The 103,307-nt window shown below is 62.2% G+C and carries 80 protein-coding genes (1 of these 80 only partly in view); 41 read left to right on the top strand and 39 right to left on the bottom strand.

Translation table 11 applies throughout. From position 1 onward, the window contains the following. The first annotated feature begins 616 nt into the window (after positions 1 to 616). The 4 genes from IGW03_RS15540 (at position 617) to IGW03_RS15525 (ending at position 4,415) form a co-directional block, all read left to right on the top strand. The gene (locus IGW03_RS15540; protein ID WP_194723471.1) at positions 617 to 1,207 is read left to right on the top strand and encodes a malonic semialdehyde reductase; all 591 of its coding nucleotides are present in this window, start codon (positions 617 to 619) and stop codon (positions 1,205 to 1,207) included. 9 nt (positions 1,208 to 1,216) lie between these two features. Further along, positions 1,217 to 2,464, top strand: a complete 1,248-nt coding sequence (locus IGW03_RS15535; RefSeq protein ID WP_194723470.1) for an MFS transporter — start codon at positions 1,217 to 1,219, stop codon at positions 2,462 to 2,464. A 150-nt stretch (positions 2,465 to 2,614) separates the two neighbouring features. Then, on the top strand, positions 2,615 to 3,694 hold the full coding sequence (locus IGW03_RS15530; RefSeq protein ID WP_194723469.1) for an ABC transporter substrate-binding protein: 1,080 nt from the start codon (positions 2,615 to 2,617) through the stop codon (positions 3,692 to 3,694). 202 nt (positions 3,695 to 3,896) lie between these two features. Next, on the top strand, positions 3,897 to 4,415 hold the full coding sequence (locus IGW03_RS15525; RefSeq protein ID WP_194723468.1) for a GNAT family N-acetyltransferase: 519 nt from the start codon (positions 3,897 to 3,899) through the stop codon (positions 4,413 to 4,415). An 81-nt stretch (positions 4,416 to 4,496) separates the two neighbouring features. Here IGW03_RS15525 and IGW03_RS15520 read toward each other — a convergent pair whose 3' ends face one another. Together IGW03_RS15520 and IGW03_RS15515 are read right to left on the bottom strand one after the other, a co-directional pair. After that, a complete protein-coding gene (locus IGW03_RS15520; protein WP_194723467.1) occupies positions 4,497 to 5,543 on the bottom strand; it encodes an NADP(H)-dependent aldo-keto reductase in 1,047 nt (348 codons plus the stop codon). Positions 5,544 to 5,730: 187 nt separating this feature from the next. Next, entirely contained in the window at positions 5,731 to 6,207 is a 477-nt protein-coding gene (locus IGW03_RS15515; protein ID WP_194723466.1) for a tetratricopeptide repeat protein, read from the bottom strand. A 240-nt stretch (positions 6,208 to 6,447) separates the two neighbouring features. Here IGW03_RS15515 and IGW03_RS38680 point away from each other — a divergent pair, with 240 nt between their 5' ends. From IGW03_RS38680 to IGW03_RS15450, 13 genes are all read left to right on the top strand, one after another. Next, complete coding sequence (locus IGW03_RS38680) at positions 6,448 to 6,894, top strand: pilin (protein ID WP_194723485.1); 447 nt, start codon at positions 6,448 to 6,450, stop codon at positions 6,892 to 6,894. A 265-nt stretch (positions 6,895 to 7,159) separates the two neighbouring features. Further along, positions 7,160 to 8,167: a sulfate ABC transporter substrate-binding protein gene (locus IGW03_RS15505; RefSeq protein ID WP_194723465.1), complete on the top strand. Its 1,008-nt coding sequence runs from the start codon at positions 7,160 to 7,162 to the stop codon at positions 8,165 to 8,167. Between the two features lie 28 nt (positions 8,168 to 8,195). Next, positions 8,196 to 8,795: an NADPH-dependent FMN reductase gene (ssuE, locus tag IGW03_RS15500; protein ID WP_194723464.1), complete on the top strand. Its 600-nt coding sequence runs from the start codon at positions 8,196 to 8,198 to the stop codon at positions 8,793 to 8,795. A gap of 268 nt (positions 8,796 to 9,063) precedes the next feature. Then, entirely contained in the window at positions 9,064 to 10,041 is a 978-nt protein-coding gene (locus IGW03_RS15495; protein ID WP_194723463.1) for a sulfonate ABC transporter substrate-binding protein, read from the top strand. 60 nt (positions 10,042 to 10,101) lie between these two features. Then, positions 10,102 to 11,256, top strand: a complete 1,155-nt coding sequence (ssuD, locus tag IGW03_RS15490) for an FMNH2-dependent alkanesulfonate monooxygenase (protein ID WP_194723462.1) — start codon at positions 10,102 to 10,104, stop codon at positions 11,254 to 11,256. A gap of 229 nt (positions 11,257 to 11,485) precedes the next feature. After that, the gene (gene ssuC, locus IGW03_RS15485; protein WP_194723461.1) at positions 11,486 to 12,316 is read left to right on the top strand and encodes an aliphatic sulfonate ABC transporter permease SsuC; all 831 of its coding nucleotides are present in this window, start codon (positions 11,486 to 11,488) and stop codon (positions 12,314 to 12,316) included. Between the two features lie 43 nt (positions 12,317 to 12,359). Beyond that, on the top strand, positions 12,360 to 13,205 hold the full coding sequence (locus tag IGW03_RS15480) for an ATP-binding cassette domain-containing protein (RefSeq protein WP_194723460.1): 846 nt from the start codon (positions 12,360 to 12,362) through the stop codon (positions 13,203 to 13,205). 83 nt (positions 13,206 to 13,288) lie between these two features. Then, on the top strand, positions 13,289 to 13,504 hold the full coding sequence (locus IGW03_RS15475; protein ID WP_057289462.1) for a TOBE domain-containing protein: 216 nt from the start codon (positions 13,289 to 13,291) through the stop codon (positions 13,502 to 13,504). A 138-nt stretch (positions 13,505 to 13,642) separates the two neighbouring features. Beyond that, entirely contained in the window at positions 13,643 to 14,512 is an 870-nt protein-coding gene (locus IGW03_RS15470; protein ID WP_194723459.1) for an EAL domain-containing protein, read from the top strand. A 691-nt stretch (positions 14,513 to 15,203) separates the two neighbouring features. Next, positions 15,204 to 16,067: a sulfate ABC transporter permease subunit CysT gene (gene cysT / locus IGW03_RS15465; protein ID WP_194723458.1), complete on the top strand. Its 864-nt coding sequence runs from the start codon at positions 15,204 to 15,206 to the stop codon at positions 16,065 to 16,067. Position 16,068: 1 nt separating this feature from the next. Continuing rightward, positions 16,069 to 16,977, top strand: a complete 909-nt coding sequence (cysW, locus tag IGW03_RS15460) for a sulfate ABC transporter permease subunit CysW (protein ID WP_194723457.1) — start codon at positions 16,069 to 16,071, stop codon at positions 16,975 to 16,977. 2 nt (positions 16,978 to 16,979) lie between these two features. After that, complete coding sequence (locus IGW03_RS15455; RefSeq protein WP_194723456.1) at positions 16,980 to 18,047, top strand: sulfate/molybdate ABC transporter ATP-binding protein; 1,068 nt, start codon at positions 16,980 to 16,982, stop codon at positions 18,045 to 18,047. Positions 18,048 to 18,059: 12 nt separating this feature from the next. Beyond that, positions 18,060 to 18,986 (top strand): CysB family HTH-type transcriptional regulator, encoded by a 927-nt coding sequence (locus IGW03_RS15450; protein ID WP_194723455.1) that lies wholly within the window; start codon positions 18,060 to 18,062, stop codon positions 18,984 to 18,986. 9 nt (positions 18,987 to 18,995) lie between these two features. On the opposite strand, the gene IGW03_RS15445 is transcribed toward IGW03_RS15450, so the two are convergent. Continuing rightward, a complete protein-coding gene (locus tag IGW03_RS15445) occupies positions 18,996 to 19,610 on the bottom strand; it encodes a response regulator transcription factor (protein WP_194723454.1) in 615 nt (204 codons plus the stop codon). After that, positions 19,607 to 21,061, bottom strand: a complete 1,455-nt coding sequence (locus IGW03_RS38905; protein ID WP_194723453.1) for a sensor histidine kinase — start codon at positions 21,059 to 21,061, stop codon at positions 19,607 to 19,609. The genes IGW03_RS15445 and IGW03_RS38905 overlap by 4 nt, the downstream gene beginning before the upstream one ends. Positions 21,062 to 21,284: 223 nt before the next feature. On the opposite strand from IGW03_RS38905, the gene IGW03_RS15435 reads away from it, so the two are divergent. The 3 genes from IGW03_RS15435 (at position 21,285) to IGW03_RS15425 (ending at position 24,073) form a co-directional block, all read left to right on the top strand. Further along, positions 21,285 to 21,830, top strand: a complete 546-nt coding sequence (locus IGW03_RS15435; protein ID WP_194723452.1) for a TRAP transporter small permease subunit — start codon at positions 21,285 to 21,287, stop codon at positions 21,828 to 21,830. After that, positions 21,827 to 23,539, top strand: a complete 1,713-nt coding sequence (locus IGW03_RS15430) for a TRAP transporter large permease (protein ID WP_194723451.1) — start codon at positions 21,827 to 21,829, stop codon at positions 23,537 to 23,539. Before IGW03_RS15435 ends, IGW03_RS15430 begins: the two co-directional genes overlap by 4 nt. Before the next feature lie 117 nt (positions 23,540 to 23,656). Continuing rightward, entirely contained in the window at positions 23,657 to 24,073 is a 417-nt protein-coding gene (locus tag IGW03_RS15425) for a hypothetical protein (protein WP_194723450.1), read from the top strand. Positions 24,074 to 24,189: 116 nt separating this feature from the next. Here IGW03_RS15425 and IGW03_RS15420 read toward each other — a convergent pair whose 3' ends face one another. From IGW03_RS15420 to IGW03_RS15380, 9 genes are all read right to left on the bottom strand, one after another. Then, entirely contained in the window at positions 24,190 to 25,311 is a 1,122-nt protein-coding gene (locus IGW03_RS15420) for a M48 family metalloprotease (protein WP_323744984.1), read from the bottom strand. A gap of 13 nt (positions 25,312 to 25,324) precedes the next feature. After that, entirely contained in the window at positions 25,325 to 25,774 is a 450-nt protein-coding gene (gene dut / locus IGW03_RS15415) for a dUTP diphosphatase (protein WP_194723449.1), read from the bottom strand. Between the two features lie 109 nt (positions 25,775 to 25,883). Further along, positions 25,884 to 27,077 (bottom strand): bifunctional phosphopantothenoylcysteine decarboxylase/phosphopantothenate--cysteine ligase CoaBC, encoded by a 1,194-nt coding sequence (gene coaBC, locus IGW03_RS15410; protein ID WP_194723448.1) that lies wholly within the window; start codon positions 27,075 to 27,077, stop codon positions 25,884 to 25,886. A gap of 66 nt (positions 27,078 to 27,143) precedes the next feature. Then, positions 27,144 to 27,665 carry a signal peptidase II gene (gene lspA / locus IGW03_RS15405; protein ID WP_194723447.1) on the bottom strand — a complete coding sequence of 174 codons (522 nt, stop codon included), beginning with the start codon at positions 27,663 to 27,665 and terminating at the stop codon, positions 27,144 to 27,146. Positions 27,666 to 27,789: 124 nt separating this feature from the next. Further along, positions 27,790 to 30,678, bottom strand: coding sequence for an isoleucine--tRNA ligase (gene ileS / locus IGW03_RS15400; protein WP_194723446.1), 2,889 nt, complete (start codon positions 30,676 to 30,678; stop codon positions 27,790 to 27,792). A 67-nt stretch (positions 30,679 to 30,745) separates the two neighbouring features. Further along, the gene (locus tag IGW03_RS15395; RefSeq protein WP_194723445.1) at positions 30,746 to 31,723 is read right to left on the bottom strand and encodes a bifunctional riboflavin kinase/FAD synthetase; all 978 of its coding nucleotides are present in this window, start codon (positions 31,721 to 31,723) and stop codon (positions 30,746 to 30,748) included. Positions 31,724 to 31,817: 94 nt separating this feature from the next. After that, positions 31,818 to 32,675: a M90 family metallopeptidase gene (locus tag IGW03_RS15390; protein WP_194723444.1), complete on the bottom strand. Its 858-nt coding sequence runs from the start codon at positions 32,673 to 32,675 to the stop codon at positions 31,818 to 31,820. A gap of 84 nt (positions 32,676 to 32,759) precedes the next feature. Then, complete coding sequence (locus IGW03_RS15385) at positions 32,760 to 33,179, bottom strand: YidB family protein (protein ID WP_194723443.1); 420 nt, start codon at positions 33,177 to 33,179, stop codon at positions 32,760 to 32,762. 162 nt (positions 33,180 to 33,341) lie between these two features. Next, positions 33,342 to 34,067: a 16S rRNA (uracil(1498)-N(3))-methyltransferase gene (locus IGW03_RS15380; RefSeq protein ID WP_194723442.1), complete on the bottom strand. Its 726-nt coding sequence runs from the start codon at positions 34,065 to 34,067 to the stop codon at positions 33,342 to 33,344. 417 nt (positions 34,068 to 34,484) lie between these two features. On the opposite strand from IGW03_RS15380, the gene tkt reads away from it, so the two are divergent. The 3 genes from tkt (at position 34,485) to IGW03_RS15365 (ending at position 40,807) form a co-directional block, all read left to right on the top strand. Next, positions 34,485 to 36,479 carry a transketolase gene (gene tkt / locus IGW03_RS15375; RefSeq protein ID WP_194723441.1) on the top strand — a complete coding sequence of 665 codons (1,995 nt, stop codon included), beginning with the start codon at positions 34,485 to 34,487 and terminating at the stop codon, positions 36,477 to 36,479. Positions 36,480 to 36,566: 87 nt separating this feature from the next. Further along, complete coding sequence (gap, locus tag IGW03_RS15370; protein WP_194723440.1) at positions 36,567 to 37,577, top strand: type I glyceraldehyde-3-phosphate dehydrogenase; 1,011 nt, start codon at positions 36,567 to 36,569, stop codon at positions 37,575 to 37,577. Between the two features lie 197 nt (positions 37,578 to 37,774). After that, a complete protein-coding gene (locus IGW03_RS15365; protein ID WP_194723439.1) occupies positions 37,775 to 40,807 on the top strand; it encodes a hybrid sensor histidine kinase/response regulator in 3,033 nt (1,010 codons plus the stop codon). A gap of 48 nt (positions 40,808 to 40,855) precedes the next feature. On the opposite strand, the gene IGW03_RS15360 is transcribed toward IGW03_RS15365, so the two are convergent. From IGW03_RS15360 to IGW03_RS15350, 3 genes are all read right to left on the bottom strand, one after another. Next, the gene (locus IGW03_RS15360; protein ID WP_194723438.1) at positions 40,856 to 41,143 is read right to left on the bottom strand and encodes a cupin domain-containing protein; all 288 of its coding nucleotides are present in this window, start codon (positions 41,141 to 41,143) and stop codon (positions 40,856 to 40,858) included. 66 nt (positions 41,144 to 41,209) lie between these two features. Beyond that, complete coding sequence (gene glnE, locus IGW03_RS15355; RefSeq protein WP_194723437.1) at positions 41,210 to 44,002, bottom strand: bifunctional [glutamate--ammonia ligase]-adenylyl-L-tyrosine phosphorylase/[glutamate--ammonia-ligase] adenylyltransferase; 2,793 nt, start codon at positions 44,000 to 44,002, stop codon at positions 41,210 to 41,212. After that, positions 43,989 to 44,288 carry a hypothetical protein gene (locus tag IGW03_RS15350; protein ID WP_194723436.1) on the bottom strand — a complete coding sequence of 100 codons (300 nt, stop codon included), beginning with the start codon at positions 44,286 to 44,288 and terminating at the stop codon, positions 43,989 to 43,991. The genes glnE and IGW03_RS15350 overlap by 14 nt, the downstream gene beginning before the upstream one ends. Here IGW03_RS15350 and IGW03_RS15345 point away from each other — a divergent pair. The 3 genes from IGW03_RS15345 (at position 44,269) to tldD (ending at position 50,933) form a co-directional block, all read left to right on the top strand. After that, complete coding sequence (locus IGW03_RS15345; protein ID WP_194723435.1) at positions 44,269 to 48,504, top strand: YhdP family protein; 4,236 nt, start codon at positions 44,269 to 44,271, stop codon at positions 48,502 to 48,504. The genes IGW03_RS15350 and IGW03_RS15345 overlap by 20 nt on opposite strands. A 10-nt stretch (positions 48,505 to 48,514) precedes the next feature. Further along, a complete protein-coding gene (locus tag IGW03_RS15340; protein ID WP_194723434.1) occupies positions 48,515 to 49,321 on the top strand; it encodes a carbon-nitrogen hydrolase family protein in 807 nt (268 codons plus the stop codon). 151 nt (positions 49,322 to 49,472) lie between these two features. Then, positions 49,473 to 50,933 (top strand): metalloprotease TldD, encoded by a 1,461-nt coding sequence (tldD, locus tag IGW03_RS15335; RefSeq protein ID WP_194723433.1) that lies wholly within the window; start codon positions 49,473 to 49,475, stop codon positions 50,931 to 50,933. A 179-nt stretch (positions 50,934 to 51,112) separates the two neighbouring features. Here tldD and IGW03_RS15330 read toward each other — a convergent pair whose 3' ends face one another. Continuing rightward, the gene (locus IGW03_RS15330) at positions 51,113 to 53,218 is read right to left on the bottom strand and encodes a DUF4142 domain-containing protein (protein WP_194723432.1); all 2,106 of its coding nucleotides are present in this window, start codon (positions 53,216 to 53,218) and stop codon (positions 51,113 to 51,115) included. A gap of 56 nt (positions 53,219 to 53,274) precedes the next feature. On the opposite strand from IGW03_RS15330, the gene IGW03_RS15325 reads away from it, so the two are divergent. Beyond that, a complete protein-coding gene (locus IGW03_RS15325; protein ID WP_194723431.1) occupies positions 53,275 to 53,418 on the top strand; it encodes a hypothetical protein in 144 nt (47 codons plus the stop codon). Positions 53,419 to 53,668: 250 nt separating this feature from the next. Here the strand turns inward: IGW03_RS15325 and IGW03_RS15320 are convergent, their stop codons facing one another. The 10 genes from IGW03_RS15320 to IGW03_RS15275 all read right to left on the bottom strand — a co-directional run bounded on the left by IGW03_RS15320 (position 53,669) and on the right by IGW03_RS15275 (position 65,123). Next, positions 53,669 to 54,016 carry a hypothetical protein gene (locus IGW03_RS15320; RefSeq protein WP_194723430.1) on the bottom strand — a complete coding sequence of 116 codons (348 nt, stop codon included), beginning with the start codon at positions 54,014 to 54,016 and terminating at the stop codon, positions 53,669 to 53,671. Positions 54,017 to 54,189: 173 nt separating this feature from the next. Beyond that, positions 54,190 to 54,372: a 4-oxalocrotonate tautomerase gene (locus IGW03_RS15315; protein ID WP_194723429.1), complete on the bottom strand. Its 183-nt coding sequence runs from the start codon at positions 54,370 to 54,372 to the stop codon at positions 54,190 to 54,192. Positions 54,373 to 54,391: 19 nt separating this feature from the next. Next, on the bottom strand, positions 54,392 to 55,171 hold the full coding sequence (locus tag IGW03_RS15310; protein ID WP_194723428.1) for a class II aldolase/adducin family protein: 780 nt from the start codon (positions 55,169 to 55,171) through the stop codon (positions 54,392 to 54,394). 101 nt (positions 55,172 to 55,272) lie between these two features. Next, positions 55,273 to 56,367, bottom strand: coding sequence for a porin (locus IGW03_RS15305; protein WP_194723427.1), 1,095 nt, complete (start codon positions 56,365 to 56,367; stop codon positions 55,273 to 55,275). 217 nt (positions 56,368 to 56,584) lie between these two features. Further along, a complete protein-coding gene (gene guaD / locus IGW03_RS15300) occupies positions 56,585 to 57,934 on the bottom strand; it encodes a guanine deaminase (protein ID WP_194723426.1) in 1,350 nt (449 codons plus the stop codon). Between the two features lie 42 nt (positions 57,935 to 57,976). Further along, entirely contained in the window at positions 57,977 to 59,041 is a 1,065-nt protein-coding gene (gene xdhC, locus IGW03_RS15295; RefSeq protein ID WP_194723425.1) for a xanthine dehydrogenase accessory protein XdhC, read from the bottom strand. Between the two features lie 16 nt (positions 59,042 to 59,057). Then, entirely contained in the window at positions 59,058 to 61,424 is a 2,367-nt protein-coding gene (xdhB, locus tag IGW03_RS15290) for a xanthine dehydrogenase molybdopterin binding subunit (RefSeq protein ID WP_194723424.1), read from the bottom strand. A 23-nt stretch (positions 61,425 to 61,447) separates the two neighbouring features. After that, positions 61,448 to 62,932 carry a xanthine dehydrogenase small subunit gene (xdhA, locus tag IGW03_RS15285; protein WP_194723423.1) on the bottom strand — a complete coding sequence of 495 codons (1,485 nt, stop codon included), beginning with the start codon at positions 62,930 to 62,932 and terminating at the stop codon, positions 61,448 to 61,450. Positions 62,933 to 63,315: 383 nt separating this feature from the next. Continuing rightward, positions 63,316 to 63,600, bottom strand: a complete 285-nt coding sequence (locus IGW03_RS15280; protein WP_194723422.1) for a DUF378 domain-containing protein — start codon at positions 63,598 to 63,600, stop codon at positions 63,316 to 63,318. Positions 63,601 to 63,821: 221 nt separating this feature from the next. Then, complete coding sequence (locus IGW03_RS15275) at positions 63,822 to 65,123, bottom strand: NCS2 family permease (protein ID WP_194723421.1); 1,302 nt, start codon at positions 65,121 to 65,123, stop codon at positions 63,822 to 63,824. Positions 65,124 to 65,698: 575 nt separating this feature from the next. Between IGW03_RS15275 and IGW03_RS15270 the strand changes: the two genes are divergently transcribed. From IGW03_RS15270 to IGW03_RS15255, 4 genes are all read left to right on the top strand, one after another. After that, positions 65,699 to 67,231: an ABC transporter ATP-binding protein gene (locus tag IGW03_RS15270; protein WP_194723420.1), complete on the top strand. Its 1,533-nt coding sequence runs from the start codon at positions 65,699 to 65,701 to the stop codon at positions 67,229 to 67,231. Further along, positions 67,224 to 68,285 carry an ABC transporter permease gene (locus IGW03_RS15265; RefSeq protein WP_194723419.1) on the top strand — a complete coding sequence of 354 codons (1,062 nt, stop codon included), beginning with the start codon at positions 67,224 to 67,226 and terminating at the stop codon, positions 68,283 to 68,285. Before IGW03_RS15270 ends, IGW03_RS15265 begins: the two co-directional genes overlap by 8 nt. After that, positions 68,285 to 69,199, top strand: a complete 915-nt coding sequence (locus tag IGW03_RS15260) for an ABC transporter permease (RefSeq protein WP_194723418.1) — start codon at positions 68,285 to 68,287, stop codon at positions 69,197 to 69,199. The genes IGW03_RS15265 and IGW03_RS15260 overlap by 1 nt, the downstream gene beginning before the upstream one ends. A 383-nt stretch (positions 69,200 to 69,582) precedes the next feature. Beyond that, positions 69,583 to 70,671, top strand: a complete 1,089-nt coding sequence (locus IGW03_RS15255; protein WP_228535569.1) for a BMP family ABC transporter substrate-binding protein — start codon at positions 69,583 to 69,585, stop codon at positions 70,669 to 70,671. Positions 70,672 to 70,785: 114 nt separating this feature from the next. On the opposite strand, the gene IGW03_RS15250 is transcribed toward IGW03_RS15255, so the two are convergent. Beyond that, complete coding sequence (locus IGW03_RS15250) at positions 70,786 to 71,427, bottom strand: glutathione S-transferase family protein (protein ID WP_194723417.1); 642 nt, start codon at positions 71,425 to 71,427, stop codon at positions 70,786 to 70,788. Positions 71,428 to 71,822: 395 nt separating this feature from the next. On the opposite strand from IGW03_RS15250, the gene IGW03_RS15245 reads away from it, so the two are divergent. Next, entirely contained in the window at positions 71,823 to 72,242 is a 420-nt protein-coding gene (locus tag IGW03_RS15245; RefSeq protein WP_194723416.1) for a hypothetical protein, read from the top strand. Positions 72,243 to 72,482: 240 nt separating this feature from the next. After that, the gene (locus IGW03_RS15240) at positions 72,483 to 72,911 is read left to right on the top strand and encodes a hypothetical protein (protein WP_194723415.1); all 429 of its coding nucleotides are present in this window, start codon (positions 72,483 to 72,485) and stop codon (positions 72,909 to 72,911) included. 11 nt (positions 72,912 to 72,922) lie between these two features. Here IGW03_RS15240 and IGW03_RS15235 read toward each other — a convergent pair whose 3' ends face one another. Both IGW03_RS15235 and IGW03_RS15230 read right to left on the bottom strand, forming a co-directional pair. Then, the gene (locus tag IGW03_RS15235; RefSeq protein ID WP_194723414.1) at positions 72,923 to 75,535 is read right to left on the bottom strand and encodes a protein kinase domain-containing protein; all 2,613 of its coding nucleotides are present in this window, start codon (positions 75,533 to 75,535) and stop codon (positions 72,923 to 72,925) included. 585 nt (positions 75,536 to 76,120) lie between these two features. After that, positions 76,121 to 79,531, bottom strand: coding sequence for a 7TM diverse intracellular signaling domain-containing protein (locus tag IGW03_RS15230; RefSeq protein ID WP_194723413.1), 3,411 nt, complete (start codon positions 79,529 to 79,531; stop codon positions 76,121 to 76,123). A gap of 183 nt (positions 79,532 to 79,714) precedes the next feature. Here IGW03_RS15230 and IGW03_RS15225 point away from each other — a divergent pair, with 183 nt between their 5' ends. The 5 genes from IGW03_RS15225 (at position 79,715) to IGW03_RS15205 (ending at position 86,642) form a co-directional block, all read left to right on the top strand. Further along, the gene (locus IGW03_RS15225; protein ID WP_194723412.1) at positions 79,715 to 81,484 is read left to right on the top strand and encodes a GMC family oxidoreductase N-terminal domain-containing protein; all 1,770 of its coding nucleotides are present in this window, start codon (positions 79,715 to 79,717) and stop codon (positions 81,482 to 81,484) included. Between the two features lie 115 nt (positions 81,485 to 81,599). Next, positions 81,600 to 83,420, top strand: a complete 1,821-nt coding sequence (locus IGW03_RS15220) for an alpha/beta fold hydrolase (RefSeq protein WP_194723411.1) — start codon at positions 81,600 to 81,602, stop codon at positions 83,418 to 83,420. Then, positions 83,413 to 84,954 carry a hypothetical protein gene (locus IGW03_RS15215; protein ID WP_194723410.1) on the top strand — a complete coding sequence of 514 codons (1,542 nt, stop codon included), beginning with the start codon at positions 83,413 to 83,415 and terminating at the stop codon, positions 84,952 to 84,954. The genes IGW03_RS15220 and IGW03_RS15215 overlap by 8 nt, the downstream gene beginning before the upstream one ends. A gap of 102 nt (positions 84,955 to 85,056) precedes the next feature. Beyond that, positions 85,057 to 86,337, top strand: coding sequence for an EAL and HDOD domain-containing protein (locus IGW03_RS15210; protein ID WP_194723409.1), 1,281 nt, complete (start codon positions 85,057 to 85,059; stop codon positions 86,335 to 86,337). 71 nt (positions 86,338 to 86,408) lie between these two features. Continuing rightward, positions 86,409 to 86,642 carry a hypothetical protein gene (locus IGW03_RS15205; RefSeq protein ID WP_194723408.1) on the top strand — a complete coding sequence of 78 codons (234 nt, stop codon included), beginning with the start codon at positions 86,409 to 86,411 and terminating at the stop codon, positions 86,640 to 86,642. Positions 86,643 to 86,660: 18 nt separating this feature from the next. Here the strand turns inward: IGW03_RS15205 and IGW03_RS15200 are convergent, their stop codons facing one another. From IGW03_RS15200 to IGW03_RS15185, 4 genes are all read right to left on the bottom strand, one after another. Further along, the gene (locus IGW03_RS15200; RefSeq protein WP_194723407.1) at positions 86,661 to 87,245 is read right to left on the bottom strand and encodes a DNA-3-methyladenine glycosylase; all 585 of its coding nucleotides are present in this window, start codon (positions 87,243 to 87,245) and stop codon (positions 86,661 to 86,663) included. 480 nt (positions 87,246 to 87,725) lie between these two features. Beyond that, positions 87,726 to 91,049 (bottom strand): carboxyl transferase domain-containing protein, encoded by a 3,324-nt coding sequence (locus IGW03_RS15195; protein WP_194723406.1) that lies wholly within the window; start codon positions 91,047 to 91,049, stop codon positions 87,726 to 87,728. A 32-nt stretch (positions 91,050 to 91,081) separates the two neighbouring features. Continuing rightward, positions 91,082 to 92,344: a branched-chain amino acid ABC transporter substrate-binding protein gene (locus IGW03_RS15190; RefSeq protein ID WP_194723405.1), complete on the bottom strand. Its 1,263-nt coding sequence runs from the start codon at positions 92,342 to 92,344 to the stop codon at positions 91,082 to 91,084. 52 nt (positions 92,345 to 92,396) lie between these two features. After that, complete coding sequence (locus IGW03_RS15185) at positions 92,397 to 93,125, bottom strand: TetR/AcrR family transcriptional regulator (protein WP_194723404.1); 729 nt, start codon at positions 93,123 to 93,125, stop codon at positions 92,397 to 92,399. A 190-nt stretch (positions 93,126 to 93,315) separates the two neighbouring features. On the opposite strand from IGW03_RS15185, the gene IGW03_RS15180 reads away from it, so the two are divergent. Further along, a complete protein-coding gene (locus tag IGW03_RS15180; protein WP_194723403.1) occupies positions 93,316 to 94,917 on the top strand; it encodes an AMP-binding protein in 1,602 nt (533 codons plus the stop codon). Positions 94,918 to 95,060: 143 nt separating this feature from the next. Then, positions 95,061 to 96,050: a cation diffusion facilitator family transporter gene (locus tag IGW03_RS15175; RefSeq protein WP_194723402.1), complete on the top strand. Its 990-nt coding sequence runs from the start codon at positions 95,061 to 95,063 to the stop codon at positions 96,048 to 96,050. A 231-nt stretch (positions 96,051 to 96,281) separates the two neighbouring features. Here IGW03_RS15175 and IGW03_RS15170 read toward each other — a convergent pair whose 3' ends face one another. From IGW03_RS15170 to IGW03_RS15150, 5 genes are all read right to left on the bottom strand, one after another. Beyond that, the gene (locus IGW03_RS15170; protein ID WP_194723401.1) at positions 96,282 to 97,418 is read right to left on the bottom strand and encodes an acyl-CoA dehydrogenase family protein; all 1,137 of its coding nucleotides are present in this window, start codon (positions 97,416 to 97,418) and stop codon (positions 96,282 to 96,284) included. 9 nt (positions 97,419 to 97,427) lie between these two features. Next, the gene (locus IGW03_RS15165; protein WP_194723400.1) at positions 97,428 to 98,624 is read right to left on the bottom strand and encodes an acyl-CoA dehydrogenase family protein; all 1,197 of its coding nucleotides are present in this window, start codon (positions 98,622 to 98,624) and stop codon (positions 97,428 to 97,430) included. Positions 98,625 to 98,686: 62 nt separating this feature from the next. Then, positions 98,687 to 99,868 (bottom strand): acyl-CoA dehydrogenase, encoded by a 1,182-nt coding sequence (locus IGW03_RS15160; RefSeq protein ID WP_194723399.1) that lies wholly within the window; start codon positions 99,866 to 99,868, stop codon positions 98,687 to 98,689. A gap of 22 nt (positions 99,869 to 99,890) precedes the next feature. Next, on the bottom strand, positions 99,891 to 101,093 hold the full coding sequence (locus tag IGW03_RS15155; protein ID WP_194723398.1) for a 3-oxoadipyl-CoA thiolase: 1,203 nt from the start codon (positions 101,091 to 101,093) through the stop codon (positions 99,891 to 99,893). A gap of 3 nt (positions 101,094 to 101,096) precedes the next feature. Further along, complete coding sequence (locus IGW03_RS15150) at positions 101,097 to 102,638, bottom strand: 3-hydroxyacyl-CoA dehydrogenase (protein WP_194723397.1); 1,542 nt, start codon at positions 102,636 to 102,638, stop codon at positions 101,097 to 101,099. A 333-nt stretch (positions 102,639 to 102,971) separates the two neighbouring features. Between IGW03_RS15150 and IGW03_RS15145 the strand changes: the two genes are divergently transcribed. Continuing rightward, positions 102,972 to 103,307, top strand: partial view of a class I adenylate-forming enzyme family protein gene (locus tag IGW03_RS15145; protein ID WP_194723396.1) — the 5' end (the start) only. The gene runs 1,200 nt beyond the window's last position; the window shows 336 of its 1,536 coding nt (coding positions 1-336); its start codon is at positions 102,972 to 102,974; the stop codon falls past the right edge of the window.

The following is a 103,307-nucleotide window of genomic DNA, read 5'->3' as shown; positions in this document are numbered from 1 at the left end:
AAACTCTGTTGGACGGAAAGGAGGCATGGCGCGATAAAATCACCGCATTGAATAGCTGAACTTGACCTGACAATCGCCAGTATCAAACCGGGCAACTGTCAGATCAGATCGCGACTACTGCACCTAACCCCCCACCTCGCCGCTTGCAGGCGGCTCCGACTCCGCAGGCGCAACGCAGTGCATTGCGAAACCCCTGCTACGTCCACCTCGCCGCTTGCAGGCGGCTCCGACTCCGCAGGCGCAACGCATGCGTTGCCAAACCCCTGCTACGTCCACCTCGCCGCTTGTAAGCGCCTCCGACTTCGCAGGCGCAACGCAGTGCGTTGCGAAACCCCTGCTACGTCCACCTCGCCGGCCGCCGTTGAGGGGGAAAGAGCACGCAAGGGCTCTGGCACGCTTATGCAAGATTTTCCCTAACGGCACTAGCAAGTCACCTGCTGTTTTTGCATCACTTCCCTGTCGCCTCGCTGCCCGATTCCATGCAGCCTTTTACCCTTACGGGCCCGCATACTGCACAACACAAATACATCACGCCCCGCCATCCGCTGGTACAAATTCTGCTACCGGCAGTTCCTTGCAAAGCCCCTCCGCTACCCACCAGACAAGGACATCCCCGATGGCATCCAGGCTCCCCGACAGCACCCTCGACCAGATCTTCCGCAACGCCCGCACCTTCAACCGCTTCCACACAGACCCCGTCAGTGACGACGTCATTCACGCGCTGTACGAACTGCTCAAGTGGGGACCGACCGCATTCAACGCTCAGCCCGCCCGCTATGTCTTCCTGCGCACCGCCGAAGCAAAGTCGCGGCTAGCCCCGGCACTGTCCTCGGGCAACCGCGACAAGACCCTTGCCGCGCCGGCCGTCGTGCTCATCGCCTACGACACCGGTTTTCACGAACACCTGCCGGCACAATTCCCGAGCTACGATGCCAAGCCCCTGTTCGACGGCAATCCCGGGCTGATCGACCCGACGGCCGTGCGCAACGGTTCGCTGCAGGGCGCCTATCTCATCCTTGCCGCGCGTGCGCTCGGCCTCGATGTCGGCCCCATGTCCGGCTTCAACCCCGACGCCGTGAATAGCGAATTCTTTCCGGACGGCCGCTACCGCATCAATTTCATTGCCAACCTCGGCTACGGTGATCCGGAATCAGTGCATCCGCGCGGACCGCGCCTGGGCTTCGACCAGGCCGTGCAGCTGCTGTGAGCCGGCGGCATGTCTTCGACCGCTTCTGAAAACTTCGTCGCTCCGCCGGCCCGGCGCTTCCTGGTCGGCTTCATGGCGCTGGGCATCCTTGCCGGCACATCGAACGGCATCGCCAAGGTTGTGCTGCCGCTGTACGCGGCGGCGCTGCATGCGTCGCCATGGCAGATCGGCCTGGTCGGCGGTCTGCAGTTTGCAGGCATGCTGCTGCTGTCATTGCCCCTCGGCGCGATGATCGACCGCCATGGCAGCCGCCCGCTGTTTCGCATCGGCTGCATCGGCGGCGTTCTGCTCTTCCTCTTCTTTCTCAGCCGCGCAAGCACGCCGGCACAACTGATTGCGGGCGTCATCATCTTCGGATTGCTCAATCCCTTCCGCATGGTCACTACGCAGACCGAGTTTCTTCACCTTCTGCCCTTGCTTGGTCCTGGCAAGGCGGGATGGCAGCGGGCCTCGCATACCTTCGGCATGTTCTTCGCCGGACCCATGCTGGGCGCATGGGTGCTCGAGCGGATGGGTTTTTCCGACACGTTCCGGCTGGTGGCAGCGGGCTTGTTCGTGACGCTGCTGATCGGCGACCGCGTTCTTTCCTCGGCGCCGCCCGGCAAGGGGGCGGACGCGACACCGTTACGGCAGCGCCTGCGGGACCAGTTCACAGTGGTGGCGAAGCGCGCCGAGCTGCGGCGCACCATGCTCATCGAATTCCTGGGGCAGGTCGCGATGTCCTATTTCACCGTTTTCGTGATCTTCGTCGCCATCCGCCGCTTCGGCATGAGCGCACAGCAGGCGGCGGGTCTGGTGACGGTACAGGGTGCCGCATTCGTCCTGACGCTTCTGGCGGCTGGGCAATGGCTGGCGGCATGGCGCGAGCCGGTCCGCTATTGCGCCGCCTTCGGCGTACTGCTTGCGGCGGAGATCCTCCTATGGCAGCCGGCTGCTCCGGCGGTACTCTGGGCAAGCGCCATGCTGCTCGGGCTGGGCCTCGGCATGCAGCACCTGACCAGCGTCGGCCGCTTTGCCGCGCTTGCGCAGGAACTGGGACGAGGGCGTATCGGCGGCCTGTTCTCGCTGGCGGGCCCGGCGGGCGGACTGGTCGGCGCAGTGCTTGGCGGGGTCCTGAGCCAGCATTTCGGCATGCTGGCCGGTTTCCGTGTGCTGGCCGTCCTATTTCTGCTGCAGCTTTTGTGGGAGAGCTACGGACTCTTGATCCGTACGTCAGTCGCGGCAGATTTTCATGATGCCTTTCCCGATCAAGACTGAACGCCTGCCTGATTTGATGCAGGCGTGGTGCAGAAATCGCAGCTGATGCACCAATCGCAGCAGCAGCTTGCGCGTTTTCACTGGTTTTCCGTTCATTTGCTTGGCACGCGGCATGCATAAGATGCCGCACGTTAAACAACAAGGAACATCATGAAGCAGGAAAGACGCGCGGCGATCAGGACATTGGCATCCCTTGCGGCAGGCATTGCGCTTGCCGGTTACGGAAGCCTTGCCATGGCGGCTACGCCCGAAGTCATCCGCATCGGCGTGGCCCAGCCGGCAACAGGCAATCCGCCTGCCTTCGCCAATTCGTCGATGGCGATTGCGCATTCCAAGCGTGCGCTGGAAGAGGAGTTCGCCGCCGACAACGTCAAGGTCGAGTGGTATTTCTTCAAGGGCGCAGGGCCGGCGGTCAACGAAGCGCTGAGCAACAAGCAGCTCGATTTCGCCTTCCAGGGCGACCTGCCTTCCATCATCGGCCGTGCCGCCGGCCTGAAGACGAAACTGATCTTTGCCACCGGGGTACGCGGCAACATCTACCTTGCGACGCCGCCCGACTCGGCTATCCGCACCATCAAGGACTTGCGCGGCAAGCGTGTGGCCATCTTCAAGGGCACGAACGCCCAGCTGCCGATCGACCGGCTGCTGGCAGCGCACGGCCTGACCGAGCGCGATCTCAGGGTGGTCAATCTCGATACCGCCACTGCCCAGGCGGCCTTGACTACCAAGGATGTGGACGCCGTCTTCGGCAGCTATGAGCTGCTCAAGCTGCGCGACAAGGGCGCTGCCCGGATTGCCTATACCAGCAAGGGCGATTCGCCGATCTTCACGCGCCAGGGGCATGTGCTGGTGACGGAGGAGTTCGCCGCAAAATATCCTGCGCACACGCTGCGCTTCGTCAAGGCGGCATTGAAGGTTGCACGCTGGAGTTCGGAGGAAGCCAATCGCGATGAAGTCTTCCGCACCTGGGCGCGTGCCAACACTGCGAGTTTCGAGCACTGGAAGGAAGACTACGACGGCCAGCCCCTGCGCGTGCGGCTGAGCCCATTGTTCGATCCTTTCCTCACCCAGCGCTACAAGGATGCGGTCGAACATGCCTACGAGTTCAAGCTCATCCGCAGCAAGTTCGACGTCGACAAGTGGATCGACCGCAGCTTCCTGAACGCGGCGCTGAAGGAACTGAAACTGGAAACCTACTGGCCGGTGCACCAGGCCGACGGCGTGCATTGAGCATGAATGATCCGCGCGTCGACCGCGCGGATTGCCTGCCGGGCGGAGTTCGCATACCATGCGGCCTTGCCGGAACGGGTGCGGATGCCAGGTCGCATGCCAATGCGACAATCGTACCCATACAACACCAAGCTGCTTTGCCGGTGACAGCGGCAGCCAAAAGGCACTATAGTTTTGACGAGAACGGTGAGTGGCAATAACGATGACGATAGCGATCAGAACAGCGGTACCCGACGATGCCAAGGATGCATGCGACCTGCTCAGGCGGTCGATCTCGGAATGTTGCGAAGATGATCACCGCCATGACGCCGAAGTCCTCGCTGCCTGGCTGGGCAACAAGACGCCCGACAACGTGCGCTGCTGGTTCGGCGCGCCGGCCAATCATTGCCTGGTTGCGATTGTCGATGACAAAGTGGCCGGCGTGGCGATCATGACCCGGCAGGGCAAGATTGTCCTGTTTTATGTCGCGCCCGAAATGCGATTCATCGGCGCCGGCAAGGCCATGCTGCAGGCGCTCGAATCACAGGCCAAGGCTTGGGGATTGGCGTGCCTGCAGGTGCACAGCACCCTGACCGCGCGCTGCTTCTATGCGCGCAACGGCTATATCGAAGGCGGTGCGGCCAAGACATCCTATGGCGCCGAGGGCATTTACTTCTCCAAGCGCCTCGTGGCCAGCTATCCGCAAAAGCCCGCCTGCCGCTGCAGCCTTGCTGCAGGCTGACCCGCTGCGGCTTCACTCTTGCAATTTCCAAAATCCTGTACTACGGGCACGGCAATGTGCCCGTAAGTTCCAAAACAACGCTCAGGGCGCCGGATTCGGGTGCCTGACATGAATGGCATCGATCTCGGCGAGGATTTTCTCGTTCAGGGTCAGATGAATGCTGCGCAGGTTGCTCTTCAACTGATCCAGCGTGGTGGCACCGATGATATTGCTGGTCAGGAAAGGCCGGCTGTTGACATAGGCCAGCGCCAGGTGCGAAGGATCGATGCTGTGCTTGCGTGCCAGCGCCACATATTCCTGCGCGGCTTTCTCGGCCTGCGGATTGTTGTAGCGGACGAAGCGCTCATACAGCGAGAGCCGCGCGCCGGCCGGACGGGCGCCATGCAGGTACTTGCCGGTCAGGACACCGAAGGCGAGCGGCGAATAGGCAAGCAGACCGACCTGCTCGCGGAAGGCGAATTCCGACAGGCCGATTTCGAAGGTGCGGTTGAGCAGATTGTAAGGGTTCTGGATGGTCACGATGCGGGGCAGATCTAGCTTCTCCGCCGCCTTCAGGAATTGGGCCACGCCCCAGGGCGTTTCATTGGATACGCCGATATGGCGGATCTTGCCTTCCTTGACGAACTCGCCGAGTACCGACAGGGTTTCCTCGATCGGAATCGTGTGTTCCTCGATATGCGTGTAATTGAGCCGGCCGAAACAGTTGACCGTGCGGTCGGGCCAGTGCAGCTGATACAGGTCGATGTAGTCGGTCTGCAGCCGCTGCAGGCTGCCGTGCAAGGCTTCGCTCAGGCTCTTGCGGTCGAAGTGTGTTTCGCCGCCGCGCACATGACGGGGCTGGTGCGGCAGTCGTGCGGGGCCTGCGGCCTTGGTGGCGATGACGAGCTTGTCGCGCCGGCCGGATGCCTTCAGCCACGAACCGAGATAGCGCTCGGTCAGACCCTGGGTTTCCGGTTTCGGCGGCACCGGATACATTTCAGCTGCATCGATCAGGTTGACGCCGTGATCGATGGCGAGGTCCAGCTGCGCATGGGCATCGGCCTCCGTATTCTGCTCGCCCCAGGTCATGGTGCCGAGCGCAATGGTGCTGACCTTGATGCCGGAATTGCCAAGTTGACGGTACTGCATTCTGGGTTGTCCTTTCTGTCATGCTGTCATGCGGGGAATGTCACCAATGACTGAACGCATGGGTGGCTGCGGGTGTTGTCATTCTTGACAGCCAGAGAATAACGACAGGCGCGGGCAGGGGGAACGAATAAGTTCGGATAAAGATATGCAGGGGTAGGGTGAGTTCCCAACTACAGCCAATATCGATTCAATGATGGCGGATGAAGCATTCTCGCATCGCTTCTACCTGTTCCCGCGAAATCCGGTGCCCGCCTGCCGCCGACCTGGCCAGCCACATCAAGCCGAGATTTTCATCCCGGTCGACGCCGTTGCCTTCCAGATAACAGCGGGCCAGCCAGTGCATCGCTTCCGGGCATTCCTGCTTCGCCGCCAATTCCAGCCAATACAGGGCACCCTGCGGTTTCCGGTGAGCCAGCAGGATCAGGGCAAGATCATTCTGGGCGCTGGCGTTGCCCGAATCCGCTTCCTTGACGAGTTGCACTTCCTCGCCTGTCAACGGCACAACAAGCTGCGGACTGATGGCCTCGAAGGGAATGAGGGTTTTATAGGAAGAGCCGCCTTCATCCGCCACACGGGGAAGGCTGCCATCGGCAATGCGCCTGCGTAGCGTCCGCTCGCTCTGATCGGTTAAGGCAATCACCGCGTTAAGGCTGATAGCAAACATCTAATTTCCTATGGGTTCTGGCAGGAAAGAGTTCGTGCCAAGCTTTTTGGCAGACTTTTTTGACCGGCAAAATCGGCACTTGGCAGCATCAAATCACAGGCATTGTGAAAAATCAAAGAAAAATCTCACAAATTGTTACTGGCACGCAAGCTGCTAATAGGAAATCAGCGCGGTAGAGACCGCCGAATTGATTAACCAAGGGAGAATCCTATGAAACTGCAACAGTTCAAACCGGCACAGATGAAGGCAAACGTACAGAAGGGTTTCACCCTGATTGAATTGATGATCGTTGTGGCGATCATTGGTATTTTGGCGGCGGTGGCGTTGCCAGCATATCAAGACTACACCGTCAAAGCTAAAGTACAAGAGGCTGTAAGTCTCTCATCACCGCATCGGACATCAATGGGCGTTGCTTGCAGTGAAGGCAATCTGTTTCCTGCTGGTGCAAGTACCACTAACACAGCGCTTGGCTTGGAAGCTGCTACATCCTATGCAGGAACGTACACTAAATCTGTTACTGCAGCGTCAACTTCTGCAACTTCCGGCACGGTTACTATTGCCATGAAAGCGGTCGGATCTGCTATCGCTGAAGATGCGACAATTATTTATACTGCGACTTGCGGTGCTGCTGGAACAACTTGGGCAATTACAGGAACAGTTGCTGAAAAATATCGTCCGAAAAGCTAATACGTAAAATGTAGTCCTGAAAGACTATTTGATATAAAAGCCCATTACCTTCTGATAATGGGCTTTTTTTTGCAAGCTTAAAGATATTGGTATTTGTGTCTGGGTACGTTCTGAGATTTAAGCACTATGTCACTTGGAAAGAAGCCATATTTTTCCTTGATATCTATAAAACTCATAAAGACCCTCAAAACTATTCGTTCTAATTCCATAAGCGTTTCTTTAACCTGTCGACATTGCAATCGAACCATGTCCAGGGAGACTAGAAATGCTGCTCAAGAAACTTATTCCTTCCGTTCTCGCACTTGCGCTCGCCGCTCCGGCTGCCTGGGCCGCGAATGTCAACCTCCTCAACGTTTCCTACGATCCGACGCGCGAGCTTTACCAGGACGTCAACAAGGAATTCGCCAAGCAATGGAAGGCAACGAGCGGCGACAACCTCACCATCAAGCAATCCCACGGCGGCTCCGGCAAGCAGGCGCGTTCCGTGATCGATGGCCTGGATGCCGACGTCGTTACCCTGGCGCTGGCCTACGACATCGATGAAATCGCCGACAAGGGCCTGCTGGCGAAAGACTGGCAGAAGCGTCTGCCGCACAACAGCTCGCCGTACACCTCGACTATCGTCTTCCTCGTCCGCAAGGGCAATCCGAAAGGCATCAAGGACTGGGCCGACCTGGTGAAGCCGGGCGTTTCCGTCATCACGCCGAATCCCAAGACCTCCGGCGGTGCGCGCTGGAATTACCTCGCCGCGTGGGGCTATGCGCTGAAGCAGCCCAACGGCAGCGACGCGACGGCCAAGGAGTTCGTTGGCCGCCTGTTCAAGAACGTGCCGGTGCTGGATTCCGGCGCCCGCGGTGCGACCACTACCTTCGTCGAGCGCGGCATCGGCGACGTGCTGATCGCCTGGGAAAACGAAGCCATCCTCGCCATCAAGGAACTCGGCCCGGACAAGTTTGAAGTGGTGGCGCCTCAGCAGAGCATCCTGGCCGAGCCGCCGGTTGCGGTGGTGGACAAGGTCGTCGACAAGCGCGGCACGCGCAAGGCGGCGGAGGCCTACCTGCAGTTCCTGTACACCGATGCAGGCCAGGAGATCGCAGCGCAGAATTACTACCGCCCCATCTCCGACAAGGTCGGCAAGAAATATGAAGCGCAGTTCCCGAAGGTGAAGCTGTTCACCATCGATGAAGTGTTCGGCGGCTGGACCAAGGCTCAGAAGGCGCACTTCGCCGACGGCGGTTCCTTCGACCAGATCTATCAACCTGGCCGCAAGTAAGCGACGCTGAAATCGATCGGGAATCAACATGAGCATTCTCCTGCTAGCCGGCAGTCCGTCGCTGTCGTCCCGCTCCACGCGCCTGCTGCATCATGTCGGCGAAAGGCTGGCGACGCTCGGCCATCGCTACAGCAAGCTGCATGTGCTTGACCTGCCGGCGCAGGCCCTGCTGCAAGCCGATTTCAACAACGCCGACATCAAGCTGGCGCAGCAGCAGGTCAGGGACGCCGAGGCGGTGGTGATTTCCACGCCGGTGTACAAGGCGGCTTACAGCGGCGTCCTGAAGGCCTTCCTGGATCTGCTGCCGCAGGATGGCCTGGCCGGCAAGCTGGTATTGCCGCTAGCGACCGGCGGCAGTCAGTCGCACATGCTGGCGCTCGACTATGCGTTGCGGCCGGTGCTGTCGGCGCTCGGTGCCAAGCATGTCCTGCCCAGCATTTATGCGACCGAAGCCCAGATCGTCTGGGATGCGGAGAAAGGGCTCGCGATCGAATCCGGGATCGCCCAGCGCGTCACCGAAGGCGTAGAGCATCTTTCCGCCAATCTGCACACCCTGCGCAGGGCAAGCGTTTCCTCTTCGACCGAATTCACTCCGGTGCCTTTCGCTCAGGTGCGATGTAGCGTCTGATGTCCCGCGGCCGCCCGGAAGCGGCCGCCGCGGCTGACGCAGCCTGATTATCCCCATTCCATCAAGCCGGTTCATTCCGGCGAGACACCGCTCGAGAGGGCGGCGGGGAATCCTTTACCCGAAACATCTCAAGCACGGCAATAGTGCCATTTGCACAGTCAGCACAGGCAGCACAGGCAGCACAGTCAGCACAGTCAGCACAGTCAGCACAGTCAGCACAGTCAGCACCAATAACACCAAGAACATGCGAGCAAGAAAGGAATCTGCAATGAACGTCAATGACAAACGCCTTGCCAAGCGGCGCACGCTCGGCCTCCTGTCCGCTGCAGCAGTCGGCGCAGTCGCTTCATCGCTGCCGGCGTGGGCGCTGGCGCAGAACAAGTCGACGCTGCGCATCGGCTACCAGAAGTACGGCACCCTGACCATTCTCAAGGCGCGCGGCACGCTGGAAAAGCGGCTTGCGGCGCAGGGCGTCGAAGTCAAGTGGACGGAGTTTCCGGCCGGGCCGGTGCTGCTTGAAGGTTTGAACGTGGGCAGCATCGATTTCGGCACCGTCGGCGAAGCGCCGCCGATCTTCGCCCAGGCCGCCGGCGCAAACCTGGTGTATGTCGCCAACGAACCGCCCGCGCCGCTGTCGGAAGCCATCGTCGTGCCGAAGACTTCCACGCTGAAAACCGTGGCTGACCTGAAGGGCAAGAAGGTTGCGCTCAACAAGGGCTCGAATGTGCACTACCTGCTGGTCAAGGCACTGGAAAAGGCCGGCCTCGACTACAAGGATGTGCAAGTGGTCTATCTGCCGCCGTCCGATGCGCGCGCCGCCTTTGAGCGCGGCAGCGTGGACGCCTGGGTCATCTGGGACCCCTTCCTCGCCGCAGCGGAAAAACAGCTCGGCGCGCGCATTCTTGCGGACGGCAAGGGCCTGGTTGCGAATCACCAGTTCTTCCTGGCGTCGCGCCCCTATGCGGAAAAGAACACCGACATCATCCGCATCGTGCTTGATGAACTGGTCAAGGTGGATGAATGGAGCGCAAAGAACATCAAGGAAGTCGCTTCCATTCTGTCGTCGCAGGTCGGCCTGCCGGCCGAGGTGGTGGAACTGGCCGCCAACCGCTACAGCTACGGCGTTGCGCCGGTCAGCGATGCGGTGCTGGCCGAGCAGCAGAAGATCGCCGATGTGTTCGCCGATCTCAAGCTCATCCCCAAGAAAATCAACGTCAAGGATGCCGCACCCGCGGTCAAGCTCTGATCCTGCGGCGGCGCTATGCATTGCATCGCCGCCCGTGCATAACAAGACAAGGAGTACAGCATGAGTCTCAATGTTTTCTGGTTCCTGCCCACGCATGGCGACAGCCGCTACCTGGGCACCACAAAAGGAGCGCGCTCGGTCAATTACGACTATCTCAAGCAGATCGCCGTGGCCGCCGACACCAATGGTTACGACGGCGTGCTGATCCCCACCGGCCGCTCCTGCGAAGATCCCTGGGTAGTCGCATCCAGTCTCATCGGCGCCACCAGGAATCTCAAGTTCCTGGTGGCGATCCGACCGGGTCTGAGCACGCCGGGCCTGGCCGTACGCACCGCCGCTACCTTTGATCGTCTTTCCAATGGCCGCCTGCTGGTCAATGTCGTCACCGGCGGCGATCAGGGCGAACTGGAAGCGGACGGACTGTTCGCGGACCATGAAACACGCTACGAGATCTCGTCCGAATTCCTGCGCGTCTGGCGCGCGGCATTGTCGGGTGAGGGCGGCGCTAGCGGCTTCGACTACGACGGCAAGCACATCAAGGTGAAGGGTGCGAAGACCATGTTCCCGCCGGTGCAGAAGCCTTACCCGCCGCTGTACTTCGGCGGCTCGTCGGAAGCCGCGCATGATCTCGCGGCGGAGCAGGTCGATGTCTATCTCACCTGGGGCGAACCGCCGGCAGCAGTGGCGGAAAAGCTTGCAGACATCCGCGCGCGCGCCGCCAAGCACGGCCGCACCGTACGCTTTGGTATCCGACTGCATGTGATCGTTCGCGAGACGAATGAAGCGGCGTGGAAGGCAGCTGATGAACTGATCGGCCATCTCGACGACGAGGTGATCGCCAAGGCGCAGGCGGCATTCGCCAAGATGGACTCCGTCGGCCAGAAGCGCATGGCGGCGCTGCATGGCGGCCGCCGCGACAAGCTGGAAGTGTCGCCCAACCTGTGGGCAGGCGTCGGACTGGTGCGCGGCGGTGCCGGCACCGCGCTGGTCGGCGATCCGGAGACCGTGGCTGCGCGCATGAAGGAATATGCGGATCTCGGGATCGAGACCTTCATCCTGTCGGGTTATCCGCATCTCGAAGAGTCTTACCGATTTGCGGAACTGGTGTTTCCGCTGATCGGCAAGTCACGGGCAGCGCAGCAGGAAGGTTCACTCACCGGACCGTTCGGCGAGATGGTTGCGAGCGACATTTTGCCAAAGGTATCTCAGAGTTAAGAACGCACTAAAGCTTTTACTCCCTTCTCCCGCAGGCGGGGCAGAGGCAGGGTTTCGCAAACCATGGTTTGCGCTGCCGGAGCCGCCTTGGCTTGCAAGCCAAGGCGTGGGGCGCGGAGCGAGGGTTGGGGATGAGGGAGCTCGCAAGAGAGGCGCTGTCAACTGATATTTGAGATCCCAGCCTTCAACGGGCAGCATGAAAGCACCCATAGCGATAAGAAAGACCACCATGCACGTCACCACAGCAGATTTCGAAGCTCTCACCCCGCCCGCCAGGGCGCAGCGCAAACCCGCCTGGCACCGCATCGCCCTGGGCAAGCTGTCGCCCTGGATCGTACCGGTCGTCCTGGTCGCGGTATGGCAGATTTCCGCCCAGCTCGGCTGGCTGTCCAGCCGCATCCTGCCGGAACCGTTCGCGGTGCTCAAGTCGGCATGGACATTGACGGCCTCCGGCGAACTCTGGCTGCATGTGAAGACCAGTGCCTGGCGCGCGCTGTCGGCTTTCGCGGTGGGCGGCGGCCTCGGCCTTCTGCTCGGGCTGCTGACAGGCACGTTCAAGCAGGCCGAAACCCTGCTCGACACGACGATACAGATGATCCGCAACATTCCGGCGCTGGCGCTGATTCCGCTGGTGATCCTGTGGTTCGGCATCGACGAAACCGCGAAGCTCTTCCTGGTCTCGATCGGCGTGTTCTTCCCGGTCTATCTGAATACCTTTCACGGCATCCGCTCGGTGGACAAGGGCTTGATCGAGATGGCGCGCAGCTACGGCCTGTCGGGCTGGGCGCTGTACCGCGACGTGATCCTGCCGGGCGCACTGCCGTCGATTCTCGTCGGCGTACGTTTCTCGCTCGGCCTGGTATGGGTGCTGCTGATCGTCTCGGAGACCATCTCGGCGCAGTCCGGCATCGGCTACATGACCATGAATGCCCGTGAATTCCTGCAGACCGATGTCGTGCTGGTCGGCATCCTGCTGTACGCATTGCTGGGCAAGCTCGCCGATGTGCTGGCGCGCATGGTGGAAAGCTACGCGCTGCGCTGGCATCCCGGATATCAGTAGGCAAGCGAACATTTCAAACAAAACTCGGCGCAAGGCAAACATCATGCTCAACGACAGGAACGAACACCGCGAAGTACAAACCACTGCAGGCGAGACGGGCAGGATAGGCGTGCGCGTCGGCGTGCAGGACGTATGGAAATCCTACAGCGGCCGCGACGTGCTCAAGGCGGTGGACCTGCACATCGAATCGGGCGAATTCGTTGCCGTGGTCGGACGCAGCGGCTGCGGCAAGAGCACCCTGCTGCGTCTGGTTGCCGGGCTGGAATCGTCGGACGGCGGCGAGATCCGTTTCAGCGGCAAGGACGGCGTTTCACGCAAGGCCGATACGCGCATCATGTTCCAGGATTCCCGCCTGCTGCCTTGGAAGCGCGTGCTCGACAATGTCGCCCTCGGCTTGGCCGGCGGCGTCGCGAAGGCGGAGCAGGTGTTGCAGAACGTCGGCCTGAAGGAACGCGGCCGCGAATGGCCGGCGGTGCTGTCCGGCGGCCAGCGTCAGCGTGTTGCGCTGGCGCGTGCTCTGGTGCATGACCCGGAACTATTGCTGCTCGACGAGCCGCTGGGCGCACTCGATGCGCTGACCCGCATCGAAATGCAGCAGCTCATCGAATCGCTCTGGCAGCAGCGCGGTTTCACGGCGGTGCTGGTGACGCACGACGTGCAGGAAGCCATTGCGCTTGCCGACCGGGTGGTGCTGATCGAGGACGGCCGCATCACGCTCGACGAGCGCATCACGCTGCCCCGGCCGCGTGCGAGGGGACATGCCGCGTTCGCGCAGCTGGAAGAATTCATCCTGTCTCGCGTATTGAAGCATCCCGCATCGCGGCCCGACGGCGCGCTGGGCGACGTGTCGCTGCACAAGACCGTCAACCAGGTCGCCTGGGCCGTTTAACGCCCGATGGAGGCGTAAACCTCCAGTTTGATCACACAGTTTTGCAGGCATCTTTTCATCACCGCTCACCCTAAGGAGAAACCATGAGCATCCAGGCAATCAATGTACGCAACCAGTTCCGCGGCAAGGTCAAGGCCATCATCGACGGACCGGTCGTTTCCGAAGTCGATGTCGAGACACCGGCGGGCATCGTCACTTCCGTGATCACCACGCGCTCGGTGCGCGATCTCGGCCTGGCTCCCGGCGTGGAAGTCGTTGCGCTGGTCAAGGCCACCGAAGTATCGATCGCCAAGCTGTAAGCTTATCGAGGCCTGCGCGTGCATGCGCGGCGCGACGCCGCCTGGTCCTTTTCCTGCGCTCGGCAGGAAGGAGCATCGGGAAGCGGCGCCGACATGCCGGCGGCTTCGCATCGCATTTGGCCAGCAAAGGAATTCTCCATGCCTTACCCCGGACTGGAACATTATTTATCGAAGCTTCATGGTAATAGCCAGGCGGGCATGCAGGTCTGGCTGGATGACGAGGGCAGGGCCCAGGGGCGTTATTTCAGCTCCACCCTGACCAGCGCCTTCCAGCCGATACGCAGGCTGGATTCCGGCACCGTCGTCGGCTACGAGGGATTTGCCCGCAGCTACTCGGAAACCGACCAGGGCCTCTGCCTGTGGAAGCTTCTCGATCATGCGGCCAACGACGACGAGTCGGTCGAACTCGACCGCCTGTGCCGCATGCTTCACTCCATCAATTTCTTCCGGCAGCCGGCGGCGGAAGGCCGCGACCTTTACCTCAGTGTGCATGCGCGCCTGCTCGCAGCGGTCGAGGGCAATCATGGCACGGCGTTCAGCCGCGTGCTGAAGGTGCTTGACCTGCCCAAGGAAAAAGTGGTCTTGCAGCTGCCGGCCATCGTCGAGCATCAGAGCTGGCTGCTCAATTACGTGGCCGACAACTACCGGCGCAACGGCTTTCGCATCGCGGTCAACGCTGTCGACGCCTACGATGCGCTGAGCCTGCTGGACAGGGTGCGGCCCGAGGTGATCAAGCTCGACGTGCGGCAGCTCTCGCAGGACATTCCGGTGCTACAGCTGCTGTCGCGCTGCGAGGAACGCGGCGTGCGCGTCATCTTCAAGCGCGCGGAGACCGGCGAGGCTCGCGAGGCCTTGCTGCGCATTGCTTCGCGCACCGGGTTGCCGATTCATGTGCAAGGGTTTCTATGGGATTTGCCGACTGCACTCCTGTCCGAAACGATGCCGCGTGTACAGGCAGTGGTGCCGCAGGAGGTTGCGGCGGCCGCAAGAAAAACCATTCGCAGCTGATTGCGCGGCGCAGAAGCGCGAACTGTACTGGACTCACGCCGCACGGCAAGTTTCGAAGCAGGCTCCAGGCAGTGGCTTTCCTGTGCCGGGATGATCAAGCAGGTACCTGCTGGCTTTCCTTTCGGAAGAAAGCACGGTTCCCCGAAGGCGCTTGATCCAGAACGGACCGAATCAGATGGAAGCGATATTGGCGACCGCAAGCGCCAGTGCGGCCACGACCACGACCGCGATGGCGGTACGCAGTACGATCGCTGTGATATCTCTAATTAGCATGTGATTAGACGTTAGTTGTTATAAGAAAGACAGTAGCAAAGTATTGCCTATGGTAAATAGCGAATACACCTACTTTTACACCCTGTTTCACCTTATTCCCGCCTTAAATTAACAAGACGCTTGAATTGCCAAGGCATGAGTCAGCAAACTCCTTACGCTTGATGAACTCAGACGCCGTTGCAGCAAACAGCGGCCCAATCTCCGGCGCCGCGTTCCAAGCCGTTGATTTCCCTGTGTTTCCACATCAACGCCAACCTTGTGTCATCGGCGCTGGAACACAGAAATGGCTGCGCATGATCTATTCCATTTCTTTTATATACGCCCGCAGCATAACGACATGCAGAAATAGTCGTTCTCTTTATAACCTCCCAATGCAATTATTCGGTCTGCATAGTCGAATTTGTAATAAGAGGGAGCCATGGCGGTTGCTATACAACAATTAAAGGGAAAAAGCCGCAACGCGAGCGTGCTGCCGGGGTTCCGGCTTTCGCTCGGGTTTACGCTGTTTTATCTAGCCCTGATCGTGCTGATACCGCTTTCGGCGGTATTTCTCAAGACCTTCACCATGACCTGGGACGGCTTCATTGCGGCGGTCACGTCGGATCGCGTGGTGGCTTCCTACAAGCTGACCTTCGGCGCTTCGCTCATCGGCGCGACCCTGAACGTCTTCTTCGGCGGCATCGTGGCCTGGGTACTGGTGCGCTACCGCTTCCCCGGCAAGAAAATCATCGACGCGCTGGTCGATCTGCCTTTCGCGCTGCCGACCGCGGTGGCCGGCATTGCGCTCACCGCGCTGTACTCCGGCAACGGCTGGATAGGCCGCCACTTTGAGCCGCTCGGCATCAAGGTGGCCTTCACGCCGCTGGGCGTGATCGTCGCGCTGACTTTCATCGGCCTGCCTTTTGTCGTGCGCACGGTGCAGCCGGTGCTTGAAGAGGCCGAACGCGAACTGGAAGAAGCCGCAGCCAGCCTTGGCGCCAACCGGCTTCAAACGTTTGCCAAGGTCATTTTCCCGACCATTCTCCCGGCCCTGCTGACAGGCTTTGCGCTCGCTTTCGCTCGGGCCACCGGCGAGTACGGCTCGGTCATTTTCATCGCCGGCAACATGCCGATGATTTCCGAGATCACGCCGCTGTTCATCATTACCAAGCTGGAGCAGTACGACTATGCCGGCGCGACCGCCATTGCGGTCGTCATGCTCCTGCTGTCGTTCACGATGCTTCTGACGATTAACCTGCTGCAAGCCTGGACCCGCAAGCGCGGTCAGGTAGAAAGGACCTGACATGGCCGGCGCTGCCGTTTCCACATTGCCTGCGAGCGCTGCGCGCGCTGAGCCGGCTTATGCTCCCGCTGCTACCGTCGAGCCGGTCTGGGTCCGTACGCTGCTGATCAGCGTCGCACTGCTGTTCCTGACGCTGTTCCTGTTTGTGCCCTTGGCAGCCGTATTCGCCGAAGCGCTGCGCAAGGGTTGGGATGCCTACGTCGCCGCCATCGTCGAGCCGGATGCGTTGTCGGCGATCCGCCTGACCCTGATCACCGCCGCCATTGCGGTACCGCTGAACCTGGTATTCGGCGTGGCCGCCGCGTGGACCATTGCCAAGTTCGAGTTCCGCGGCAAGAACATCCTGCTGACCCTGATCGACCTGCCGTTCTCGGTCTCGCCGGTCATCTCGGGCCTGATCTATGTGCTGCTGTTCGGCGCCCAGGGCTGGTTCGGCCCGTGGCTGCGCGAGCATGACATCAAGATCCTGTTCGCCGTGCCGGGCATCGTGCTGGCTACGATTTTCGTGACCTTTCCCTTCGTGGCGCGCGAACTGATTCCGCTGATGCAGTCGCAGGGTACCGAAGAGGAAGAGGCCGCGCTGGTGCTCGGCGCTTCAGGCTGGCGCACCTTCTGGCATGTGACGCTGCCCAACATCAAATGGGGCCTGCTGTACGGCGTCATCCTGTGCAACGCACGTGCAATGGGCGAGTTCGGCGCGGTGTCGGTGGTATCCGGCCACATCCGCGGCGAGACCAACACCATGCCGCTGCAGGTCGAGATTCTCTATAACGAATACAACTTTGCCGCCGCCTTCGCCGTCGCGTCCCTGCTGGCCTTGCTGGCACTGGTCACGCTGGCGCTGAAGACCTTCGTCGAATGGCGCGCGCATGACAGCAACTTGAAACCTCTGCAAGAAGGGCAGGAATAATCATGGGTATCGAAGTCAGGAATATCAACAAGCGTTTCGGCAATTTCGTCGCCCTCAATGACGTCTCGCTCAACTTTCCGCCCGGCGAACTGACCGCGCTGCTCGGGCCTTCCGGCTGCGGCAAGACCACGCTGCTGCGCATCATCGCCGGCCTGGAGCAGCCGGATTCGGGCCAGGTGTTCCTCGACGGCGAGGATGCTTCCAGCCATCATGTGCGCGAGCGCCAGGTCGGTTTCGTGTTCCAGCACTACGCGCTGTTCAAGCACATGACGGTATTCGAGAACATCGCTTTCGGCCTGCGTGTCAAGCCGCGCAAGCTGCGTCCGTCGGAGACGCAGATCCGGCAGAAGGTGATGCAACTGCTGGAACTGGTGCAGCTCGACTGGCTGGCAGACCGCTACCCGCCGCAGCTGTCCGGCGGCCAGCGCCAGCGTATCGCGCTCGCCCGAGCGCTGGCGGTCGAGCCGCGCGTGCTGCTGCTGGACGAGCCTTTCGGCGCGCTCGACGCCAAGGTGCGCAAGGAACTGCGCCGCTGGCTGCGCCGCCTGCATGACGAACTGCACGTCACCAGCATCTTCGTTACGCACGACCAGGAAGAAGCGCTGGAAGTGGCCGACCAGATCGTGCTGATGAACAAGGGTCAGGTCGAGCAGATCGGCGCGCCGGATGCGGTGTACAACCATCCGGCCAGTCCGTTCGTCTACGGCTTCCTCGGCAACGTCAATCTCTTTCACGGCCGCGTACACCAGGGCGTGCTCGACAGCGGCGGCGTCGCCCTCGACGCGCCCGACCATGCGCATGCGGAGGATGCAAAGGGCATCGGATTCGTCCGTCCGCATGAACTGGAAATCGAGCGCTATACCACGGATGCGGAAGGCATTGTCGCCGTATTGCGCCGCGCCCACGCGATCGGCCCGCTGGCTCAGCTGGAGCTGGAGCGCGCTGACAACAAGGAAATGATCGAGGCAGTGATCTCCACCGAGCGTTATGCGCAGCTGGCGCTCAAGGAAGGCGAAGCGCTGGTGGTGCGGCCCAAGCGTCTGCGCGTGTTCGTAGACGAAGCCGTGTAAGGGAGAACGACCATGAATTTTCAGCAACTGCGCTCGATACGGGAAGCCGCGCGCCGGGGATACAACCTGACCGAGGTGGCCAATGTGCTGTTCACCTCGCAGCCGGGCGTGAGCCGCCAGATCCGCGAACTGGAAGAAGAGCTGGGCGTGGAAATCTTCGAGCGCAACGGCAAGCGCCTGACCGGCCTGACCGAACCCGGCAAGGGCATTCTGCAGATCATCGAAAGGCTTCTGCTCGAAGCCGAAAACCTGCGCCAGGCCAGCCAGGAATACGCCGGCGAGCGCAGCGGCACGCTCAGCGTCGCCACCACGCATACGCAGGCGCGCTACGTGCTGCCGCGCGTGGTGCAATCCTTCCGCGCTTCATTTCCGGATGTGCGCATCGCGCTGCAGCAGAGTTCGCCAGAGCATATCGCCGAATGGGTCATGTCCGGCAAGGCCGACATCGGCATCGCCACCGAAGGTCTGAGCCAGTTCGAGGAACTGGTATCGTTTCCCTGCTATCAGTGGAGCCACGTCGTGGTGGTGCCGGAAGGGCATCCGCTCGGACAGCTGAATCTGCTTTCGCTGGAAGACCTCGCGGCCTATCCGCTGATTACCTATGATGTCGGCTTCACCGGCCGCGGCCATATCGACGATGCATTCCGCCAGGCCGGCATTGCCGCCGATATTGTGCTCACGGCCATGGATTCGGACGTGATTCAGCAGTACGTGTCGCTGGGGCTGGGTGTGGGCATCGTCGCATCGATGGCGGTGGAGAACAGCCGCAACGCCAGCCTGCAAGCGCTGGAGGCAGCACATCTGTTCGCACCGAACGTGACCCGGCTTGCCGTGCGTCGCGGCGCCTACCTGCGCTCTTACACCTACGACTTCATCCTGCAGTTCGCGCCGGAGCTCAGGCGTGCCGACATTGAGACGGCGCTCAGCGCGGGTGCGTGAATCAAGGCGTCACAGGCCGTTGGGAAACAGCCTGAAAAGCTCGGCCAGGGAAGTCACGCCGAGCTTCTCGCGAATCTTCGCGCGGTGGAACTCGATGGTCTTGACACTGAGCTTCAGTTCCTCCGCCATGTAGCGGCTGGATTTTCCGTTCAGCAGAAGCCTCAGTACCTGCTGTTCCCGTTCGGTCAGTTCTTCAAGCGGTCCATTGCTGTTGAGCGCAATGTTTTCCTGGCCGCTCTGCCGCTTGCGCTGCGCGGCATCGGCTTCGAGCGCGGCCAGGACCGCCGGCACCAGTATCTCCGCTTCAAGCGGTTTTTCGATGAAATCGTAGGCGCCCTGCTTGAGCGCGCGTACCGCAATGGGCACGTCGGCATGGCCGCTCAGGAATATGACAGGAAGGGCGATGCGCCGTTTCGCGAGTTCTTCCTGCATGACGAGACCGCTCATTCCAGGCATCCGGATATCGAGCACGATGCAGCCCGACCAGTCGCGCCGGTAGGCGGTGAGGAAGGCGGCTGCCGAACCGAAGGTCTCCACGCTGATTTTCAGAGCCGTGAACAGCATGCGCAGCGAGTCCCGGATCGCATCGTCGTCATCGACGATATAGACAGTCTGGCCGTTCATTGATGTGTCTCCTGCGTATGGACGATGGGAAGGCGAAAGGAAAAGACGGTGCCTGCGCCGCCGAGGTCATGGTGTTCCAGCTGGCCATGGTGGGCTTCTACGATGGAACGGCAGATAGAAAGGCCGAGCCCCAGTCCGCCGGACTTGGTGGTAAAGAAGGCGTCATAGAGCTTGGCAGCGGCGTCGCTCGAGATACCTTCCCCGTTGTCCTGAACCGAAACGACGACAGCGCCGTCATCGACTGCCGTGGAAATGCCGATTCTTGGCATGTCGCGTCCGGCCGAACGTGCCGCATCCGCCGCATTGCTCAGCAGATTGACGATGACCTGTTCGATCAGCGTGGGATCCATCGATATCGGCACAAGACTTGCGGTCGCGCTGTCATCAACGTCAAGCAGGATGCCGCGCATGTCGGGCTCCATCGTCTGGACTGCATCACGAATCAGTGCGTTGATACCGGCGCTCAGCATCGATGGCGCGCGGCGCTGCAGAAAGCTTCTCGTCCTGCTGACGATTTCGCTGGCGCGTGCCGCCTGCGCCGCCGACTTGTCCAGCGAGGAAATTGCAGCAGCGATATCCGGCACATCCTGCGACAGCAGGATCTTTCCGGCGCTGTTGTAGGTAGTGATTGCCATCAGGGGCTGGTTCAGTTCGTGGCCGAGCATCGTGGCGATCTCCGCCAGCACTGCCATGCGCGAGGTCTTGCCGACCATTTCCCTGTGCCGGAACTTCAGCACCGCCGCTTCCTTCTGTTCCGTAATATCGGTGAGCACATGCAGATGCGCCAGTTCACGGGACTCCCAGCTGACCGGGCCGGCCTGCACGCCGAACGAGCGCCCCGATAGCCGGTCACGCGCCTCGTAGTAACTGAAGGAATGGCGGGCAAGGCCGGCATTTGCATTCATGGTGTCGCCCGTCGCGCAGATGCGCTGGCTGACGACATCGCCGTGCCGCCCCGCCAGATCCATGCCCAGCAGCCGTTCGAGCGGCTGGTTGGCGTACAGGATCTTGCCGTTCTGCTCGCTCGTTACGTAGACATAGGCGGCAAGGCCTTGCAGCACTTCCCGGAACCGTCTGTCTGCGTCTCCAAGCGCATCGTGAAGCCGTGCGAGCAGGAATACCGTGATCAGGAAGGTTGCTCCCAGAGCGCCGCCTTCCCAGAAATAGAACAGTTCGCTCGAGTAGCGATGGTCGGGATGAAAGCTGACGCTCCAGCTGACGACTGCGATGCCTGCGACGAAGATGCCGGCACGGATGCCCGCGCGCCAGGTGGCCACCGCGATGGGCAGCATGTACAAAACGGCAAGGCGCACCTCGTAGCCGGTAATCAGATCGGCTACGGCGATGACGCCGGCCATCAGCAGCGCAAGCGAAACGGTGCGCGCCGGGGTGCGGGTAGACGCCAGATAGAGGCGATGCAAGCCATGCAAGGAGAAGCTGTCTCGTTTCACGATGTCAAGAGTTGGTTTTCCTGTCCGAACTTCCCATCCTACCGTACCGGATATCGCATACCGCATTGCAGGCACGCTTGCGCATTACTACGTAGCCGCCACCTAGGGGAAACCCTAGCGGTACTTCTTCGGCTCCAACCTATACTCCGATCGGACATTTTGTTCGCGGCGAATCGTCAGCGAATTGCGTCAGATTGCTAATCTACATTAATGGACGGAGACGATGCTTCAAACACTTTTACAGGTGTCACGCTGGATCGACAGGCTGGGCGAGCGTGTCGGCAGGCTGGCAAACCTGATGATTCTGCTTTCCTGCCTGATCAGTGCGACCAATGCGCTGATCCGCTACGGCTTCGACTGGAGCAACAACTGGCCGCTTGAACTTCAGTGGTATTTGTTCGGTGCGTCGGTCATGCTCGGCGCTTCCTACACCTTCCAGCGCAACGAGCATGTGCGGGTCGACCTGATCTATGGTCACGTCTCCAAGCGCATGCAATTGTGGATCGACGTGCTCGGCGTCATCGCCTTTCTGCTTCCCGCCTGCATTCTCTTTGCCTGGCTGTCGTGGAAGGCGCTGTTCGTGCCTTCATGGGACATCATGGAACAGTCCGCCAACGCGGGCGGCCTTCCGCGCTATCCGATCAAGTTCATCGTGCCGCTGGGCTTCGGCATCCTCGCACTTCAAGGGATTTCCGAACTGATCAAGCGCATCGCTGCCCTGGCCGGTCAGGCCAGCTTCGAAACCGAATATGAAAGGCCGGTCCAATGATTCCGCTGGAGTATATGCCGCCGCTCATGTTCGGCGGCCTCGTGATCTTCATGCTGATCGGTTTTCCGGTCGCATTTTCCCTGCTGGCGCTGGGCCTGTTCTTCGGCTTCATATCGATCGAGCACGGCTTCTTCGGCCTCAATTACCTGCAGGCCGTTCCGCAGCGGATCTTCGGCAGCGTCATCGCCAACGACCTGCTGCTCGCGATTCCATTCTTTACCTTCATGGGCGCGATCCTGGAGAAATGCGGGCTGGCCGAGGAAATGCTCGATTCGATGGGACAGCTCTTCGGCACCGTACGCGGCGGCCTGGGCTACTCGGTCATCATGGTCGGCTTCATCCTCGGTGCGATCACCGGGACGGTGGCCGCCCAGGTGATCACGATGGCAATGATCTCGCTGCCGGTCATGATGCGCTATGGCTACAACATACGCTATACGACGGGCGTCCTGGCCGCATCCGGCACTATCACTCAGCTGGTGCCGCCGTCGCTGGTGCTGGTGGTCCTGGCCGACCAGCTGCGCACGCCGACCGCGAGCGCCGACGTCGGCAGCATGTATCTCGGTGCATGGGGCCCGTCGCTGGTGCAGATCGGCCTGTTCGTGCTGTACACCTTCATCCTGACGCGCATCAAACCCGACTGGCTGCCGGCGATTCCGAAGCAGGACCGGACCCTGCAGGGATGGGCGCTGTGGCGCCAATGCATGAAGGGCATCATTCCCTCGGCCGTGCTCATCTTCATGGTGCTGGGTACGATGATGCTGGGCATCGCAACACCGACCGAATCCGGCGCGATGGGCGCGCTAGGTGCGGTCGTGCTGGCTGTCGTGCGGCATCCGATGTTCTCCAGGCTCGACAGCAAGTTTTTCCGGGTCGGCATGGCGGGCCTTGCCGTCGCCACGATTATTGGCCTGGTCTTCCACGAAAAGAATACCGGCATCAGCGACAACATCAAGCCCTTCCTCCAGGCCACGCTGCTGGTGGTGTATGTCGCTATCGCCTGGCTGATCTACCGCGCCACGCGCATCAAGGATCTGCGCGATCTCATCGTGCTCGGCTACCAGTCCACGATGCGGCTGACCTCCATGGTGGTCTTCATCCTGATCGGTTCCACCTGCTTCTCGGTAGTCTTCATGGGCGTGGACGGCGGCCTCTGGGTGGAGCATCTGTTCACCTCGCTTCCCGGCGGCTGGATCGGCTTCCTGGTCGTGGTCAACCTGTTCATTTTCTTCCTTGCCTTCTTCCTCGACTTCTTCGAGATCGCCTTCATCGTGGTACCGATGATCGCCCCGGTCGCGGAAATGGTGCTGGCGCCGGTGCTGATCGAGCAGATGGGTACGCCGGAAGCTGCGGCATCCGCTGCCCTGGTGTGGTTCGGCGTCATGCTGTGCGTGAACATGCAGACCTCGTTCATGCATCCGCCTTTCGGCTTCGCACTGTTCTATCTGCGCGGCGTGGCGCCGAAGGAAGTGAAGAGCTCGGATATCTACTGGGGAGCGATACCCTGGGTAGTCCTGCAGATCGTGATGGTCGGCCTGGTTGCTGCGTGGCCTGCGATGGTGACCGGGCTGCTGGACAAGGGAACGGTTACCGATACGTCCGAAGGCCTGGTCATCGAACAACCTGCACAGGAGAATTCGGACTGGCCGGGAAGTCCCGAGAAGGAACTCCAGTTCAGCACCGAACCGGAGAAAGAGGCGCCTCGATGAACGGCGTCTGAAATCAGCAAGGCACCGGCGGGCGGCATCTACCTTGCCGCCCGCTGTCGTCTGATTGCGGAGCGAAATGCATCAATGCGGGTAAGCACAAGCTTCTACGAGACTGTCGTGACAAATTCCGAAGGCGTGGCGCGGATCAAGTCCATGCAGCGCATCCGGACGGCGTGCGACAGCCTGGAAAAGGCCGGCAGCCAGGAGCAATACACGATCGCGGACGTCGGGCGATATTGCGAGCAGCGGTGGGGCGGCCCCAAGGCGCAGAGCATCCGCAATTCGCCTGCAGTACTGGCCAGATACATCCGCCTGCGCATTGCCGAGCACATGCTGGCATGCTCAGAAAGCATGCGCAGCGACGTGGAGCCCCTCGACCTGAGCGATGCGAACAAGGCACAGGAGCAATATCTGCTTGCCCTGGGCGAGATCGAGAAGCTGGAGCGCGATATCGCCAGATACCGGGCCCGTATCGACGGGTACCGCGATGATGTCGCCGAGGAGCTTGTCGAAATTTCAAAAAAACAGGCCTGATTCAAAGCAGGCATTTCAATGAAAACAGCCCTGCGGGCGGAGTGGCGCCGACAGGGCTGAGTGACTGCACTGATGACGCCCAGATCGTGTTTGGCGACCAGGGCTGCAATGCGGTGTTACGGCATGACGGGCTTCTTCGCTGCCTGTTTTGCGCGCACATCCTTGATCGTGCGTTCCATGATGGTGATGCGGTAGCCGGTTGAGGGATGCAGCGCCGTATAGGCATTCAGCGTGCCGGGCGGATACTGGGCCGCCAGTCGGCGCCAGAACGGCACGACGCCGTCGAGCTTGTAGTTGGCGCGCGCCAGCATGTACATCGCGAGCTTGTCCGCCATCGCATCCAGATCCTGCGGCATCGGCTTGATGCCGGCCAGGCCGTTCATGGTGCTCATGTCGGGGCGGATGCGAGTCAGGTTGTCGATGATGCCGCCGGCGGTGGCGCTGGTGCGCTGCCGCGCCGGATGGGCCAGCGCATTGTGGGCCATTTCCTTGGCCAGCACGTAGGCCAGTTCGTCGTCGGTGCGGGCAAAATTCATCAGGCCGCGCGTGACCAGCACGCGGTGCCCGTCGGAATAAGCATTGACGTTGTCGGTGTTGCCGAGTTCGAAACCATAGGCGCAGGCATAGGTGAGCGGCACGTTGATCGCCACTTCCTCGCCCTGGCGCAGCAGGGAAAGCTTGACGCTGGAACGTCCGGTCACGATTGGTGCGAGGATGGTGGCGGCCTGGCGCTCGGCATTCTCGCCTTCCGGCAGACGCTGTCCCTCGACCGCGAGGATGCCGTCACCTGGGCGCACGCCGGCGCGCGCGGCCGCGCTGCCTTCGAGCACGCCCATGATCTGCAGCCGGTCGCCCAGGCCGAGCGCCTGCTGCGCTGCAGCGACATACTCCTTCGAATAGGAATAACGGTTCTTCGCCGTGAAACCCAGCAGGTTGCGGGCATTGGCCTTGCACAGCTCGGAATTGTTGACGATCAGCGGCGCCGCGACCCGGTACAGGCGGTCCTGCAGCGCCACCAGCGATTTCAGCGTCAGTTCTTCCTGGGTCGGCACCGCAGGAGCGGCGGGACGTGCCGCCTGTTCCGCCGGGCGAGGCATTGCGGCAGGCTCGGTGGTATTTGTCGTGCTGGTGGCGCATGCCGCGAGCAGCAGGGCCGCGGGCATGAATGCAAGGCGCTTGCCCGCCGAGGACAGCCGCTGCGATGAAAACAAGCGGGCCAGCCGCTTATCGGAAAGCATCAATCATTCTCCCTTAATGTTTGCCCGTGCTGCCGAAGCCGCCGCTGCCGCGTTCGCTGTCGCCGAATTCCTCGACCACGTTGAATCCGACCTGCAGGACCGGCACGATCACGAGTTGGGCCAGCCGCTCCATCGGATTGAGCGTAAAGTCGGTCTGGCCGCGGTTCCATGTAGAGACCATCAACTGGCCCTGGTAATCGGAATCGATCAGCCCGACCAGATTACCCAGCACGATACCGTGCTTGTGGCCCATGCCGCTGCGCGGCAGGATCATTGCGGCATAGCCGGGGTCGGCGATATGGATCGCCAGTCCGGTCGGAATCAGGTGGGTTTGACCCGCCTTGATGGTCAGCGGCGCATCGATGCAGGCCCGCAGGTCGAGTCCGGCGCTGCCCGGGGTGGCGTAGGCAGGCAGTTGTTCCTTCATGCGCGGGTCGAGAATCTTGACGTCAATGGTTTTCATGAATGGTAAGAATAAATGGAGGCATTCGGCGCTCGCGCCGCTCATTACAAAAAGATACAGCTTGATTCGTTCTTATTGATCCGGTCCGAAAATAGGTCGGGCCGGATCATTAACCGAGGCGGCGCGCAATCTCGCCGACCAGAACCCGGCCGAGCGTGCGCTTGTCGGCGCGCGGCAGGCGCTGATGGCCGGCATCGTCGAACAGCACGAGTTCGTTTTCATCCTTGCCGAAGGTCTGGTGGCCGATATTGCCGACGAGGAGGGGAATGCCCTTGCGCCTGCGTTTTTCCTCGCCGTACTCCAGCAGCTTTTCCGACTCGGCCGCAAAGCCGACGCAGTACGGCTTGTCCGGCAGGGCGGCGACGGCGGCGAGGATGTCGGGATTCTGCGCGAACTCAAGCTGCGGCACGTCGCCGGCGCCGGTCTTCTTCAGCTTCTGCTCGCTGGCATTGGCGACGCGCCAGTCCGCCACGGCGGCCACCGCGATGAAGATATCGTTACCGGCGGCGCGCGACAGCACCACGTCGTGCATCTGCTGCGCGGTCTGCACATTGATGCGGTGTACGCCGTAGGGCGTCTCGAGCGCGGTGGGGCCGGAAACAAGAGTGACCTCGGCACCGGCCTCGCGCGCGGCGCGGGCGATCGCGTAACCCATCTTGCCCGAGGAGAGATTGGTGATGCCGCGTACCGGATCGATGGGCTCGAAGGTGGGACCCGCGGTCAGCAGCACGCGCTTGCCGGCAAGCGCCTTGGATTGGAAGGAGGCGATGATTTCCTCGAGCAGCTGCTCCGGTTCCAGCATGCGGCCCATACCGGTTTCGCCGCAGGCCTGTTCCCCGGCATCGGGGCCGAGCAGGGCGATGCCGTCGGCGCGCAGCTGGGCGGCATTGCGCTGGGTGGCCGGGTTCTGCCACATTTCCACGTTCATCGCCGGCGCGACCATGAGCGGCACGGTTATCGGACGCGCCACGCATAGCGTCGACAGCAGGTCGTCGCAGGCGCCGTGCGCGAGCTTGAACATGAAATCGGTCGAGCAGGGGGCGATCACGATGGCATCCGCATCGCGCGTGAGATCGATATGCGGCATGTTGTTGGCAATGCGGTCATCCCACTGGTCGGTGTAGACGGTGCGGCCCGACAGCGCCTGCATGGTTACCGGCGTGATGAAATGCGTGGCCGCCCTAGTCATGACCACCTGCACGCTGGCGCCCGCCTTGCTCAAGCCGCGGGTAAGTTCGGCGGCCTTGTAGCAGGCGACGCCTCCGGTGAGGCCAAGAACGATTCTTTTACCGGCAAGGTCCATGCGAAGCTCTCTGAAGTGGATTCCGATCGGGCAAGTGTAGCAGCGTCGGCCGCATGATACCTGCGGCTACTTGCCGACCCGCCGCAGCTCATCGATGATGAACAGGGCGGCACCCCCGACGATCGCCATGTCGGCCACGTTGAACGCGGGCCAGTGCGGCAGGCTGGAATTGGGAATGTAGAAATCGAGGAAGTCGATCACGTGGCCGTAGACCACCCGGTCGATCAGGTTGCCGACCGCGCCGCCGAGGATCAGCGCCAGCGCCCAGCAGAACAGCCGCTGCCCCGCGTGGCGCTTGAGCAGGTAGACGATGAAGACGGCGGCGCCGATGGCGATTGCGGTGAAGATGTAGCGCTGCCAGCCGCCTTCGTCGGCGAGGAAGCTGAATGCCGCACCCTTGTTGTAGGCCAGCACGAGGTTGAAAAAGGAAGTGACGGGACGCGATTCGCCGAACACGAACAGCTTGTTGATCGTGACCTTGGTGATCTGGTCGATCAGGATGATGATGGCAGCGATGCCGAGCCAGGGAGCGATGCTGCTCTTCGGGCTCGCGGAAAGGGTCTTGAAGCTCTTTTGTTTGGATGCCATGTCGGTTGCGAAGAGTTGCGGTCGGCAGGGAACACCGACCGGTTGAATGTGTGCCCTGCAGGACGGCGCAAGCGTTTCGAGTGGGCATGATGCCTTCCCGAAGAGCGCCCGCGCCGAGGCGTCGTCAAGCGTACTTGCGCGCCTCGCCCTTGCCGAACAGGTTGCTGACGCAGCGTCCGCAGATGCCCGGATGATCGGCATGGGCGCCGACATCCGCGCGGTAATGCCAGCAGCGTTCGCACTTCTGGTAAGCCGACGGCGTGACGGTGACGCCTTCTTCCGCCTCGCTGCCGACCTGGGTCACTTTCGCCTGCGAAGTGATGAACACGAACTTCAGGTCGCCGCCGAGGCTGTTGAGCAGCGCGAACTTGTTGCCGCTGGCCTTGATCTCGATCTCTGCCTGCAGCGACGAGCCGATGCCGCCGGCGACGCGCACTTCTTCCAGCTGCTTGGTGACCGAGGTCCGCACTTCGCGCAGCGCGGCGAAGCGTGCCAGCAGGCTGGCCGCATCCGCGATCTCGGGCAGGGCGTAGTAGGTCTGGGTGAAGATGGTCTCGTCGCTTTCGGCATAGCCTTCCGCACCGGCGAATACCGCCCACGCCTCTTCGGAGGTGAACGACAGGATCGGCGCCATCACGCGCAGCAGCGCCTGGGTGATGTGCCAGATCGCGGTCTGCGCGGAGCGGCGCGCGGCCGAGGTCGTGCCGCCGGTGTACAGGCGGTCCTTCAGGATGTCGAGGTAGAAGCCGCCGAGGTCTTCCGAGCAGTAGCCCTGCAGCTTGGCCACCACCGGATGGAATTCGAACACTTCATAATGCTGCAGCAGCTCCGCCTGCAGTTCCGCCATGCGGGCGATGGCATAACGGTCGATCTCGAGCAGTTCGGCAACCGGCACCGCATCCTTCTTCGGATCGAAGTCGGAGGTGTTGGCCAGCAGGAAGCGCAGGGTGTTGCGGATGCGGCGATAGGCTTCCACCACGCGCTTGAGGATTTCATCGGAGATCGACAGTTCGCCGGAATAGTCGGTCGAAGCCACCCACAGGCGCAGGATTTCCGCACCCAAGGTGTCGGACACCTTCTGCGGTGCCACCACGTTGCCCTTGGACTTCGACATCTTCTTGCCTTCGCCGTCGACCACGAAGCCGTGGGTCAGCAGCGCCTTGTAGGGCGGCTGGCCGTTGATCATCGACGAGGTCAGCAGCGAGGAATGGAACCAGCCGCGGTGCTGGTCCGAGCCTTCCAGGTAAAGGTCGGCCGGAAACTGCGACTGCTCCGCATGGGAGCCGCGCAGCACCGTCTGGTGCGTAGTACCCGAATCGAACCAGACATCCAGCGTGTCCTTGTTCTTCACATACATGTCGGCATCCGCGCCGAGCAGTTCCTTCGGATCGAGCGCCTGCCAGGCTTCGATGCCTTTCTCGGCGACGCGCCTGGCCACTTCCTCCAGCAGCTCGGGCGTGCGCGGATGCAGCTCGCCGGTTTCCTTGTGCACGAAGAAGGCCATCGGCACGCCCCACTGGCGCTGGCGCGACAGGGTCCAGTCGGGCCGGTTGGCGATCATGCCGTGCAGGCGGGCCTTGCCCCAGCTCGGGAAGAAGGCGGTCGCCTCGATGCCGGCCAGCGCGGTTTCGCGCAGCGTCGGCCCGCCGTCTTTCGGCACGCTGTCCATGCCGGCGAACCACTGCGAGGTGGCGCGGTAGATGATCGGCGTCTTGTGGCGCCAGCAGTGCATGTAGCTGTGCGGCTTGATGCCGAAGCCGAACAGTGCGCCGACTTCGGTGAGCTTGTCGCAGATGGGCTTGGATGCGTCCCAGATGCCCATGCCGCCGAAGAAGGGCAGCCAGGAAGCATACTTGCCGTCGCCCATGACGGGATTGAGGATTTCATCGTCGCGCATGCCGTGCGCCTTGCACGACAGGAAGTCTTCCACGCCGTAGGCAGGCGCGGAGTGGACGATGCCGGTACCGGCATCCAGCGTCACGTATTCGCCGAGATAGACCGGCGAGAAGCGGTTGTAGGCCGGATCAAGGTCGGCGAAGGGATGGCGGAAGCGCACATGCGCGAGCTTCGTGCCGGTGGTTTCGCCGAGCACGGCGGCGGTGACGGGGGGCGTTCCAGCTTCCTTGTCGGCGCCTTTCTCCGCGATGTCCTTCAGGAAGGCCTCGACCAGTTCGGCGGCAACGATGACATGCTTGCCGCTGTGCCGGCCGGATTCCAGCTTCAGCAGGCGGTAATTGAATTCCGGATGAACGTTCAGCGCCTGGTTGGACGGGATGGTCCAGGGCGTGGTGGTCCAGATGATCGCATAGACCGGTTCGGCCGGAAGCGAAGCCAGGCCGAAGGCGTCGGCCAGCTTGTCGCGGTCTGCGGCGGGGAAGCCGACATAGATTTCCGGGTCGCGCTTGTCCTGGTATTCCACTTCCGCTTCGGCCAGCGCCGAGCCGCAGTCGAAGCACCAGTTCACCGGCTTCAGGCCGCGGTAGACATAGCCTTTTTCCAGGATGGTGCCGAGCGCGCGGATCTCGTCGGCCTCGTTGCCGAAGTTCATGGTCTTGTAAGGATTGTCCCACTCGCCGAGTACGCCCAGGCGGATGAAGTCCTTCTTCTGGCGCTCGATCTGCTCGGACGCATAGGCGCGCGACTTGGCCAGCACTTCCGCCGTCGGCAGGTTCTTGCCGAACTGCTTCTCGATCTGGATTTCGATCGGCATGCCGTGGCAGTCCCAGCCCGGCACGTACTGGGCGTCGAAACCGGCCATGTTGCGGGCCTTGACGATCATGTCCTTCAAGATCTTGTTGACCGCATGGCCGATATGGATGTCGCCGTTCGCATACGGCGGACCGTCGTGCAGGATGAACTTGGGACGGCCCTTGGACGCCTTGCGGATGCGCTGGTAGATCTTCTTATCCTGCCATTCCTTTACCCACTTCGGTTCGCGCTTGGCGAGATCGCCGCGCATGGGGAAGGCGGTTTCGGTCAGGTTGACCGGATACTTGTTTTTTTGCTCGGACATGGTGGTTTCAATCGTAAAAATTCTGTGGATCAAACGGGCGGATGAAGCACTAGGGCGCGTCTGATCGTCAAATTCGGTCGGTGGCGGACACCGCGAGCGTTTCGCGTTCCTTGAAGAACTGGCGTGCCTGCTGGACGTCGCGATCGATCGCGGCCGTCAGCGTCGGAAGATCGACATACTTTTCCTCGTCGCGCAGCTTCTTCAGGAATTCGACGCGCACGACTTTTCCGTAGCACTGCTCGGCATAATTGAACAGGTAGGTCTCCAGCAGCACGCGGCCGCCGTCCTCGACGGTCGGCCGCACGCCGAGGCTGGCCACGCCCGGAAGCGGATGGTCCGCGAGCCCGTGCACCTGCACGACGAAGATGCCCGACAGCGCGGGGCGCTTGTGGGCGATGCGCAGGTTCATGGTCGGGAAGCCGATGGTGCGCCCGAGCTTCTTGCCGTGGATGACATGCCCGGAAATCGCATAGGGATGACCCAGCAGCCGGGCCGCGAGCGGGAAGTCGCTGGCTGCGAGCGCGGCGCGCACCGCCGAGGAGGAAATGCGCACGCCGTCATTGGTGACGGCCGGCATCGCCTCGACGTGAAAACCGTACTTCTTGCCGGCCTCGATCAGGCTGGCGACGTTGCCGGCGCGCTTGGAGCCGTAGCAGAAATCCTCGCCGACCATCAGCCATTTCACGTGCAGGCCCTCGACCAGCACCTTTTCCACGAAGTCTTGCGGCGACATCGATGCGAAATGGGCGCTGAAATGCTCGACGATGACCCGGTCGATGCCGGCATTGGACAGGGACTGCAGCTTGTCGCGCAGGTTGGCGATGCGGGTCGGGGCGCGCGACAGGTCGCCGGCGAGGCGGGCGAAGAATTCGCGCGGATGCGGCTCGAAGGTCATGACCGCTGCCTCGACGCCGAGCCGCGTCGCCGCTTCGCGCACGTGCGCCAGCAGGGCCTGGTGGCCGCGATGCACGCCGTCGAAGTTGCCGATGGTCAGCGCGCAGGGCGCGCGCGATTCGGCGTTGGGAAGTCCGCGAAATACCTTCATGGGAATGGCCCGGAGATCTCTGATGCAAAACCAGTGATTATAAGCGCTTTCCCGTGCTTTTCCGCTTCGCAAGCCGGGGCGTCATGCCGAAAAGTCAATGCAGCACGCGACGCTCCCGCCCGGGATCGGCGAGCGGGTCCTGCCGGTAGTAGGCTTTCAGCAGGCGGAAAACGTCAGGATAGGCGCTGGCCAGCGGTTCGGGATGGACGAAGAAGGCTTCCGAGGCGACCGCGAAGAATTCCGCCGGATGCCTTGCCGCGTAAGGGTCCAGCGGCAGGCCGGCGGCCAGTTCGTCGTAGTAGGCGGCGTGGGCGTCGATGGTGTCGTCGAAATCCTCGGGCAGCCGCGATTCGAGCAGTTCCACATGTTCGTGAAAATCCTCGTAGGCGGCGCTGAAGACGTCGCGCCATTCGGTCGCATCCAGATCCTTGTGCCAATCCGGGAAAAAAGGCGGATAGCCGTTCGGCACGCCGGTGGTCATGTCGATCTTGTGGGCGAATTCGTGAATGACCACGTTATAGCCCGGCACGTCGACATCTTCCGCATCCTCCCAGGAGAGCACAACGGCGCCGCCGGCATCGATGGCTTCGCCGGAAACCGGTTCTTGCCATTCATGCACCACGCCGGCCTCGTCGACTTCGGTCTGGGGAATGATGAAGGCGTCGGGATAAACGATGATCCCCGCCATGTCGTCGTACAGGTCGAGGCTGAGATTGAGGATGGGCAGGCAGGCCTGGGCGGCGATCAGGACCGCGATTTCGTCCGACAGCAGGAAGCCGCCGGCGCCGGTCACGGTCTTGCGGTGGAGCAGGTCCTCGCACAAGGCCTTGAGGCGCGCCAGATCGGCTTCGCCCAGCCGGTCCAGAAACGGCAGGCGTGCCACGCATGCCTGCCAGAGCGAATCGGGAATACTGGGCTTATCCCGGAAGAGAAGATTCTTTAACCATTGCATGCCGTCATTGTCGCGGAATTTTCGGCAACGTGCCTATCGCCGTGATGGGTATGCCAGAGGCCGGCAAACCTCCAGCCTCTTCAATCAATGATAGCCGCCCATGAAATGATCGAGCAGGGCGCTCATGTTGCCGAGGCCGCCCTGGGGAACTTGGCCGGAAGGCGTCAGCTGGTCGATCAGGTCGGGCAGCATCTCGCTCAGATGCTCGGCCGCTTCATGCTCGGTATAGCCGGTTTCTTCCGCGATCTGCTGCAGATGGCCTTCTCCCAGGACCCGTTCCATCTGGGTTGCCGTCAGCGCGACGTTCGGTCCGGCGCTGATCCAGGAGCGGATGACGCTGCCAAGGCCGGCTTCCTGGAATTTCTCGACCAATCCGTGCAGGCCGCCGGTCTGGCCGTTGTTGGCGATGAGCGCCAGCGCCGCCTGCAGGAGCCGCGTGCGGGAATCCATCAGCGGCAGATGATTGTCTCCAAGCATGTCGAATGCCTTGTCCAGCAGTCCCATGAGTGCCTCCAGATGCAGATTGAATAAAGCAGCACCTTAGGGCAATTGAAGGATTTGCGCGTGGCAATCGAGCCGAAGTTTGATCTCCGTTTAAAGGCGGAAAAGTTCCGCCGGAACACTAAAAATTTTCAGGAATCAGCGGCGCATCCGGATTGCGCCGGCTTAAATTTCGCCCCACACCGCATTGATGCCGGCCAAGGCGGCCAGCCCGGCGGTTTCGGTCCGCAGTACGCGTTTCCCTATGGATAGAAGCAGCACCCCTTGGTTGGCCGCCGCGTTTTCTTCCTGCTCGGTGAATCCGCCCTCGGGCCCGATCATCAGCGAAATCGCCTGCGGCGGATGATGTCTCGCCCAGTCGGACAGCGACTGCTCGGCGCGCGGAGACAGCAGGATGCGCCGATGCAGATCCTTGCGCCCTATCCATTCGCCGAACGGCGCCGGCGCACACAGGTGGGGCAGGCGGTTGCGGCCGCACTGTTCGGCGGCCGACTCGATGATGCCCTGCCAGTGCTGCAGTTTTTTCTCCGCGCGCTCCGCGTTCAGGCGTACCACGCAACGTTGTGCAGCAATCGGCTGAATGGCGGTCGCACCGAGTTCGACGGCTTTCTCGATGATCCAGTCCATCTTGGACCCTTCCGGTAATCCCTGCGCCAGCGTAACCGCGTACGGCAATTCAGCCTCGCGCGGCGAAAACGTCTTCACTTCCGCCACGGCGCCGCGTTTTTCGATCGTGGACAGCGTTGCCGCATACTCTCCGCCTTCACCGTTGAACAGCGTCACCATGTCGCCGACATTCATGCGCAGTACATGAATGTGATGGGAAATCGCGTCGGGCAGCGAGACCAGGCTGCCGACGGCGAGGGCTTGCGGAAGAAAAAATCTGGGCATGTTTGTGATTGCAGGGAATAAATGTAATGGAAGGCGTTGGACAAAGCGGAGACGGAAGGTTTGCAACTGCCGGTTGCTACATTGTTCCAACCTGTCTTTGCGCTGTTGTTCTTTCCGTTCTTGCGTTCTTTCTCTTATGTCAGGATAGGCTGCCCATACAGCGTTTAGCGCTATCGGCGGCGAAACACCACGCGGGGCAGCCAGCATCGATTGTATTGTCATACTTGAACGCTGCTTGCATGGGGGAATCTCCTGCCGCATGCCTGTTTGGCAAATCGGGCAGCCCCGATTTTAATGGCGGCAGACTCAGTCTGGTAAAATAACGGGCTTTGCACCATCCCGCGCAGAAACAGTCCGCGATCCGCGGCGATCCCGCGCCGGAGCCGCTCCAAGATCCGCCACATACCTTGATTTGACATGACTTCCACTCTCCCCACCGACAAGATGGCCAATGCGATCCGCGCATTGGCGATGGACGCAGTACAAAAGGCAAACTCCGGCCACCCGGGCATGCCGATGGGCATGGCAGAAATTGCCGTCGCCCTTTGGACCAGGCACCATCGCCACAATCCGGTGAATCCGCGCTGGATCAACCGCGACCGCTTTGTGCTTTCCAACGGCCACGGCTCGATGCTGCAGTATGCACTGCTGCACCTGAGCGGCTACAACCTGTCGATGGAAGAGATCAAGAATTTCCGTCAGCTGCATTCCAAGACGCCCGGCCATCCCGAATTCGAAATCACCGAAGGCGTCGAGACCAGCACCGGTCCTCTCGGCCAGGGCATCACCAATGCCGTCGGCATGGCGCTGGCCGAGAAGCTGCTGGCCGCCGAATTCAACAAGCCCGGCTTCGACATCGTCGACCATTACACCTATGTCTTCATGGGCGACGGCTGCCTGATGGAAGGCATTTCCCACGAAGCCTGTTCGCTGGCCGGCACGCTGCGCCTGAACAAGCTGATCGCCCTCTACGACGACAACGGCATTTCCATCGACGGCAAGGTGGACGGCTGGTTCACCGACGATACGCCGAAGCGTTTCGAAGCCTACGGCTGGAACGTCATTCCCGATGTCGACGGCCATGACGTGGCCGCCGTCGACGCCGCCATTGCGAAAGCGAAGACATCGGACAGGCCAACATTGATTTGCTGCAAGACGGTCATCGGCAAAGGCGCGCCTAATATGCAGGGCAGCGACAAGGTGCACGGCGCGGCGCTCGGCGACAAGGAAATCGCCGCGACGCGCGAAGCAATCGCGTGGTCGCACGCGCCTTTCGAGATTCCGGCCGACGTCTATGCGGCCTGGGATGCGAAAGCCGCCGGCCAGGCACTGGAAAACGAATGGAATGCATTGTTCAAGGCTTACGACGAGCGCTATCCGCAACAGGCAGGCGAGCTGCTGCGCCGCATGAAAGGCGAGCTGCCCGGCAATCTGGATGCCGCGATGGATGCATACATCGCAAGCTGCGTCGAGAAGAAGGAAACCATCGCCACCCGCAAGGCCAGCCAGAATGCGATCCAGGCACTGGCGCCGGTGCTGCCGGAATTCATCGGCGGCTCTGCCGACCTGACCGGTTCCAACCTGACAAACTGGAAGGAAAGCGTGGCGGTGCGCAGCGAGCAGCCGGGCAATCACATCAACTACGGTGTGCGCGAGTTCGGCATGAGCGCGATCATGAACGGCATCACGCTGCATGGCGGTTACCTGCCGTTCGGTGCGACCTTCCTGACGTTTTCCGATTACAGCCGCAATGCGATCCGCATGGCGGCACTGATGAAGATCCGTTCGCTGTTCGTGTTTACCCACGATTCGATCGGCCTCGGCGAAGACGGCCCGACCCACCAGTCGGTCGAGCACATCTCCAGCCTGCGCCTGATCCCGAACCTGGACAACTGGCGTCCGTGCGACACCGTGGAGTCAGCGGTGGCATGGCGTGAAGCTGTCAAGCGCCGCAACGGTCCGAGCACGCTGATTTTCTCGCGCCAGAACCTGCCGTTCATGGAGCGTAGCGCTCAGCAGATCGGCGATATCCAGCGCGGCGCCTATGTGCTGCGCGATGCGGCCGATGCCAAGGCGGTGCTGATCGCCACCGGCTCGGAAGTCGAGCTGGCCGTCAAGTCGGCCGACGAACTGGCCAAGCAGGGCATCGCGGTGCGCGTGGTGTCCATGCCGAGCACCGACGTGTTCGACCGCCAGGACGCTGCCTACAAGGCTGCGGTGCTGCCGAAGGGCTTGCCGCGCGTGGCGATCGAGGCCGGCGTGACGGACTTCTGGTACAAGTACGTCGGGCTCGAAGGCGCCGTGGTCGGCATCGACAGCTTCGGCGAATCCGCGCCGGCGGGTGTGTTGTTCAAGCACTTCGGCTTCACGACCGACAACGTCGTGGCCAAGGTGAAGTCGGTGTTGGCGTAAAGAATTCCCAGCGCCCCTCCTGCGTGCATGCTGACGCTGCGCGGGAGGGGGCTGAATGATTACCGTGCTTTCATTCAGGAGAAAACCATGACAATTCGTGTCGCAATCAACGGCTATGGCCGTATCGGCCGCAACATCCTTCGTGCCCACTACGAAGGCGGCAAAAAGAATGACATCCAGATCGTTGCCATCAACGACCTCGGCAATGCGCAGTCCAACGCCCACCTGACCCGCTACGACACGGCCCATGGCAAGTTCCCCGGCACCGTCGAAGTCGACGGCGACTTCATGATCGTCAACGGCGACAAGATCAAGGTCTTCGCCCAGCGCAACCCGGCCGAAATCCCGTGGGGCGAGCTCAATGTCGACGTCGTGCTCGAGTGCACCGGCTTCTTCACCACCAAGGAAAAAGCATCGGCCCACCTGAAAGGCGGCGCCAAGAAGGTCATCATCTCCGCTCCCGGCGGCAAGGATGTCGATGCCACCGTCGTGTTCGGCGTCAACCAGAACGTGCTCAAGGCAACGGATACCGTCATCTCCAACGCTTCCTGCACCACCAACTGCCTGGCGCCGCTGGTCAAGCCGCTGCACGACAAGATCGGCGTCGTCAACGGCCTGATGACCACCGTTCATGCCTACACCAACGACCAGGTGCTGACCGACGTGATGCATGAAGACCTGCGCCGCGCCCGTTCCGCCACCCAGTCGATGATCCCGACCAAGACCGGCGCAGCCGCTGCGGTCGGCCTGGTGCTGCCGGAACTCAACGGCAAGCTGGACGGTTTCGCGATCCGCGTGCCGACTATCAACGTGTCCATCGTCGACCTGTCCTTCGTTGCGGCACGCGACACGACCGTGGATGAAATCAACGCGATCATGAAGGAAGCGGCCGACGGCGCGTTGAAGGGCATCCTGACCTACAACACCGATCCGCTGGTGTCGGTGGACTTCAACCACAACCCGGCGTCGAGCAACTTCGATGCGACGCTGACCAAGGTGTCGGGCCGCCTGGTGAAGGTCTCGTCCTGGTACGACAACGAGTGGGGCTTCTCCAACCGCATGCTCGATACCACCGTGGCACTGATGTCGGCCAAGTAAGGTTTCGGCCCGGCCTGATTCAGGCTGCAGGAAAACTACCCCGCTTCGGCGGGGTTTTTTTTGCGGTAGTCGAAGCGGGCATATGCCGTAATCCGGATGGAGTCGGCGGTGCACATGCCTTTTCGATCTGCGGTTACAATTTCGGCACTCCTGCGGTCTTTCGGGAGGCAACCGGTTCCAGGCGAAAGAAGCTCATCTTGACTAATCTGACTGCAGGCAGAAGCGTAAAAGCGCCCTGGGACTTTCTTTCCGGCGGCGGAGAAATGGGCGCATTGATACGCGCTCATGACTGGGCCGCGACTTCGCTAGGCATTCCCGACGCCTGGCCGTCCCTTCTCAAGACCACGGTCCGCCTGATTCTCACTTCCAACCATCCCATGCTGATCTGGTGGGGGCCGGGCCTGCTTCAGTTCTACAACGATGCTTATCGCGCCACCATGGGACCGGAGCGGCATCCGTCGGCGCTTGGTCAGCCGGGACAGGATTGCTGGGGCGAGGTATGGCACATCATCGGTCCGGAAATCGAACTGGTCATGTCCGGCAACGGCGCCACCTGGCATGAGGACGCGCTCGTTCCGGTAACGCGGCACGGCGCTCGGGAAAACGTCTGGTGGACCTATGGTTACAGTCCGATCGAAGACGGAGCGGGCGTGCATGGCGTGCTCGCCATTTGCAATGATGTCACGATCGAGCATGTCAGCAAGGCGAGCCAGCAAAGGCTTAACCGGGAACTCTCCGAGGAGGTGCAGGTAAGGAAGCGCGCCGAGGCCGCGCTGTCTTCGGAACGTGATCGGATCGACGAGGCGCTGGAAAAGTCGCAGGCCGATCTCGCGCGCCAGGTCCTGGACTGGCAGCGATTGCATGCCATGAGCAGTGAATTGTTTCAGGCCCGCACGCGGCATGGCCAATTCGAGGTCATCCTGAATGCGATCACCGACCTGCATCAATCCGGCAAGGGAATCATTTCCCTGCACGACCCGAAACGCAATGTGCTTGTGACGGAGGCGAGCCGCGGGCTGGGGCCGGATGCACTCGCCCAGCTACTCGATGTTCCTGTCGGCGAAGGCGCTTGCGGCGTGGCATTCGAAAGGCGCAAGCGCGTGATCATCGCCGACACCGAAACCGACCCGGTCTATGAAAGCTATCGCCAGTTTGCAAGGGACGAGGGCATCAGGGCGCTGTACAGCACGCCGTTTCACACCATCAGCGGCGAGCCGCTGGGCGTACTGAGCGTGTACTTCGACAAGCCGCACCGGCCCGACGAACGGGAACTGCGCATCACCGACATCTGCATAGGCCAGATTGCGCTCGTCGTCGAAAGAGAGCAGGTGGAAAGGCAGCTTCATCTCGAACAGCAGCGCAGCCACCAGATTCTCGAGACGATGAAGGATGGCTTCATCATGTTCGATGCGGCATTCCGGGTATTGCAAATCAATTCCGAGGGCCTGCGCATGGATGGCCGGCCGCTGGCCGACATCATCGGCCGCACGCACTGGGAGCTGTGGCCCGATACGGAAAACATGCCGGTGGGCAGGGAGCTGCGCCGAGTCATGGAGCAGCGTGTCGCGTCCAGGTTCACCAATTTGTATGACTATTTCGGACGCCCCACCTGGTTCGACATATCTGCTTATCCGCATAACGAGGGAATCGCCGTCATCTATCGCGACATCACCGAACAGAAGATGGTGGAACAGGAATTGGCACGTGTCGTCGACGAGTCCGAGCGCCGGCGGCGGCTTTACGAGACCTTCCTCGCGAACAGCCCCGACCTGGCCTATGTGTTCGACCTCGACCATCGCTTCATCTATGCCAATGAAGTGCTGCTGCAGATGTGGGGCAAGACTTGGGACGAGGCCATCGGCAAGAATTGCCTCGAGCTGGGATACGAGCCCTGGCATGCGGAAATGCACTCCCGCGAAATCGAACAGGTCAAGTCGACCCGAAAACCGATACGGGGCGACGTGCCGTTCAGCGGCACTTTCGGAAGGCGCATCTACGATTACATCTTCGTCCCGGTGCTCGGCCCGGACGGTGAAGTCGAAGCCATCGCCGGCACGACACGCGACGTGACCGAGCGGCGGCAGAGTGAAGAGGCGGCCCGAGAGGCGAACCACCGCAAGGACGAATTTCTGGCCATGCTTGCCCATGAGCTGCGCAATCCGCTGGCGCCCATCAGCGCCGCAGCGGAACTCATGGAAATCACCGAGCTCGACGGCAAACGCTTGAAGGACACCAGCCGCATCATCAACCGCCAGGTCAGGCATCTGACCGCGCTGGTGGATGATCTGCTCGACGTCTCGAGGGTGACACGCGGCTTGTCGACCATCTCGAAGAGTCCCCAGGATTTCAAGAGCATCGTCACCTATGCCGTCGAGCAGGTGACGCCATTGATCGCGGCGAGGGGACACCGCCTGACGCTGGACATCGCCGCCGATCCTGTCCAGGTGATGGGCGACCAGAAGCGGTTGGTGCAGATCCTGACCAACCTGCTCAACAACGCCGCGAAATATACACCCGATGGCGGCAGGATTCACCTGTCTGTGCAAGTCGACGATTCAATGCTCACGATGCTGGTGGAAGACAATGGCGTCGGCATCGTTCCGGAGATGCAGGCCCGGGTATTCGACTTGTTCGCACAGGCGGACCGGACGCCGGACCGGTCGCAGGGCGGGCTGGGCATCGGTCTGGCGCTGGTCCGGAGCCTGACGGAACTGCATGGCGGCAGCGTGGCCTGCAGCAGTGACGGCCTTGGCAAGGGCAGCCGTTTCATGGTCAGCCTGCCGAGACTGCAGCGGGAGCCGAGCGAGCAGGGTGGTCAGTTCGGACAGTTGGCAAGGGATACTATCGTTAAACGACGCATCCTGATTGTGGACGACAATGCCGACGCTGCACACATGCTGTCGATGTATCTTGGCGCGCTGGGCCACGAAGTCATGACCGAGCATGCATCGCTGCCGGCCTTCGAGCGCGCCCAAGAGGCAATGCCGGAGATATGCATTCTGGACATCGGACTGCCGGAGATCGACGGCATTCAGTTGGCAAGGATGCTCAAGAGCCGCAAGGAGACCATGAATGCGCTGCTGATCGCGGTCACCGGCTATGGGCAGGAACAGGACAGGCGGAATGCCCTGGCGGCAGGATTCGACCACTATCTGGTCAAGCCGGTGGAGTTGGAAAGGCTCGTGGGCCTGCTGGAGCCCCGGAATGAGAGTGGAGAGCCTCCGCACTGACTCCCGGCGGAGTTTGATGCGGCTTGGACAGGGCCTTGCCGCGGCATGCTAAGCCTGCGCGGCGTCCGGACTTTTCCGGCCCACGAGATAAGTCACGCCTTCGTCGCCGTAATCTTCCCAATGAGGTTCATTGGCGCAAAGGTGAAATATATCGCCGGCGCGGTAAATACGTTCCGTTTCGCCGACCCGCAGCCTGATCTCGCCCTTGAGGATGAGCGCCTTCGCCTCGAACGGATGGGTATGCAGATCGAGAAATCCGTGCGGTTCGCGTTCGACCGTTACCACTTCCGAAAAACCTTCATCGGAAAGTGCCCTGAGAAAATCGCGTTGATCCATGTTGTTCCCCCGTCTGATAGCCGGCGCCTGAGGCGCCGCATCCCGCTTCGCAGGCATGGCGCTACATCACATCTCCTGACTGCGCCCGAGCGTTGCCGCCCACAGTTCCCTGACGCGGGCCGCCTCAAGCTGGATCTTTTCGACATCGACGCGCGCCCGTTCATGTCCCTGCAGGCGGATCTGGTGCTGCAGCTTGCGCAGCTTGCGATAGGCGTCGGCGACGTCGCCGGCCAGCGCCTTGTCGATCAGGCCTAATTCGGCGCAGAGCTTGAGCAGGGCGATATTGCCGATGTCCGCGGTCAGTTGAGGATAGGTCGCGGCATGGCACAGCACCAGATACTGCACGATGAACTCGATGTCGATCATGCCGCCGGCATCGTGCTTTAGGTCGAACTGCTCGGACCGGTTGGGATGCGCGTCGTGCAGCTTCTTGCGCATCGAGGCCACTTCGCGCCGCAGCTTGTTTTCCTCGCGCGGCTGGCGCAGCACCTTTTCGCGGATGGCTTCGAAACGGCTGCCGATTTCCGCATCGCCGGCGCAGAAGCGGGCGCGGGTAAGCGCCTGGTGTTCCCACACCCAGGCATTGGCGAGCTGGTATTTCTCGAAGGCGGCCACCCGCGACACCATCAGCCCACTGGCGCCGTCCGGGCGCAGCGCCACGTCGATATCGAACAGGATGCCCGATGGAGTGTGGCTGGTCATCCAGGTGATGAAGCGCTGCGCCAGCTTGGCGTACAGTCCGGGCGCCTCCTGGTCATCGTCGTCGAACAGAAAAATGACGTCGAGGTCGGAGGCATAGCCCAGCTCCTTGCCGCCCAGCTTGCCGTAGGCGATCACGGCGAAGCGCGGCACCTCGCGATGGCGGTTGTGAATGGATTGCCACACGGCGCCGACCGTGGCGCCCACCAGGATGTCAGCCAGCGCCGACAAATGGTCGGCCAGCCGTTCGACCGTCAGCGCGCCTTCCAGATCCTGGGCCAGCAGGCGGAACAGCTGCGCATGATGCAGGTCGCGCAGCACGTTCATCTGCAGCTCGGTGTCGCCGTCGGCCGCCGCAAGCTGACGCTGCACTTCCTGCTCGAACGCCGGCCAGTCGGGCGCGGCGTTGAGGCTGCGGTCGTCGAGCAGCTCGTCGAGCAGGATGGGATGGCGGGTAAGGTACTTCGCCGCCCAGTCGCTGGCATTCATCATGCGGATGACGCGGCCGAGGGTGGTCGGATATTCGGTCAGCAGCGCGAGATAGGCGGCCCGGCGGGCGATGGTTTCCAGGAAGTCGAGCAGGCGGCCCAGCGTGTCGTTGCGGGAGTTGGCCGTCGCTGCGATCAGGGGCAGCGCCGCATTGACCAGCGCCATCAGCTTGCCGCGGCTGGCCTCCGGCAGCGACTGCAGGCGGGGCGACTGGGCTGTCGCCTGCAGGCGTTTCGCGGCCGAGGCCGGATCCTCGAAACCCAGCGTGCGCAGGTGCGCGCGGACGGCATCGCCGCCGTCGCTCTCCGACAGCGCATGCGATACCGACACGGCCTGTTCGCTTTCCGGCGTGGCCGGCGAGCCGCTGCTCTTGTCCGCGAAAATGGCATCGAACTGGCCGGCGACGATCGCGCGGTGGGCGTCGAGCTGGGCCAGCATGGATTCGGTATCCGCGCAGCCCATCATGCGCGCGATGCGCAGCTGATCCTCTTCCCCGGCCGGCAGGTTGTGGGTCTGCGCATCATCGACATACTGCAGGCGGTGCTCCAGGTTTCGCAGAAAGGCATAGGCTTCCTGCAGCTGGGCGACTTCCTCGGCCGACAGCAGATTCTTTTCCGCAAGGGTATTCAAGGTAACGCGGGTGGAACGGTCGCGCAGCGCCGGATCGCGGCCGCCGCGGATCAGCTGAAAGACCTGCGCCAGGAACTCCACTTCCCGGATGCCGCCGCGGCCGAGCTTCACATTGTTGGCGCGGCCCGGATGGCGCGCTTCCTGGCGCTTCACTTCGGCGCGGATCTGGCCGTGCATGTTGCGCAGGGCTTCGATGGCACCGAAGTCGAGGTAGCGCCGGTAGACGAAGGGGCGGACGATCTGGTCCAGCGCGGCGATGTCTTCGGGATTGCCGGTGATCGCGCGCGCCTTGACCCAGGCATAGCGCTCCCATTCCCGGCCCTGCACCAGCAGGTACTCTTCCACCATGGCCAGGCTCGCGGCCAGCGGACCGGAGGCGCCGTTCGGACGCAGTGCCATGTCCACCCGGAAAGTGAAACCGTCCTCCGCGATCTCGGAGAGGTCGCCGATCAGCTTCTTGCCGAGCTTGATGAAGAATTCATGGTTGGACAGCTGCCGCTGTTCGGGCGAGCTGACCTGCGTCTCGCCCTTTTCGGGATAGACGAAAATCAGGTCGATGTCCGACGAGACATTGAGTTCATGTCCGCCCAGCTTGCCCATGCCGATGACGATCATTTCCTGCGGCTGGCCCGACTCCGCGCCGATCGGCACGCCGTGAACCTGCTGCAGCTCGGCGGTGAGCGCCTTGACATGCGTCTGTACCGCGAAGTCGGCGAAGGCGCTGATGGTTGCGAGCACTTCCGCAAGATCGGCGCGGCCGCTCAGGTCGCGTTCGATCAGGGTGGCCACCACAAGATTGCGCACGCGGCGCATCGCCCGCGGCAAGGGCATGCCGGCTGCTGTTTCCTTTTGTAAAAGGCGAGCAAAAAGCTCCGGGCTCATGGATAATCCGGCAAGCTCCGTTACCATGCCTGCACGAACCGGATCGGCATTGAGCCATCTGGAGTAGAACCTGGAAGCAACGTCGCTGGTCAAAAGGGATGGAGTCACGGTATCTAACGGGTCTGGGTCCGGAATCCGGGCCGGGTTATCGGGCTGCATTGACTGCAGGTGGAGTTGCGGAATTATCGCGCATCGCCGCCTGTAGCTGGCGCATGATATCCGTGCGAACATATGCCTTGCAATGCCGATTCATGCGTCCGGACGACAAGAGGTATTGACGAGCCTGGTTCGCCGGCCGGATTTCCGCTTTTTCCATTTTTTCCGTTTGCAGAACGGCAGGGCGCCATGCGGTGCAGGAAGCGGAGCGGCATCGCTTCGTCGTTCCGAAACAGTTTTTCATTTTACGCCGCTGGCTTTTATCGTTGATGTCGATCGATCCTAACATTCCGCAGCCGTCCAGGACTACTCTGGGTCAATGCTGGCATGCGACAAAAGAATGTTATCGGATCGCCAATACACTGACCCATCATGCGCTCGGTGCGCTGCTCCGGACGCTCCTCGTCATCTATTTCCTGTTCTGCACGCTGATTCTCGGACTGCGCTATGTCGTTCTTCCGAATATCGACGCCTACAAGTCCGAAGTCGAGCAGATCGCGACACGGGCGGTCGGCAACAAGGTCTCCATCGGCGGCATGCATGCATCCTGGTCGGGGCTGCGCCCCCAGCTGGAAATCGACAGGCTGGTCGTTCATGACAAGGCCGGCAATGCGGCCCTGGTCTTGCCGGAAGTCTCCGCAACCCTGTCGTGGCTGACGCTGGTGGTGGGCGACCTTCGCCTGCACCAGTTGCTTGTCGCCAATCCCGACCTGGAAATCCGGCGCGATGGCGAGGGGCGTATCTACGTCGCCGGCATTCCGGTTGCCGGCAATACGCAGAGCAGCAGCCGCGGCGCGGACTGGGTACTGTCACAGCGCCACATCGTCATCCGCGGCGGATCGGTGCGCTGGACGGATGAACAGCGAAGCGCTCCCGAGCTGCGGCTCGACAAGGTCGATTTCGTCCTGCGCAACCGCTGGCGCAAGCACCGTTTCGCACTCAGGGCAACGCCTCCTGTTGATATGGCCACGCCGCTCGATGTGCGCGGCGCCTTCGAACATCCGCATTTCGCCCGCACCATTTCCGATCCGGCGATGTGGAAAGGCCAGCTGTACGCCGACCTGCGCGATACCGACCTCACCGCCTGGAAAACCTATGTCGACTACCCGGTCGACATCCAGCAAGGCAAGGGTGCGGTCCGCGCCTGGCTGGATGTCGATCACGCCCGGCTCGCCAATTTCACCGCCGATGTGACACTGTCGAATGTCTCGGCCCGGCTGCGCGAGGACCTTGAACCCCTGAACCTGGTGGAAGCCGACGGCCGCATTTCGGTCAGCGAACAGTTCGATGCCCAGGTGCAGAACGGCAAGCCCACCTTCGGCAAGTATGGCCATGCGATTTCCCTGATCGATTTCACGCTGCAGACCGACGATGGCGTGTTCCTTCCGCGCACCACGATCAGCGAAAGCCATTCGCCCGCAAGGGACGGCAAGCCTGCGAAAACCGATATTGCCGCCCAACTGCTGGACTTGAAGACGATTGCGAGTTTCGCGGAACGTCTGCCGCTGCCCGAAGACCAGCGCAAGATGCTGGCCGATCTCGAACCGCGCGGCATCCTCAAGAACTTTTCCGCTCAGTGGCAGGGCAGCTATCCCGACATCGCCGCCTACAGCGTCAAGGGCGATTTCGCCGGGCTGTCGCTCAGGCCGCAGGCTGCGCGCGAAGCCAGGCCGAAGTCCGCCGCCGGGCCGGCGCAGGCCGCGGTGCCCGCCATTCCCGGCTTCGACAACCTGACCGGGCGGGTGGATGCGAACGAACGCGGAGGTTCCTTCCAGCTCGCTTCCAGCGACCTGCAGCTCCAGCTTCCCGGCTACTTCGCCGAGCCCGACATGCCGTTCGACCGGCTGGACATGCAGGCCAGCTGGTCCTTGCAGAGCAACAACCGCCTGCTGCTCGATGTGCAGAAACTGGAGTTCCAGCAGGATGAGCTGGTCGGCTCGTTCAGCGGCAAGCACCTGATGCCGCTGGCTCGGCAGGGTGCAAAATCCGCCGGCAGCGTCGATGTCAGCGGCAAGCTGAACCGGCTCGAACTCAAGGAAGTCGGCCGCTTCCTGCCCTTGCAGACGCCCGAGCCGCTCCATGCCTGGCTCACCGGCGCGCTGACCGGCGGCGCAGTCAGGGATGTGAAATTCAAGCTCAAGGGCGACCTGGCGCATTTCCCCTTTCAGCAGCAGGCAGCGGGCGACAAGGCGAAAGGCGAGTTCAAGGTCACCGGCAAGATCGAGAACGGGGTGCTGAACTACGCACCCGACATGGTCGCCAAGGATGGCAAGACGCCGATGTGGCCGGTCATCCATGATATCGACGGTTTCATTGCGTTCGACCGTGCGCGCATGGAGATTACCGCCGACAGCGCTCAGACCTCCGGCACCCGCCTGTCCCAGGTGAAGGCGATCATTCCCGACCTGTCGAAGCATGACATGGTGCTGGACGTGAACGGCAATGCCACGGGGCCGTTCGAGAATTTCCTGCGCTTTACCAATGAAAGCCCGGTGGCAAACTTTATCGACCACTTCACCGACGAAACCAGGGTCAGCGGCAATACCAGCCTGGCGCTGAAGCTTCAGCTTCCGCTGCACAACATGCGCGAGGCCAAGGTCAAGGGCAGCCTGCAGTTTGCAGGCAACAATGTCACGCTGATGAATGTGATGCCGCCGCTTCTGAATACCCAGGGAAAACTGGAGTTTCATGAGAAAGGCTTCAACCTCGCCGGCGTTAAATCCACTTTCCTCGGCGGGCCGGTCGCCGTGTCGGGCGGTACGCTGCGCGACGGCAGCATCCAGGTCAGGGGCGAGGGCATGCTGTCGGCCGACGGCATCCGTAAAACCTATGCGACGCCGGCAGTGCAGGGCGCGCTGGACCGCATCAGCGGCAGCACCCGTTACACCACCACGATCAAGGTGAAGAACAAGCAGCCGGAAATTGTGGTGGAGTCGAATCTTGCAGGCGTCGGCTTGGATTTCCCGGCGCCGCTGCGCAAGGCGGGCAACGAGAGCCTGCCTTTCCGTTTCGAGCTGGCGGGAATGCCGTCGGGCGACGCCACGACCGTACGCGATGAAATGAAGCTGGCGCTGGGCTCGGCGATCACCGCCCGGTATGAAAGGGAAAAGGCGGCCGACAGGGATGCGGCATGGCGCGTGGTGCGCGGCGGCATCGGGGTCAATGTGCCCGCGCCGGTGCCGGACAGCGGCGTCATTGTCAATGTCAACCTGAAATCGCTGAATATCGACGCATGGCGCCGCGCAATGGCCTCGGTGTCCTCCACCCCGGCTACCGCATCTGCCCCTGCTTCTACCGCTTCTGCTCCCGCTGCCCCTGCCGTCGATTCGGGCAAGCAATCCGACGCCCTGAACATCGCGCAGTACATCGATCCGGAAGTGCTCGCTGCCCGAGCGACCGAGCTGATCATCATGGATCGCAAGCTCGACAATGTCGTGGTGGGCGCATCGCATCAGAACGGCCTCTGGCAGGCCAACATCGATTCCGAGCAGGCATCGGGCTACCTCTCCTGGAGCGAACCGCGCTTCGGCCGCAGCCTTGGCCGCGTGACCGCGCGGCTGGCTTCGCTGGTGATTCCCAAGGCAGCCGAGTCTGACGTCACCGACCTGATAGAAGGCAAGAGCAGCACGACCCAGCTGCCGGCCGTGGATATCGTGGCGGAAAATTTCGAACTCTTCGGCAAGAAGTTCGGGCAGCTGGAAATCGTCGCGCAAAATGCGCGGGTTTCCGGCAATCGCGAATGGCGCATCAACAAGCTGTCCCTGACCAACAGCGACGGCGAGCTGAAAGCCTCCGGCAAATGGAGCCGCCGCAACGGGGAAAACCTGTCGACGCTGGCCTACACCCTCAACATCGCGGATGCCGGCAAGCTGCTGGAGCGCTTCGGCTTCCAGCATGTGCTGCGCGGCGGCAAGGGCGAAATGAAGGGCGAGATCAGCTGGACCGGATCGCCGTTCGCATTCGACGTTCCTTCAATGAACGGACAGATCAAGCTTGAGCTGGCTTCAGGCCAGTTCCTGAAGGTGGACCCTGCGGCGGCCAAGCTGCTGGGCGTGCTCAGCCTGCAATCCCTGCCGCGCCGCCTCGCGCTCGATTTCCGCGATGTCTTTTCGGAAGGATTCGCTTTCGACAGCGTGACGGCCGGCGCCAACATTGCACAGGGCGTGGCGCGCACCGACAATTTCAAGATGCGCGGCGTGGCCGCCACGGTTTTGATCGACGGCACGGCGGACATCGCGCACGAGGCGCAGAATCTGCATGTCGTGGTGATCCCCGACATCAACGTGGGTGCGGCGTCGGTGGTGTACGGCCTGGCGGTCAATCCGGTGATCGGGGTCGGCACCTTCCTTGCGCAGCTGTTCCTGCGCGAGCCGCTCATGAGGGCATTCACCTTCGAATACGAGGTGACGGGACCGTGGAAGGATCCGGTCGTCACGAAACTGATGCGCAAGCCGGCTGTGCCGACAGGCGAAGCCGCCAATCAATCTGGCTCCAATGGAGGATAGGGACGACGCGATGACACAAGCAATGAAGATTGCCGCAGTACAAATGGTCTCCACTCCCGTGGTCGAGGAAAACCTTGCGACCGCCCGCCGCCTCGTCGCACAGGCGGCGCAGCAGGGAGCGGGGCTCGTCCTGCTGCCCGAATACTGGCCGATCATGGGCATGAAGGAAAACGACAAGCTGGCGCACGCGGAAGAGCCCGGCTCGGGGCCGATCCAGCAATGCATGGCCGAGCTGGCAAGGGAACACCGCATCTGGCTGGTCGGCGGCACGCTGCCCATCGTGGCGCAGGAGCCGGGCAAGGTGCTGAACACGCTGATGGTTTACGACCCGCAAGGCCGGCATGCGATGCGTTACGACAAGATCCATCTGTTCAGTTTCACCAAGGGCGAGGAAAGCTATGACGAAGCCCGTACCATCGTGCGCGGCGAAGCCGTCAGCACCTTCGAAGCACCCTTCGGCAGGGTAGGTCTTTCCGTCTGTTACGACCTGCGCTTTCCCGAGCTGTACCGGGCGATGGGCGACTGCGCGCTGATCGTCATGCCGGCCGCATTTACCCATACCACCGGCCAGGCGCACTGGGAAATCCTGCTGCGCGCGCGCGCCATCGAGAACCAGTGCTATGTGCTTGCCTCGGCACAGGGCGGCAAGCATCCCAACGGGCGCCGCACCTGGGGGCACAGCATGGTGGTCGACCCGTGGGGCGAAGTGGTCGGCGTCCTGCCGGAAGGCGAAGGCGTGGTCATGGGCGAGATTGACCCGGAGCAATTGCAGCGTGTGCGCGCCAGCCTGCCGGCACTGAAACATCGCAAGCTGTAGAACCCTGCCGACCGTAGCGGTGCCGCCAGGCGCCGCGGCAGGCATGACGGTTGCTCCGCATGCCGTACACTGCAGGGCGGCAGATGCACTACAATCTACGCATCGAAAACCGCCGCAGCCGCTCCTCGACTGCAGGCCCGAGAAAGCCATCATGAAGCCATTCGAACCGAACCTCCAATCCCTCGCCATTGCCCGCGACGTCCTGCTGACGCCTTTCGGCCTCGATGAATCCCAGCTGGTCAAGACCCTCGACGCCATTTTTACCCACAAGGTCGATTACGCCGACCTCTACTTCCAGTTCACCAAGAACGAAGGCTGGAGCCTGGAAGAGGGCATCGTCAAGACCGGCAGCTTCTCCATCGATCAGGGCGTCGGCGTGCGTGCGGTTTCCGGCGACAAGACGGCGTTTTCCTATTCCGACGAAATCTCCGAACGCGCGCTGCTCGATGCTGCGGCGGCCACCCGTACCATTGCCCGCCAGGGCGCCGGCAAGATAAAAGTGGCGTCTTCTGTGCAGCCGGTCGGCGGACGTTCGCTTTATCTGCCGAACGATCCGCTCAATTCCCTCGATGCCACCGAGAAGGTGCGCCTGCTCGAAAAGATAGAGCGCATCGCGCGCGCCAAGGACCCGCGCGTGGTGCAGGTCATGGCGGGCCTGGCCGGCGAATACGACGTCGTGCTCGTCATGCGCAGCGACGGCGTGCTGGCGGCCGACATCCGTCCGCTGGTGCGCATTTCCGTGACCGTGATCGCCGAGCAGAACGGACGCCGTGAAGTCGGCTCCAGCGGCGGCGGCGGACGTTACGACTATGCCTACTTCAGCGATGAGCTGCTGGAAAAATATGCTTCCGAAGCGGTGGCGACCGCGATCGTCAATCTCGATGCGCGTCCCGCGCCCGCCGGCCCGATGACGGTCGTGCTCGGTTCCGGATGGCCGGGCGTGCTGCTGCATGAAGCCATCGGCCACGGCCTCGAAGGCGACTTCAACCGCAAGGGCTCCAGCACCTTCTCGGGCCGCATCGGCGAACGCGTCGCCGCCAAGGGCGTGACCGTGGTCGACGACGGCACCATTGCAGACCGCCGCGGTTCGCTCAACATCGACGACGAAGGCAATCCGACACAGTGCACCACGCTGATCGAGGACGGCATCCTGAAGGGTTACATCCAGGACACCATGAACGCGCGCCTGATGAACATGCCGGTGACCGGCAACGCGCGGCGCGAATCCTATGCGCATCTGCCCATGCCGCGCATGACCAACACTTACATGCTGGGCGGCGACAAGGACCCGCAGGAAATCATCGCTTCGGTGAAGAACGGCCTGTATGCGGTCAATTTCGGCGGCGGCCAGGTCGACATCACCAACGGCAAGTTCGTGTTCTCGGCGAGCGAAGCCTACATGATCGAAGGCGGCAAGATCAGCTATCCGGTCAAGGGCGCAACCCTGATCGGCAATGGCCCGGATGTCCTGAATCGCGTGAGCATGATCGGCAACGACATGCGTCTCGACAGCGGCATCGGCGTATGCGGCAAGGAAGGCCAGAGCGTTCCCGTGGGCGTGGGACAGCCTACGCTGCGCATCGACGGCGTGACGGTGGGCGGCACTGCCTAGGGCAGACTTCCCTTTAACACTGCAACAGTAAGGCGCGGTGCCGAAGCAATTCGGCACCGCGCTTTTTTTGTGCAGCCACCAAGGGCTGCAGCCGGATCGCCTGCACCGGCGAAGAGCTTTGAAGAAGGCTCTTCAAGCAGCCCGGACAGCCATTGGCTGCCGGGCTTGTTCCCGGACGATCAGGTACCTGCAGCCGGTGCAGCCGCGCCTGCGGTCGGCGTCGCCGTACCGGCATCCGGAGTTGTTGGATCAGGCGTCGGAGTGGCTGCTCCTGCAGCCGGCGTCGCTGCGCCAGCAGCGGGTGTGGTGGCATCCGGGGGCGGCGTGGTTGCCCCTGCTGTTGGCGTAGTCGTATCTGCAGTCGGTGCCGTCGGTGCAGTCGGATCTGGCGCCGGAGCGGGCGTGCCTGCCGCCGGCGTGCTTGTATCCGCAGTCGGAGTGGTCGAACCTGCGCCCGGTGTCGTTGTGCCTGCAGACGGTGTAGTCGTACCAGCGGCCGGTGTGCTTGCGTCGGCGGTTGGCGTGCCTGAACCCGCAGTCGGTGTGGTCGTACCTGCTGCAGGCGTGCTTGCATCAGTGCCCGGCGTGGTCGATCCTGCCGGCGTGCCTGAGCCGGCAGGCGGCGTAGTCGTACCAGCGGCCGGTGTGCTTGTATCCGCGCCCGGGGTGGTTGCACCGGCACCAGCAGCTGGATCAGTCGTTCCGGTTGGCGTGGTCGCCGCCGGCAGGCTGTCGTTCAGCTGTGCAGCTTCCTGGAGATGGGCTGTCAGCACGGGCAGATTTGCCGTTGCGAATGCCTTTTGTTCCGGATCGGATTCGTTGGCAGCGCGGTCGGTGAACAGGGCCACGGCAACCTCATGCAGGCGCACGTTCTCGGCCGTGTATGTGCGATTGAAGTCGTCGCCTGACTTCGGCAGAAGCGTGCGATAGGCGATCACGCCTTCAGCCGGCAGCACCTTTGTTGGAAGCACGACGTTTTCCTGGCCGGCCAGCTGCGCGACCGCCGTGTTCTGCTTGCCGTGATCCTCCACCATATGCTGCGCATACCGGCGTACGGCTTCGTTGGTGGCACGCTGCGGTGTGGCGAGGGTGGCGAGCAGGATCTCATTGACGTTGCTCTGGAAGGCCGCCGCCAGGAACGAGGGCTGGATGGATGCATGGAGGTCGGTCGCTTCCTGCAGATGGGCCTGCAGCCTCGGCAGCGAGGCTGTCGCCAGGTTGCGTACCTCGGTATCCGTGCCGGAAGTCGATTGCGCCTGGGTCGCACCGACGTCGCCGAGGTGGACGATGACGTTCTGGCTCATGTAGGCCTTGTTGAAATCCGCTCCGCTCAGCTGTGCGAGACTTTCTCTGGGAACCGCATGTTCAACCGGCAGCGTGCCGGCTTGGGGCAGCGTCAGATTCCTCGCCTGCGCGATTGCGGCGATCTGCTGATTCAGCTCCGTATGATGCGCGATCATCATTTGCGCATAGGAGCGCACTGCCTCGACCTGCGACTTTTCCAAAGCCAGGTTGGCGAGGCTGATTTCGCCAAGGCCGTCTTCGTACGAACCGACGAGGTATGCTGCCGGATCGATAGAGGCGTCGAGTTCCTTCGCGGTGAGGAGCTGCAACTGCAGCAGCGGCAAGGTGTTCAGTGCAAAGGCCTTGATCTGCGCATTGGTCGCTCCGTTCGCCTGCTCATTGAATCGGGTCACGTATTGCCTTTGCTGCTGCAGGCTCTGCTGCAGGTAAAGTCGGTCAAGCTCTTCGTTCGATGTCGTGCCGGTCGGATTGGCGGATGGAGTCGCGCCTATCGTTGTTGCGCTGTTGCCGGTAGTCGTGTTTTGCGTACCGGCAGTGGTACCGGTGGTGCTGGTTGAGCCTGTGGCACCGGCAGTGCCGGTGGCGCCGGAAGATGTTGCGCTCGCGGGGAGCGTGACATTGTTGGCCTGAGCGAGCTGTGCGAGCGATGTATTGAGCTGATTGTGATTGTCGATCAGCAGCTGGGCGAAACGACGGACGTCTTCATTGCTCGACCGCTGCAATGCCGCCTGCGCCTGCTGAACGATGGCCGTTCCGCTCTGCACGGATTCGGAAAGGAAGGTGCTTTCGGCAGCGGTAACGGTCGATGCAGGAGTGGTCGTCGGCGTGGTCGTGTCCGGGGTTGGAATCGGTGCACTGCTCGGTGCAGGGCTCGAAGGTGCCGGAGTTGCAGGCTGTGAACTGGCTACGGCGGCATCGTCGTTGCCTCCACCGCATGCGGCAAGAAGTGCGGTCAGCAGAAGGGGTAAAGCCTTTTTCATTGGGTGCTCCACGTCGAATTTGTTCAGGTCCGTCTCTGACGTGAAGCAGCCGGCACATGTTCGATGCCGAAATCCTGTTCTTAATCGGGCTTAATCTAAATCAAATACCTGACATCCGTGCCGGGAATTTAAAAATCAAACGAGAACTTATTGAAGACAACGGCACCTTAACCCGGTTATATGCAGCAGCGCTTCCTTGATTCTCGCCCTCTCAAGTCAAGAGGGCCGGACCGCCATGTCCTGCGCTTGCGGGAAGCGCCTTTCAAGGAGCCAATGACAATAGCCGCCAAGCTGCGCGCTATGTCATGTTTCATACATTGGATGGCGGTGACGCAGAGGATGTTCCCAGGGCCTGAGGTGCTTCATCCGCCAAGGCAAACAGATTTCATGCGCTCTCTGTGGAAGGCGTTGTCGATGCGAGGCGTGAAGTCAGGCGGCAGGCATGTTTGCTTAACGCCGCAGGCTGCTGCGTTCAGGACCTCGGCCATAACCATGACCGTGATGATGGTGATGATAGTAAGGCTGCGGCTGATACTGAATCACCGGTCCCGGCACCACATAATGCACCGGCGGTGGCGGCGCCTGGTACTGGTAATACACCGGCCTGTCGGGAAAGGCAGAAGGCGGCGGCCCGTAGATGTATTGGGGCGGTTCATAAACGACGACGGGTGGCGGCACATAGACAGGTACGCCGCTGCCGACCGATAACGACCACTGGACATTGCCGCCGGCGTGTGCCGGCGGAAGTACTGCGCATAAGGCGCCGGTTGCGGTCAGGACTAGCAAAGAGGTTTTCATGGCAATGACTCCTTCATCCATTCATGATAATGGACAAAATTGCCGGTGCAATGCGAATTCGCTGCCGAATGCCCTGCCGGTCAATTCCGGTTGCGCCGCTGCATCAGGATTGTCAGGAAAGAAACAGCCTGACGAAGCGCCCGGCTTCCTTGCGGGAAGCGTGCCCGCTGCGATCAGTCGGACCAGAGCTTGCCGCCGGTGGCCCAGTTCTCCTTCTTCACATCCTGGATGATGATGTCCACCGACTCCGGCTTGCAGCCGAGCGTGGCGACCGCCGCCTCGGTGACGGCCTTGACGAAGTCGCGCTTCTGTTCGGTAGTGCGGCCTTCAAACATTTCAACGTGGATGGTGGGCATGGAAACTCCTTGCAGGTGATTAATTCTTGTAGGCGGGGGAAAGCTGGTCCAGCTGCCTGAGTAGCGCCGGCCATTCCAAGGCGCCTTCCGGCGAGCCGTCTCCGATCAGTTCGAGATGAGTCCTGGCGCAGGTGGCGGCATCGGGCATGACAAGACGCGTGCCGCCGGACTGGGCCTTGATCTGTATCTCGCAGGCCTTGTCGAGGGTATCCATCAAAACAAATGCTTCGGCGACCGTGCGGCCGCAGGTGAGGGTGCCGTGATTGCGCAGCAGCATCGCAGGATGGGAGCCGAGCTTTTCGACGAGGCGCTCTTGCTCGTTCGCCGACAAGGCGAGTCCTTCATAGGCGTGATAGCCGATCTGTTCGTAGAAGCGCAAGGCATGCTGCGACAGCGGCAGCAGGCCGGCTTCCTGCGCTCCGACCGCGATGCCGTTGACATTATGCAGATGCATCACGCATTGCGCATCGGCGCGCGCGGCATGGACGGCTGCATGAATGGCGAAGCCGGTGACATTGATGCGATAGCCGTTGCCGCCGATGATATTGCCCTGCAGGTCGATCTTGACCAGATTCGATGCGGTGATTTCATCGAAGCGGTAGCCGAAGGGATTGATCAGGAATCGTCCCGGCTCATCGGGAACGGCCGCCGAGATGTGCGTGTAAATGAGATCGTCCCATTGCCTCAACGCGCACAGCCGGTAGCAGGCGGCGAGGTCGCGGCGCACCTGCCATTCCTGTTCGCTGATCTCGCCTGCGGCGAGCGTGGCACCGCGATGGGTAAAGTTCGATTCCGTCATTCTCCGATTCTTCCTGACCTTGGCTTCCCGATGCAATGACCGCCGCACAAAGCAAAACGCCCGGCGGTGCCGGGCGGTGCAGCGATGCGCAGCTGGCGGTATCAGAAGCGGTGACGCACGCCGACGCCGAAGCTGTTGCCGTTGTTGGTGCGGGTGATGCGGTCGTTCATGTAGACCGCATACACGTCCGTCCGCTTGGACAAGTCGTAATCATAACCCACTGCGGTGGTGGTGCGCTTGACGTCGGCGCCGATGGCGGTGCCTTCGCGCTTGGTCTGCGCCCACGCCACCTGCACCTTGCCCGGACCTGCAGGCACGGTGGCGCCGAGCGACAGGGTCTTGTCGTCGAGGTCGATGTTGTGCGAAGTCTGGCCGTAGGTGGCAAACAGCTTCGCTGCAGTCAGGTCATAGCTGCCGCCGACCATCCATGCAGTCTGGCGCGCTGCGAACAGGCCCGAGGCGAGCGGAATGTTGCCGGCCGGCTGCACATTGCCCACCGGGGCATTGAGCGGGTTGTTGATCTCGACGTTGTGGTAGAACGCGGTCAGTGCGAGGGGACCGGCAAAGTAGAGCGCATTGATGCCGATGTTGTTGCGGCCGGTGCTGCCTGCGATCTCGCCGAACTGGTAGTGGATGTTCGCGGTCAGGCCGCCGAAATTCGGCGTCTGGTAGCGGATCGAATTGCTCCAGCCGGTATCGCCGGCGACCGAGTTGGTCCAGCCCGATGCATTGAACAGCGGTACGTCCGCATGCAGGATCAGCGGCGCGAACTGGTAGGAGTCGCCGAAGGGATTGAACAGGATGGTGGGCAGGAAGTGGGGCGCCAGCTCACGGCCGAGGGATACCGCACCGAAGCTGCCCGACAGGCCGACGTTCGCATCGCGCGACCACAGCGTATCGCCGGGGAAGCGGCCCTGCACGCCGGTGTCGGCCTGGATGAAGCTCGTCAGCAGAAAGTTGGCCTTGAGGCCGCCGCCCAAATCTTCCGAACCCTTGAAGCCGAACCAGGAAGTCGTCATGCCGCCGCTGTTGACCACCGAACGCGAGCTGGCATCGCCGGCGCTGCGCATTTTTCCGGCATAGACATCGACCAGGCCGGTCACGGTGACATTGGTTTGGGCCATCGCCGGTACGGCGGCTGCGCCGGCAAGCGCGGCGCCGATCAGCAGGGTTTTCAGTGTGCGGCTTTGTTGCATGACGTCTCCATTGTGATGCGGTTTTAATAATGAACCGGGCAACGGCCCGGACCTCTCCCGGCTGCCCTTGTTGCTTGTGTGCATTATTTGAGGCAGCCATTCTACTAATCATTCCCCCAGACAGGTTGGAGGAATGACACTACTTAGTTGTGTTGTAGTTTTCTTGCATCACCGCGATGCCGGTGGCGCCGGGCCAGTCATGTGCCCGGTGCGGACATCAGGCTTCGATCGCTTCCAGTGCATCCTGACGGGTATCGCGGGAATGAACTTGCTTGCCGGCGCTGTAGGTGGCGGCGATTGCGCGGTCATCGCCCAGCAGGGCGAAGGCGAACAGCAGTTCTTCCAGGCTTTCGGTGCGTGCCGTGCGGCGTGCCAGCAGCGGCGTGGCCTTGGGATCGAGCACCACGAAATCGGCTTCGACGCCGGGCGCGAAATTGCCGATGGTGCCTTCGAGCTGCATGCTGCGCGCGCCGCCCAGGGTGGCCATGTAGAACATGCGCAGCGCGGGCAGGTAGGTGCCGCCCATGCGGGCTACCTTGTAGACCTCGTTCATGGTCTGCAGCATGGAGAACGAGGTGCCGCCGCCGACGTCGGTGGCCAGCGACAGCGGCACCTGCGCCGCATCGGCGCGGGCGAAATCGAACAGGCCGCTGCCGAGGAAGAGGTTGGAGGTCGGGCAGATCGATGCCGCCGACTGCGTCTCGCGCATGCGGGCGCGGTCATGGTCGTCCAGCCAGATGCAGTGGGCATACATCGCCCGCGGCCGCATCATGCCGTAGTGGTCGTAGACGTCGAGGTAGCTGCGCGATTTCGGGAACAGCGACTTCACCCAGGCCACTTCATCGGTGTTTTCCGCCACATGCGTCTGCAGGAAGGTATCGGGATAGGCGCGCGCCAGTTCGCCGGCCAGCTGCAGCTGCGCCTCGGTGGAGGTGGGCGCGAAGCGCGGCGTCAGCGCATAGAGCTGGCGGCCGTGCTTGTGCCATTTGTTGATCAGTTCCTCGCTGTCGCGCGCGCCGCCTTCGGCGGTATCGCTGAGGAACTCCGGGCAGTTCCGGTCCATCATGATCTTGCCGGCCACCATGCGCAGGTTGCGCTTGTCGCTCTCGCCGAAAAAGGCATTCACCGACGACGGATGCACGGTGCAGTAGACCATCGCCGTTGTCGTCCCGCAGCGCAGCAGCTCGTCGAGGAAGAAGCTCGCCACTTCGCGCGCATGCTCGCCGTCGGCGAACTTGCGCTCGGTGGGGAACGTATAGGTTTCCAGCCAGGGCAGCAGGCCAGGCGCCGGCGAGGCGATCATGTCGGTCTGCGGATAATGGATATGCGTGTCGATGAAGCCGGGCACGATCAGCTTGCCGCGATAGTCCTGCACCTTGACTCCGTCCGGCACGGCATCGCGCAGGCGGCTGTAGTCCCCGGCGGCATGCACCCGGCCGTTGTCGATAATGAGCAGTCCATCCTCATGCCACGCATGGGCCTTGTCGTCGAAGGCCGGGTCAGCGGTGAAGTGAAGAATGCTGGCGCGGTAGGCCTGGCAGGCGGGCGATGCTTTGGTCGTGGTCATTGACTGCTTTCTCTTGCTTGTTTCTGTTGCTTTGTATTGAATTCAGATGGCTTCGGCGGTTTCCGCGTTTTCCGATATGGGCAGGAGGCGGCTTGCTGCCTGCTCCTCGGCTTCCCAGACTTGCAGCAGCTGTGCGCAGACGGCTGTCGCAATTACCGCCGGCTGCTTGCCGGTGATGCCTGCAATGCCGATCGGGCATACCATGTCGGCCAGCCGCTCGTCGGAAATACCGCGCTCGCGCAGCCTGTGCTCGAACTGCATGCGCTTGGTCTTCGATCCGATCAGGCCGAACCAGCCGGCGTCGTTCCGGCGCAAAATGGCCTCCGACAAACGCTGGTCGAGCGCATGGCTGTGCGTGAGCACCAGGAAGGACGAGCCGGCGGGCGCCGCATCGACGATGGCTTCGGGTATATCAGTGGCTTCCACCTTCACGTTGGCGGGAATATCGTCCGGAAACATGTCGTCGCGCTCGTCAACCCAGGTAACGTGGCAGGGCAGTTCTCCCAGCATGCGCACGATCGCCGCGCCGACGTGGCCGGCGCCGAACACGACGAGGTGGGGACGATGGGGACGGCAGGGGTCGGCCAGCCAGCGCTTTCCATTCCGGTCTTGCATCACATGGCAGCCGTGCGACCGGTCAGGCGCCGGCGGAACCGGAAGGCCGTCGGTGACGGGTTCGCCGCGCGCGTCGAGCAGTACCGGCGGATAAACCTCGTCCAGCGGCACCATGCGCCAGCTGTCCTGCCTGTCGCGCCAGCGGCTGCTCAGCAGGCTGCCGTAGGCGGGCGACGAGGCAATGACGCGCTCGAACGCGAGGTGCACGACGCCGCCACAGCACTGGCCGAGACTGGGGCCGAGCGGGAAGCGCTCGATGCGCCGCAGCGCCGGAAGATGCCCGGCCGGATCGGCGAGCATCCCGCGCGCCACTTCGCAGGCCCGCATTTCAAGATGCCCGCCGCCGATGGTATCGAACTGCGCATCGCGCGTGACCACCATCTTGGCGCCCGGCTCGCGCGGGCCTGAGCCCTGCACGATGGCGACCGTCACCAGTACGGCCGGCGTTGCGTCCCTGGTCAGCTTGTCGAGCGCGGATAGCCAGTTGATCATTGCCGTCTCCGAAGGCTCAGGCCGCGCCCGCGCCGGCGCGAACCGCATCCACCGCATTGAGGATGGCTTCGCTGGTGGCCGGTGCATTCAGAGGCGGATTGATCTTGTAGCCGCCGACGCTCGCTACCGCGTCGCGGATGGCGAAGAACACCGAGAACGGCAGCAGCAGCGGCGGTTCGCCGACCGCCTTGGAGCGGTGGATGCTGTCGGAGACGTTGCGGTTCTTGAACAGCTTCACATGGAATTCATCCGGACAATCCGAGATGCCGGGAATCTTGTAAGTCGACGGCGCATGCGTCATCAGCTTGCCCGCCTTGTTCCACCACAGCTCTTCGGTGGTCAGCCAGCCCATGCCCTGGATGAAGGCGCCTTCTACCTGGCCGATATCGATCGCCGGGTTGAGCGAATTGCCGGCGTCGTACAGCGCGTCGGCGCGCAGCAGCTTCCATTCGCCAGTCAGGGTATCGACCACCACTTCGGCGACGGCTGCGCCGTAGGCGAAATAGAAGAAGGGATTGCCTGTCATGGTGGCGGCATCCCAGTGCAGGCCGGGCGTGGCGTAGAAGCCATCCGACCACAGCTGGATGCGGGCGTTGTAGGCCTTGCGGATCAGCGACGGGAACTGCTCGGGAATACCGTCGATGTACACATGATTGTTGGCGAAGGTGATCTTCGATGCATCGACCTTGAAGGTCTGTGCCGCGAAGGCGGTCAGGCGCTCGCGGATCTGCCGCGCCGCATCCTGGGCCGCCTTGCCGTTCAGGTCGGCGCCGGTGGATGCTGCAGTCGCCGAGGTGTTGGCCACCTTGCTGGTATCGGTTGCGGAAACCCGCACCCGCGACAGGTCGAGGCCGAGTTCATGCGCGACCACCTGGGCCACCTTGGTATTGATACCCTGGCCCATCTCGGTGCCGCCGTGGTTGACCAGCACCGAGCCGTCGACATACACGTGCACCAGCGCACCGGCCTGGTTCAGGTGGGTGAGGTTGAAGGCGATGCCGAACTTTACCGGCGTGATCGCAAGTCCCTTTTTCAGCACCGGGCTGCCGGCATTGAACGCCTGCACCTCGGCACGGCGCCTGCGGTATTCGCTGGTCTGTTCGAGCTCGGCTACCAGTTCATGGATGACATTGTCCGCCACCTTCTGGCCGTACTGGGTGACGTTGCGGCCTTCCTCGTCGCTGCGGCCGTAGAAGTTGATCTTGCGGACGTCGAGCGCATCCTTGCCGAGATTGCGGGCGATTTCATCGATGATGTATTCGATCGCAATCGCGCCCTGCGGACCGCCGAAGCCGCGAAAGGCGGTATTCGACTGGGTATGCGTCTTGCCGCACATGGCCACGATATCCACGTCCGACAGGTAGTAGGCATTGTCGAAGTGGCAGACCGCTCGGGTCGCCACGGGGCCCGACAGGTCGGCGGAATAGCCGGCGCGCGACACCATCTCGACCTTGGCGGCGAGAATACGGCCTTCGTCGTCATGGCCGATCTCGTACTCGTAGTAGAAGCAGTGGCGCTTGCCGGTGACCATCATGTCGTCGTCGCGGTCGGCGCGCAGCTTGACCGGGCGATTGAGCAGCGAAGCGCTGATCGAGGCCGCCGCCGCCCACAGGGCCGACTGCGATTCCTTGCCGCCGAAGCCGCCGCCCATGCGCCGGCATTCGACCACGATGTTGTGCGAATGCAGGCCGAGCGCATGCGCGATCACATGCTGCATCTCGGAAGGATGCTGGGTCGAGCAATACACATGCATGCCCCGGTCTTCCTTGGGGATCGCATAGGAGATCTGCCCTTCGAGGTAGAACTGCTCCTGTCCGCCGACATGCAGCTCGCCCTTGACGCGATGCGGCGCCTGCTCGAATGCGCGCTTGAAGTCGCCGCGCGCCAGATGCATCGGCGGCAGCACGAAGGATTGCGCATCGCGCGCTTCCTGCGGCGTCAGGATGGCCGGCAGCTCTTCATAGTCGACCTTCGCCAGGCGGGCAGCGCGGCGGGCATTGTCGTGCGTGTCGGCGACGACGATGAACAGCGGCTGGCCGACATATTGCACCAGGCCGTCGGCGAAGATCGGGTCGTCATGGATGATGGGGCCGCAGTCGTTGGTGCCGGGAATGTCCTTGGACGTATAGACCGCGACCACGCCGCGCGACTTCTTCACTTCCGTGAGGTCGATGCCGTGCACTTTCGCATGCGCCTTCTGCGAGAGGCCGAGCGCGGCATGCAAAGTGCCCTGCAGCTCGGGGATATCGTCGGTATAGGTAGCCTCGCCGAGCACATGCAGCACTGCCGATTCATGCGGGTGCTGCTTGCCGACCTCCGCCCAGTTGGCGGGGGGTGTGCCGGCTTTGTCTTGCTTGAGGAAGGCTTCGGTCTGTGTGTTCATCTTGATCTCTCTTTCCCCGCGGTTCAGGCGCAGGCGAAGGCATTGACGGCATCGGCGGCCAGCGGCGCGTCGGTCCGTGTCTCGTACCAGAAGCGGCGCAGCAGGTTTTGTGCGGTCTTCATCCGGTAGGCGCTGCTGGCGCGCATGTCGGTCAGCGGCGTGTAATCCTGCGCGAGTGCGGCCATGGCATCATTGAGTGCGGCTTCGTTCCACTCGCGGCCATTGAGCGCGGCTTCGGCGCGCGGCGCACGGCGCGAGGTGGCGGCCATGCCGCCGAAGGCGATGCGTGCCTCCCTGATCACATTGCCGTCGAGGCTGATGCAAAAGGCGGCGCATACCGCGGAAATATCCTGGTCGAAGCGCTTGGCGAGCTTGTAGGTGCGGAAGCGGCGCTCGCCCTGTTGATTGGCCTGGGGCAGCGGCACGCGCACTGCGGTCACCACTTCTTCCGGACGCAAATCCTTTTTCTGATAATCGAGATAGAAGGCTTCCAGCGGCATGCTGCGCTGGCCGTCCTTGCCCTGCAGGACGATCTGCGCGCCGAGCGCGATCAGCCAGGGCGCCGAGTCGCCGATGGGCGAGCCGTTGGCGACATTGCCGCCGAGCGTGCCGGCATTGCGGATCGGCAGCGAGGCAAAGCGCTGCCACAATTCGGACAGCTCCTGCGGATAGTGCTTCGCCAGCGCGGCATAGGCATCGTTGAGCGTGACGGCGGCGCCGATTTCCAGCTGGCCGTCTTTTTCCGCCAGGGTCTGCAGTTCGGCGACCTGGTTGATGTAGATGATGTCGCCTAGATTGCGCATCTGCTTGGTGACCCACAGGCCGACGTCGGTGGAGCCCGACAGGATGGTCGCGCCGGGCTTTTCGGCGCGGATGGCAACCAATTGCTCCAGCGTGGTCGGCACATGGAAGGACTGGCCCTCGAAGGTATAGGTCAGCATCTCCTGGCGCTGGATGGCCTGCAGCGAAGCCGAGAGCGCTTCGCGGTCGAACTGCACCTTGGGCAATTCCAGCATGCGCTGGGCGGCGTCGATGATGGGGCGGTAGCCGGTGCAGCGGCAGAGGTTGCCGGAGAGCGTGTCGTCGATTTCCTTGCGCTGCGGCGCGCAGGACTTGCCTTCCTGCTTCAGGTACAGGCCCCACAGCGACATCACGAAACCGGGCGTGCAGAAGCCGCATTGGGAGCCGTGGCAGTCCACCAGGGCCTGCTGCACCGGATGCAGTTCGCCGCCGGCCTGCTTCATGTCTTCCACGGTGAACAGCGCCTTGCCGTCGAGCGTGGGAACGAACTGGATGCAGGAATTGACGGACTTGAGTTCGACGGTGCGGTCGTTCCTGAGCTCGCCGATCACGACCGTGCATGCGCCGCAGTCACCTTCGGCACAACCTTCCTTGGTGCCGGTGCAGTGATGATGCTCGCGCACATGCTGCAGGATGGTCTGTGTCGGCGGCACATTCGAGATGGTCTGGACTTCACCGCGATAAAAGAAACGTATGGGTTGCGACATGCTCTCTCCGCCTTTGCGTATTGGATGCAGGATTTTGTAACGCTAGGTTAGCATCGGTCGTCGTTCCAGCTATAAGGACATGCTGATGTTGAGTATCCGAAACCTGCAATATGGTTAACCGCGCCATGCCCGTTTGTGCCAAATACAAGGTCCTGCGCAAATTTTGCCTCTTTGCCGGACGCTCGTTTCCGCTTTTATCATGCAAGAATGCTGCCGCCCTGTTAGTGTGCAACGCGCATAGTTGGTATATCCGCGTGCATATAGCGCTGCAGTATCTGCTGCGCGGCTGGACCTGCGGTGAAGAAGGGAAAAATAGGGGAGGTGAAGCGTCAGCGAAGTTGCCGGAAAGGCAAGGAGCCTTTCCGGCGGTGGTCCAAACCTGCTCAAACCTGTCTGCTCGACATCCTCGTGCTCAGGTACAGGGAGTACAGCGCCGACAACCCGACCAGCGCATAGACCACCCGCGCTATCCTGCTTCCCTCACCGAAAATCATCGCCACCAGATCAACGTTGAACAAGCCCACCAATCCCCAGTTGATACCGCCGATGATCAGCAGCAACATCGGAATCCACTCCAGGGCCTTCATCCGTTTCTCGCTGTGCACTTGCGTTGTCCCGTTCCTGCGATCGGGAATATGGCGTCGTTCGCCATGGGTCAATGTCGCCATGTTGGCCTCCTTATAGCAAAAACATCGTGAAACAACAGCCGTCGCAGCCGCCTTTCCGGCGGTCCGGACGCGAGGCCAAGCCGGATGCAAGCACCGTGCCGAACGGCTGATGGATGGCCTCTTTGAAAGTCCTGGCATCAAACGCGGAGCAGGGGGAGGAAAGACAAAAGCCGGCGGCTGGCCGGCTTCTGCCTTGCGTCGGGTGCTATCGATTCGAAAAACTATTCCGCGCCGAGATAGACATAGCGGAAAATGAAGATCGCCGCGATGATCCAGACGATCACCGGCACTTCCTTGGCGCGGCCGGTGAACAGCTTGAGGCCGGAATAGGCGATGAAGCCGAAGGCCACGCCGTTGGCGATGGAATAGGTGAACGGCATCAGCAGGGCGGTGATCACCGCCGGCACGCTCTCGGTGGTGTCGTCCCAGTCGATATCGGCCAGTTCGCGCAGCATCAGGCAGGACACGTAGAACAGGGCGGGGGCGGTCGCATAGGCAGGGACTGCGCCGGCCAGCGGAGCGATGAACAGGCAGGCCAGGAACAGCACGGCCACGGCCACGGCCGTCAGGCCGGTGCGGCCGCCGGCCTGCACGCCAGCCGCGCTCTCGATATAGGCGGTAGTACTCGAGGTGCCGAGAAAGGCGCCGCCGACGATGGCGGTGCTGTCGGCCATCAGGGCCTTGTTGAGGCGGTCCATCTTGCCTTCCTTGAGCAGGCCGGCGCGGTTGGCCACGCCCATCAGGGTGCCGGTCGCATCGAACAGCTCGACCAGGAAGAACACCAGCACCACGTTCAGGATGCCGATCGAAAGCGCCGACGAAATGTCGAGCTTGAACAGGGTCGGGTCGATGGACGGCGGCGCCGAGACGATGCCGGCGAACTTGTTCCCGCCGAAGAAAAAGCTGAGCACCGTCACCGCGATGATGCCGATCAGGATCGCGCCGCGCACTTTCAGGCGATCGAGCGCGACGATCAGGAAGAAGCCGACGATGGCCATGATCGGCGCCGCCGCATGCAGGTTGCCGAGAGTGATGTAGGTCGCCGGATGAGGAGCGATGATGCCCGCGTTCTTCAGCGAGATGATGGCAAGGAAGAGGCCGATGCCGGCGGTGATCGCGGTCCGTATCGAATGCGGAATGCCGTTGACGATCATTTCCCGGATGCGCAGGATGCTGATGATCAGGAACAGAATGCCGGAAATGCAGACCGCGCCCAGCGCCGCTTCCCAGGTATAGCCCATGCCCTTGACCACGCTGTAGGCAAAATAGGCATTCAGGCCCATGCCCGGCGCCAGCGCGATCGGATAGTTCGCATACAGCCCCATGATCAGGGTGCCGAGCGCCGCCGCGATGCAGGTGGCGACGAACACCGCATCCTTGGGCATGCCGGCGTCGCCGAGGATGGAGGGGTTCACGAAAATGATGTAGGCCATCGTGAGGAAGGTGGTGAGGCCGGCCAGCAGTTCCGTCTTTACGTCCGTCCCCTGTTCCTTCAGCTTAAAGTACCGCTCCATCAAACTCATCTCTCTTCTCCTGTGGGTGTCGCTGTTGCATTGTTGTCATCGCTTCGCGCCTCGGCATTCAGCGGCATCAAATGATCGCATCCGTGTGTCATGTATTCGGCAGCTCGTTTGAAACGCAATTCATGCTGCCTGGCCGCCGATCTTGCGCCTGATCATATCTCCATGCGCATGGATGTTATTTAACTTGTCGAAGCGCGAGCAGTAATGTCCTATAGAAAGATGCAGACGGGATATCGCTTGGCCGATATCTTGCATATGGCTCGGGACATATGACGGTATCGGGTAAAACGGTTGGGATGCGCTAAAAGAGGGTATGCAAAAAAGTGCACGCAAGCATGATTGCGTGCATTCGATTTATACTTCTGCGCCGTCGCGGTGCAGCCGCAAGCCGGCATCGCGCTGCGTTGAAAACGACCGACCGGCTGCGGTACCGCTATATTGCTGTTTCTATAGCAGCCATACAGCGGCCGCTATATTGGATGAACTTTTTTTCCTGTAATTTTTGCGAACAATAAAAATATTGATAAGAGAGCTACTAACATGATGGTTTCAGCAGCTCGCACAAAGAGTGAGACATGGACACGCGCCTAACCCTAAGCGGGATTTCCAAGCGATACCCCTCCGTCGTGGCGAATGACGGCATCGACCTGAACGTGCTGCCGGGGGAAATCCATTCCATCCTCGGCGAGAACGGTGCCGGCAAGTCGACCCTGATGAAAATCATTTATGGCTCGGTCAAGCCCGACGCCGGCAAGGTCCACTGGAACGGCAGGGAAGTCAATATCGCCAATCCCGCAGAGGCCCGCAAGCTCGGCATCGCGATGGTGTTCCAGCATTTCTCGCTGTTCGATACCCTGACCGTGGCGGAAAACATCGCCCTCGGCCTGCCCCCGGATACCAAACTCGATGAACTCAGCCGCCGCATCGAATCGACGGCGCGCCAGTACGGCCTCGACCTCGAACCGCAGCGCCATGTCCACACGCTCTCGGTCGGCGAGTGCCAGCGCGTCGAGATCGTGCGGGCGCTGCTGGCCAAGCCGCAGCTGCTCATCCTCGACGAGCCGACTTCGGTGCTCACGCCGCAGGCTGTCGAAAAATTGTTCGAAACCCTGCGCAAGCTGGCCTCCGAGGGCTGCAGCATTCTCTACATCAGCCACAAGCTCGACGAAATCCGCGCGCTCTGCGACAAGTGCACCGTGATGCGCGCCGGGAAGGTGACCGGCATCTGCGATCCGCGCCAGGAAACCGCATCGAGCCTGTCGCGCATGATGATCGGCGCCGAGCCGCCGGCGATCAAGGCGGTCGACCGCCTGCCCGGCGAACGCATGCTTTCCCTGCGCAACCTGTCGCTGGAAAAAAGCCATCCCTTCGGCACCTCGCTCGAAGGCATCAACCTCGATCTTCACGCCGGCGAAATCGTCGGCGTGGCCGGCGTGTCGGGCAACGGCCAGCAGGAATTGCTGGCGGCGCTGTCCGGCGAGGACCCGCGTGCCGCGCCGAACATGATCCTGCTGAAGGACGAGCCGATCGGCCGCATGAATGCCGCCCGGCGGCGCCAGCGCGGCCTCGGCTTCGTGCCCGAGGAGCGTCTCGGCCGCGGCGCCGTGCCCGACCTCTCGCTGGCCCAGAACATCCTGCTGTCGCACCAGAATCCCTCCACCATCGGACGCGGCCTGATCCGCTTCGGCGCGCTTCATGACCTGGCCGTGTCCATCATCAGCCGCTTCAAGGTCAAGGCGCCGGGGCCGCAGGCCACCGCCGGCAGCCTGTCGGGCGGCAACCTGCAGAAATACATCGTCGGTCGCGAAGTCGTGCGCAATCCCAAAGTGCTAATCGTGGCCCAGCCCACCTGGGGCGTGGACGTGGGCGCCGCCGCGCAGATTCGGGCCGAACTGGTCGCCCTGCGCGACGCCGGCTGCGCGCTGCTGGTGGTGTCGGAAGAGCTGGATGAACTCTTTGAAATTTCCGACCGCCTGGTCGTGATCGCGAAAGGAAGAATGTCGCCCTCGATCAAGCGTACGCAAGCAACGGTCGACCTGATCGGCCAATGGATGAGCGGACTGTGGGATGCCAAGGCGCCCGCAAGGCAGGAGGTAGCCAATGCTTAAGCTGGAAAAACGGCCCAGCCCCTCGTCGCTGATGTCCTGGCTGTCGCCGGTATTCGCGGTGCTGCTGACCGTGCTGTGCGGCATCGTGCTCTTCATTGCCCTTGGCAAGAATCCGGTGACCGGCCTGTCGGTTTTCTTCCTGGAACCGATCAAGAGCCTGCAAGGCTGGGCCGAGGTCGGCGTCAAGGTCACGCCGCTGCTGCTGGTGGCGGTCGGCCTGGCCATCTGCTTCCGTGCCAATGTCTTCAATATCGGTGCCGAAGGGCAGCTGGTGGTCGGCGCCATCGCCGGCGGCGCGGCCGGCCTGTTCTTCGACCATGGCGAGGGAGGGGGAGCGCTGATGATTGCCGTCATCATGCTGGCCGGCGCGGCCGGCGGCATGGCATGGGCGGCGATCACCGCTTTCCTGCGCGACCGCTTCAATGCCAACGAGATCCTGGTCTCGCTGATGCTGGTCTATGTGGCGCAGCTGCTGCTGAGCCTCCTGGTGCATGGACCCCTGCGCGATCCGGACGGCTTCAATTTTCCGCAGTCGCGCATGCTTTCCGACGGCTTCCTGCTGCCCAACGTCATCGCCGGCACCCGGCTGCACCTCGGCATCGTGATGGCGCTGGCTGCTTCGCTGCTGGGCTGGCTGTTCCTGGCGCGCAGCTTCGCCGGCTACCGTCTGCAGGTCGGCGGCATGGCGCCGGCGGCGGCGCGCTATGCGGGATTTTCCTCGCGCAAGGCGCTGTGGACCTCGATGCTGGTCTGCGGCGGCCTCGCCGGCCTGGCCGGCACCGCCGAAGTGCTGGGACCGATCGGCCAGCTCACGCCCAGCGTCTCGCCCGGCTACGGCTTTGCCGCCATCATCGTGGCCTATGTCGGCCGCCTGCATCCGATCGGCGTCGTGTTCTCGAGCTTCATCATGGCGCTGTTCTACATCGGCGGCGAATTGTCGCAATCGCGCCTGGGCATGCCCAACGCGATCACCGGCGTGTTCCAGGGCATCCTGCTGTTCTCGCTGCTGGCCTGCGACGTGCTGATCCACTATAAATTGAGCTGGAGGAAATAATGGACGCCTACGCGCCACTGATCGCCGCGTCCATCAACGCCGGCACACCGCTGATGCTGGCCGCGCTCGGCCTGCTGATCAATGAAAAATCCGGCGTCGTCAACCTCGGCGCCGAGGGCATGATGCTGGTGGCCGCGGTAATCGGCTTTGCCGTCGCGGTCGACAGCCAGAGCGTTGCCTTAGGCTTCGTCGCCGGCGCGGCGGCCGGCATGCTGCTGGCGGGTTTCTTCGCGCTGATGACCGTCTGGCTCGGCACCAACCAGTATGCGACCGGCCTGGCGCTGTCGCTGTTCGGCGGCGGCGCTTCCGCCTATATCGGCATCAGCTACGTGGGCAAGAGCCTGGACAACCCGAAATTCGCCGTGCCTTTCCTGTCCGATATTCCCTTCTTCGGCACCGCGCTGTTCCGCCAGCATCCCATGGTCTACCTGTCGCTGCTGCTGTGCGCCGGCATTATCGTCTTCCTCTACCGCACCCGCGCCGGGCTGGTGCTGCGCGCGGTCGGCGAATCGCCGTCCTCGGCGCATGCGCTGGGCTACAACGTGCGCCGCATCCGGCTGGCCGCTCTGCTGTTCGGCGGCGCCTGCTGCGGACTGGCCGGCGCCTTCCTGTCGCTGGTCTATACGCCGTTGTGGGTGGAGGGCATGGTGGCAGGCCGCGGCTGGATCGCGCTGGCGCTGACTACCTTCGCCACCTGGCGTCCGGCCCGCGTGCTGATCGGTGCCTACCTGTTCGGCGGCGTCACGATCATGACTTTCCATGCGCAGGGCCTCGGCGTGTCGATCGATTCGCAGCTGCTGTCGATGCTGCCGTACCTGGCGACCATCCTGGTGCTGGTGCTGATCTCGACCAACGCCAACTGGATCAAGCTCAACATGCCGGCCTCTCTCGGGAAGAACTTCAATCCGAACTGAGCATACTGAGCAAACCGCTTCGGCGCATATCCTGGAACGGGGACGCATGACGGCATGCCCCCGTTGTTCCGGCAACAGTAGTTTTACGGCAATATGAAAATCCCTATGTATACTATCCGCGTATACATATAATGCACCCCGCTGACCTGTTCATAATTCGACAAGCATTTGTACTGCAAATGCAATTCTGACAAGCGGTGCACAACACCGGCAGCGAGTTGTTTTCGAAGTTGGCATGACCGATTCGGATGCTTGGCATACGGATTGGAACCGGACTTTTGGCGCAGGGCTTACCGGCGACCCGACAATCCCGCTGTTTTACCCACTCGGCGTGGCTTGACGTCCATTGATGAGCAAGTGGGAGTCACATGTAGAGGAAAACCATGTCGAAAACCTTCATGCGGGGCGCCTTGTCCGCCATCGCCGTCCTGCCGGCACTCGCGGCCGCACCGTCTTTTGCTGCCGACCCTGCTCCCCTGAACGTCGGTTTCGTCTATATCAGCCCCATCGGCGAAGCAGGCTGGACCACCCAGCACGACATGGCGCGCAAGGAGATGGAAAAAGCCCTTGGCGGCAAGGTGACTACCAAGTTCGTCGAGAACGTGCCCGAAAGCGCCGACGCCGAGCGCGTCATCCGCGATCTGGCGCAGCAGGGCAGCAAGCTGATCTTCACCACGTCCTTTGGCTACATGAACCCGACGCTCAAGGTCGCCAAGCAGTATCCGGACGTCAAGTTCGTGCACGTGACCGGCTACAAGACTGCGCCCAATGTCGCGACCACCAATGCGCGCTTCTATGAAGGCCGCTACCTCGCGGGCGTACTGGCCGGCAAGATGACCAAGTCCAACGTCGCCGGCTACGTCGCCGCCTTCCCGATTCCGGAAGTCCTGCAGGGCATCAATGCCTTCACCCGCGGCATGCGCAGCGTGAATCCGAAGGCGGAAGTCAAGGTGGTCTGGGTCAACAGCTGGTTCGATCCGGGCAAGGAGCGCGACGCCGCCATCACGCTGCTGGGTCAGAATGCCGACGTGGTCACGCACCATACCGACTCCACCGCCATCGTTCAGGCGGCCGAGGAGAAGGGCAAGTATGCGGTGGCCTATCACTCCGACATGAAGAAGTTCGGTCCCAAGGCCCAGATCGGCGCAGTCACCCACCACTGGGGCAAGTACTACACCAATGCCGCGCAGCAGGTCATCGACGGCAAGTGGAAGACCAGCAGCACCTGGGGCGGCATCAAGGATGGCATGGTCAAGCTGGAAGCGCTCGGCAGCGCGGTGCCTGACGATGTGAAGCAGCTTGTCGCGGCCAAGGAAAAGGACATCGTTTCCGGCAAGCTGACGCCTTTCGACGGCCCCGTCAAGGACAATGAAGGCAAGGTTCGCCTTGAGAAGGGTTCGCTGAACGACGACGCACTCAACAAGATGGATTACTACGTGGAAGGCGTGGCCGGCAAGCTGCCCGGCAAGTGATGGTCTTCGTCTAGACGGCAGCCGGCGGCAATTCCGCCGGGCCGGTCATCAGAAATAAGAACGGCCTGCATGCGTGCAGGCCGTTTTGCATTCCGCCTTATACCAAGAGTCTTCTCAAGCCATCAGCGTCCAGTCGGTCAGCCCTTCCAGTTCGACCATGCGCTGCCAGCCTGGGCGCTGGCGTACCAGCAGGGCCAGCCGGTCCAGCGCCGGCCAGCTGGTGGCAGGGCGCGGCATGTTGCGCGACCATCGCATGTACATGGTCAGCAGCAGGTCGGCCGCCGAAAACCGGTCTCCCAGCAGGTAAGGGCCGTTCGCGGCCAGCTCGCCGTCGAGCCGGCGCCACACCGATTCGATTTTTTCCCGCAATGCCTCGCGCACCTGTTCCGGATGCTCGTCCGCACCCAGGTCGCGGGGATAGAACCAGTAGCGATAGGTGGCGCCGAGATTATTGGTCAGATAGGCCATCCATTGATGCCAAGCCGGGCGCAGCGGACTTCCCTTCGGCGGCGCCAGTTCGGCCTCGGGATGACGTTCGGCAAGCGTCATCAGCAGCCCGGCGGATTCCGAATACGGAATGCCGTCGATGATGAGCGTCGGCACGGTGCCCTGCGGGTTGAGCCGAAGGTATGCCTTGCCGTGCTGTTCTCCTTGTTCGAAATCGAGCAGTTCGAGCGCATACGGTGCGCCCGTCTCTATCAGTGCGGCATGGACCACCATGCTGGCGGAACCGGGCGAGTAATACAGGGTGTACATGGAATCTCCTGGCTTGCGTGGAATATTGTCGGTTTGCTCGCCGCAGGCGATGACGAAATAAAAACGTAAGCATACACAATGCCGCAGCCTTCGATGCCGACGCCCGCAGGAGGCTTAATTTTTGATAAATGGCAAGGAAAGTGCACATGAAGTTGCCATGTCATTAAGCTGCAGTAATTGCTTCGCTAGAATCACAAAAAATCTCTGCGAACCTTATAAATAAAGGCTAGAATGCGACGTACTGTATGAAACAACAGTATGCGATTCTGAATTTCCAAGCCTCAATAATCCGGGCTGTAATTGCTTGATTGCATATGTTTAAGGACGACAACTTTTTTGTTCCCGGTGCAGGATTGAGACGTGCTCCTGCCACTGCTTAAACAAGGAGATCATTCATGTTCAAAACGGGTACTTGGGTCGGCGCAGGTCGTTGGCCGAATCAGCACTCTCATCCGGACCAGTGGCACAAGCCGCTGCGCGGGCAGGTGATCGACTTCTGCGATGTGCGTGCCTGGGCGAATTCGGTTCAGTTCCCGGAAGACGTACCGCACGCAGGCGATGTGATGACGTTAGCACTGCGCATGAAGAATGAAGGCAAGCTGAACGGATTGACGCCGGTCTGCTGGGATTTCGTCACGCACCGCCGCGTGCTTTGGGAAAAGACGACTGCACTGCGCAGCTATGAAGACGACGTGCTGCTGTGGAAGGCTGCCAAGGCCATGCGTACCGACGAGATCCAGCATCCGCGCCGCCGCAAGCCGCGCGATATCCGCGAATTCCTGCCCCAGCAGCAACAGCATCTTGCTCTGGTCTGACGCTGTAACGACGGACCAACGCCCCTAGACGAAGCCGGCCGTGTGCCGGCTTTGATGCTTTTGCGGCTGGATATGTTTGGGGGGTACAGGCGCACTGTAGTGAGCCTGCAATCTTCCAGTGGCGATATCTTCAACTTATGCGCGCCGGCAATGCGCAGCGATAAGGTGTGCATAGCATCCTGAAGCGTAACCACGCGGGTCTGCCAAGCCTTTGAATCTTTCCTCGGGAGAAATGCGCAAATGGATATCGAATTCGGACACCTGGGCGATCTTGATACCCAAGGCACGGGCTGGTTCATCGGCTACAGCGACTGGGTCAGGAGTGACGCTGGCGCAATTGGCAATCTGCGTTACATGCCGAAGGAGCAGCGTTCGCACGCGCTCACGATGAAATGGATGGATCACGCCAAGGGCGATCCGCGCGGCGGCGGCAAGCCTCTCAGCGAGGGAAGAACTCTCTCCATTCTGGTCGGCAAACCGGGGCGGTTCCGGCTTCAGTTTTCCCGTCATGCGGATTTCCCGCCTGAAGATACCGTGGAGCACGTACTCGAGCGGAACGGTGATTTTTCCCTCTGGGGCGAAGGCATCCATCACCGTTACGCGGTGGATGCCGATTGCACCATCCTGACGCTGCGCTGGGTGCCCGAACCGGCGAATACCGGAGGTTGAGTCCGGCTTGCCTATTTCGTCACGATCTCGTCGCGGCCGCTTCCCGCGAAGCCGCCGTCGGAAGTGCCGCCCGGCGAGCCGCCCGAACTCATTGCAGCTCGGCTCATCGCAGTCAGCATCCTGCCGTTCTCGGTGCGCTGGCCATCCCGGAATTCGCCTTCCCAGGCCGTACCGTTACTCCAGCTGAAGCGGCCGTGCCCATTGCTGCGGCCTTGGGCCACTGCGCCGACATAAACGTCGCCATTCTTGAAGCGGGTGACGCCCTGGCCATGGGGCACGCCGTTGCGCACATCGCCTTCGTAGCGCGTGCCGTCCGGGAAGGTCATGGCTCCCTTGCCGTTCGGGACGCCGCCCCGGACATCTCCCTCGTAACGGGTCTTGTCGGCGAATACGAGTTTGCCCTTGCCATTGGGAATTCCGTTCCTGACCTCGCCGTCGTAGCGGTTCCCGTTGGCAAAGACAATCGTCCCCTTTCCGTTAGGTTCGTTGCCCGCCCAATCACCGCTGTAGCGCTGGCCGCTGCGCCAGACGAATTGTCCCTTGCCTTCCTTGGAGCCGCGTACCAGAGTGCCGTCGAAGCGGTCGCCGTTGCTCCATTCGATGCGGCCGGTTCCGGATACCGCGCCGGTGGAAGGATCGGGCGTAAAGCTGCCGGTCATGGTCTGGCCGTCAAGGCGGATGACCCTGGCATTGCCGTTTGATGCGACCGGTGCCGGCGCTGACGGCGGATCGTTGTCCTCATCGGCGGAGGGTCGGGCGTCAGCCCTGTCGGCTCGCGCAGCGGATGCGGCCGATGCAGCCGACGCTGTGGTGGCCGCCGAAGCTATGACGGTCGATGGTGCCGCACTCGCGGCGACGGCCGGGGCCGCACGCTCGGGCGTATCGGCGGTCGCGGCCGGGCGCTGCAGCGAAGCGATCTTCTCGCGGGCGGAGGCTGCATAACGGCCGCCGGGATAGCGCTTCAGATAGGTTTCGTAAGAGACGGCTTGATCGACGTAACTGGCAATGCGCCATTGCTCCTGTTCCTGTGCGGCCAGGCGGGCGGCCTCCTTGTCCGCTTCGCTTGCGCCAGCCGGCGACGTTGAAGGCGGCGGTGTCTTTGCGGCGGTCGCAGGCACCGCCGCAGGCGCGTTTTGTTTTGCTGCGGCAGCCGGTGCCGGGGCAGCCGCGGCACCGGCTGCCGGTCGCGCAACTACGCTGGGTGGAGGCATTACCGATGCCGGCGTTGCCTTTGCTGCAGTTGGCGCTGCCGCGGCAAGCCGGGTCTCATTGTCCGGCGCAGCAACCGCATCCTGCGGCTTGCCTGCCGCCGCTTCGGCTTGCGGAGAGTCGCCGTCGGCTACGAGATGCATGTAGCCGGCACCCAGGCCTACACTGACGCCGGCCAGCAGCACGAGGCCAGACGCCCAGAGTCCGGAACGGCGGCGCTTGCCTGAATGTCCGCCGCGGTTCCCGTGGTCTCCTAACGGCTTGCGCCAGTCATCGGAGAGTGCGGGCAGGGAATGCGCCTGGATTTGGGAAAGCGGAGGAAGTTCGGCTCGCGCTGCGGCGGGATTGATCTGCGTGGGCTGGACATCGGCCCCGTGCTGGCGCTGGTGCAGGCTCGCGTTGGCAGCGGCGGGCGTGGTTTCCCTGTTTGCCTGCGCGGCGGCGCGCGCATTGTCGGAGCGCAGGACCGAGGGCGACGCGGGCATGACGATCTGCGGTTCTGAAGACAGTGCGGCACGCATTTCCGCGGCGGTCTGGAACCGGTGTTCCGGATGGATGGCTAGCGCACGTCCTATTGCGGACAGCAGTCCGCGCGAATAATTGCCGCGTGCCGCATGCAATGCCGGCAGCATGCCTTCGTTCGCCAGCCTTTGCATCGCATACGGAGGCGGGTGTCCGGTCACCAGGAAATAGGCGGTGGCGCCGATGCCGTAGATGTCCGTCCATGCGCCGATATTGCGGTCCCTGGCATTGAAATGCTGCTCCATCGCGGCGTATCCGGTGGCGAGCATGCCGGTCGGTGTATGGATGATCTCGCCGATGGTCGCCTGGGCCGCATCGAATTCGAGCAGCAGCGGCGTGCCGTCGCGGCGGACCAGGATGTTGCCGGGTCGGATATTGCCATGGCAGGACTGCGCGCGCTGCACGGCTTCCGCGGCGTCGAGCAGGCGCATGACCAGCATGCGGATCCAGACTTCGTCGGGAGCGAAGTTCTCTTCGGTGACGGCATAGTCAAGCGTGCTGCCTTCGTGGTAAGGCATGAAAGCGTAAGCAGTCCCGTTCAGCTCGATATAGCGTTCAAAGCTCAGCAGCGAAGGCACGGTGAGCCGCGACAGTACCAGCGCCTCGTTGATGAAGCTGCGCAGGCCGGCGGCGTAGACCGCCTCTTCGGCGTTGCCTGACGGATGGACCCCGCCGTCCGTGCTGCGGGATGCAAGACCATGCGGCATGTATTCGCGCACGGCGATGCGCCTGTTCGTCGCGGCTTCCCTCGCCAGGTAAACAATGGCCGCCGGGCTGCTGCCTATCTGGCCGGTGATCTCCGCATTGTCGATGCGCGTTCCGGCACTGAGTGCATGATTGCCGGACGAGCCGGGCAGGCGTGCTTGATGGGCTTGTTGGGAATCCTCGTGCATATCAACCGTTCTGGAAAAATGAAATTTGCCAAACGCGCCCTGCGGCGCGGCTCCTGTTTCTGGATGACGGCGTGCTGTATTCCATTGCGCGCAACATGTTCGGCATCTGCGCATGCACTTGCGTTATGCAGCCTGCCGTGAAACTTTACAGGCAATTAAAGTTGCGCTCTAGGATAGACCCGGCGTTCAGTAGCGTCTCGATATTGCGCAAACAAACTTCCTTAATCCAAATTTCTTACAAATGATCACAGGAAGAACAAAGTTTCGTTGCGAAAAGATTGAAGCTGATCAATAAAATGCCGAAATGCAATGTGCAGGCGGGAGAAACTACACGCACTAGCTAACACCAACTACGGCGCAGTGCAGACGGAGTTTCGACCTGGTTGGAACTGCCGCGGAAAGACAGGAAAATTGGCTTTAATTTAAACGCCAAGCGTTAATGCTTAAAGTTGAATCGCTGGCAGATCTTAAGGTTGTACGGGATGAGTTCTGCGAAGACATTCATTAAAGCGGGACTGCCTGCGCTGTCAATCACGTGCGCTGGCACTGTCGCAATGACACGTACCAGCGCATGCATCCGGACTCTCAGGCGGCCTTGCGTCCTGCCAGCCCCTGCTCGACGAGCAGCAGGGTTTCCTCCACCTTTGCGCGGAAGCGCTGCAGGTGATCGTGGTGCGCCATGTGCGATGACAGCATTGCTTCCAGTTCGGCTGCTTGTCTGGTCAACGCCGTTGCACCCACATTGGCGACCATGCCGCGTACGGTATGCACGGCGGAGCGGGTAGCATCCACGTCGGAAGCTGCGACCGAGGCATTGAACCTTGCGAGGGTTTCAGCCAGGCTCTGGAGCAGCATCGCCAGAACCTGGTGATAGAGATCCACATCTCCCGACAGCCGGTCGAGCGTATCGGCGGTATCGAAGCCGGGAATTTCGATCGGCGCCGTTTCCTCCCGCCGCGGGTCCGCCGTTGCACCGGAAGGCGGGGAGCGGTGCGCTGCATCTGCAGCCCCGTGCGGAAGCCAGCGGTTCAAGGTGGAATAGAAGACATCCGGATCGATCGGTTTGGTAATGTGGTCCTGCATGCCGCTCTTGATGCAGGCTTCGCGTTCTTCGGCGGAGGCATGCGCCGTCATGGCGACGATGGGCAATTGGGTGAAGCGTTCATCCATCCTGATGCGCCGGGCCGCGGCATGGCCGCCCATTTCCGGCATCTGGATGTCCATCAGCACCAGATCATAGCTGCCGGGACCGGCGCCGAAAATCCGCTCCAGGGCAATCCGTCCGTTGCCGGCAATGTCGACCTGGATGCCGGTAATGCTCAGCATTTCACGTGCGATCTGCTGATTGACTTCGTTGTCCTCCACCAGCAGGACGCGGCAGCCGTCGAAACGCGGCAGGCTTCTCCCGTGCAGCCCGGGTGCGCGCACCGGTGCATCGCCAGCCAGCGCCCGGACAAAGGTGTCGTGCAGCAGCGACTGGTCGATCGGCTTGAACAGTACCGCAGCCAGCGGCGCATGTTCCGCCTGACGCATGACTTCGTCGCGGCCGAAGGCGGTGATCAGGATGACTTTGGGTGTCCGGCGCAAGCCGCCATGGGCGATTGCTTCGGCCAGATGCAGCCCATTCATGCCCGGCATGCCCAGATCGGCCAGCACCAGGTCATAGGCTTGGCCGGGATCGGCGTCCGTATCGGCGTCGTGGATGGTGGCCAGCGCATCGAGTCCATTGTCTTCGCTGTCCACGCGCAGTCCGAACGACTCCACCAGTCCGCAGATGATTTCCCGCGCCGCCGGATTGTCATCCACGACCAGCACCCGGCTGGCGCGCATGCGCTCGGGCAGGCCGGGCAGCGCCGCCGAGGTCAAGGCGCCGAAACCGAAGCGTGCCGTGAAGGCGAAAACCGAACCGGTGCCCGGCTCGCTGCGCAGGCCAATGCTGCCGCCCATCATTTCCACCAGACGGCGGCTGATCGCCAGACCGAGGCCGGTGCCGCCGTATTTTCTCGTGGTCGAGGTATCGGCCTGGCTGAATGCCTGGAACAGTCTGGACTGCTGTTCGAGCGTCAGTCCGATACCGGTGTCTTCCACCTCGAAGAGGAGGTCCACGCCGGCGTCGTCAATGGCCTTTACCCGGCAGCTCAGCTGTACCTGCCCCGAGTGGGTGAACTTGATCGCATTGCTGATCAGATTGACGAGCACCTGTCCCAGCCGCAGCGGATCGCCTTTCAGATGCACCGGGACGTCCTCGGCGATATCGAACACATACCCGAGCTTCTTGTCGGCCGCCCGCTGGCTGGTGACGGTGCTGACATGGCCGAGCACGTCGTGGAGAGAAAAATCGGTATTGTCGATGGTCAGCTTGCCGGCTTCGATTTTCGAGAAATCGAGTATGTCATCGATGATGCCGAGCAGCGATACGGCGGCGCGATGGATCTTTTCGACATAGTCGCGCTGCCTGCCGTTGAGGTCGGTGCGCAGGGCGAGGTAGGCCATGCCGATCACGGCATTCATCGGCGTGCGGATTTCATGGCTCATGTTGGCCAGGAAGGCCGATTTCATGTGCGAGGCGTCTTCTGCGACCTGCTTCGCGATTTCCAGCGCCCGTTCCTGTTCGCGCAATTCCTGGTTGGTGCGCGACAGTTCGGCGGTGCGCTCCAGCACCCGTTGTTCAAGGTTGCGTTCGGAGCGCTTCAGGGTATCCACCAGCTGCTGCTGCGCGCTTTCCTTTTCCCGTTTCACCTGATTGAAGCGATCGGCCAGCGCCAGGGACAGCAGCAGCATTTCGACGGCCGAACCGATCTGCATCCCGTAAACTGCCATGAAATTCGGTATGCCCGGAACGCCGTAACTGCGCAGCGCCGTGAGAACCGCCGTGAATACAAGGCAGCTGAACGCCAGCAGGAAAAAGCGTGCGCTGCGTTGTCCTCGCAGCTTGCACACCACCCCGACGATCAATGCCAGCACCATGTTCGCCATGTCCACGGTGATGGCGGCGCCGATAATCAGATGATAGGGAAGGAGGAAAAATCCGATCATCTGAAGGATATTGAGTGCAAGGAATGCGCGCATGACCCTGTCCAGCCACGGCACGATGTCATAAGTCGACAGCAGGCGGCGCTGGAACAGCAGCAGGGTGAATCCGGTGGAGGCGAAGCCGATCATCGAGGAAATCTTCGACCACTCCGGCATGTCCGGCCAGAGAAACTGGAAACCCATGCCGCTGAAGGCCACGAGCGACAGGGCATTCGCGCTGACGAACAGCACGTAGTACAGATAGGTGCGGTCGCGCAGCGAAGCGAACAGCAGGAAGTTGTACAGGCCGAGCGCCAGCAGCATGCCGAAGTAGAGCGACTGGCCGATGTATTCGTGCATGCTCTGGTGGTTGAAGGATTTCGGTTCCCAGAGCTTGGTAGGGATGTCCAGCGACGTGCCCGATGCCACGCGCAGAAAATATGTGCCGCCGGACTCGGGCGCCAGCCGGATCGGGAAGACGAAATTGCGGTGGTTGACCGGGCGCTCCGCGAACGGATGCGAATGGCCGGTAACGATTCTGTCGTAGCCGCCCGGGCGCGGCGCATAGAACTCCACTGAATGCAGATGGGTGAAGGATACTTCCAGCAGCCGCTCCACCGCTTGCGGCGAGGCATTGCGCAGGTCGATGCGCAGCCAGATTGCCGAACGGCGCAGGCCGAAATTGAGGGAATCGGTGCGTGCATTGGAAGGTTCAAAGCCTGCGGCCTCCGCACCGGTCACGTCGGCCAGGGTCAACCGCTGCTCATGGTCTTCAAGGACGTCCCAGTACGGCGTCAGCACGAGAGGAGCGGTAACGCCCTTGTCATCGATACGCAGTTCGCGGGCATGGGCCTGTGTGCATAATGACAACAAGGCAAGCAATGCGGCGAGCATGCACGCTTGCGCGGTCCACCACGCTGATGATTTGCCGCTGCGCGGAAAGCAGCCGAGTTCCATGGTAAGGCGTTCTGGTACGGAAGGCATTCTTGATGCTTTGCAAAAAAGATACATGACTACGAACGCGTTTTGAAATCTATAAAAACATTGTGTAACGACTACATTTAGTTACATTTTGTTATAAAGTGCGAATTTCTGAAAAGAAATAATAACTGAGGCTGCAAAAATATACCCAGCTTTTGCGAGCGGAAGGCTATGTCAGGAATGAGCATGAGCATACCAGCGCAGTATGACGTATTAATTATTGGTAGCGGCTTCGGCGGGGCAGTGATGTCGGCACGTCTGTCGCGACGGTGGCCGGGACGCGTGCTTCTGCTCGAGCGCGGCCGGCAGTACCCGTTGGGCGCCTACCCTCGCAGCCCGCATGACCTGGCCGACAACGTCTGGTGCCCCCAGGGGGATGCCGCGCGCAGGCCGCATGCGGTGCGCAGGCGCAAGGGACAGCGCGGACATCTTACCGGGATGTTCGACATCCGGCATTTCGGCAAGATCGATACCGTGACCTCCGCGGTCTACGGCGGCGGTTCGCAGATCTACGCCAATGTCTTCCTGCGCCCGCCGGCAGCAGTCTTCGAACAGAACTGGCCGGCTGCACTCAACCGCGACACGCTCGCGCCGTATTACGACGTTGCCCGGGAGGTTCTCGGTGCCCGCACCGTGCCTCCGTCATCCGGACCCGACGACAGGCGCCATATCCAGCGCACGGTGCAGTTCCAGTCCTTTGCCCGTGAAGCCGGTCTGAAGACGAAACTGGCCGATATCTGCGTCTACTTCGGCAACGACTACAGCTACAAGGGCAACGGCGCGCCGCTGCCGCTGGGCGTGCAGCAGCCCAACCGCTACGGCGCGCTGCAGACTTCATGCACCTATTGCGGCGAATGCGATATCGGCTGCAATGTGCAGGCCAAGAACTCGGTCGACCACAATTATCTGCATGTGGCCCGCGACCGCTACGGGCTGGAAGTGCGCACGCAGTCGCTGGTGGAGCGCATCGTGCCGCTCAACGAGCGCCAGGCCGACGACCCCGGCGCCGATGGAAGTCATGGCTACCGCGTCTATTACCGCGACGTGGAGCAGGGTGAACAGCGCGAAGTGATCGCCCGGCGCGTCGTGGTGTCCGCCGGCACGCTGGGCACGAACGAACTGCTGCTGCGCTGCCGAGACGTCCACCGCAGCCTGCCGCGCATTTCTTCCCGCCTCGGCCGGCAGTTCTCCGGCAATGGCGATTTCCTTGCCTTCGCGGTCGACGGCAAGAAGCAGGTGAATTCAACTTACGGACCGGTCATCACCCAGTACACCGACCATCACCTGTTCGACAAGCTTGACTGCAAGCAGGCGTTCATTCTCGAGGATGCCAGCTACCCGACGCAGGTAGGCTGGGCAGCCGCGGCGCTCGGGCCGATGATGAATCCGTTCCAGATGCTGTGGCAGACCTGCAGTCAGGTGCTCGGCTATGCGTTCGACCGATACTACCCGGGGCGCAAGCAGAGCAGCGTCGGCTTCATGGTGCAGAAGCTCTTTTCGCGTGACCTGTCCCAGTACAGCGCCGTGCTGCTGTGCATGGGCCTGGACAATGCTCAGGGCGTGCTGCGCCTGAACAAGGACGGTTATCTCGACATCGACTGGCCGCAGGAAAGCAACCGTCCGCTGTATGACGCCATCCTGGCGCTGGGCGAACGCTTCGCCCGCTTCATCGGCGCCCGCCATTTTGTTCCGATGCCGACCTGGCTGTGGCCGGTGAAGAACAATGTCACCGTGCATCCACTCGGCGGCTGCGCGCTGGCGGCATCGCCGGAGGAGGGCGTGGTCAGCGCACTCGACGGCAGCCGCGGCCAGGTCTTCCATTACCGCAATCTGTATGTCGCCGACGGCTCACTGATGCCCACCGCGCTGGGCGCCAACCCCGTGGCAACCATTACCGCCGTATCGGAGTGGATTGCGCACGAGATCACCGGCGACATGCCGGATGCCGAGCTTTGATCCATCACGCGGGGCCGCCGGCTTAGGCTTGCGGGCCCGATACCATCCATCAATCTGACACGGTGCCGTCTCCGCCCTGGCGGGGAAGGGGCGCTCGAATGAAGGAGGCCATTGCATGTCCGACAAACTCAGCGGCGTGAGCATCCAGTTCGCCGAAGTCATGAAAGGCTACGTCAGCGCCGAAGCCACCACCTTCGAGGACGGCTATGCCGACGGCGAGCGTGCGGGGCATGCGCTCGCCCTGCATGTGACGGTGCGCATCGACGATCTCGGCGCATTCCTCGATGAAGCCGAGCATGCCGGCACGCTGTCCGGCCATATCGACTGCCCGCTGCTCGGCGGCATCTGCCCGGTGCAGTCCGGCACCTTCCGGTTGATGCCCAATACCGCCGATCGCGACCGCAAGGTAATGTACTACCAGGTTTACTGCACCACGCCGCAGGGGAAGGAATTCACTTTCGTCGGCAACAAGCAAGTGCAGCATGACGCGCCGCTCGATGCCTGGAAGGACACGACGACGCTGTACGTCAATGTCTATCGCGGACATGCCGACCCGGATACGCCTGCACGCGACCAGTTGCAGGCGACCGGCATCATCAGCCTCGGCCTGATGGATTTCATGCAGGTCTTGCGCGGGCTGCGCGCGACCGATCAGCGGGGCGAAACCAGCGTGTCCGGCCTGGTCGCCTTCGGCCGCTTCTTTGCCGGCAAGCTGTGGGATGTCTACGGACCGCACCTGCCGCCGGCGCCGAACCAGCCGCAGCGGCGTTACGCCAAATTTACCACCGAAGGCGTCACCGGCGCCGCCGTCAGCACGCATCCCTTCCTGACGGCTGACGGACTGCGTCTCGAACTCACGCGTTTCCACCGTGCCTCCAGCGAGGACGTGGTGCTGGTGGTGCACGGCCTCACCAGTTCCTCCGACATGTTCATCATGCCGGAGCACCGGAACCTGGTGCAGACGCTGCTGGACGAGGGCTACGGCGACGTCTGGACGCTCGACTATCGCGGCAGCTGCCGCTTTCCCTACAACCTGGCGCGCACCCGCTACAACTTCGATGACATCGCGCTGTTCGACCATCCCGCCGCATTGCAGGAACTGCGCCGCCATATCGGTCCGCAGCGGCGGGTGCATGTGATCGCCCATTGCGTCGGCGCCCTGACCATGGCGATGGGCCTGTTCGGCAAGACGGTCGAGGGAATTTCCAGCGCGATCCTGAACAGCGTCGCGCTGACGCCGCGCGTTCCGTCCTGGTCGAAGTTCAAGCTCGGCGTCGCGCCCTGGCTGTCGGATAACCTGCTCGGCATCGAATACTTCAATCCTTCGTGGCGCCGGGAAGCAGGGTTGTCGATCGGCAAGCTGATCGCTTGGGGAACCGACTTCGTGCACCAGGAATGCGATTCGCCGGAATGCCACATGCTCAGCTGCATGTGGGGCAGCGGCAAGCCTGCCCTGTTCAACCACGCCAACATGCTGCCGGTGACGCATGACCGTCTGGGCGATCTGTTTGGCGGCGTCGGGGTGCATTACTACCGGCATGTGCACAAGATGGTGGAGAGCGGCAACCGGGCGGTCAAGTTCGATCCGGGCAATCCGCGATATGCGGCACTGCCCGACGACTACACTGCGCATATCGCTGCCCAGCCGACGCCCATCCTGCTGCTCCAGGGGCAGGACAACCGGGTATTCGCCGACTCCAATATCCATTGCCATGAATTGTTGGAGCGGCATGCACCCGGCCGTCACAAGCTGCACGTGGTTCCAGGCTACGGGCACCAGGACATGTTCATGGGCCGCAACGTGGCCGAGGATGTTTTCCCGCATCTGCTGGCGTTCCTGAAGGAGCACAGCCGCGGGGAGCCGAGCCAGGCAGCTCTGAACCATCCAGAGCCCCGCCTGGCGGAGCAGGGCACTGCGGAGTACAGCCATGTCTGATGCGAGCAGGCCCGACCTTCCTCCCGGTCTCGTGCTCTGGCCGACGGATGCAGACCCGGGCAACCGGCTGTGCGTGCTGATCAGCGACATCCATTGCACCGACTGCACGGTCGGCAACCAGACCGCCTCGGAAACCGACTGGCAGCTGTTCTTCGAGCAGCTGGAATTCGCCGTGCGCAATCCGGGCGACAGGGCCGACACGCCCGCCGACCAGCGCATTGATGAACTCATCCTGATCCTCAACGGCGACATCGTCGACCTGATCCGCACCAGCAAGTGGGCAGAGGCCGGCGTCTATCCCTGGCAGCGCAATGATCCCCGTTTTGCGCAGATCGTGCTCGACATCATGCGCGACATCGTGCGCATCCATGCCTGCAAGCGACCCGAAGAGAGCGGGCAGCCGTATTCCGGCTTCTTCTACTGGATGCGCAAGAGCCTGGGCGGCCTGCGCGGCAAGGGCGTCAAGGTGACCATCGTGCCCATCGTCGGCAACCACGACAAGGAACTGCAGGTGGTGCCGGCAGCAAGGCAACTGTTCTACGAGGAATGCCTCGGCCTCACCGCGCTCGATATCCCGGATGCCTACCGCGCCTGGGTCGGCGCGCAGCTGGGTACGGCTCGCGATGAAATGTATCCGATGCTGCCGTTCTATCTGGCCGACCCGCGCCTGCGGCTGCTGGCCACGCATGGCCAGTGGCGCGACGCCGACAATGCGCGGGCTACTGCCGGCTGGAAGCCCGGAGACGGCTGGACGCCGCAGCAATGGCAGCAGGAAGGTTACCGGGCTTTCAGCGATCCCTGTTTCGGCGATACGGTGGCCGCCGGCATGCTGTCGCACTTCATCTGGTGCGCCGCCAAACATATCAACCCCAACTTGCCTGGCGCGAACAGATTGTGCAATCTGCTCGACGAAATGGATCTCTACCGGCCCTCCGTGTCGGCTGTGGTGAGGCTGCTGTCGGAATCGCGAAAGCTGGCACGCAAGGATCCGCAGGCTAGGGGCTTGCACGACACCATGCTTACCTGTTTCCGGGACAGCCTGGTACTGTGGCTCGGCCATCCCGAGACCTGGAACAGCGCATGGCGAAGCACCCGCTTCGGCCTGCATGTGCTGTCTATATTGACAAGACTGAAATGGTACTGGCTCGACATGGCGCTGATGCGGCTCATGGCCAAGGTGCAGGAACCGGAAACTGATATTACTGCGCGAGCCCTGTTCGGATTGCCGGCTTTCACGCAGCACTACCGGGAACTCGGCTTGAGGCTGCATGTTGAAGGGCACACGCACGTGGCGTTGGAAGCGGACCTGCAATGCAGCAAGCCTTCGCCCGATCGCAATAATTTCACCTATGTCAACCTCGGCGCCTGGCGCGATGCCATCCTGCGCAAGCGCAGCCGCGGCTTTCGCCGCCGAGGAATCGGCCGCGCGCTGTTCATTTTCGACCTGGCGCGCATGGGAGCCGAGTATCCCGACGCCTACCGCTTCTACACCCGCGACATGATCAGCTGGGGGGACCGTCTCGACACCTGGTAGGCGCAATGTTCGAAACTGCTGGCATATGCGCACCAGCCGGCGTATTGTTGAGGAAAGGCAAGTTTCGCCGACAAGCCGGCAGCGATCGGCAAGGAGGAGCAGATGAGCGTCAGCGTCACTTTCAGCAGTACCCACCGGATTGCATTCGCATCGGATTTTTTCATGGCCCGCCGTCCGGTGGTCGACCGGTCGCGCAAACTGACTGCCCATGAGCTGCTGTTCCGGGAAGCCGGTTCCCGGCCTGCGCTCGACGCATCCGGCGAAGAAGTGCCGGCCAGTGCTTCTGCCATCGCGGACGTCATCAAGTACGGCATGACGCGCGTACTCGGCGACTTGCCCGGCATGCTGTGCATCGACAGCATTGCCCTCGCAAGCGACATCTTTACCTTGCTGCCGGCCGACCGCTTCACGCTGGTCCTGACCGAAATGCCGGCCGCCGGAGCCGAACTGCGTGAACAGCTCGCCGCGCTGAGGCAGCGCGGCTATCGTTTTGCGCTTGCGGTCAGCAGCCAGACCCAAGGCATCGGCGAAATGCTCGACCTCATCGACGGCGTGCGCATCGATATCACCGGGCGTTCCGCCGGCGAGCTGAGCCGCTTCTGCGCCGGCTTTCGCATCCACCGCAAAAAACTGCTTGCCGAACGCGTCGAAACCCTGGACCAGTACAGTCTTTGTGCCGGCCTCGGTTTCGACGCCTTCCAGGGTTACTTTTTCACCGAACCTCATTTGCAGGGCGGGGCAAGGCTGTCACCGACGCAGACCGCCATCATGGAACTGCTGGACCTGCTGGCGTCCGATGCCCCGGATGCCGCGATCGAGCACCGGATCAAGTCGGATATCGCGCTCGGGCTCAACCTGCTGCGTCTGGCCAACACGCCGGCCGTCAGTACGCTTCGTATCGACTCGCTGCGCCAGGCGCTGATGGTGCTTGGGCGCAATCAGCTGCAGCGCTGGCTGCAGGTCATGCTGTATGCGGACCACGGCGGCATGGCCGCCGGCGCGGAGGTGCTCGCCAGACAGGCCACCACCCGCGGCAGGCTGATGGAACTGCTGGCGCAAAAGACCCGCCCCGGCAACCGCAGCCTGGCAGACACGGCGTTCACCATCGGCATCATGTCGCTGATGGACACCCTGTTTTCCATGCCCATGGCGGAGATCCTGGAACAGATTCCGGTGGCCGACGACGTAAGCGATGCGCTGCTGAGGCGGGAGGGATATTTCGGCCGGCTGCTGGAAGTGGCCGAGTGCGCCGAATGGCGGCAGGCCGATGAGCCGCGCCTGTGCGCATTGCTCGGCGAACTGCAGGTCTCCTGCAAGGATCTTTACGTGATGCAACTGCTGGCTTTCGAATGGAGCGATCAGGTGGCAGCCAGTTTCCGCTAGTCCCGGAGCCTTTAGAACTAATCTTCCTGCATGCCATCCTAACAATATCCGTTCTGTTACAGGAGCCGAGCATGCAACAAACCAGCAAGCCGCAGCAACCGCATCCCAATGCCGACAGGCCGGCGCCGGGCAGCCTGGAAGACCTCAATGTCACCGCGCCGTACACGTCCGATGCGTCAGGCGGCGCAGATACGGATGAAGACCGCGGGCAGCCGGAGACAGATGCCAATAACCGCGAACGGAGAGGTCTCGAAAACCAGAGCGTGACCAAGCCGGCACCGATCGATGTGGAACGGCGGCAGTAATCACCGTCCCCGCATTGCTTATTTCTTCGATACCCAGGGATTGCCCTCGATATAAAAGCGCAGGTCCGCTTCCGCCCATTCCTTGGCATAGGCCACGCCGACGCGCGGGCACGTGACGATGTTGAAATCCCGGGTATTGCCGGGATCGGCGATATAAAAGTTCTCGCTCAGCAGATCATGTCCGTTCAGGCTGCGGTCGATGCGGAGCGCACGGCACAGCAGCCCCGGTCCTTTCGTATTCCCCTCGACATGCTCGACCGGCTCCAGCGCGCGCAGCAGCACGGCGGCGCCGTGTCCTTCCGCTTCGGTGACGACGTTCATGCAGTGATGCATGCCATAGATCAGATAGACATAGGCATAGCCCGGGGGACCATACATGATGGATGTGCGCGGCGTGATGCCCTTCGAGGAATGCGAGGCGAGATCATGTGCACCGAGATAGGCTTCGGTTTCGACGATGCGTCCGCGCATCGCGATGCCGTCGCGCACATGCACGAGATGCATGCCGAGCAGGGCGCGCGCAACTTCGGTGGTGTCGCCGGCGTAGAAGTTGCGCGGCAGCTTCTTGAGGCGGGGGCGGCGTGGTGGGGGAGTCGGGGGCATGTGGTTGTGACCATGGCGGGTGGAACGAGTTGTCGGAACTGAGATTGCGCAAGGGTGAGGATTGCCGATATGTTTCTTTATGCTTCGGTAATCAGCTAGAGCGCTTTTGGCTTGACTGGATTGGCTTGACTGGGCTCGGCGAGGCCGAGGTGATTTGCCTGCGGAACAAGGCATGGCGACGCGACATGGCGAGCTCGGTGCCCCCGGGCCATGGCAAGGAGGACTCGGCGTCCCCACACAACGCAGTGCCGCTAGCGAATCGCTCGGGATCGACACTACAGTCAAGCCGAAAGCGCGCTAGCGTCGAGGCATCGTCCGCCCCCTCCCCTTCAAGGGGAGGGTTGGGGTGGGGATGGGGGTCAGCGACGTCATTTAACCCATCCCCCTCCTAGCCTCCCACCTCGCCGGCCGCCCTTGACAGGGGAGGAACATACTTTACTGTTCCACTGCCCGGCCCTCCGGCCGTCTAAAAAACACCTCCTACCAAGTATCAATAAACGGCCGCTTCTTCCCCGCCCGCGCCGCCGCCGGCGGACACGAACGCAAGCCCCGCAGCAGCCAGCGGCGCGACTCTTTGGGATCGATCACATCGTCAATCTCCAGGAATGACGCCATGTTGATTGCCTTGCCCTGTTCATACGACTGCGCCACCATCTTCTCGAACATGGCCTTGCGCTCGTCGAGATCGGCGACCGCTTCCAGTTCCTTGCGGTAGCCCAGACGCACCGCGCCTTCCAGCCCCATCGCGCCGAACTCGCCGCTCGGCCAGGCGACGGTGAAGAAGGGTGCATGAAAGCTGCCGCCGGCCATGGCCTGCGCGCCGAGGCCGTAGCCCTTGCGCATGACGATGGTGAAGAAAGGCACGTCGATGCTGCCGGCGGTGACGAACATGCGGGACACATGCCGCACCATCGCCGTGCTTTCCGCGTCGGGCCCGACCATGAAGCCCGGCGTGTCGCACAGCGAAACGATAGGGAGGTCGAAGGCATCGCAGAGCTGCATGAAGCGCGCCGCCTTGTCCGCCGCATCGGCATCGATCGCGCCGCCGAGATGCATGGAATTGTTGGCGATCAGTCCGAATGGACGGCCCTCGATGCGTACCAGCGCGGTAATGATGCCCGTGCCGAACTGCTGCCGCAGCTCCAGCACCGAATCCCTGTCGGCCAGCGTCTCGATGACCTTGCGGATGTCGTAGGAGCGCAGCCGGTTTTCCGGAATCAGCCGGCGCAGTTCACGCTGGTCCGCGCACTCCCATTCCGCAAGCGTTCCCTGGAAGTAGGACAGGTATTGTTTCGCCACGCGCACCGCCTCTTCCTCATCCCTGACCACCACGTCGATCACGCCGTTGGGAGCCTGCATGCTGACCGGGCCGACTTCCTCCGGCTGGAAAACACCAAGCCCGCCGCCTTCGATCATTGCCGGCCCGCCCATGCCTATCGTTGAGTTCTCGGTGGCGATGATCACATCGCAGCAGCCGAGGAACGCGGCATTGCCGGCGAAGCAGCGGCCGGAAACGATGCCGACCCGCGGCACCAGTCCGCTCAAGCGGGCGAAATTGATGAAGGACATCACGTCGAGACCCGCCACCAGCATCGCATCGGTATCGCCGGGCCGGCCGCCGCCGCCTTCGGCGAACAGCACCACCGGCAGCTTCCATTCCTGCGCCAGCTGGAACATGCGGTCGGTCTTCTTGTGGTTCATCATGCCCTGCGTGCCGGCGAAGACCGTGTAGTCATAGGACATCACCATGCAGCGCGACTTGTCGTCGCCGAACTGCGCACCGTTGACGCTGCCGATGCCGGCGACCAGGCCGTCGGCCGGGCTGATGCGTATCAGCTCCTCGATGGAGCGGCGCCGCCGCTGCGCCGCCAGCGCCAGCGCACCGTATTCGATGAAGCTGCCGGCGTCGCACAAGTCGTCGATGTTCTCGCGGGCCGTCCGCTGGCCGGTCTTGCGCCGCTTCGCGACCGCGTCGGGACGCTGGGTATCGAGACCGATCGCATGCCGCATCAGCGTTTCTTCCAGGTCGGGCCGCAAGCGGTCGAGGTCAGTCTCCTCCTCGCCGCCGTGATGCGCCGCGTCGACTTCCGCCGGTTCCAGATAGAGCAGGGTCTGGCCGAGCCCGACCACGTCGCCGCGTGCGGCAGCGATCAGTCGCACGATGCCGCTGGTTTCGGCCTTGACGATATGTTCCATCTTCATTGCTTCCAGCACGGCGATCTGCTGCCCGGCATGCACCTGCTCGCCTTCGGCGACGTCGATGGCGACGACCGAACCCTGCATGGGCGCAACTGCTGCCAGGGTTCCGGGCGGCGCATCGGGCTCCACTTTTTTATGAGCCGATGCGCCGGCGTGGCCAGGCGAGGAGGTAACATAAAGTGCAGGATGCGCATCCCCGCTCTCGGCAAGCAGGTCCGTCATGTGCGTCTCGACAAACCGGGTATCGACGCGGTTGGCTTGTACGTCAGGATGCCGCAGCAGGCTTTGCAGGAACGGAATATTGCTCTCCACGCCTTCAATGCGGAACTCGCACAGCGCGCGATACGCCTTGGCCGCCGCTTCCGCAAAGCTGCCGGACGCCAGGTGCGTGATCTGCTTGGCCAGCAGGGAATCGAAGCTCGGGCTGGTCGTGTAGCCGGCATAGGCAAAACTGTCGACCCGGATGCCGGGGCCGCTCGGCGGTTCGAACACGGCCAGCGTGCCTCCCGCCGGACGCGCACCGCCGTCGGGCATCATGGTTTCCATGTTGATGCGCAGCTGGATCGCATGGCCGCGCGGCGCCGGCATGTTTTCCTGCAAAAGCCCAAGTTCGCGCAGCGACTGGCCGCCGGCGATGCGCAGCTGCGTCTTGACGAGATCGATCCCGGTCACTTCCTCCGTCACCGTATGCTCGACCTGCAGGCGCGGATTCGCTTCCATGAAGCTGAACGGGGCATCGTCTCCCGCGCCGCCGGAACCAGCAATATCGACCAGGAATTCGAAGGTGCCGAGGCCGCGATAGCCGACCGATGCGGCCATGCGCAGCGCGGCATCGATGATGCGCTTGCGCAGTGCGGGCGTAAGCGATGGGCTGGGCGCGATCTCGACCAGCTTCTGGTTGCGCCGCTGCAGGGTGCATTCGCGCTCCCACAAGTGGCTGACCTCGCCGCTGCCGTCGCCGATGATCTGCACCTCGATGTGGCGCGCACTGCGCACCAGTGCTTCCGCATACAGGTCGCCGTTGCCGAAGGCGGCCAGGGCTTCGGACTTGCAGCGGGCATAGGCTTCCTCGATGCCGGCCAGGTCATGCACCGCACGCATGCCGCGTCCGCCGCCGCCGGCCAGCGCCTTGATCATGATGGACGCATTCGGCCCAAGCCCTGCCATGAAATCACGGACCTGTTCAACGCTCGCACCGCCCGGGGTGCCGGCGACAACCGGCACCTGCTGCCGCACGGCGAGACTGCGCGCCTGCGACTTGTCGCCGAACAGTTCCAGCACTTCCGGCTGAGGACCGACGAAATTCAATCCCGCTTCCGCGCAGCGGCGGGCAAAGCCGGAATTCTCGCTGAGGAATCCATAGCCGGGATGCACCGCATCGCAGCCCGCTTCCCTGGCAAGGGAAACGATCTGTTCGATGTCGAGGTAGGCAGAGGTGCCTCTGCCTCGTAGCGGGCGGGCTTCATCCGCCTTGCGCAGGTGCAGCGAGGCGGCATCATCTTCGGAGTAGACGGCTACCGTACGGATGCCGAGTTCGGCCGCCGCACGGGCGATGCGGATGGCGATTTCACCGCGGTTGGCGATGAGCAGTGTGTGTATTGTCATTGTGGTTGTCTGTGCGGAGCAGGCCGGGTGGTTCAGGCGCCGGCGGGACGGCGCATCTTGCATTCGGTCGGGAGCGCAAGGTCCTTGCCCTCGACTGCGGTTTCGGTACGGAAGCCGTAACTGGTGCCCTCGACGCCGAACTTGACCGTCTTGTTATCGACCGCGGCGACCGTGGAAACGATCTGGGGCAGCAGGAGCTGGTGATCTTCCTTGCGCATCGTGACGTCGCCCACGATGGAGGCGTAAGTCATTCCTTCCAGCGCCAGCGCGATCTTGAGCGGCGATGCCGATTTCGCCTTGTTGATGGCTGCCGCGACGATGCGCGGGGTCATGTCCATGCGCGGCGCGAGGAAGGGCTTGTTGAAGCGCTGCTTGTAGGCCGCCGCCACCGGCGCCACCTTGGGACTCTCGATGTTCTGGTGCCATTCGCCGACCCAGGTGAGCTGGCCGAGCTTGGCTTGCGATACCGCGAACACGGCGCCGGGCAGGGCGCCGGCACTGTGATTGATATAGCGGAGGTTCATGCCGGAATCGGCAGCCGACTTGAGCAGAAGGTTGAGGTCGCTGCCCCAGTTGCCGGTGATGACTGTGTCCGCGCCGCTGGCCTTGATCTTGGCGACATAAGGAGAAAAATCCTTCACCTTGCCGATTGCATGGAAGTCTTCGCCGACGAACTGCACGTCGCTGCGCGCCGTGCTCAGCATTTCCTTGCCCAGCCTGGCCCAGACGCGGCCGTGCGCATAATCCTGGTTCAGAAGATAGACCTTCTTGATGTCCTGCTTTTCCTTCATGAACCCGGTGAGTGCCTTCATCTTCATCGCGGTGTTGGCTTCGGTGGTGAAGTGCCAGAAGCTGCAGTTTTTGCCGGTGAGGTCGGGGTCGATGGAAGAGTGATTCACGATCAGGATCGCCTTGTCCGGATTGCGCTCGTTGTGCTTGTTCGCCGCCTCGACCATCGCACTGACCGCCGACGAACCGGACCCGCCCGTGAATACCACCTTGGCGCCGGCATCGATGGCGGCCTGCAGCGCCGTCAGGCTTTCCTGTGCCGACAGCTTGTTGTCGAGCGTCATGAGTTCGAGCTTGCTGCCGTTGAGCACGCCACCCTTGGCATTGATGTCGTCGATTGCGAAGCGGATGTGCGACAGCATGAGTTCGCCGACATCGGCGAAGGGACCGCTCAATGGATCGATGAAAGCGACCTTGATGCCTTCCTGCGCTGCTGCCTGCGGCATGCTGACGATGCCGAGAACGCCGAATGCCGCGACGGCGATGCCTGCTACTGTCTGTTTCATGACTGTCTCCTTGTCGTTGTGTAGGTGCTTGCACCGGTAGTGATGTCGATAGTTATTCTGGTGCGGCGCGCGCCTTTCTCGGTTTTGCAGCGCTGGTGCGGCTTGCCTGCCGTCTGGCGCCCGCGATCTTGAGCAGGATGCGAGTCATTTCCTCGACCATGTCTTGCGGAGCAAGGCGGCCCTCAGGCTTGTACCAGGTGTACATGAAGCCGGCGATGCTGCCGATGGACAGCGCGGTCAATTTGGCATCGTCGAAATCGAGCTCGCCGTCGTCGCGGGCTTCTTCGAGCAGAGCACGGAGTTCGCTGTAGAAGCGGCGCGCCATCGTGCGCAGTTTTTTCAGGAACGCCGGCCGCAGCGCGCCGCCCTCCCGGTAGGCAAAGGTGCCCGACTTGAAATAGACAATGTTGGCAGTGGCAAAGCGATGCAGGCCTTCGCGCAGCCGCTCGATCGCCGGACGGGCGTCGGCGGCATCGAAATGCATGGACGTCAGGCAGGCATGCGAGGCGCGCCAGCAAAGGGTTTCGAAGATATCGTTCTTGCTTTGAAAGTAGTAGTACAGAAACGGCTTGGTCACGCCGAGCTCATGCACGATGTCCGAAATCGTCGTGACGGTAAAACCCTTGCGGTAAAAGAGATCTTCCGCCACCTGTAGAATATGCTCGCGCTTCTGGCCGTGCACGTCTTCCGACATGGTGCGGCGTGCAGCCGCACGCGCGGGCTGTCGCGGCTTCGATGCCCGGGGTTTCCTCGTTGTCTTGTCTTCTGTTCGAGCTTCCATGGACGCGTACGCAGCAATGCCAAGCAAAAATATACCAACCGGTATAAAGTTTATACCGGTTGGTAGCCGAGGTGTGCGAGCCGGGTGACGCGTTGATTCATATCAAGACGCGGCGAACCGCGCAACGACATGCTGTTGAACCGGAATACGCTGCCAGGCATGGCGTAAACGGCAGAAGAGGAGACTTCGCATGAACACGATTCCCTATTTGCAGGAAGAAAAGCCGCTGCATGAATATCTGCGCCAGCACGCTCGCTCGCAGCCGGACAAGGCTGCTTATGTCTGGTATGGCGCAAGCCTGAGCTACAGTCAGGTTGACGACATGAGCGACCGCTTCGCCGCCAGGCTAGACAGCCTCGGCGTGAAGAAAGGCGACCGCGTGGTTCTCTTTCTCAACAATTGTCCGCAATACGTGATAGCGCATTTCGGCATTCAGAAGCTGGGTGCCATCGTCAGTCCCTGCAGCCCGCTCTTCAAGAGGCACGAGCTCGAATACCAGGTGTCGGATGTCGGCGCCGAGGTGATTGTCGCTGCCGATACGCTCCATCCGGTCGTGCAGGAAGTCATGGACAAGACGCCGCTCAAGCATGTGATCCTGACATCCTACGGCGATCTGCTGCCGCAGGAGTCCACCGTCGATGTTCCGCCGGAAATCCGTACACCCAAAGCCTCGGTTCCCGGTACGCTGGATCTGCTGCAATCGCTCAATGACATGCCGGCGCCGCCGCGTCCCGAACTGTCGATGGACGACGTGGCACTGATGACCTATACCTCCGGCACGACCGGCATGCCCAAAGGCGCAATGCTTACCTATCGCAACGCGCTCTACAAAACGGCCTGCGCCACCTTTGCCGCCGGCGTGGACGGCGATACCGTGACGCTGGCGATTGCGCCGCTGTATCACATCGCCGGCATGCTGATGGGCCTGAACGTGACCGTCTACAGCGGCGCGACCGCCATCCTGATGCATCGCTTCGATCCGCGTTCGGTACTGCAAGCCATCGACCGCTACAAGGTCAGCCACTGGTACAGCATCGCGCCGATGAACGTGGCGGTGATGCAGGTGCCGGATGCAAGGGACTACGACCTGCGTTCGCTGAAGGTCAATCCCTGCACCAGCTTCGGCATCACATTGACCGAGCCATTGGCGGAACAGTGGCGCGACTTCACCGGCGGCTGCCAGACCTTCGAAGCGGCGTACGGTTTGTCGGAAACCCACACCTGCGATACGTACACGCCGCGCGACGCGGTCAAGTGGGGCACGCAGGGACGGCTGATGCCGGGCGTGGAATGCCGCATCGTCGATCAGGACAGCGGTGCGGTCCTTCCGCCGGGTCAAATGGGTGAAATCACCTTGCGCAGCGCGGGCAACTTCAAGGGTTACTGGAACAAGCCGGAAGCCACCGCCGCCACCTTGCGCGACGGCTGGGTGCATACCGGCGACATGGGCAAGCTGGATGAGGACGGCTACCTGACCTTCAGCGGCCGCTTCAAGGAAATGATCAAGGTCTCAGGCTACAGCGTATTTCCGGAAGAAGTGGAAACCATCCTGATCAAGCATCCCGCAGTGCGCCAGGCGGCGGTGATCGGCGTTCCCGATCCGAACAAGGGCGAGGTCATCAAAGCGGTCATCGTGCTCAAGCCGGACGCGGCCGGGACATCGGCGGAGGACATCATCCAGTGGAGCCGCGAACAGATGTCGCCATACAAGGTGCCGAAGTCGGTTGAATTCCGGTCGGAACTTCCGGCGACCGGTACGGGCAAGGTGCTGCGGCGATTGCTGAAGGACTAGCGTCCGAGAGTTGCAGCCAAGACAGAGGAACCGGTGCAAGGTGAACCATTTCAGCACCGCTTTCGAAACCAGGCATTGAATATGCTTGAGGCGATGCGACGCGGATATGAAAAATTCCGCCCACCTATGCCAATGCATTATTCATGGATCGTCATTCATCATCGACTGCTCAACGGCCACGCAACAGTCGTATCACCGTCGCCGAACAAGCCGCGACTTCATCCTCTGCGCCGAGCGGAACGCAGAAAGTCATCTATGCAGCAATCCTTGCCAACGCCGGCATCGCCATCTCGAAATTCATTGCCGCGGCCGTGACCGGGAGCGCATCGATGGTGGCAGAGGGCATTCACTCTGCCGTCGATACCGGCAATGAATTACTGCTCCTCATTGGATTGCGCCGCAGCATGCAGCGTCCCGACTCGGCGCATCCTTTCGGCTATGGCAAGGCCCAGTATGTCTGGGCAATGATTGTTGCATTGTCGATATTCACGCTTGGCGGAGGCGTGTCGATTTATCACGGCATATTAAGCCTGCGCGATCCTCATCCGATCGAGAATCCGTTCTGGAGCTACCTGGTCCTGATTGTCGCAGCAGCTTTCGAGGGCTATAGCTGGCTAGTATCGCGCAAGGAACTCGCACAGCGCCGCCGCGATGGTGAAAATCTCTGGCAGACCGTGCGCAGGAGCCAAGACCCGGCGGTATTCACGGTATTCATCGAGGACAGCGCTGCGCTGGTCGGTATTGCCATCGCACTGGCCGGCATCGGCCTCGGGCAATTGCTGGACAATCCCTACATCGATCCTTCTGCGTCGATCCTGATTGGCTTGGTATTAATATGCGCCGCCATCATCCTCGCGCGGGAGATCGGCGGACTCATCATCGGCGAAAGCCTGGACAAGGAAACGCTGGATCAGGTGCGCCAAACCGTACTGCGCGAACCCGACGTTGAACTGGTCGGGCGACTGCTGAGCATGCAGCTCGGTTCCGAGCAGGTGTTACTGGTTGCCGAAGTGAGTTTCAAGCGAGGTATGCGGGTCGAGGAACTGGACCAGGCAATCTCCCGGCTCCAGCACGCGGTTTCATCCAGCTTTCCTGTCATCACCAAGGTGTTCTTCGATGCACTGGAGCGGTAGCTTGGCATTCCTGCGGGCGGGAGCCTCCGGCAACCCGATCCCATGACTGCTGTGCCTGCTGTGCCGTTGGAATGACACGTCGCCTGCAGCGGGTGTGGATTTTTTACATGCCTTGCCTTGCGGTGGTTAACGCCGACCATAGGCGCGCAATTTCCGGAAACGGAAAAATGACGGCCCGGTACGATCCGCTGCGATCGATACCGGGCCGCGATGCCGTCGGCAAAAAGCTGGTCAGGCCAGCTGCGCCGCGTACTGCTCCAGATGCGTATCGGTGTTCCCGAACTGCAGCTCGATCGCCATCAGGCGCTTGAAGTAATGGCTGACGTCGAGTTCATCGGTCACGCCCATGCCGCCGTGCAGCTGGACCGCCTGCTGGCCGACATAGCGGCACGCCTGGCCGATCACGACCTTGGCTGCCGACATTGCACGCTGGCGCGCCTGCAGATCGGGATCGGCGCAGCGCACTGCCGCGAGATAGCTCATCGAGCGAGCCTGCTCGATATGCAGCACCATGTCGGCCATGCGGTGCTGCAGTGCCTGGAACTTGGCGATCGGCTGGCCGAACTGCTTGCGGTTGCGGGTGTATTCGACGGTGGCGGCGAGCAGCTTGTCGAGCGCGCCCACGGCTTCCGCGCACACGGCGGCCAGCGCGAAGTCGAGCACATCGGCCAGCTTTGCTTCAGCATCCTCGGCGCCGTTCAGGCGTGCATCGGCGGGAACGAAGACCTGGTTCAGCCAGATATCGGATGCCGGTACGCCGTCCACGGTGCGATAGGGCAGCTTGCGCAGACCCGGCGCGTCGGCCTGCAGGCGAAATACGGCAAGCGGACCTTCCTCCCCGGCCTTGCCGATACGTGCCGTGACCAGCAGCGCATCGGCGGAAGCGCCGTGCGCGACCACGCTCTTGTGGCCTGTGATCAGATAGCCGTTGCCGACCGGCCAGGCGCGGGTCTGGATATCCATGCGGTCGAAGCGGGTCTGCGGTTCTTCATGTGCGAGCACTGCGATTTTTTCGCCGGCCGCGAGTGCAGGCAGCAGCTCGGCGCGCTGCGCTTCGTTGCCGAGTGCGGCGATGGTACGCGTCGCCATCACGGCGCTGGCGAGATAGGGTTCCAGCAGCAGGCCTTCGCCGACCGCGTTCATCACCAGCATGTTGTCGACGGCGCTGCCGTTGAGGCCGCCTTCTTCCTCCGGCACGTTCAGCGCCAGCAGGCCGAGGTCGGCCAGGCCCTGCCACACGTCCCGGCTGAATCCCTCAGGCGATTTTTCCTTGATCTGCCTGCGCGCTTCGAAGCCGTAATCCTTGGCGATGAAGCGGCGGGTGGTGTCCTGCAGCATCTGCTGTTCTTCGGTATAAGTAAAGTCCATTGCGTGCTCCTACAGGCCAAGGATCATCTGCGAGATGATGTTCTTCTGGATTTCGTTCGAGCCGCCGTAGATCGACAGCTTGCGCATGTTGAGGTAGTTGGCGGCCAGCGGCGTTGCATAGAACGGCCCCACGGCGTCGCCCTGGTAGCCGGCGGCCATGGCATCGCGACGCAGCGGCAGCGCATAGGTGCCGACGGCCTGCACCAGCAGTTCGGTGATGGCCTGCTGGATCTCGGTGCCCTTGATCTTCAGGATCGAGGCTTCCGGTCCCGGCGCGCGATGCGCGGCTTCAGCTGACAGCACGCGCAGGTTGGTAATTTCCAGTGCAGTCAGGTCGATCTCGACCTGGGCAATGCGCGACGCGAACAGCGGGTCCTTGATCAGCGGCTTGCCGTTCTTGGTCTCCAGCGTGGCGATGCGCTTCAGGCGCGCGATCTCGCGCTTGGCGATGCCGATGCCGGCGATGTTGGTGCGCTCGTGGCCGAGCAGGAATTTCGCATAGGTCCAGCCGGCATTCTCTTCGCCGACGCGGTTTTCCACCGGCACGCGCACGTTCTCGAACCAGACTTCGTTGACTTCATGCGCGCCGTCCATCGTGATGATGGGGCGCACGGTGATGCCGGGCGTCTTCATGTCGATCAGCAGGAAGGAAATGCCGCGCTGCGGCTTCACTTCGGGGTCGGTGCGCACCAGGCAGAAGATCCAGTCCGCATACTGGCCCTGCGTGGTCCAGGTCTTCTGGCCGTTGACGACGTAATGATCGCCTTCCAGCACGGCACGGGTCTTGACCGAAGCCAGGTCGGAGCCGGAGCCCGGTTCCGAATAGCCCTGGCACCACCATTCGTCGGCCGACAAAATCTTCGGCAGGAAGCGCTCCTGCTGCGCCGGCGAGCCGTACTGCATGATGACGGGCGCCACCATCTTCAGGCCGAAGGGGACCATGCGCGGCGCGCCTGCTGCCGCACATTCTTCCTCGAAGATGTATTGCTGTGCCGCGCTCCATCCGGTGCCGCCGAATTCCTTGCGCCAGCCGGAGCCGCCCCAGCCTTTCTCATGCAGGATCTTCTGCCAGCGGATGTAATCCTCGCTGTGCAGGATCAGGCCGTTGAGCACCTTGTGCTGAATGTCCGCCGGCAGGGAGCTGGCGACGAACTCGCGCACTTCCTGGCGGAAGGCGAGTTCTTCGGGGGAGAAATTAAGGTCCATGTGTGCCTCTGGTGTTCTTGTTTAAGCCTGAGCCGCAGCCGATCTGATGCTGATAATGAGGATCAGAATGCCGCGATGCCGGTCTGCTCGCGTCCGAGGATCAGCGCATGGATGTCGTGCGTGCCTTCATAGGTGTTGACGACTTCCAGGTTGACCATGTGGCGGATCACGCCGAATTCATCGGAGATGCCGTTCCCGCCCAGCATGTCGCGCGCCATGCGCGCCACGTCCAGTGCCTTGCCGCAGGAATTGCGCTTCATCATCGAGGTGATGGCCACTGCGGCGGTGCCTTCGTCCTTCATGCGTCCCAGGCGCAGGCAGCCCTGCAGGCCCATGGTGATCTCGGTCTGCATGTCGGCCAGCTTCTTCTGGATCAGCTGGTTGGCGGCCAGCGGCTTGCCGAACTGCTTGCGGTCCAATACATACTGGCGTGCGGTATGCCAGCAGGATTCCGCGGCGCCCAGCGCGCCCCAGGCGATGCCGTAGCGGGCGGAGTTGAGGCAGGTGAACGGGCCTTTCAGGCCGCGCACTTCCGGGAAGGCGTTCTCTTCCGGGCAGAACACTTCATCCATGACGATCTCGCCGGTGATCGATGCGCGCAGGCCGAACTTGCCGTGAATCGCGGGCGCGCTCAGGCCTTTCCAGCCTTTCTCCAGCACGAAGCCGCGGATCGCGCCTTCATCATCCTTCGCCCAAACCACGAATACGTCGGCGATCGGTGAATTGGAAATCCACATCTTGCTGCCGGTCAGGCTGTAGCCGCCCTGAACCTTCTTGGCGCGGGTGACCATGGAGCCCGGATCGGAACCGTGGTTAGGCTCGGTCAGGCCGAAGCAGCCGATCCATTCGCCGGTGGCCAGCTTGGGCAGGTACTTCTGCCTGGTCTCTTCATTGCCGAATTCGAAGATCGGCACCATCACCAGCGAGGACTGCACGCTCATCATCGAGCGGTAGCCGGAATCGACGCGCTCGACTTCGCGGGCAATCAGGCCGTAGGACACATAGTTCAGGCCCGGGCCGCCGTACTGCTCCGGAATGGTCGGGCCGAGCAGGCCGAGTTCGCCCATCTCGCGGAAGATCGCGGGGTCGGTCTTTTCATGGCGGAAGGCTTCAAGCACGCGCGGCTGCAGCTTGTCCTGGCAATAGGCGTTGGCGGCGTCGCGCACGGCCCGTTCGTCCGCGGTGAGCTGTTCGTTGAGCAGCAGCGGATCGTCCCAGTGGAATTGAACTTTGTGGCTGGACATGATGATCTCCGATCTTAAAGGCTTACACTTTTTCGATGACGACGGCCAGACCCTGGCCGACGCCGATGCACAAGCTGACGACCGCATAGCGGCCGTTGCGGCGGGCGAGTTCGCGGCTGGCGCTCAAGGCCAGGCGCGCACCCGATGCGCCGAGCGGATGGCCGATCGCGATCGCGCCGCCGTTGGGATTGACGCGGCTGTCGTTGAAGTCGATCTCCAGCAGCTTCAGGCAACCGAGCACCTGGCTGGCGAAGGCTTCGTTGATCTCGATGATGTCCATGTCGGACAGGCTCAGGTTCGCACGCTGCAGCGCCTTGCGGATCGCATAGACAGGGCCGACGCCCATGATGCGCGGCTCGACGCCGGCGACCGCCGCCGACAGGATGCGCACCATCGGCGCCTTGCCCACCTGTTCGCCCGCGGCGCGGCTGCCGACCAGAAGCGCGGCGGCGCCGTCGTTGATGCCGGAGGCATTGCCGGCGGTGACCACGCCGCCTTCGAACAGCGGCTTGAGTTTTTCCAGCGTGGCGGCGGTGGTTTCGGGACGCGGATGCTCATCCTTGTCGACCAGCACCGGCGGCGTCTTGCGGCTGGTCGGCACGCTGATCGGATGGATCTCGCCGGTGTAGAAGCCGTCCTGCAGCGCGGCGTGGTATTTCATCTGCGAAGCCAGTGCGAAGGCATCGGCCTGCTCGCGGGTGATGCCGAATTCATGCGCGACGTTGTCGCCGGTTTCCGGCATGGTGTGCCCGCCGTACTCCTTGGTGACCTTGGGATTGGGGAAGCGGGCGCCGATGGTGGAATCGAACACCTTGAAGTCGCGGCCGAAGGCGGACTCGGATTTGGCGACGACGAACGGCGCGCGCGTCATGCTCTCGACGCCGCCGGCGATGAACAATTCGCCTTCGCCGCAGGTGACAGCACGCGCCGCATCCATCACGGCGGCGAGTCCGCTGGCGCACAGGCGGTTGACCGTCTGGCCGCCGATGGTCACCGGCAGGCCGGCCGCCAGCAGCGCGTTGCGCGCGACATTGCGGGCGTCTTCGCCGGCCTGGTTGGTATCGCCGAGGATGACGTCCTCGATCTGCTCCGGCTTCCACGGGTTGCGGGCGACGACGGCGCGCATGACTTCCGCCACCAGGTCGTCGGGGCGTACCGCAGCCAGGGCGCCGCCGTGGCGGCCGATGGGTGAACGCAGGCCGTCGTAGATGTAAGCGTCGAGCATGGATCAGATCTCCTTGTGATGTAGTGAGAGGCCGAGCAGGGCGCGACGCTGCAGCCAGGGGCTGGGGCGATAGCGGCTGTCGCCGGTTTGCTGTTCAAGATTCTTCAGAATGGCGAGCACGGTGCGCGGCCCGAGCTGATCTCCCCAGGCGAGAGGGCCGAGCGGATAACCGAGGCCGAGCGTCACGGCGCGATCGATGTCCTGCGGATCGGCGATGCCTTGCTGGGCGATCTCGCAGGCGATGTTGACGATGTGCGCGACCACGCGCTGCGACACCAGGCCGGCGCTGTCGCGGATCACGCTGACCGGCGTGCCGGTGGCGCCGAACAGGCCGCAGGCCATGGCGAGATACTGCGCATCGGTGGCCGGCGTAGTCATGAGCACGCGGCGCCGGCTGGCATCGAACAGGGCTTCGACGCCGACGGTGCGGCGCGCATCCAGGTTCTCGCGCACGCAGCAGGTAGTGGCGTCTTCGCCCAATGGAGTAACCACGCAGAGAGCGGATTCGCTGGGGCGATCGCCCGACTCCTGCGTTATGCCGGCGGCTGCAATCAGAACGGCAATGCGTTCGGCCAGTTCGGGGCGCTCCTGGCTGAGCCAGACGCTGCCCGGCTTGGCGGTCGGCTGCTCCGCTTCGGCGATGGTTTCCTTCTTGCCGTCGGCGCCGTAGCGGTAGAAGCCGTGGCCCACCTTCTTGCCGAGCGCGCCCGCAGTCAGCATCTGGCGCGTATGCACCTGCGGACGGAAGCGCGGTTCTTCATAGTACTGGTGATAGATCGACTCCATCACCGGATGCGAAACATCGAGGCCGGTCAGATCAAGCAGTTCGCAGGGTCCGAGACGGAAGCCGGCGGTATCGCGCAGGATGTTGTCCAATGTCGGCACCGAAGCGACGCCTTCGGCCAGCAGGCGCAGGCCTTCGGTGCCGTAGCCGCGTCCCGCATGATTGACGATGAAGCCGGGTGTGTCCTTCGCACGCACTGCAGTGTGGCCCCAGTGCTTGCCGAGCGCAAGCAGGTAGTCGACCACGCCGGGATCGGTGAGGAAACCGCCGATGGCTTCGACGATCTTCATCAGCGGAACCGGGTTGAAGAAATGGAAGCCGGCGACACGCTCGGGATGCTTGAGTCCGGCGGCAATGGCGGTGACAGGCAGGGAAGAGGTATTGGTGGCGAGGATGGCGTCGGCGGCAACGATGCCTTCCAGCGAGGCAAACAGCGCCTTCTTGGCATCGAGGTTTTCCACGATGGCTTCGACCACCACATGGGCGCCGGCCATGTCTTCAATGCCGGCGCACACCTCAAGCCGTTCTCCCGCCTGCTTCGCCGCACCGGCGTCGAGCTTGCCCTTGTCGGCCAGCTTGCCGAAGGTAGCGATCAGCTCTTCGCGCGCTGCTGCGGCGGCGCCCTCGCGGCCGTCGTGCAGGCGCACGCGGGCGCCCGACAGTACGGCGATCTGCGCGATGCCGCGTCCCATGATGCCGCAACCAATCAGTCCGACAATCAAATCCGGCGAAGTCGGCGCCGGTCGCGATCCTGTCTCCATCCTTATCTCCTCAGATTTGGAATAAAGTTCTGCAGTGCAGAAGAAAAATCGTTAAAACGGAACTGTATGTGTTTGCCTACATGATGTCAAGAAATCGCTTCATCGAATTCCGCAGTGCTTTACCAATGGAATCGGTTTCCGTCCTGGAAATACCGCACTCATTTTCAACCGGAATACTCGCAGGAATTTGAAGATTATCGTGCCGTCCTGCATAGCAGAACAAAATTCTGCATATTGATTGCATTTCAATTTGCTGTATGCCACTATTTCGGCCAGTACGCATGTATCGCCGGTTCGGGCCTTGTTCAGGCTCGGACCACAGAAGGAGACCAGATGAACCATGTAGTCAACCAGCCGGGCAGTCCATGCCGCATCCACGAAGTCTTTCAACCTTGGACCGCAAGCTACCCCGATAAGCTCGCGCTCGCCGACGGCGAAAGGCGGCTTTCCTATGCTGAACTTGGGGCGGCAGTGGAACAGACTGCGGAGCGATTGCGCAATGCCGGCGTGCGCGCCGGCGACAGGGTTCTGCTGGTGGCCGAGAACTGCGTGGCATTGGCTGTCTGCATCCTGGCGGTCAGCCGTCTCCAGGCATGGTCGGCCACCGTGAATGCGCGCCTGTCGGCACGCGAGATCGACAATTTTCTATCCCATTCCGGTGCACGTCTC

The sequence above is a fragment of the Noviherbaspirillum malthae genome (assembly GCF_015352985.1).
Lineage (GTDB): Bacteria > Pseudomonadota > Gammaproteobacteria > Burkholderiales > Burkholderiaceae_D > Noviherbaspirillum > Noviherbaspirillum malthae.
This window is presented reverse-complemented; position numbering and strand designations above follow the sequence as displayed.

Excerpts from the sequence above, each read along its gene's own strand:
- IGW03_RS15280 (WP_194723422.1), bottom strand. The coding sequence starts at position 63,600 with ATGGCGACATTGACCCATGGCGAACGACGCCATATTCCCGATCGCAGG.
- coaBC (WP_194723448.1), bottom strand. The coding sequence starts at position 27,077 with ATGGACCTTGCCGGTAAAAGAATCGTTCTTGGCCTCACCGGAGGCGTC.
- IGW03_RS15170 (WP_194723401.1), bottom strand. The coding sequence starts at position 97,418 with ATGGACTTTACTTATACCGAAGAACAGCAGATGCTGCAGGACACCACC.
- IGW03_RS15160 (WP_194723399.1), bottom strand. The coding sequence starts at position 99,868 with ATGTCCAGCCACAAAGTTCAATTCCACTGGGACGATCCGCTGCTGCTC.
- IGW03_RS15320 (WP_194723430.1), bottom strand. The coding sequence starts at position 54,016 with ATGAAAACCTCTTTGCTAGTCCTGACCGCAACCGGCGCCTTATGCGCA.
- IGW03_RS15395 (WP_194723445.1), bottom strand. The coding sequence starts at position 31,723 with ATGAAGGTATTTCGCGGACTTCCCAACGCCGAATCGCGCGCGCCCTGC.
- cysW (WP_194723457.1), top strand. The coding sequence starts at position 16,069 with ATGGCCGGCGCTGCCGTTTCCACATTGCCTGCGAGCGCTGCGCGCGCT.
- IGW03_RS15210 (WP_194723409.1), top strand. The coding sequence starts at position 85,057 with ATGAGCGTCAGCGTCACTTTCAGCAGTACCCACCGGATTGCATTCGCA.
- IGW03_RS15455 (WP_194723456.1), top strand. The coding sequence starts at position 16,980 with ATGGGTATCGAAGTCAGGAATATCAACAAGCGTTTCGGCAATTTCGTC.
- dut (WP_194723449.1), bottom strand. The coding sequence starts at position 25,774 with ATGAAAACCATTGACGTCAAGATTCTCGACCCGCGCATGAAGGAACAA.
- IGW03_RS15315 (WP_194723429.1), bottom strand. The coding sequence starts at position 54,372 with ATGCCCACCATCCACGTTGAAATGTTTGAAGGCCGCACTACCGAACAG.
- IGW03_RS15540 (WP_194723471.1), top strand. The coding sequence starts at position 617 with ATGGCATCCAGGCTCCCCGACAGCACCCTCGACCAGATCTTCCGCAAC.
- IGW03_RS15390 (WP_194723444.1), bottom strand. The coding sequence starts at position 32,675 with ATGCAATGGTTAAAGAATCTTCTCTTCCGGGATAAGCCCAGTATTCCC.
- IGW03_RS15445 (WP_194723454.1), bottom strand. The coding sequence starts at position 19,610 with ATGAACGGCCAGACTGTCTATATCGTCGATGACGACGATGCGATCCGG.
- IGW03_RS15350 (WP_194723436.1), bottom strand. The coding sequence starts at position 44,288 with ATGTTAGGATCGATCGACATCAACGATAAAAGCCAGCGGCGTAAAATG.
- ssuC (WP_194723461.1), top strand. The coding sequence starts at position 11,486 with ATGCACGTCACCACAGCAGATTTCGAAGCTCTCACCCCGCCCGCCAGG.
- IGW03_RS15385 (WP_194723443.1), bottom strand. The coding sequence starts at position 33,179 with ATGGGACTGCTGGACAAGGCATTCGACATGCTTGGAGACAATCATCTG.
- IGW03_RS15330 (WP_194723432.1), bottom strand. The coding sequence starts at position 53,218 with ATGAAAAAGGCTTTACCCCTTCTGCTGACCGCACTTCTTGCCGCATGC.
- cysT (WP_194723458.1), top strand. The coding sequence starts at position 15,204 with ATGGCGGTTGCTATACAACAATTAAAGGGAAAAAGCCGCAACGCGAGC.
- IGW03_RS15165 (WP_194723400.1), bottom strand. The coding sequence starts at position 98,624 with ATGGACCTTAATTTCTCCCCCGAAGAACTCGCCTTCCGCCAGGAAGTG.
- xdhC (WP_194723425.1), bottom strand. The coding sequence starts at position 59,041 with ATGATCAACTGGCTATCCGCGCTCGACAAGCTGACCAGGGACGCAACG.
- IGW03_RS15155 (WP_194723398.1), bottom strand. The coding sequence starts at position 101,093 with ATGCTCGACGCTTACATCTACGACGGCCTGCGTTCACCCATCGGCCGC.
- IGW03_RS15235 (WP_194723414.1), bottom strand. The coding sequence starts at position 75,535 with ATGCACGAGGATTCCCAACAAGCCCATCAAGCACGCCTGCCCGGCTCG.
- IGW03_RS15505 (WP_194723465.1), top strand. The coding sequence starts at position 7,160 with ATGCTGCTCAAGAAACTTATTCCTTCCGTTCTCGCACTTGCGCTCGCC.
- IGW03_RS15230 (WP_194723413.1), bottom strand. The coding sequence starts at position 79,531 with ATGCCTTCCGTACCAGAACGCCTTACCATGGAACTCGGCTGCTTTCCG.
- IGW03_RS15470 (WP_194723459.1), top strand. The coding sequence starts at position 13,643 with ATGCCTTACCCCGGACTGGAACATTATTTATCGAAGCTTCATGGTAAT.
- IGW03_RS15240 (WP_194723415.1), top strand. The coding sequence starts at position 72,483 with ATGGATATCGAATTCGGACACCTGGGCGATCTTGATACCCAAGGCACG.
- IGW03_RS15265 (WP_194723419.1), top strand. The coding sequence starts at position 67,224 with ATGCTTAAGCTGGAAAAACGGCCCAGCCCCTCGTCGCTGATGTCCTGG.
- tldD (WP_194723433.1), top strand. The coding sequence starts at position 49,473 with ATGAAGCCATTCGAACCGAACCTCCAATCCCTCGCCATTGCCCGCGAC.
- xdhB (WP_194723424.1), bottom strand. The coding sequence starts at position 61,424 with ATGAACACACAGACCGAAGCCTTCCTCAAGCAAGACAAAGCCGGCACA.
- IGW03_RS15175 (WP_194723402.1), top strand. The coding sequence starts at position 95,061 with ATGGATCGTCATTCATCATCGACTGCTCAACGGCCACGCAACAGTCGT.
- IGW03_RS15195 (WP_194723406.1), bottom strand. The coding sequence starts at position 91,049 with ATGACAATACACACACTGCTCATCGCCAACCGCGGTGAAATCGCCATC.
- ileS (WP_194723446.1), bottom strand. The coding sequence starts at position 30,678 with ATGTCCGAGCAAAAAAACAAGTATCCGGTCAACCTGACCGAAACCGCC.
- IGW03_RS15515 (WP_194723466.1), bottom strand. The coding sequence starts at position 6,207 with ATGTTTGCTATCAGCCTTAACGCGGTGATTGCCTTAACCGATCAGAGC.
- IGW03_RS15530 (WP_194723469.1), top strand. The coding sequence starts at position 2,615 with ATGAAGCAGGAAAGACGCGCGGCGATCAGGACATTGGCATCCCTTGCG.
- ssuE (WP_194723464.1), top strand. The coding sequence starts at position 8,196 with ATGAGCATTCTCCTGCTAGCCGGCAGTCCGTCGCTGTCGTCCCGCTCC.
- lspA (WP_194723447.1), bottom strand. The coding sequence starts at position 27,665 with ATGGCATCCAAACAAAAGAGCTTCAAGACCCTTTCCGCGAGCCCGAAG.
- IGW03_RS15325 (WP_194723431.1), top strand. The coding sequence starts at position 53,275 with ATGTTCGATGCCGAAATCCTGTTCTTAATCGGGCTTAATCTAAATCAA.
- IGW03_RS15475 (WP_057289462.1), top strand. The coding sequence starts at position 13,289 with ATGAGCATCCAGGCAATCAATGTACGCAACCAGTTCCGCGGCAAGGTC.
- IGW03_RS38680 (WP_194723485.1), top strand. The coding sequence starts at position 6,448 with ATGAAGGCAAACGTACAGAAGGGTTTCACCCTGATTGAATTGATGATC.
- IGW03_RS15275 (WP_194723421.1), bottom strand. The coding sequence starts at position 65,123 with ATGAGTTTGATGGAGCGGTACTTTAAGCTGAAGGAACAGGGGACGGAC.
- IGW03_RS15535 (WP_194723470.1), top strand. The coding sequence starts at position 1,217 with ATGTCTTCGACCGCTTCTGAAAACTTCGTCGCTCCGCCGGCCCGGCGC.
- IGW03_RS15430 (WP_194723451.1), top strand. The coding sequence starts at position 21,827 with ATGATTCCGCTGGAGTATATGCCGCCGCTCATGTTCGGCGGCCTCGTG.
- IGW03_RS15435 (WP_194723452.1), top strand. The coding sequence starts at position 21,285 with ATGCTTCAAACACTTTTACAGGTGTCACGCTGGATCGACAGGCTGGGC.
- IGW03_RS15340 (WP_194723434.1), top strand. The coding sequence starts at position 48,515 with ATGACACAAGCAATGAAGATTGCCGCAGTACAAATGGTCTCCACTCCC.
- IGW03_RS15305 (WP_194723427.1), bottom strand. The coding sequence starts at position 56,367 with ATGCAACAAAGCCGCACACTGAAAACCCTGCTGATCGGCGCCGCGCTT.
- IGW03_RS15185 (WP_194723404.1), bottom strand. The coding sequence starts at position 93,125 with ATGGAAGCTCGAACAGAAGACAAGACAACGAGGAAACCCCGGGCATCG.
- IGW03_RS15150 (WP_194723397.1), bottom strand. The coding sequence starts at position 102,638 with ATGGAGACAGGATCGCGACCGGCGCCGACTTCGCCGGATTTGATTGTC.
- IGW03_RS15190 (WP_194723405.1), bottom strand. The coding sequence starts at position 92,344 with ATGAAACAGACAGTAGCAGGCATCGCCGTCGCGGCATTCGGCGTTCTC.
- IGW03_RS15480 (WP_194723460.1), top strand. The coding sequence starts at position 12,360 with ATGCTCAACGACAGGAACGAACACCGCGAAGTACAAACCACTGCAGGC.
- xdhA (WP_194723423.1), bottom strand. The coding sequence starts at position 62,932 with ATGTCGCAACCCATACGTTTCTTTTATCGCGGTGAAGTCCAGACCATC.
- IGW03_RS15260 (WP_194723418.1), top strand. The coding sequence starts at position 68,285 with ATGGACGCCTACGCGCCACTGATCGCCGCGTCCATCAACGCCGGCACA.
- IGW03_RS15495 (WP_194723463.1), top strand. The coding sequence starts at position 9,064 with ATGAACGTCAATGACAAACGCCTTGCCAAGCGGCGCACGCTCGGCCTC.
- IGW03_RS15380 (WP_194723442.1), bottom strand. The coding sequence starts at position 34,067 with ATGCCCAGATTTTTTCTTCCGCAAGCCCTCGCCGTCGGCAGCCTGGTC.
- IGW03_RS15525 (WP_194723468.1), top strand. The coding sequence starts at position 3,897 with ATGACGATAGCGATCAGAACAGCGGTACCCGACGATGCCAAGGATGCA.
- IGW03_RS15255 (WP_228535569.1), top strand. The coding sequence starts at position 69,583 with ATGTCGAAAACCTTCATGCGGGGCGCCTTGTCCGCCATCGCCGTCCTG.
- IGW03_RS15345 (WP_194723435.1), top strand. The coding sequence starts at position 44,269 with ATGTCGATCGATCCTAACATTCCGCAGCCGTCCAGGACTACTCTGGGT.
- glnE (WP_194723437.1), bottom strand. The coding sequence starts at position 44,002 with ATGCAGCCCGATAACCCGGCCCGGATTCCGGACCCAGACCCGTTAGAT.
- IGW03_RS15215 (WP_194723410.1), top strand. The coding sequence starts at position 83,413 with ATGTCTGATGCGAGCAGGCCCGACCTTCCTCCCGGTCTCGTGCTCTGG.
- IGW03_RS15180 (WP_194723403.1), top strand. The coding sequence starts at position 93,316 with ATGAACACGATTCCCTATTTGCAGGAAGAAAAGCCGCTGCATGAATAT.
- IGW03_RS15200 (WP_194723407.1), bottom strand. The coding sequence starts at position 87,245 with ATGCCCCCGACTCCCCCACCACGCCGCCCCCGCCTCAAGAAGCTGCCG.
- IGW03_RS15205 (WP_194723408.1), top strand. The coding sequence starts at position 86,409 with ATGCAACAAACCAGCAAGCCGCAGCAACCGCATCCCAATGCCGACAGG.
- IGW03_RS15360 (WP_194723438.1), bottom strand. The coding sequence starts at position 41,143 with ATGGATCAACGCGATTTTCTCAGGGCACTTTCCGATGAAGGTTTTTCG.
- IGW03_RS15250 (WP_194723417.1), bottom strand. The coding sequence starts at position 71,427 with ATGTACACCCTGTATTACTCGCCCGGTTCCGCCAGCATGGTGGTCCAT.
- IGW03_RS15220 (WP_194723411.1), top strand. The coding sequence starts at position 81,600 with ATGTCCGACAAACTCAGCGGCGTGAGCATCCAGTTCGCCGAAGTCATG.
- IGW03_RS15270 (WP_194723420.1), top strand. The coding sequence starts at position 65,699 with ATGGACACGCGCCTAACCCTAAGCGGGATTTCCAAGCGATACCCCTCC.
- IGW03_RS15520 (WP_194723467.1), bottom strand. The coding sequence starts at position 5,543 with ATGCAGTACCGTCAACTTGGCAATTCCGGCATCAAGGTCAGCACCATT.
- IGW03_RS15310 (WP_194723428.1), bottom strand. The coding sequence starts at position 55,171 with ATGACGGAATCGAACTTTACCCATCGCGGTGCCACGCTCGCCGCAGGC.
- tkt (WP_194723441.1), top strand. The coding sequence starts at position 34,485 with ATGACTTCCACTCTCCCCACCGACAAGATGGCCAATGCGATCCGCGCA.
- ssuD (WP_194723462.1), top strand. The coding sequence starts at position 10,102 with ATGAGTCTCAATGTTTTCTGGTTCCTGCCCACGCATGGCGACAGCCGC.
- IGW03_RS15245 (WP_194723416.1), top strand. The coding sequence starts at position 71,823 with ATGTTCAAAACGGGTACTTGGGTCGGCGCAGGTCGTTGGCCGAATCAG.
- IGW03_RS15420 (WP_323744984.1), bottom strand. The coding sequence starts at position 25,311 with ATGCTTTCCGATAAGCGGCTGGCCCGCTTGTTTTCATCGCAGCGGCTG.
- guaD (WP_194723426.1), bottom strand. The coding sequence starts at position 57,934 with ATGACCACGACCAAAGCATCGCCCGCCTGCCAGGCCTACCGCGCCAGC.
- gap (WP_194723440.1), top strand. The coding sequence starts at position 36,567 with ATGACAATTCGTGTCGCAATCAACGGCTATGGCCGTATCGGCCGCAAC.
- IGW03_RS15450 (WP_194723455.1), top strand. The coding sequence starts at position 18,060 with ATGAATTTTCAGCAACTGCGCTCGATACGGGAAGCCGCGCGCCGGGGA.
- IGW03_RS15225 (WP_194723412.1), top strand. The coding sequence starts at position 79,715 with ATGAGCATACCAGCGCAGTATGACGTATTAATTATTGGTAGCGGCTTC.